Source organism: Kutzneria sp. CA-103260 (genome assembly GCF_018263855.1).
Lineage (GTDB): Bacteria > Actinomycetota > Actinomycetes > Mycobacteriales > Pseudonocardiaceae > Kutzneria.
The window spans coordinates 4986569-5101911 of the sequence record NZ_CP073318.1 but is presented as its reverse complement, the minus strand read 5'-3'; the positions used below and the strand labels follow the sequence as shown (position 1 = coordinate 5101911).

The window sequence follows — 115343 nt, the reverse complement described above, 5'->3', positions numbered from 1 at the left end:
GGTGGCCACGTTGCCGCCGATCGTCGACCACGGCGAACTGGCCGGATCCGGCGGGTACCAGAGGTTCTGCTCGGCACACGCCGCTCGAAGATCATCGTTGACCACGCCCGGCTCGACCACCGCCAGCCGCTCCACCGGGTCGATCTCCTTGATGGCGTTGAGCTGGTCCAGCGCCAGCAGCACACAGCCCTCGACCGCGTTCGCCCCGCCCGACAACCCCGTGCCCGCACCACGCGTGACCAACGGGGCGCCGTGCTTGACGCACTGTTGGACCGTGGCTTGCACGTCCAGAGTGCCGCGCGGGCGCACCATCGCCGCCGGCAGCGTGTGCGGGGCCCATTCCGCCTCGTCGTGGGCGAAGCTGGCGAGCACATCCGGATCCGTCACCACTCGGTCCGGCGGCAGCACCTTGAGCAGGTCGTCGATCAGCACGCCTTTCACCGTAGCCGCACGATGGCCCGATCGAGGTCCCTGATTGTGTTGGCTCCGACCAGCCGCAGGGTGCGGACCAGCTCCTCGTGCAGGATGGAGATCACTTTGGTCACCCCGGCCTGCCCGCCGGCCATGAGCCCGTACAGGTAAGGCCGCCCGATCAGGACCGCCCTCGCGCCCAGGCCGACCGCCGCCGCGATGTCGGCCCCGCTGCGGATGCCGCCGTCGACATAGACCTCCGTCCGGTCGCCGACCGCGTCCGCCACCGCCGGCACCAGCTCCAGCGGCGCCGGACCGCGGTCCAGCTGCCGGCCGCCGTGGTTGGACAGCACCAGGGCATCGGCGCCCGACTCGGCCGCCGTCCGGGCGTCCTTGACGCTCTGGATGCCCTTGATCACCAGCGGGCCCGACCAGATCTCCCGCAGCCAGGCCAGATCCGCCCACGTGACGTCGCGGTCGAACATCTTCGCGCCGACCTCCGCCGGAGCCATCGAGCCGTCGCCGTCGATCGCCGCGAAGCGGAGCGGCTCGGTGGTGAGCATGTTCCACCACCAGCGGGGTTTCGTCGCGCCGTCGACCAGGGTCTTGAGGCTCAGCCGGGGCGGCAGCGTCAGGCCGTTGCGGACGTCCCGGACCCGGTTGCCCGGGACCGGGGTGTCCACCGTCAGCACCAACGCCTTGAAGCCGGCATTTTGCGCCCGGGCGATCAGATCCTTGGTGAAACCGCGGTCCCGCCAGACGTAGAGCTGGAACCAGAGGTTGTCGCCTTTGAGGTCTTCCGGCGCGGTTGTGCCCATAGTGGACAGTGTGTAGGGAATGCCGGCTTCTGTTGCGGCGCTTGCCACCGCCGGCTCGCCGACGTGCTGCATCATCCGGGTGTAGCCGGTCGGGGCGAGGATCAGCGGCAGCTTTGCCGGTGCGCCGAGGAGTGTGGTGCTCGGGTCGGCGTCGCCGCCTATCAGGACCTGCGGGCTGAATTCGATCCGTTCGAACGCGGAACGGTTGCGCCGCAGGCTGATCTCGTCGTCCGCGCCACCCTCCACGTAGTCGAACACCGCTTTCGGCACCCGCTTGCGGGCCGCCGCCCGCAGATCGTGGAGCGTGTGCGCCCGCTTGACGGGATCCAGCTCCGGGCTGCGGGGCTGCAACAGGGGCCGGAGTTCCCGCCAGCGGGGCACACGTCGGGTCATGCCTGCCAGTCAAGCACCGCGCGCCAGGCCTTTTCCAGCTCCTCGGGGGCGAAACCCCTGCTGCGCCAGGCGATCACGAAGTCCGGGCGGACCAGCGTCGCCCCTTCGGGCGAGATGCCGTACGCCCGGAAGAACTCCGGCTCGTCGAGCACGTGCACCTCGATCTTCGCGATGATGTCCCGGTAGGCGTGGTATCCGGTGAGCAGGACAAATCCGCGACCCAGCAGATCCGTGGTGGATCCGTTGCGCAGCTTGACGTACGGGGCTCGCACCCCCGGCCGGCCGGTCGGCTGCGCCGGGTCCTCCCACAGGTCGCCCGGGTCGCCCGGATCGGCGATGATCGCCCCGCCGAGCTGTCGGCAGCCGAAGAACAAGGCGCTCACCGGCTGCACCGGCTTCGGCAGCGCGGGGTCGTCGGCCAGGTCCGGGCGGCCGCGCTGGCTGAACAGCAGCAGCTGCTGGTCCGCGATGATCTTCGAGTAGGGCCGGCGCTCCGGATCGTGGCTGGCCAGCAGCCCCGGGCCGGCCTCGCCCCTGGTGACCATGGCCAGCTTCCAGGCCAGGTGGAAGCCGTCCATGATCGCCGTGTTGCCGCCGAAGGCGCCCGTCGGCGGCATCAGCCGGGCCGCGTCCCCGACCAGGTGGATCCGGCCCTCGCTGAAGCGCTCCGCCACGCCGTGCGTGGTCTGCGACCGTCCGTGCGGCAGGTCCAGGACCTTCGGCTCCAGATCCGGGATTCCCGTCGCCGTGCGGATGATCTGCACCCAGTCCTTCGGGCTGTCCGTGCTCGACACCCCGACCGCGTAGCGGCCCGGGACGTCCGTGCTCACCAGCACACCCGCCCCACCCGGGAGGTCCGAGTTCAGCAGGTAGCAGAGCACTTGCCGGTGACCGAGGTCCGCCTCGAACAGCGTGCCCGTCCCCTCGCCGAGCACGCCCCGCCCGATCAGCTCGATGCCCAGCTTCTCCCGGATCGGGCTCCGGTGCCCGTCCGCCGCGACGAGGTAGTCGACCTCCGTTTCCTCTTCCTCTCCGGTCGCGAGGTTCCTCAGGCGCGCCGTGATGCCGTTCTCGTGCTGCTCGAACGACACCAGTTCGGTGTTGAACCGGAGATCCGCCCCCAGCTCGCGGGCCCGATCCACGAGGATCGGCTCCATTCGCTCCTGGCTCACGTTCGCCCAGGGGGCCTGCGACAGGGCGCTGAAGTCCGGCGACTCCGTCATGATCTCCTGCAGCACCGGGCCGTTCAGGCTCACCGCCCGGATGATCCGGAACTCCCCGTCCGGCGGCGAGGCCGCCGTTACCTGTTCGTCCACCCCCGCCACCCGCAGCGCCTCCATGACGTGCGGGAACTGGCCCCTCGCCTTCGGGTGCACCGACGTCGTCGGGTGCCGTTCGATCAATAGCGGCGGGGCTCCGTGCAGGGCCATGAACATCGCCGTGGACAGCCCCGACAGGCCGCCGCCGACCACCAACACCGTCATTGTTTCGTCCCCCTCTTGCACCTTCGAACACCGTTCGTTCTGACGTACACCGTTTGTAGTCGCGAACGGCGTTCGTGTCAACTAGAGTGGGGTGGTGCCGCTTCCGGAACCCCCGTGGCGAAAGCCCGTGCGCCAGCAACTCAGCCGCGAGCTGATCGTCGACACCGCGCTCGACATCCTCGACCGGGAAGGCATGGCCGCCCTCAGCATGCGGCGCATCGCCACCGAACTCGGCACCGGCGCCGCCTCGCTCTACGCCCACGTCAGCAACAAGGAAGAGCTCCAGGAGCTGCTGCTGGAACGGGTCCTCTCCCAAGTCCCCCACGAGACCCCCGACCCGGCACGGTGGGCCGATCAACTCCGCGAACTCTGCCGCCAAACCGTCGGCGCCCTCATCTCCCACCCCGGCATCGCCCAAGTCGCCCTCACCACCATCGTCCCCACCGGCGAAGCCTCCTTCGACCAAGCCGAAGCCTTCCTCGGCCTGCTCCGCGTCTCCGGCCTGTCAGATCCCCAGATCGCCGTCGCCTTCGACGTCCTCAGCCTCTACGGCACCGCCTACGCCGTCGAGGCCAACGCCATGCTCACCGGCGAGTTCTCCCAATCCGAGATAGCCGAACGCTCCCGTCAACTCGCCGAATACATGGCCTCCCTGCCCGCGGAGCGCTTCCCTGCGCTGCTTGCTCTCGGCTCGCACCTCGGTTCTGGTGACGGCGAGCAGCGTTTTCTTGCGGCGGTGGATCTGGTTATCGCTGGGATGGAGGCGTTGGCGGCGCGTTCGGAGGGGTGAGGGGGTAGCTGCCCCTGCCCCGTCTTTCAGCTGCCGCTCGATCTCGTTTGGCTTGTGTGGTGGTGGGTTGCGGGCCTGCGTGGACGGTTGGCCAGGCCGCGTGCGTCAGGTGGGTGGCGGGTTGGGTGGGTTGCCGGCGGGAGGGTGGGTGGTTGTGTCTAGGGAGGGCTTAGGACGTGGGGTGGGGTGTTGCGTTTCGTTGTCGGGGTGCGTTGGGTGGGGTGTGCGTTCTTGGTTGTGTCGTGAGGGATCTGGTTGTCTGTGCGGTCGTTACGGAGAGCGCTTTCCAGTGTGTCACCCACATGGGTATTCGTTGACATGTAAGGGAAATCGATCTTTGGCGAAGGGTAGAATGGGGCTATGAAAGCGAATCCGGGCATCGGCTGGTGGCGACTCGATGGAGAGTCGTTGTGGTCGGCTGGTGCGCGGATGGAGGCCTGTCGTCGGGCTGACTATGTGCGGCAGGTGGAGGTGGTGAAGGAGTTGTGGGAGCGGACTGCCCGGTCGAAGGATGATCAGGCGACGATGGTGGCGGACCTGGCGGCGCAGTGGGGGATCACCCGCGCGGAGGCTCGGGATCTGCTCCGGCACGGGGAGTTGTTCGGGCGTGAGGCGATCCGTGAGGCGGCGGGGGATGGGCTGCTGAGTAAGCAGCATCTTGTGGTGATCGACAAGACACTGGCCGAAGCGCCTGAAGAGCGGCGGGACGAGGTTGAGGCTGCGCTGCTGGAGAATGCCCAGGAGTTTGACGGGGCGACATTGCGGGTGATCGGCCGGCATATCCTCCAACTTCTCGACCAGGATGGGAAAGCGCCGGATGATCAGGAGTTGGCGGAGCCGACGCGGGAGTTGCATCTGACCAGCCGTAAGGACGGGTCGGTGGTGTTCCGAGGGAAGGTCGACCAGGAGTCCGGGGCGAAGCTGACGGCGTTGCTGAGCCCGCTCGCGAAGCCGACCTCCGCCGGCGACACCCGCACCACGGCCGAACGCCAAGGCGATGCGTTCGCGGAGATCATCGACCTCGCCGCCAACAGTGAGGATTTGCCGGCGGAAGGTGGGGAGCGGCCTCATCTTGCGCTGACCATGTCGCTGAAGGACTTTCAGGAGCAGCGCGGGACAGCCGATGTCGAGGGCATGGGGCCGATGGACGCGGCCTCCGCGCGGAGGGTTGGCTGTGACAGCAAGGTGATGAGGGTGGTGCTAGGAGCCAAGTCCGAAGTGCTGGACATCGGACGGACCGCCCGGACGATCCCGAACCAGATCCGCCAAGCGCTGATCATCCGAGACAAGGGGTGCGCGTTCCCGGGGTGTCAGCGCAGACCGAGGCAGTGTCACGCGCATCACGTGATCCACTGGGCGGACGGGGGACCGACCAGTGTGGACAATCTGGTGTTGCTGTGCGGAAGTCATCATCGGCTGGTGCATCACAGCCATTGGCAGGTGACGATCAGCGACGGGAAAGCGGAATTCACCGCTGGCCCCGATCGGGATCAACGGTGGGGGAGAGCGGGCTGAAACGCGGGTGCCGAAGGCCGATCAAAGTCAGCAGTGCCAACACGAAGGCGGCCAGGGTAGCTACGGCGAAGCCGCCGTGGGGGCCGAAGGCGTCGACGGCCCAGCCGGTTGCGGCGGCGGAGGTGGCGGAACCGGCGGCGCTGGCGGAGTTGAGCCAGACGAAGGCCTGGGTGAGTACGGCACGGGGGACGGTGGCCTCGGTGAGGATGGAGCTGAGGACGATGATCAAAGGGATGGCCAGGCCGGTGAGGGCGACGCCGAAAGCCAGCTCGACGGGGGAGCGGGCGAACAGGGACGGTAGGGAGCCGAGGGCCAGGAGGGTTGCGGCGGCGGTGAGTTGAAGCGGGGGAGAGGTGCGCCAGCGGCGGAGGCCGTAGAGCCAGCCGGACAGCAGGCTCGCGGAGCTGGAGACGAGGAACAAAGCGGGGCTGTGCGAGGCGGTGAGGGAAATGGGCATGGCGCCGAAGAAGCAGCCGAGGAACAGGTTGACGGCGGCGAGGACGGCGAAGCCGGGGCGCAGCAGGGGGCGGGCGGGGCGAGGAAGGACAGAGGGGTGGGAGACAGGCGGAGCGGTGCGGCGTTGGGAGACGAAGCAGAGGCCGCCGAGCACGACCAAGGTCGCGGCGAGCAGGGTGCCGGCGGCGGGAAAGCCACTGGTGCCAAGGAAGCTGACCAGAGCGGGACCGGCTAGATAGGCGAGCTCGTTGGCCAAAGACTCCAAGGCGAAAGCGGCGGGCAGAGACTGCCCGGCGCGAAGCAGGGAAGCCCAGCGGGCGGCGGACAGGGCGCCGAGTTGGGGGATGGTGGCGCCGGCCAGGACGCCGGCGGAGGTCAGAAGCCAAGCGGGGGCAGCCACAACAACCAGGAACAGCAGGGTGGCAACGGCGCTGGCGTGAGCCAGAAGACAGACGGGCAGCACGCGGGACTGGCCGAAGCGGTCGGTCAGACGGGCCAACTGAGGGCCGGCTACGGCCTCGGCGACGGCGAACCCGCCGGTCACCAGGCCGGCGGTGATGTAGGAGCCCGTACGGGCGTGCACGAGCCAGACGATGCCCAGGCTGGTCATGGCGATGCCGACACGGCCAACAACAGAAGTCAGGAAGAAAGCGGCAGCGCCGGGGATGCGCAACAAAGTGCGGTAGGTGGCCGAAGACATGACGTGTCCCGTTCGCCGCCCGGCGGGGCGGACCGCACTGGGTCGTCGGCGTCCGGATTTACCGACCCGCGGTCACCGCCTGGAACCGTCCACAAGTGGCATGGGGTAGGGACACGCACCCCACACCGGCTCCATCACCGGGCAGAAGTTGATCTCAGCTGACCACCAGCCTAGAAGCTACGGCCGGGGCGTGTCCACGGAATTGAACTCCTCGACGCCGAGCACCCGCAGCAGATCGAGGCGCTCACGGGTCTCGGGATCGGCGGGGGTGAGGACGAGAAGCTTCTGGCGCTGGTCAGGGGTCACCAGGGTCTCGCAGTCCATGACCAGGCGGCCAACCCGGGGATGCAGGAAAGTCTTGCGGTCGGAACGGCGGACGGCGACGTCGTGGACGGCCCAAAGGTCGCGAAACCCGGGGCTGGCGTCCCGCAAGCGGGAGACGAGCCCGGAGACGGCGGGGTCCTGGGGCCGGCGGCCGGCCACGGCGCGGAGATCGGCGACGAACTGGCGGGAGCGGAGCTCCTGCTCCTCAACAGGACAAAGGGCGCGGGCAGCGGGATCGGTGAACCAGCGCCAGACGAGATAGCGACGGTCGCCGGAGAAGCGGGTGTTATCGCCGGACAACAGCACCGAAGCCCGGTTCTGGGCGAGGACTTCGCCGAGGTCCGAAAGCACCTGGGCGGGAGTGTCGCCGAGCAGGTCGAGCAGGCGGGTCAGACCAGCGCGGGCCAGCTGGGCGACGCCGTCGGCGGGCGGCGGCTGGTGGCCGGCAAGATGGAACAGGTGATCACGCTCGTCCTCGGACAGCCGCAACGCCCGGGCCAGCGCGGCGAGCAGCTGGGTGGAGGGCTGGCTGCTGCGGCCCTGCTCAAGGCGGATGACGTAGTCCACGGACATGCCGGCGAGCATGGCGACTTCCTCACGCCGCAGGCCGTCGGCGCGGCGGCGGGGACCGTCGGCGATGCCGACCTCGGCCGGCCGGATCGCCGCGCGGCGACGTCGGAGGAAGTCGGCGAGCTCGTCACGTTGCACAAGACCATGCTCCTCCCAACACGACCGGTCAGCCAGGGAGCGGCTCTCCCACGATGGACGCTCCACTCGCGCGACCCCGGACATCGGGGCCAAGGTGGACCCATGACAACGATGCAGACACGCAAGCTCGGCAGCACCGGACCGACCGTCTCCGCGCTGGGCCTGGGTGCGATGGGAATGTCCGGCGCCTACGGCGAAGCCGACCGCGCGGAAAGCGTCGCCACGGTGCACGCCGCGCTGGACGCGGGCGTCACGTTGATCGACACGGGCGACTTCTACGGCATGGGCCACAACGAGATGCTGCTGGCCGAGGCGCTGCGCGGCCGGGACCGGGACAGCTACCAGCTCAGCGTCAAGTTCGGCATGCTGCGGGGCCCAGGCAGCTTCTTCGGCGGGCCCGACAACCGGCCCGAGGCGGTGAAGAACTTCCTGGCCTACTCGCTGACCCGGCTGGGCGTCGACCACGTCGACATCTACCGCCCGGCCCGGCTCGACCCGGCGGTGCCGATCGAGGAGACGGTGGGCGCGGTCAAGGAGATGATCGACGCCGGCTACGTTCGGCACCTCGGACTGTCCGAAGTGGACGCGGAGACGATCCGTCGGGCGCACGCCGTGCACCCGGTTGTCGACCTCCAGATCGAGTACTCGCTGATCTTCCGGGCGGTGGAGGCCGACGTGCTGCCGACGCTGCGGGAGCTGGGCATCGGCCTGACCGCGTACGGTGTGCTCGCCCGAGGCCTCATCTCCGGCCACTGGACCGCCGGCCACAGCGCCGGACCCGGCGACAACCGCGCCGCCAGCCCACGATTCGCCAGCGGCAACGTCGAGCACAACCTCGAACTGGTGGCGGCCCTGCGTCAGGTCGCCGAGGCCAAGGGCTGCACCGTCGCCCAGCTGGCCATCGCCTGGGTCGCCGCGCAGGGCAACGACATCGTGCCGCTGGTCGGGGCCCGCACCCGCGAGCGACTGACCGAGGCGCTGCCCGCGTTGGACCTGAGCCTCAGCTCGGACGACCTCGCCGCGATCGAACGGGCAGTGCCGGCGGGCGCGGCCCGCGGCGACCGCTACCCGGCCGCGGCCATGTCCCAAGTGCGGAGCTAGAGCTCCCGGGCCAGTTGGGTTGCGCAGAGCGGCGCAGAAGCACGACATTGGCCAGTATTCGCCCGCCTCGTCATGTTCCTCGCCATGCTCGCGGGCGCGTACTGTGCCCGCAATGGAAAACGGTCCTACCGACGGATCTCCGCTGGCTGTTCCCGTCGACCGGCTACAGCTAGGTGATCACGCATGTATGGCGTTCACCGACGTCGAGGCCCGCTGGCAGGTGCTCACCGCCTACACCCGGACCGGTCTGGCCCAGGCGGAGAAGGTGCTTCTCATCCTGGCCCCCGGTGATCTCGACGACGACGTGGTGGCGCGCATGGATGGTAGTAGCGATCACGTGAAGGAAGCTCACGACAGCGGCCAGTTGACGATCGAACGCAACACGTCCATGTACCTGCCGGACGGCTCCTTCGACACGGAGCGACAGCTCGAGACCTACGTCACCGAGCGGGACCGTGCCTCCAGCGATGGCTGGTCGGGAATACGGGTGGCGGCCGACATGAGCTGGGCGCTGCAACCAGGCGTGGACAGCGAAGAGATCGTGAACTACGAAGCCTCGCTGGGGCCGCTGTTCGCTGATCGCCGCTTCGTCGCGATTTGCTGGTACGACCAGCGGCTGTTCCGCGAGCACGTGGTGGCCGCGACGCGCGCGGTCCACCCGATCCAGGTCATGGAGCGCCTCGACGCGATCGACGTCACGCGGACCCAGGACGGAAGTCGGATCGCGGGCTCCGCCGAGCTGTCCACCCGCGGGGATTTCGTCGACGCCCTGCGCGAGGCACTGAAGCAGCCGGATGCCCGGGAGCCCTTCCACTTCGAGCTCGACCTGACTGATCTGTGCTTCATGGAGGCGCACTGCGCCTGGCAACTGATCAGCTTCGCCGCCGCGCTGCCGGAGCGCAGCAAGGTCACGCTCCGCTGCGGACCGTTGCTCGAACTGGTCCTGCGCGGACTCGGCGCCGCCACCGTGCCCCAGTTGGAGCTGAGCGTTGCGGAGGACCTGTGAGGGAGAACTGCCTGCTGCGGCTCGGTTTCACCGCCGCCGATCTGCCGATGGTGCGGGTCAGGGTGGCCGAGAGCCTGCTCCGGGCCGGAGTGAGTGAACCGGTACGGCGCACCTTCGTCCAGGCGGCACTGGAGGTCGCGTGCAACGCGGTCGTCCACGGCGGCGGTTCGGGCCACCTGGAGCTGTGCCTCGTGAACGAGGAGCTGCGCTGTGAAATCACTGACCGGGGCGTCGGCGTGCTCGGCGACGATCACTCGCAGGACATGTCCAGCCACAGCAATCCCGGCCTACGGCTGGCTCGGGCGCTCACCGGGCGTCTCGAGCTGTGCCGTGACCCCGAGAGCAGGGTCACTACTGCGAGGTTGGCTGTTCGCCTGGAGGCTGTTTCGAGTTGAACCAGCAGGCCAGCTGGGTGCGGTTGGTGAATCCCAGCTTGACCAGAAGACGCTGCACATGTCCCTCGGCTGTGCGCTGGGCGATCACCAGGGCGGTCGCGATCTGCTTGTCCGTCAGACCCTGGGCGACCAACTCGGCGACCTGCTTCTCCCGCGGGGTCAGCTGGGTGGCGGGCACTCTGTCGGCCGCGGCCGAGGTTGTCCTGGACGATTCGCCCCGGGTGGGGGCGCTGGGCTGATCCTGCAAAGCGTAGGCGACGACATCTTCGCCCGAGAGTTCGCTGCCGCGCTGGAGAGCCGACTCGAAACCACAGTCGCCCAGAGTCTTGCGGGCCTGTCGTTCGCTCGCCCGGAGCTGGCCTGCCTGACGACGCTGCAACTCCAGTGGACTATGGCCGATGTCGTGCCAGATCCGCTCGGCCGCGCCCTGTAGCACGGCGGCGTGCTCGGCGTGGCCGGTGCTGGCGGCGATGGCGGCCAGCAGGTCCAGGGTCCTGGCCACGCTCTGCTGGTCGTGGACGACGTACTCGAGCCGCAGACATTCCCGCGCGTGCACGTCGGCATTGTCGTACTCGCCCAGCATCCACTCCGCCAGCGCGAGAGTGCGCAGCGCGTACGACCGGGCCCACTCCTCTCCGCGGGCCTCACAGATGGCGACAGCCTCGACGCACAGCGGCACGGCCTGGTCAGGTCGTGCGCGGAAGACGAGCGTGCAGGCGAGTTCGATCCGACTGAGAACGACAAAGCTCAACAGCTCGCGTTCGGCGTGCTGCCGGTCGGGAAGATACTTGGCCACCGGTGTGGGGATCGGCTGGCCCTCGGACTCCCGCACGGGCCGGCCGGGCGGGGGGCCGACGATCAGCACGGCGGCCGAGCGCGTATGGATCACGACGAGCAGGCCGCTCACCCAGTACGCCTTGAACCGAGCGCCGCTCGGTGTCGCACCTTGGCGTCCGGCCTGGTTGCACCAGCGCCGCAGCTCGCAGACATACGCCCCGCGAGGGCCCCAGTAGCACCACATGCTCGCGATCAGGCGCAGCCCGCGCTGCGCCTCGCCAGGGGTGGTGACGCAGTAGGTCAAGGCGGCGCGGAAGTTGTCCAGCTCCGTCCGGAGACTCCCCGAGATCTCCAGCTGACGCGGGCCGAACCACTGCTTCTCGTACTGCTCGGCCACGTGCAGGTAGTGGTCCCGATGCCGGTGGCGAGTGGCGGACACCTTCCCGAACTCGGTCAACTTCTCCAGACCGTAGTCCCGCAGGGAGCTCAGCAGTCGGTATCGGACCCGGTCGCCGTGATGCTCGGTGACGAGGATGGACTTGTCCACCAGCCCGGCGACGGCGTCGAGGATGTCGTCGGGCGCGATGTCCTCGCCGGCGCAGACCGATTCCACCGCGTCGAGATCAAAGCTGCCGGCGCACACCGCGAGCAGCACCCACACCAGCCGCTCCTGCCGGGTGCACAGCTCGTAGCTCCACGCCATCGCGGCGCGCACCGTCTCGTGGCGGGACAGCGCGCTGCGCCTGGCCCCGGTGAGCAGCCGGAACCGGTCGTCCAGCCGCTCGACGAGCTGCTCGAGACTGAGGTGCCGGATCCGCACGGCGGCCAGCTCGATCGCGAGCGGCAGACCATCGAGCCGATGGCACAGCCGGGCCACGCGCTCCAGGTTCCCGGCGGTGACCCGGAAACCGGGGACAACACTGGCCGCACGATCGGCGAAGAGCTCGAGGGCCGAAAAGGTCTTGGCGTTGTCCCCGTTCTGAGCCAGTTCCTCGGGCGTCGGGACGTGCAGCGGCGGCACCTCCAGCAGGTGTTCCCCGGCGACATTGAGCCGGTGTCTACTAGTGGCCAGGATCCGTATCTCCGGCGCCTCCAACAGGATCTCGCCCACCAGGCGCGCGCTGGCGTCGCTCAGATGCTCGCAGTTGTCCAGCACCAGCAGCAGTCGCCGCTCCCGCAGGTACTCGACGACGACATCGGATGTCGTGCGGCTCGGGTCGTCGCGGATGCCGAGCACGTCGGCGACGGCATGTGGCACCAACGCGTCATCGTCGATTGTCGCCAGCCACACCAGCCACACGCCGTCGGGGAAGGCACGCGAGACCTGCTCCGCCAGTTGCAGCGCCAGCCGGGTCTTGCCGACCCCGCCGACGCCGGTCAGCGTCACCAGCCTGCTGACCGACAGCAGCCGCTTTGCCTCCGTCAGCTCATGCCGCCGGCCCACGAAGCTGGTCATCTCCGCGGGAAGGCCGAAAACACGATCCGCCCGGGATCTGGCCACGACCCTCACACCCATCGAATCTGGACAACGACGAGGAACCCTGTCATATCGTCCCGTTGATACACTAGGAAACCCTTCGCTGGCACGTCTGTGAGGGGTCCTACAGACCGTGGCCGAACCGGACATCCGAGCACCGATGGGCGCATCTTCTTGTGACATCGGCCAATAGTGGTCGTGCCCGGAAGATGCGCCGGCCGGTTCCCGGCGCGTACGGTGTCGCCACGTGACCGAGCGGCCAGAACTCCCAAGGCGGACTGTTCCCGTGGATCGGTTGCGGAGAGGTGATCACTCGTGCACCGCCTTCACCGACGAGGAGGCCCACTGGCAGGTGCTGACCGCGTACACCCGGACCGGTCTGGCCGAGGGCGAGAAGGTCCTGATCATCCTCGACCCCAATGATCTCAACGACGACGAGGTCGTGGCCCGCATGGACTGCGGCAGCGGTCGGGTGGAAGCCGCCTGGGACAGTGGCCAGCTGGTGTTGACCCGCGGTCCGTCCTTCTTCGATTTCCCGAACGGTCGTTACGACAAGCAGCGCCAGGCCGAAACCTTTGAGAAGGAGATAGCGCGCGCCCGTGCGGAGGGCTGGTCGGGGTTACGAAACGCGGGCGACATGGGATGGGTGCTGGAGCAGGGCCTGAGCGACGATGAGGTGGTGGACTACGAATCCTCCGTGGAGTCGTTGTTCGCGGATGGTCGCTTCACCGCGATCTGCTGGTACGACCAGCGGCGGTTCAGCGACTACCTGGTGGCCGCGGCGTGCGAGGTCCACCCGCTCCGAGTGCTGGAACGTCTCGACGCGATCGACGTCGTGCGGACCACGGAGGGTGGACGAATCGCCGGCGCGGCGGAGCTGCCCACCCGTGAGAAGTTCACGGAAGCGCTGCGCGTGGCGCTGGAGCGACCGGGAAGCCGTGGCCCCTTCCATTTCGAGCTGGATCTGACCGATCTGACCTTCATGGAGGCGCACTGCGCCTGGCAGCTGATCAACCTCGCCGGCTCGCTGCCCGAGGGCAGCAAGGTTGTCGTCAGCTGCGGGCCGCTGGTCGAACTGGTCCTTCGGGGACTCGGCGTCGACAGCGTGCCGCAGCTGGAGCTCAGGGTGGAGGATTTTGAATGAGCGAAGGCCAACTCCTGCACCTCGACTTCGGTCGCGCCGATCTTCCGCTGCTGCGGCACCTGGTGGCCGAGTGTCTGTTGCGGGCCGGGGTGAACGACCGGGCACGGCGAACGTTTCTCCAGGCGGCGCTGGAGATCGCGTGCAACACGGTGATCCACGGTGGCGGCTCGGGCAACCTGGTGGTGCGCTTGGCGGACGGGACACTGCGGTGCGAGGTCACCGACCAAGGCGCCGGCCCGCATCGCCTGCTGTCGCCGGGCCCGCCCACCGGAGGAAACCACGGCTTGTGGCTGGCCGAGGCGCTCACCGGGCGGCTCGAACTGCGCGCCGGCCCCGGAGGCCCGGGCACTACCGCGGCGGTGGCCGTTCGCCTGGAGGATCTGTCGAACTGAGCCAGACGGCCACCTGGGTGCGGTTGGGCAACCCCAGCTTGGCCAGGATGCGCTGCACATGGTCCTCGGCGGTGCGCTGCGCGATCACGAGGGCACTGGCGATCTGCTTGTCCGTCAGGCCCTGGGCGACCAGCTCGGCGACTTGCCGCTCGCGCGGCGTCAGCTCAGCGGATGCCGCCCTGGCCGTTGTCTCCCGTGGTGTGCCCCGACGGGAGGACCGCTCCTGCACAGCGTAGGCGAGGGCCTCGTCCGTCGAAAATGTGAGGCCGCGTTGGAAAGCCCGCTCGAAACCGCGGTCGCCCAAGGTCTTGCGGGCCCGCCGCTCGCTCACCGGGATCCGCCCCGTCTGCTGTTGTGCTTTCGACTGATCCCCGCTGATGTGGTGCCAGATATTGTCGGACGCGCCCAGCAGCACGGCGGCGCGCTCGGCGGCGCCCTGGCCGATGGCGATCGCGGCCAGCACATCGAGGGTCCTGCTGAGTCCTTGCGGTGAATGGACGACGTACTCGAGCCGTAGGCAGTCGCGGGCGTGTGTGGTGGCGCTGTCGTGTTCTCCCATCGCCCAATACGCCATGGCGAGTGTGCGCAGCAGGTACGACCGGGCCCACTGCTCGCCGTGCGCCACGCAGACGGCGAGGGCTTCGGCGCACAGCGGCACGGCCCGTTCGGGACTGCTCCGGAAGACAAGCGAGCAGGCGAGCTCGGCCCGGCCGAGCACGGCGAAACTCATCAGATCGCTGCGAGCGGAGACGATAGCGGCGAGCGAGGTGACCGGCGGGTCCGCCTGCTCGGGCACCGGTCGACCGGAGCGGTCATCGGCCCGGAGCACGGCATCCGACCGGCTGTGGATCAGCGACACCACACCACTGGCCCACTGCGCCTTGGCGGGGGCGCCGCGCGGCTTCATGCCTTCGCACAGGGCCAGGTTCCGCAGCCAGTGCCGTACCTCAAAGCGCAGCACGCAGCAGCTCCAGTAGAACCACAGGGTCCCGACCAGCTTCAGGCCGAGCTGGGCCTCGCCGGGAGTGGTGAGACAGAAGTCGAAGGCCGCGCGGAGATTGTCCTGCTCGGCCCGCAGATGGGCGATGATCTCCCGCTGGCGCGGGCCGAACCACTGCTTCTCGTACTCCTCGGCCAGGCGCAGGTAGTAGTCCCGATGCCGGCGGCGGACGGTGGACGCCTCGCCGAGCTCGTTCAGCTTCTCCAGACCGTAGTCCCGCAGGGAGCTCAGCAGTCGATACCGGACCCTGCTGCCACCAGGCACCGCGACCAGTATGGACTTGTCCACCAACCCGATGACCACATCGAGCACGTCAGCGGGCTCGACATCCTCCCCGGCACACACCGCTTCCGCCGCACTCAGGTCAGCGCTGCCGGCGAACACCGAGAGCAGCGCCCAGACCAACTTCTCTTGTGGGGTGCACAGGTCGTAGCTCCAGTCCACGGTCGAACGCAGCGTCTGGTGGCGGGGCAGCCTGGTGCCGCTGCCGCCGGTGAGCAGCCGGTAACGGTCGTCCAGCCGCTCGACGAGCTGGTCGACCTTCAAGATCCGCATCTGCACGGCGGCCAGCTCGATCGCGAGCGGCAGTCCATCCAGCCGGCGGCACAGCCGGGCCACGGCCCGCTGGTTCTCCGCGGTGATCGCGAAGCCGGGGGCAACGGCGGCCGCGCGGTTGGCGAACAGTTCCAGGGCCGGGAAGCGTCTGGCGGCGGCCACGTCCCCGGCCAGTTCCTCACGTTTCGGGACCGGCAGGGGCTGTACCTCCAGCAGGTGCTCCCCGAGCAGACGCAGCCGGTGCCGGCTGGTGGCCACAACTCGTACCCCTACCGCCTGCATCAGGACCGTGCCCACCAGTCGCGCGCAGGCGTCCAGCAGATGCTCGCAGTTGTCCAGCACCAGCAGCAGTTGCTGCTCCCGCAGGTGCTCGACGAGAACAGCCAACGGGTCTCGGTCCGACTCGTCGCGGATCCCCAGCACGTCGGCGACCGCATGGGGCACGAGCGCCTCGTCCTGAAGCGGGGCCAGCGACACCAGCCACACGCCGTCGGCAAAAGCGCGCAAGAGCTGTTCCGCCACATGCACCGCCAGCCGGGTCTTGCCGACCCCGCCGACGCCGGTCAGCGTCACCAGCCGGCCGACCGACAGCAGCCGCTTCGCCTCCGCCACCTCGTGCCGCCGGCCCACGAAACTCGTTGTCTCCGTGGGAAGGCAGGCAGTACCCCGCGACCCGGATCTGCCCATGACCGGTCACGCCTTTCGCGTTGGAACCTGCATCGCCGACCAGATGCAAATCCTGACCACGCCGGACACGCGGCGAAACAACATATGACGGCGCATTGTCGTCGACGCCGTTTTCCGCCAGTGACCGAACCCGGTCCCGGGTTCAACGAGGTCGCCGGTTGATCCAGTCAGTGATGAGCTCCGCCAGCACCGACAGGGGAACGGGGCCCTCGCCCAGGACCGCCTCGTGGAAGTCGCGGATGTCGAAGCGGGGGCCGAGTTCGGACTCGGCGAGGCGGCGCAGGCGCTGGATCTCCAGGCGTCCCACCATGTACGCCAGCGCCTGACCGGGAGCGGCGAGGTAACGGTCCACTTCGGACACCACGTGGTGCGGGGCCATGGGGGTGTTGGCCAGCAGGTAGTCGATGGCCTGCTGGCGGGACCAGCCGCGGGCGTGCAGGCCGGTGTCGACGACGAGGCGGCCGGCCCGGGTGGAGTCCATCATGAGCATGCCGAGACGGTCCAGGTCGGTGGAGTACAGGCCCATCTCGTCGGCGAGGCGTTCGGCGTACAGGGCCCAGCCCTCGCGGTACGCGGTGACGGCGGCGGTGCGCCGGAGCATGGGCAGCGAGGTGAGGGACTCGGCCCGGGTGACCTCGAAGTGGTGCCCGGGAACGGCTTCGTGGAAGGAAGTGACCTCGGTCTTGTGCCGGGCGGCCTCGTGTGGCACGGCGGTGTTGACGTAGTAGGTGCCGGGGCGGGAGCCGTCGAGGGTGCCGTGCCGATAGGCCGGCGGCGTGGAGGCGGGAGTCGACGGGGGATAGGGCAGCACCTCGCAGGCGACGGCCGGCAGCCGGTGGAACCAGGCCGGGGCGGCGGCCTCGGCCCGGCGCACGGTGGCCTCCGCGGCGGCGACCATCTCGTCGCCGGTGGTCCAGCGCAGGGCCGGGTCCTCCCGCAGCCGGCGGAAGATCTCCGGCAGCGAGTCGGTGCCGAACACGGCCCGGCCGAGCGGGACGTACTCCTCGGCCAGGCCGGCGATCACGTCGAGCCCGATCTGGTGCAGCGCGTCGGGGGTCAGCGAGGTGGTGGTGTGGGCCCGCACGGCGACGGCGTAGCGGCGGTCGCCGTCGGGCAGCCAGCAGACGCCGCCGTGCTCGGGGTTCCGGCCGTGCGGCAGCAGTTCGGTGGCCAGGAAGTCCCGGTACGCGGCGATGGCCGGGGCCACCGCCGACTCCACCACGGGACGGCACGCCTCCGACCCGACATAGGCGTCCACTGTGGACAATCGGGTGTCGAGGTTGTCGATCGCCTGCCGTACGAGGTGGGCGACGGGGGTGAGTCCGTCGGCCAAGCCGTCCCGCTGCCGCTGGGCGATGGTCGCCAGTGCCTCGGGCACGGTGGCCAAGCGCTGGGGCAGGTCATCGGTCACGGGCACGTCGGCCAGGAAGGTGAGCAGCCCGGCCGCCGGCGTGACGAACAGGCCGCTGACCGTGAACTCGATCCAGCGGGCCTCGATCCGCCCGAGCTGCACCTCGGCCTCGTGCTCGATGGTCCGCTTGGTGATCCGGTCCGAGCTGCTCAGGCCCTCGTCGGGCACGGCCCGGGCCCGCGCGGCCACCGACCCGAAAGCGGCGGAAAACCGCTGGTCGGCGGCCTGGCTGTAGTCGGTGAGCCGGTCTTCGTGACCCGGCAGGCCCATGAAGCTGGCGCCCAGCGGGTTGCGGTCCAGCAGCAGGTCGAACAGCTCGTCGGCGAGGTCGACGATGACGGACATGCGTTCCCCCCAGGTGGATAAAAGGGGAACGGGCTGTATCATCGGACGTCTCGGTTCCCCCGACGGCGACCCTACCGGGCCCGTCGGGCACTCCGATTGCCGCAGACACCCTTCCTCGCGGCTCGGGCGGGCCCCTCGACCGGTGGCCGCCCCGGCGTCGGACCCACTGTCGTGGACGCACCGCCAGCCGTAACCGTGTGACCTGCGGATTCGATACCTCGAACGAGGGCAACGGCCGCCCCCGATACACCAAGATCCGTCAAAAAGGCGTATCTGTCACCCCAAGGGAGGTTAGGCATGGCTAACCTTCTAGAGAACCCCTATAAAGCATCACGAAGATCCCTAAACTTGGTTGAGTCCAGGGAAGCGCTCAGGCACAGTGATGTTGGCCACAGCGAAGTGGAGACAGTGAAGGAACCCGACGACATGAGATCTGGGGAGTGACACAGATGGGACGTCTGGACATCGACGACAGCCCTCGCACCTGGAGCTGGAACTGGGGCGACGACGAGGGTGAGGGCCAGGAGCAGCTGCCGCAGCAGAGCCTGGTCTGGAACGCCGACCGCGAGGACGGCTACGAGCCGCAGATCATGCGCGGCTTCGAGTAACGGATTCAGCGGAAGCGTCTGCTGGATTCCCGGACCACGAGCTCCGGGGAGAAGACCACGTGATGATGGACGTGCTCCTGCGGTGACTGGGTCTCACCCAGCACCAGTTCGGCCGCGCGTCGACCGAGCAGCCGGCTCGGCTGGCGCACGGAGGTCAGGGGCACTGCGGCGGCCGCCGCGAAGTCGATGTCGTCGTACCCGACGATAGCGAGTTCTCCGGGCACGCGCACACCTGCGCGCACCATCACCTGGAGCACGCCGAGCGCAAGCAGGTCGTTGGCGCAGAACACCGCGTCCGGCCTGCGCGTCCCGGCCAGCATGCGTTCTCCGGCATCGCGGCCGGAGACCACGTTCATCGCGTTCACCTCGATGACCCGCAGCCCCTCGGGGTCCCGCCCGGCCGCCACGAGCGCGTCGCGTGCCCCGTCCAGGCGCTGCCGGCACTGCGCGATGGACAGCGGGCCCGTGATCATCGCCAGCTCACGGTGCCCCTCGGCGAGCAGGTGGTTGATCGCCAGCGTGCCGCCGTGCCGGTGGTCGACCGACACCGAGCAGGTGTCCTCCACGTCGGCGTGCTGGTCCAGCAGGACCACGGACACGCCGCGTTCCCGCAGCCGCCGCACCGGCTCGGGCGCCGCCTCGACCGGCGTGATCAGCACGCCGTGCACGCGCTGCTCGGCCAGCAGTTGGAGGTGCCGGTCCTGGCGTTGCTCGGACTCGTCGCTGTTGCACAGGATGACCACGTGCCCGGCGTCGCTCGCGGCGTCCTCGGCGCCGCGGGCCACGTCGGTGAAGAACGGGTTGGACACGTCCGGCACGATCAGCCCGATGGCCCGCGCGGTGCCGGTGCGCAGCTGCCGGGCCGACTCGTTGCGCACGAAGCCGAGCTCCTCGATCGCCGACAGCACCTTGTGCCGGGTATCGTCGGCGACGACGTCGGGCCGGTTGAGCACGTTGGACACCGTGCCCACGGAGACGCCGGCCCGGGCCGCGACGTCCTTGATGCTGACCGGCACTGGCTCCCCTTAACGCCTCGAATCGTTTCAATCAGAATAGCCCCTGGTCAAGCGTGTGACTCTTGACACCTTCGGGTGGCGCGGGCACGCTTCCTGCCGTGTCGGGTTGAAACGATTTAGGGGAGGGTGCGGGTGGAGGTCGCCCTGGCGGACGTCAGTAAGTCCTTCGGCGCGGTGCGGGCGCTGCGCGGGGTGTCGCTGACGCTGACCGGAGGCCGGGCGCACGCGCTGCTGGGGGAGAACGGCGCCGGCAAGTCCACACTGATCAAGGTCCTGGCCGGGGTGCACCGGCCGGACTCGGGGCAGCTGCTGGTCGACGGCCAGCCGGCCCGGTTCACCTCGCCGGCCGACGCCAAGGCCGCCGGCGTGGCCGTGATCTACCAGGAGCCGACCCTGTTCGGCGACCTGTCGGTGGCCGAGAACGTGGCCATGGGACGGCATCCGACCTGCCGCGGCGGTCTGGTCGACACCGCCGCCATGCGCGAGCAGGCGGAGCTGCTGTTCGAGCGGCTGGGCGTGGACATCGACCCGAAGCGGCCGGCCCGCGGGCTGTCCATCGCCGACCAGCAACTGGTGGAGATCGCCAAGGCGCTGGGCTCGGAGGCCCGCGTGATCATCATGGACGAGCCGACGGCGGCGCTGTCCGGGACCGAGGTGGCACGGCTGTTCGGCGTGGTCGGGGCGCTGCGGGAGCACGGCGCGGCGGTGCTGTTCGTGTCGCACCGAATCGACGAGGTCTTCGAGCTGTGTCAGGACGCGACCGTGCTGCGGGACGGCGGGTTCGTCTGGTCGGGGCCGCTGACCGAGCAGACCCCGGACAGCGTGGTGCGGCTGATGGTCGGCCGCTCGCTGGACGCGCTGTTCCCCAAACAAGAGGTCGACGCCGGCGAGACCGTGTTGTCGGTGCGTCGGCTGACCCGAGAAGGTGTGTTCACGGACGTCTCCTTCGACGTCCGAGCGGGCGAGATCCTGGCGCTGGCCGGGCTGGTCGGGGCCGGGCGCAGCGAGATCGCCCGGGCGGTGTTCGGCGTGGACAAGCCGGACGCCGGCGAGGTTCTGGTGCGGGGCAAGCGGATCCGCCCGGGATCGCCCGGGGCGGCGATGAGCGCCGGCATCGGGTTCGTGCCCGAGGACCGGCGGCAACAGGGCCTCGTGCTGGAGGCGTCGATCGAACGCAACGCGGCGCTGGCCTCGCTGGACCGGTTGTCCCGCTTCGGCTTCCTGCGCAGCTCGGCCGAGCGGTCGCTGGCCGAGGACTGGGCGGTCAAGCTCCAGCTGAAGTTCGCCAAGCTGACCGACCCGGTCGGCGTGCTGTCCGGCGGCAACCAGCAGAAGGTCGTGCTGGCCAAGTGGCTGTCCCGACAGCCGAAGGTGTTGATCGTGGACGAGCCGACCCGCGGCATCGACGTCGGCACCAAGGCCGAGGTGCACCGGCTGCTGTCGGAGCTGGCCGCGCAGGGCGTGGCGGTGCTGATGATCTCCTCGGAGCTGCCGGAGGTGCTGGGCATGGCCGACCGGGTGCTGGTGGTCCGGGAGGGCCGGGTGGTCGGGGAGTTCGACCGGGCCGAGGCCGACGAGGAGCGCATCGTGCTGGCGGCGACGGGGGTGGCGGCCGGATGACTGCCATCCGTGAGCTCGGGATCCTGATCGCGCTGGCCGTGGTCGTCGCGGTCACGACCGTCGTCAACCCGCTTTTCCTGAGCGGGCAGGGGATTCGGGACCTGCTGCTGAACGCCTGCCTGGTCGCGCTGCTGACCGTCGGGCAGACGATGGTGGTGATCACCCGCAACGTGGACCTGTCGGTCGGCTCGGTGCTCGGGCTGTCGGCGTTCATTACCGCCGACACCTTCGCGGTCAACCCGGTGCTGGCGATCGTGGTCGGCATCGCCGTCGGCGCGCTGTGCGGGCTGTTCAACGGGGCCCTGGTCGGGCTGGGCAAGGTGCCGAGCCTGGTCGTCACGCTGGGCACGCTGAGCGTGTTCCGCGGCCTGGACTTCATGTGGGCGCACGGCCGGCAGATCAACGCGGCCAACCTGCCGGACGGCTTTCTCGCGCTGGGCAGCGGAAGCGTGCTCGGCGTCCCGTACCTGGTGATCATCACGTTGATCGTGCTGGCGATTGCCGCACTGCACCTGGGCAGCTACCGCAGCGGCCGCGAGCTGTACGCGATCGGCTCCAACCCGGAGGCGGCGGTGCTGGCCGGTATTCCCGTGGGGCGCAGGGTGTTCACGACCTTCCTGGTGTCCGGCACGGTCGCCGGTCTCGCCGGCGTGCTCGCGGTCGCCCGCTACGGCACCGTGGACGCGACCGTCGGCACCGGCCTGGAACTCCAGGTGATCTCCGCGGTTGTGGTCGGCGGTGTGGCGATCTTCGGAGGCAGCGGCACCGTGGCCGGTGCGGCGCTCGGCGCGCTGCTGCTGTCCACCATCGGCAGTGCGTTGGAAGTCGTGCACATCGCGCAGTTCTGGCAGCAGGCGATCACCGGCGCGCTGCTGATCGCGGCCATCGCGCTGGACCGCGGGGTGGCGTTGCGGGTGGCGGCCCGACTGCGCCGCCAGTCGAGGGGAGTCAGCGCATGAAGTCGTTGCTGCGCTGGGAAAGCGTGTTGTTCGTACTGCTGGTGCTGGTCGCCGTGGTCGGCTCGGCGGCGACCGGCGGCAGCTTCCTCACCGGCCGGGGCGCGTTCAACGTGGGCAGCGATCTGGCCGTGGTGGCGCTGATCGCGATGCCGCTTACGCTGGTCGTGGTGGCCGCCGAGATCGACCTGTCGGTGGCCTCGGTGCTGGGCCTGTCCAGCGCGCTGATCGGCATGCTGTGGAACGCGGGCTGGCCGCTGGAGGCCATCCTGCCGGTCGTGATCGTGGTCGGCGCGGTGTGCGGGGCCATCAACGGATTCCTGGTCACCAAGCTGGGACTGCCGTCGCTGGCCGTCACCATCGGCTCGCTGGCGCTGTACCGGGGGCTGGCGTTCGTGGTGCTGGGCGACCAGGCCGTCGCCGACTTCCCGGACAGCTACACGCAGTTCGGCACCACGCCGGTGCCCGGCACATGGATCCCTTACCCCATCGTGCTCTTCGCGGTGCTGGCGGTGGTGTTCGGGCTGCTGCTGCACGCCACCACGTTCGGCCGTGCGGTGTTCGCCATCGGCGCCAACGAGGAAGCGGCCCGGTTCTCCGGGATCCGGGTCAAGCGGGTCAAGTTCATCCTGTTCGTGCTGACCGGCGCGGTCGCCGCGCTGGCCGGCATCGTCTACACCCTGCGCTACGCCAGCGCCCGCGCCGACAACGGCACCGGGCTGGAGCTGGACGTGGTGACCGCCGTGCTGCTGGGCGGCGTGTCCATCTTCGGCGGCCGCGGCAGCATCGTCGGCGTGATCCTGGCGGCGCTGGTGCTCGGCGGCCTGACCGACGCGCTGATCCTCGACGACGTCGCCAACGAGGTGGTCAAGCTCGTGACCGGAATTCTGTTGCTGGCCAGCGTGTTCGCGCCGGCCGTGACCAAGCGCCTGAGAGGTGCGACACCATGAAGCGTGTGATCGTCCTGCTGTCCGCCGCCCTGCTGCTGGCCGGCTGCGGCGGCACCACCAAGAACAACTCCGGCGGCGACACCGGTGGCGGGCAGAGCCAGACCGCCGCCAACCCGAACGCGCCGACGGCCAAGGACCTGAAGATCACGTTCCTGCCCAAGCAGGTCAACAACCCGTACTTCACGGTCGCGCAGGGCGGCGCCCAGCAGGCCGCGACCGCGCTGGGCGAGCAGTTCAAGGCCACCGGCCCGTCCGACGCCGACGCGTCCTCCCAGGTCACCTACATCAACACCGCCGCGCAGCAGGGCCAGAACGCGCTGCTGCTGGCGGCCAACGACAGCAACGCCGTCGCGCCGGCCCTCAAGGCCGCCCGCAAGCAGGGCATGAAGGTGGTGACCTTCGACTCGGACGCCGCCCCCGACGCCCGGGACGTGTTCATCAACCAGGCCTCCGCCCAGGAGATCGCCGCCGGCCAGGTGAAGCTGATCTCCGACGCCATCGGCGGCTCCGGCGAGATCGCCATCCTGTCGGCGACGGCCAACGCGACCAACCAGAACGCCTGGATCGACATCATGAAGCAGGAGCTGGCCAAGCCGCAGTACGCCAACATCAAGCTGGACGAGATCGCCTACGGCAACGACGACGACCAGACCTCGTTCCAGAAGACCCAGGGGCTGCTGCAGGCCCACCCCAACCTCAAGGGCATCATCTCGCCGACCACGGTCGGCGTCGCCGCGGCCGCCCGCTACCTGGACTCCTCCTCGTACAAGGGAAAGGTCGCGCTGACCGGGCTGGGCACCCCCAACCAGATGCGCAAGTTCATCCAGGACGGCACCGTCGGCTCGGTCGAGCTGTGGGACCCGGCCAAGCTGGGCGCGCTGGCCGCCTACACCGCGGTCGCGCTGGCCTCCGGGCAGATCACCGGCAAGCAGGGCGAGAAGTTCAAGGCCGGGGACCTCGGCGACTACACCATTGGGGCGAATGGTGAGGTGGTGCTGGGCCCGCCGCTGACCTTCACCAAGGATAACGTCGACAAGTACAACTTCTGAGGCTCGCTGGCGAAGGAGAGACGCCGTGGAAGGCGTGAAGGCGCAGCTGCGCAGGCACCGCATCGAGACGCCCTCTTGGGCGTACGGCAACTCGGGCACCCGGTTCAAGGTCTACGCCCAGGCGGGCGTGCCGCGCACGCCGCAGGAGAAGATCGCGGACGCGGCCAAGGTGCACGAGCTGACCGGGGTGGCGCCGAGCATCGCCCTGCACATCCCGTGGGACAAGGTCGACGACTATCCCGCGCTGGCCCGGTTCGCCACCGACCACGGCATCGCCATCGGGGCCATCAACCCCAACGTGTTCCAGGAGGACGACTACCGCCTGGGCAGCGTCTGCAACCCCGACCCGAAGATCCGCCGCAAGGCCACCGACCACCTGCTGGAGTGCGTCGAGGTCGGGGTGCGGACGGGGTCCACCATCCTGTCGCTGTGGTTCGCCGACGGCACCAACTATCCCGGCCAGGACTCGATCCGGGCCCGCCAGGACCGACTGGCCGAGGCACTGTCCGAAGTGTACGGACAGCTGCCCGACGGCATGCGGATGCTGGTGGAGTACAAGCTGTTCGAGCCCAGCTTCTACACCATGGACCTGCCGGACTGGGGCACCTCGTTCGCGCACTGCGTGAACCTCGGGCCCAAGGCCCAGGTGCTGGTGGACACCGGGCACCACGCGCCCGGCACTAACATCGAGTTCATCGTCGCCCTGCTGCTGCGGGCTGGCAAGCTCGGCGGCTTCCACTTCAACAGCCGGTTCTACGCCGACGACGACCTGATGGTCGGCGCGGCCGACCCGTTCCAGCTGTTCCGGATCATGCACGAGATCGTGGCCGCGGACGCGCTGGCCCCCGAGGCCGACGTGGCGTTCATGCTCGACCAGTGCCACAACATCGAGCCCAAGGTGCCGGCGATGATCCGGTCGGTGCTCAACGTGCAGGAGGCGACGGCCAAGGCGCTGCTCGTCGACCGCGAGGTGCTGGCCAAGGCCCAGGCCGAGGGCGACGTGCTCGGCGCCAACGCGGTGCTGATGGACGCCTACAACACCGACGTCCGGCCGCTGCTCGCCGAGCTGCGGACCGAGGACGGGCTCGACCCGGACCCGATCGGCGCGTACCACCGGTCCGGCTACCAGCAGAAGATCGAGGCCGAGCGCGTGGGCGGCTCGGCGATGGGATGGGGCGCGTGAACCCGGAAGTCGCTCAGCTGCTGGCCCGTGCGCACTCGATCGGCGCGGACCGGCGCAACACCAACTACGCCGGCGGCAACGCGTCGGCCAAAGCCGTCGACCGCGACCCGGTCACCGGCGGCGACGTGGAACTGATGTGGGTCAAGGGATCCGGCGGCGATCTCGGCACCCTGACCGAGGCCGGCCTGGCCGTGCTGCGGCTGGACCGGCTGCGCGCCATGACCGACGTGTACCCGGGGGTGGAGCGCGAGGACGAGATGGTCGCCGCGTTCGACTTCTGCCTGCACGGCAAGGGCGGCGCCGCGCCGTCCATCGACACCGCCATGCACGGCCTGGTCGACGCCGCGCACGTGGACCACCTGCACCCGGACGCCGGCATCGCGCTGGCCACCGCCGCCGACGGGCCGGCGCTGACCCGAGAGTGCTTCGGCGACCGGGTGGCCTGGGTGGACTGGCGGCGGCCGGGTTTTCAGCTGGGGCTGGACATCGCCGAGATCAAGCGGGCCAACCCGCAGGCGATCGGCGTGATCCTCGGCGGTCACGGCATCACCGCGTGGGGCGCGACTTCGCAGGAGTGCCAGGCCAATTCGCTGGAGATCATCGGGAAGGCCCAGGAGTTCCTGGACTCCCGGGGTTCCGCTGACCCGTTCGGGTCCGTTGTCCCGGAGTGGCGGCCGCTTGAGCCCGCTGCCCGGCGTGAGCGGGCCGCGGCACTGGCTCCGGTGATTCGGGGGTTGGCGTCGACCGACAACCGTCAGGTCGGGCACTTCACGGATTCGCCCGAGGTGCTGGAGTTCCTGGCCGGCTCCAAGGCCCCGGCGTTGGCCGCACTGGGGACCTCGTGCCCGGATCACTTCCTGCGCACCAAGGTCCGGCCGTTGATCCTCGACACCGCCGCGGATGCGCCACTTGAGTCCGTTGTGGAGCGACTGCGGGACCTGCACCACGAGTACCGTGAGGACTACCGGGCCTACTACGCCCGGCACGCCCTGCCGGACTCGCCGGCGATGCGCGGGGCGGATCCGGCGATCGTGCTGGTGCCCGGCATCGGCATGTTCTCCTTCGGGGCCGACGAGCAGACCGCCCGGGTGGCCGGCGAGTTCTACGTCAACGCCATCAACGTCATGCGTGGGGCCGAGTCCGTGTCCCGGTACGAGCCGATCCCGGAGAGCGAGAAGTTCCGGATCGAGTACTGGGAGCTGGAGGAGGCGAAGCTGCGTCGGCGCCCCAAGCCGAAGCCGCTGACCGCGCGGGTCGCCTTCGTCACCGGCGGCGGCTCCGGCATCGGCCGGGCCACCTCCCTGCGGCTGGCCGCCGAGGGTGCGTGCGTTGTCGTCGCCGACCGTGATCTCGCCGCCGCCGAGGCCGTGGCCAAGGAGATCGGGCCGTCGGCCGTCGCCGTGCACGCCGACGTGTCCTCTTCGGACGCTGTCGACGAGGCGATCGCCGCTGCCTGCCTGGCTTTCGGTGGCGTCGACCTCGTCGTCAACAACGCCGGGCTGTCGGTGTCCAAGCCGCTGGTGGACACCAGCGACGAGGACTGGGACCGGCAGCACGGAGTGATGGCCCGGGGCTCTTTCCTGGTGTCACGGGCCGCCGCCCGCACCATGATCGCGCAGGGCATCGGCGGCGACATCGTCTACGTGGTCAGCAAGAACGCCGTGTTCGCCGGGCCCAACAACGTCGCCTACGGCTCGGCCAAGGCCGACCAGGCGCACCAGGTCCGGCTGCTGGCCGCCGAACTGGCCGCCCACGGCATCCGCGTCAACGGTGTCAATCCCGATGCCGTGGTGCGGGGGTCGGGCATCTTCTCGTCGGGCTGGGGCGCGCAGCGGGCCGCCGTGTACGGGGTGCCGGAGGAGAAGCTGGGGGAGTACTACGCCCAGCGGACCCTGCTCAAGCAGGAGGTGCTGCCCGAACACGTCGCTGCCGCGATCTTCGTGCTCACTGGCGGGGAACTGTCCCGCACCACCGGTCTGCACGTGCCGGTCGACGCCGGCGTCGCCGCCGCGTTCCTGCGATGACCTCCTATGCAGCTGTCGACCTCGGCGCGTCCAGCGGGCGGGTGATGCTCGGGCGCGTCGAGGCCGACCTCCTGGAGCTGCGGGAAGTTTCCCGCTTCTCGTACCGGCCCGAGGTTCGGGACGGGGCGCTGCGCTGGGACGCGGCACTGCTGCGGCGGTCAGTCGAGGAAGGCTTGCGGGGCTTGGACGTTCGCAGTGTCGGGATCGACTCGTGGGCCGTGGACTACGGCCTGCTTGACGACTCCGGTGAGCTGCTGGCCGATCCCGTGTGCTACCGGGATTCCCGGACCGATGGTGTTGTCGACCGGGTGCTTGCCGCCGTGCCGGCCGAGGAGTTGTACGGCGTCACTGGCATTCAGATCCTGCCCATCAACACGTTGTATCAGCTCGTCGCCGATCCCTTGGCTCAGCAGGCCGCACACCTGCTGCTGATCCCCGACCTGGTCGCCTACTGGCTCACCGGTGAGATCGGGGCCGAGTACACCAACGCCTCCACGACGCAGCTGCTGGATGTCCACACTGGACAGTGGGCGACGGGGTTGATGGATCGACTGGGGATTCCTTCGGGCTTGTTCCCACCCATCCGGCAACCCGGCTCGGCCATCGGTGGCACCGTCGTCGTCGCCGTCGGCTCCCACGACACCGCGTCGGCTGTGTACGCCGTGCCTGCCCTGACCTCCCGCTTCGGCTACATCTCCTGCGGCACTTGGTCCCTGGTCGGCGTCGAGTTGGACCGCCCCGTGGTGACCGCCGACAGCCTGGCCGCCAACTTCACCAACGAGGCCGGCGTCGGCGGCACGGTCCGGTACCTGCGCAACGTCATGGGCCTGTGGCTGCTGGAGGAGTCCTTGCGGGTCTGGGGCCTGGAGCGGGATCCCTTGCTACGGGCCGCCGCTTCTTTGCCTCGCCGGTCGGTCATCGACCCCAACGCCTCGGAGTTCCTGCCTCCCGGCGACATGCCGTCCCGCATCGTCGCTGCCTGCCGGAATTCGGGTCAGCCGGTGCCGGTCGATCCGCCGGAGATCGTCCGCTGCATCCTCGACAGCCTCGCCGACGCCTACCGCGACACGCTCCTGGATGCTCAGCGCTTGTCGGGCAAGGAGATCGACGTCGTGCACATCGTCGGCGGCGGCTCCCGCAACGAGCTGCTCTGCCAACTCACCGCTGATGCCTGCCGTCTCCCCGTCCTCGCCGGGCCCGTCGAAGCGACCGCGTTGGGCAATTTGCTGGTGCAGGCCGGGATTCCCGACCCGCGCCGCTTGGTGGCCGCCACCCACGAGATCCGCCGCTACGACCCGTTGGCCTGAATCCCAAGGTTCGCGCCGACGCCGCCGGATCGGGCGGCGATCCAATCGCTGAATTCTGGGCTGGATTTGGGGTGGCTCCGGGTGGATTTTGCGTGGAGCCTCTGGGCGATGGCAATCGAGGCAATCATCGGGCAGGCTGCGCCTGCCTCGATTCGCGGACGAGCGTACGCCATCGCCCCCCTCCACGCAAAATCCACCCTCCGAGGCGAGAGGGGGCGGTGGTTTGGTTTGTGGGGTCGGGTTTGCGATTATGCATGAAACTCGGATTCACCCGTTAGTGATTCGAGTTTGATCTTTGATAGGCGTATTCTGGAGGTATGGAAGAACTCACCCGAGAGTTGGAGAGCAGAGAACCGTCGGGGGCTCTGCTGGATCTGCTCATGGGTGTGGATATCGCCGATCTGGCCGCTGATCAGCAGGTCACGGCGTTCATTCTGGCGCGGAAGATCAAAGCGTTCGTCGATCATGTGCAGTTGTCGATTCTGCGGGATGTGGAGGATACCGCTGAGTTGGCGATGGCGGTTCATGAGCCGGAGCAGTCGGTGGTGCGACAGAAGCGGTGCAGCGAGGTGTTGGACCGGTTGCCTCGGCTGTCGGAGCTGCTACGGCGAGGCGAGCTGGATCTGCGGCGGCTGGAGACCGTGGACGAGCGGATCGTCAACCTGCCCAATCCGGCCATGGTTGCTGAGGTTGAAGACGAACTGATTGGGGTGGCTTTGGGGCTGACTCGCACGCAGCTGGCCCGGCGGACTACCGGGCTGGTCGCGAAGGTCGATCCGACCGGCTACGACCAGCGCCGCCTGAAGGCCAAGCAGGAACGTCGGGTCGAGTTCACGCCCCTTCCGGATGGCATGGCGCAACTGCGGATCACCCTGACCGCCTTGGATGCTCGCGAGGTGTGCGACGTCCTGACCCAGGATGCCCGCGCCCTCGTGAAGGACGACCGCACCACCGACCAGAAGCGCGCCGACGCCTTCCTGGACCGGTTCCTCGGCTACGGCATCGACCGCAAGGTCAAAGTCCACGTCACCATCTCCCTGGAAACCCTCATGGGCCTGACCGAAGACCCCGGCCTCCTGGACGGCTACGGCCCGATCGCCGCCGACTCCGCCCGCGAACTCTCCATGCACGCCCCTTGGCGCGGCCTGCTCCTCGACCAGTACCGGCAGGCCTCCGAACTCGGCACCGACACCTACCGCCCCACCGCCCGCATCAAGGAATTCGCCGAACTCAACGCCGGTGGAGTCTGCTCCGCCCCCGGCTGCACCACCCCCATCCAAGAACTCGACCACACCACCCCCTGGCCCACAGGAAAGACCGCTGCCACTCAGCTCAAGGGCTACTGCGCCCATCACCACCACCTCAAACACGGCAACCACACAGTCACCCTGGATACAGACAACACCCTCCACTGGGTCACCCCACTAGGCCGCCACTACACCACCCACCCCCACCAATACTGACCACCCGCCCCACCCGTTCTTTGATAACTCCACAGCGAAACCAGCCCAGCCCACCCAAGAACCCACAACAACTCGAATCGGAGGGTGGATTTTGCGCGGAGGGGGGCGATGGCATACGCTGATCCGCGAATCGAGGCAGGCGGAGCCTGCCCGATGACGCCTCGATACGCCATCGCCCAGAGGCTCCGCGCAAAATCCATCCGGAGCCATCTAAAATCCGAACGAGCCAACCCCAACCACGCCAACCTCCTACGCAGGAGACGGATCGGTGCTGGCGATCACCCAGCGGTTTCCGGCCAGCGGATCGGCGTCCACCGGAACCGGCCCAGCTCCATAGCGGGCGGTGTAGTCGAAGCAGGTGTGCACGGAGACGTCCCAACCAAGGGCGGAAAGCAAGGAGACCGAGTCGGGGCGGGGGTTTTCGGAGAACAGAGCCAGGAGGTCGATGCCGGTCTCGGCCAAGGTGGTGGAGTAGAGGGGGCTGGCCCGGACGGCGGGGCTCTCGACGGCCAGCTTGATCTCGTAGAACAGGCGGCTGCCGGGCTCGGAGAGGGTGTTGATGGTGCGCATCAACGAGGTCTCGGCGGCGGAGGACAAATACAGCAGCAGGCCCTCGGCGATCCAGGTGGTGGGCAGCCCAGGGCAGAAGCCGGCGTCGAGCAGGGCGGCGGACCAGTTGCCGCGGAGATCGGTGTCGACGGGGGTGCGCTTGACCAGGGGAGCGGCACCGATATCCGACAGGACCTGGTGTTTGAAGTCCAGCACCGGCCCACGGTCGAGCTCGAAGACGTGGGAGTCGGGCGGCCAGGGCAGACGGAAGGCGCGAGTATCGAGGCCGGCGCCCAGAAGCACAGTCTGGGCGGAGCCGGGGATGAAGTCGTCGAGCAATCGGGTGCGCAGACCGAAGTACCGGCCGAGACGGCTCCACAGCGGACTGGAGTCCACAGTGGATGAATACGACACGGGCCAGTCGACGCCGGCGGCGCGCACGAAGTGCTGGGCGAACTGGTCCTGGGCCAGGGAATCGGGGCGGGTGGCCTCGATGGCCCGGGCGGCGGCGACCAGCAGGGCGGTCAACCCGACATCGCCGGCCATGACTCCTCCTCATCGGGTAGGCGCAGCCAGGCCGGATCATCATGGGCCAGCAGCCGAGCGCCGTAGAACCTGGCCATATAGCGGTGAATGAGTTCGTCCGGCAGGCAGAGGCTGGCAGTGCAGTCGGTGAGCAGCGTGATGTGCCAGCCCTTCTGGAAGCCGGTCCGGGCGGTCGAGTCGACGCAGACATCGGTGTACAGCCCGGCGAAAGCCAAGTGCTCGATGCGCCGCAGCCGCAGGTGATCCTCGAAGCCCTCGCTCAGGAAGGCGTCGAACTGGGCCAGCTTGGTGAAGACGTGCTCGCCGGGAAGCGGGGTCACACGGGAGAAATCCGCGCCCTGGGTGCCGTCCACGCACTTCTGACGCTTGCCCTGCAAGCGATTGCGTCGTCGCCAGCTGGCCCGTTGGTGCTCGACGTCGCCGAGGAAGCGCACGAAGATCACCTCGACGCCGGCCTCCCGGGTGCGGTCGACGGCGGCGGCGACGTTGGCGGTCACCTCGTCGAATCCGGTGCAGAAGTCGTTCTGCACGTCCACGACAATCAGCGCGGTCGTCAAGGGCCGGCCACCGGCTGCACGGCCAGAGCCTCCAGCAGTGCGTCCACCACGGCGGAGGTGCCGTGCCGGCCGCCCACGTCCCGGGTGCCGATGCTGTTGTCCCGTAACGACTCCAACACCCGCTCGACCATGCCGACCGCCCCGGGGCAGCCGGCGTGCCGCTCAGCGATGGCCGCGGCGGCCCGAACCGTGGCGGTGGGATTGACCTCGTCGCGGCCGGCGAGGTCGTCGGCGGAGCCGTGCACCGTCTGGTACTCCACCAGACCCGCCACCTCCGGATGCAGGTAATGGTTCTCGGCGCAGCGGTTCTCCTGCCGGTGTCGGCCGAAACGGTCCAGCAGCATCACGTGCATGATGTCGGCCCACTCGTTGCCGGCGATCAGCAGGGTCCGCGGCCCGAAGCCGTGTTCGACCAGGTTGCGGTTGGCGGTGTCGGGCTGGCACAAGGTGATCCGCACGCCCCGCCGCGCGGCGATCTCCGCCACCCAGCGGCCGAAGACTCCGTCCAGCAGATGGAACTTGTAGGCCATGACGATCCGCGCCGGCCCCTGCCCGGGCCAGTGCCGCTCGGCGGCGCGCAGCGCGAAGTCGATGACCTGCTCGGTCAGGTCCCGCCGGAACACCATGGTCCGTTCGACCACGCCGTCGGCGTGCGCGTTGCTGCCGGTGTAGAAGCCCTGGGCCTGGTCGCGGACCAGCAGCAGCGGGCCGATGGCGTCGACCTTCACCGTCCACAGCCGTTCCCGCACCAGGTAGAGCGACTGGGCGTTGATCGCGGTCCGGAACACCGCGGTGACGCCGCCGCCGGCCAGCTCCCGGCAGAATCCCTCGTAGTGCTGGGCGTCCTGCCGGGTCAGCCGCTCGGTGTCGCCGGTCGGCTCCAGCGTGAAGTACGAGTGGTAGGCCCGCGGCGACCGTCGGATCGCGATCTCCCGGCCGTGCAGCCGGCCGATGCCGCCGAGCACCCGCTCGAAGACCTCGGCCAGCTCCGGACCGGTGCCGCGGCCGACGGCGAGCCCGATGATCGGTTCCACTCGGTCAGCCCTCGGCGGGGACCAGCCGGTCGCCGGCGATGCCGGCCTTGTCCGGGCGGTAGTACTCGACGATGGCGTCCCGCCACACCGGCACCGGCACCCGGTCGTTGTCGTCCGGCCCGAACACGGTGTACAGGTCGTGGATCTGGTCCGCGCCGAAGCCGATGGCCTCCATCAGGGCCACGAAGACCGGTCGCTCGACCAGGCCGTCGCCGTCGGGGTCGCCCAGCGCTGAGAGCGCGTCGGCGAACTGCGCGATGGTGCCGTCGAACCGCTCGGGCGCCAGCACGCAGGCGGTGAACTCGTCGTAGCTCACCTTGCCGTCCGCGTTGGTGTCCAGTTCGGTTTCCAAGGTGGCCCAGTACTGGCGAAACGCGGCCGCGATGGCCTCCCGGGCGGCGTCGCCGGACGCGGCGGCGGCCGCGACCACCCGGCCGCTCATCAGTTCGAAATCATCGGGTTCGAGATAGCCGTTCCGGTTCACGTCGAACAGCTGGAAGATGAGCTTGACTCGGTCAAGGGCTTCCTCGCGCACGCCCGCGCCGCCTTTCTCGTCGGATCTCCGCCGATGGCGATGCCAGTGTGGGGTCGGCCCGGGAGGCGCACAACAACCCTTCACCGGAAGGTGTCAATCGGTCATCGCCTCGGTTTTCCTGACGCCGCAAGGCAATACGGCAAACGTGCCACAGTGTGCGGCAGTCGGGGGACACCCCTGGCCAAACCGCGATCAGTCGTCGACCGGCGGCAGGCCCTGTAGCTTGCGGATCTGGTCCAGCACCGCGGTCACCGCGTCCAGGCTCTCCGGCGGCAGGCCGACCGCCCGCAGCGCGATGGACCGGACGCCGGCCTGGTGCAGCTCGTCCAACATGGCCAGCTGGCGGGAGGTCTGGTCGGCGTGGTCACGGTCGTAGAAGTACGCCGGGGCGACGCCGAAGAAGGCGGCCAGCGCGTCCAGCAGTTCCCGGGACGGCCGCTCGCGTTTGCCGGTGCGCAGCGCGGACAGGTACGCCCCGCTGACCCGCAGCCCCGGATTGACCGCCTTGAGTTCGGTCGCGACCTCGTCGTTGGTCCAGGTGCGGCCGCGCGGCCGGCTGGACCGGAACAGGCCGTCCAGTCGCTCGGCGAGCACGGATTCGCCCTTGTCCTGAGCCATGTCCGTCCTTCACTGCCGAGGCTTCGTCGCGTCGCCAGTCCAACTGTATCAACTGGCAGTCCCATCGCGAAGTGACCGAACTCACAGCCGCCGACCGCGGTCGACCGGCGTAGATTCAACTGTCAGTTCAACTGGATCGTCCATTGGTCGAGGGGGCTGAGTGACCACCACGGAACGCTCCGACACGCTGCTCGATCGGCTCAGCGATCGTGAGATGCAGGTGCTGGCGCTGGTCGCCGAGGGCAGCTCGAACCTGGCCATCGGCCGCCGGCTGCGGCTGCGCCCCAAGACGGTTGAGGCGCACGTGCGCAGCCTGTTCACCAAGCTGGAGCTGGAACCCCGGCCGGACGAGCACCGGCGAGTGCTCGCCGCGGTGACCTACCTGCACGGACGGCGGGCATGAGCCGTGCCGTCCACACCGGTCACGGTCTGCGCCATCGTCGCCGCGGGCTTGCTCGTGCTGGCGGCTGACGGGGGGCCGCCGTTCCCGGCCTTCCAGTCCGAAGTGGACGGTCTGGTCACGCTGGTCGGCCGCACCGGCGGCTTTACCGTGGACCCGCGGGACGGCCAGGGCCCGAAAGCCGGCTACGCGGTGGCCACCGGCCGGGCCACGGCGCGGATCGAGCCCGCCGACCGGTTCTTCGACGGCGGCGGGCCGGCGGCGCTGCGGGCCTATCTCGAGGACAAGGCCGAGCAGCTGCGGGACGATCCGGCGTTGCTGGTCGGCGCCTGGTACGACCGACCCGGCCGACGCGTTGTGCTGAGCCTGGTCGAACTGGTGCCGGACCGCACCGACGCGATCAGCGCCGGCGTCGCCCACCGGCAGCGGTCGATCTACGACCTCGCCACCGGCGCCGAGGTGCCGACCGGCTACACCGGTCAACGCTGACTCCGCTGGTAGGCCACGAACTCGTCGGCCCACTCGGTCAGCCACCGGATCTCGTCGCGCAGGTCCCGGTCGGCCGGCGCCACCTCGGCCCGGTCGTCGGCCCGGGCCTGGGTCGCGGCGATCGCCGTCGGCACGTCCTCGCCGCGGCGCAGGGCCCGCCGCGCGTCCTGGATCTCCACCACCCGGCGGTGCAGCCAGAAGTCGATGTCCCGCAACCGGAAGAAGTCCCGCCAGGTCGAGGTCGGCGGATCCAGCGCGACCACCGGCACCTCGGCGCACAGGGCCCGCCACAGCGGATACAGCCGGTGGTAGTCGCGTTGGGCCCGCAGCCACCGGCGGGCGGCGGACAGCCGCGGGCCGATGGTCGGCAGCACCCAACCGATCAGCGCCAGCATCGACCCGATGTCGCCGCACGCCCACGCGAGCGGCTCCAACGGCCGCAGATCGCCGCCCAGTGGCCCGGCGAGCAGGTCGGCGACCCGCACCGCGCAGTACACCAGGATCACCGCGCCGCCGATCGCGGTGGTGACCATGCCGCGCCGCAACCAGCCCCGGTGCGAGATCTTCGCGTAGCGCCAGCAGTGCCGCACCACGTCGACCTGTCCGATGATGCAGGCCAGGATGTAGATCACCAGGTACGGCGCCTGCGCGAGCTGGTGGGTGTACTGCACGTAGAAGTCGTCGAAGCGCCGCTGGCGCGGCTCGAACACGAAGTAGGTCACCACGTAGCCGGTGAAGATCGGCGCGGCCAGGGTGAACCGGTTGCGCACCCGGCGTTTCGCGTCCGCCGGGCGGTACGTCCAGTGCATCAGCAGGAACTGCTGGGCGATGGTCAGGCCCAGCACGCTCATCCCGGAGCACAGGCCGGCGCTGTTGGGCATGCCGGTCAGCTCGTCCACGAACACGTACACCGGCGGCAGCAGCACCAGGTAGCTCAGCGCGGACAGTCCCACGTACAGGCAGAAGGCCACCGCGACGGCGTCGGCGCGCTGGCCGCGGGCCAGCCCCCACACCTTGTGCAGCAGGATCGCGAATCCGACGACCAGGCAGAAGGTGTGCAGGACCGTGGTCACCCGGCGCCACCGCCGCCGATGTAGAAGGAGCGTTCCAGGCGGTCGAGCACCTCGCGTGTCTCCGGGCTGCCGTCCATGGCCGCCGGCTCGGGCGGGCGGGCGTTCATCCGCTGCAGGATCGCCGACGCCATCACCTCGGCCTCCAGCTCGTGGCCGTTGTCGTAATCGGCGCGCAGCAACATGTCCCGCACCAGTTGCGGGTCCAGGTCGGGGAAGATCAGACGTGAGTCCGCGTCGGCCACCGGCGCGGTCGTGCTGTGCCCGCAGAGGATGTGGGCCAGCTCGTGCGCGATGATGTGTTCCTGGTGGGTCCGGCTGGTGTCGGCTTCGTAAACGACGACGTCCATCGCCGGCAGCCGCAGCCAGATCCCCGAGGGCCTGGCCGCGCCCATCGGTGCGGGCACCAGATGGATAAGCCGGTTCCGCCTTCTGCTCAGGTGCTCGACCAGACCGGTCAGATCGAACGGCCGGTCCAGTCCCCACTCGGTGAAGCGGGTCTCGCACATTCTGAGCAGACGCCGGACCCTGCGCGTGACACGTTCCTTGCCGTCCAACAGATCGCCCCCAGCAACCGTGGCACTGCGGCGCGGCGCGACACCGCCTTCGCTCGATGCTGCCAAATCGGTTGCCGGTTGACAAGCGCGCTACCGCTCGCGCACCGGCCGGACTCGGGCCGCCAGCTCTATCTCCGCGTCGTGGCCGTAGGCCGCGCCCAGCCGCGAGAGCAGCGATGTCAGTGCGATCGTGTAGGACTGCGGACCCGGTGACTCCAAGGCGAAACTCGCCGCCACACAACCTAGTTGCGCCGACCGCGCGGTGCCCATGCCGGCCTCCACTCCGGCCAGGAAACCCGCGCGGAACGCGTCGCCGGCCCCGGTCGGGTCAACCACTTCGACCGTGACTGCTTTTACCACAATGGGTTCCGTCCCGCGTGACTCGACGCGGACCCCGTCCGCGCCGAGCGTGGTCACCCAGGAACCGACCCTCGACAACACGTCCTCGGCCGTGCACCCGATGCCGGCCAGCAGCAGCTCGCGCTCGTACTCGTTGGTGAACAACCAGGTCGCGCCCTCGATCAGCGCTCGCATCTGGGTTCCGTTGACATAGGCCAACTGTTGCGAGGGATCCGCGACGAACGGGATGCCCGATTCGCGGCAGTCACGGGTGTGCCGGAGCATCGCCTCCGGATCGTTGGGGGAGATCACCACCAGGTCGGCGCCGGTCCGCAGCATCGGCGCCAGCGCGATGTCCCGGGCCCGGGACATCGCGCCGGCGTGGAACGACGCGATCTGGTTGTGGTCGGAGTCGGTGGTGCACAGGAACCGAGCGGTGTGCAGCTCCTCGGCCACCAGCACCGAACCGGTGTCCACCCCGTGCGAGTCCAGCCAGCGCCGGTACTCGCCGAAGTCCTTGCCCACCGCGCCGACCAGCACCGGCCGCAGCCCCAGCTGCGCCAGCCCGTACGCGATGTTCGCGGCCACCCCGCCGCGCCGGATCTCCAGCTCGTCGACCAGAAAGGACAATGAGACGCGGTCCAGCCGGTCGCCGACGAACTGGTCGGCGAACCGGCCCGGGAACCGCATCAGGCAGTCCGTCGCGATCGATCCGGTGACCACGAGTCGCAAGGTTTTCCCGTTCCGCTCTAGAGGTTGCGGCCGCGCAGGCGCCGCGGCCAGATGCCCTGCTTGCCCGGCGCCAACACGCCCGCGGGGTCCAGCGCGTCCTTGATCTTCTCGCTCAGCCGCAGCAGCGCGTTGTCGTTGAAGCTGAACGTGGCCGCGATCTCGTCCATCAGCGCCGGATGCACCCGGTACTCGCCGTAGCCCAGTTCGGCCGCCTCGCGGATCAGCGTGCGGCACAGGTCCAGGGTGGCGACGCGGTCGGCCGGGTCGGCGGTGTCGAACATGAGCATGCAGATGTGGTGCATCTCCCGGCGGCCGACGATGAAGTTGCCCATGTAGTCCTTGCCGGCCTCGCGGCAGCGGTCCCGGGCCATCTCGTACTGCCGCATCGCGTCCTCGGCGGTGGCCGGCGACACCGGGGCGAAGTCGATGTGGCCGCCGTTGTCGTGCCACTGGAGGATCTTGTAGGTGTCCAGGTTGGGCTGCCCGGCCATGATCTTCGCCCGGGCGGCCAGCACCGGGCTGGGGTGCTCGCCCTCGAAGTGGAAGCCGGCGCCGGGAATGCCGGCGAACGCGTCCCTGATCACCTCCCAGGTGGCCGCGCGCACGGCCGGCGGCCCGTACAGCGCGCCGTAGAAGTTCCACTGGCCGATGCCGTGCTCGTCGGCGATCCTGCGGGCCACGCTGTCCGGCACGGGGCCGGCGCCGGTGAAGAACCGCGAGCGCGGGCCGACCGCCGCCGCGTCCAGCAGCAGGCTGCGCAGCGTCGGCACGTTCGGGATGGTGCCGTTCAACCGCAGCGGCCGCACCGCGTCCACCACCGCGCCGAGATCCTCCTCGCGCGGCAGGGTGATCATGTACGCCTGGCAGCCGGCCGGCTCGGGCATCAGCCAGATGCCGAGCTTGGTCACGATGCCGTAGTTGGACTGGGTGAACATCGGGTCGAACTGCGGGCCGTAGCCGTACTTGAACAGCTGCCAGGTGTTGCTGCCGGGCAGCGCGCCCATGCCGGTGCGCACCACGTCGCCGTCGGCCAGCACGACCTCCATGCCGCACTGGATGGACAGGTGGTCGCCGTAGGGCGTGTAGCCGACGCCGCGTTCCAGGGTGTTGCCGATGATGCCGCCCCAGCCCAGGTCGGGCACGTCCAGCATCAGTTTGCTGCCGCGGGCCCGGAGATGGTCGTACAGCTCGAAGTAGCTCACGCCCGGTTCCACCAGCGCGTAGCCGAACTTCTCGTCCACCTCCAGGATTCGGTTCATCCGCTTGAGGTCCACCACCACCGCGCCCGGCAGCCGTGGGGCCGCGCCGCCGAAGCCGAGGTTCTTGCCGGTGGAGATGGGGGAGAGCGGCAGGCCGTGCTCGGTGGCGATCCGGACCGTGGCCTGCACGTCCTCGACCGAGCCCGGCAGCACCGCGGCCGACGGGCTGAAGTGGTCGGCCTCGTAGATCGGGCAGGGGTCCTGGTAGTGGACCAGCTCCGACTCGTCGGACAGCACCCATTTCGCGCCCAGCGCCGAACGTAACTCCGCGAGCGCCCGGTCCAACCGGTCCTGGTCCATGTCCGGGGGCAGGTGCCTGGTCATGGGGTCTCCCTCTCCTCGATCCGGGCCGGTGAGTTGGTCGACTCCACGAAGGCGCTCACGGTGGTCCGCTGCCAGATTCCGTTGACGGTGAACGGGTCCTCGTCGACGTAGCGGCGCACGGTCTCGCGGTCCGGGGCCCGCAGCACGATCAGGCTGCCGACCGGCTCGCCGTCGTCGCCGACGAGCTGGCCGTACAGCACCGGAGCCACCAGGCCGGAGCGCAGCCGGGCCGAGTGCTCCGCCCGGTGCACCGGGCGCAGCCGCGCCGCGTCCGGACCGTCGAGGCAGTGCACAACCCAGAGCATCGACGCGCGCCTTTCGTTGCGGGACAAGGAGAACGACCAGGGACGACGCTAGTTCACCGGCGGCCGGCGGGCATCGGGGCTAACCCTGATGCGCGGCGTCCCTTGTGGACTTGCGGCTGATCGCCCAGTAGGCGCAGAACAGCGCGCCGAGCACGGCCACCGCCGCCGCCACCACCGGGATGGAGCGGAAGCCGAGCGGGGCCAGCAGCAGGCCGCCGACCGCCGAGCCCAGGGACGTGCCCAGGTACATCGAGCTGCTGTTCCAGGCCAGCAGCGAGCCGCTGTTGGCCGGGAAGGTGGCGACCAGACGGGCCTGGTAGGACGGCAGGCACGGGTAGGCGCACACCGCGAACACCAGCAGCGAGGCCAGCAGCAGCGGGGTCGACGCGGGCAGCAGCAGGTCGACGACCAGCAGCATCACCGCGACGAGGGCCAGGCTGGTGGTGGCCACCCGGCCCGCGCCGTAGCGGTCGGCCAGCCGGCCGCCGCCGAGGCTGCCGATGACCGCGCCGACCCCGTAGACGATCAGCGCCAGCGCGACCAGGCCGGTGGACAGGTGGGCGTCGGTGCTCAGCCCGGTGCCGAGGTAGGTGTAGAAGGCGTAGACGGCGAAGCCCCACAGGCCGGTGACGGTCACGGCGCGCAGCCGGACCGACAGGGCGATCGGGGGCGGCGTGGCGGCGGCGGCGCCGGTGGCCGGCGTGGGCCAGGCGAAGGCGTTGACGACGGCCAGCACCCCGGACAGCGCGGCCAGTACCACGAAAACGGCCTGCCAGCCCAGAACGGCGGCCAGCGCGGTGCCGCTGGGGGCGCCGGTGGTCAGCGAGATCAGGAAGCCGGCGACCGCGGTGGACATCCAGGCGCCGCGCTTGCCGGCCGGCGCGGACCCACCGACCAGCGCGTACACCGACGGGCTGACCGCGGCGGCGGCCAGGCCGGCCAGCACGCGGGCGACCAGCAGCAGCCAGAACCAGGGCGCGAGGCCGGTGAGCAGGTTGGCCACGCCGAAGCCGACCAGGCCGATGACCAGCACCCGGCGGCGGCCGATCCGGTCGGCCAGCGAGCCGAACCAGGGCGCGCCGAGCACGTAGACGATCGAGAACAGGGTGACGGTGTTGCCGGCCTCGCCCGGCGTGACGCCGAAGCGGGACGAGATGGCCGGCAGCAGCGGGGAGACGACGAACAGGTCGGTGCCCACCACCAGCAGGGTGAGGAAGCCGACGGCGAGGCTGGCGCGGCCGCCGGCCGAGGGCGCGGCGGCGGGCGCGGACGGGGCGACGCGGGGCGTGGACATGAACTCACGCTAGCGTATATCTCACCAGTAAACAATTTTCCGGCGAGAAACTTTCCGGGAAGCGAGCCTGGTAGAGTGGTCGGCGTGGACCGTGACGACGCCATCGACGTGCTGCTGGAACAGTGGCGACGGTCCCCGTACGACCTGCCGCTGGAGTCGATGGCGGTGGCCAAGCGGATCTCCCGGGTGGCCCGCAACCTGGAGCAGCACCTGGCCAAGGCGCTCGCGCCCTACGGCCTGGACCCCGGCGAGTTCGACGTGATGGCCACCCTGCTGCGCAGCGGCCCGCCCTACGAGCTGACGCCCAACGCGCTCAACCGGTCCCTGCTGATCTCCTCCGGCGGCCTGACCAAGCGGCTGACCCGGCTGGAGTCCCGGGGCCTGGTGTCCCGGCGGCTGGACCCGGACGACCGCCGCTCGCTGCTGGCCGCCCTCACCGAGCCGGGCCGGGCGCTGGCCGGCGAGGCCGTCGTCGCGCACACGCGGGCCAGTGCCGGGCTGGCCGACTCGCTGCCCGCGGCCGACCGCGCCCGGCTGACCGAACTGCTCAGGAGCCTGCTGCTGCACCAGGAGAGCTGATCCCGCCGATGTGCACGAACTTCGTCTCCACGAAGTCCTCGATGCCGTGGTGCGAGCCCTCCCGGCCCAGCCCCGACTCCTTGACCCCGCCGAACGGCGCCACCTCCACCGACAGGAAACCGGTGTTCAGGCCGACCATGCCGACCTCGAGCGCCTCCGCGACCCGCCAGGCCCGGCCCAGGTCGTTGGTGAAGAAGTAGCCGGCCAGCCCGGATCGGGTGTCGTTGGCCAACTCCACCGCGGCTTCCTCGGTGTCGAACGAGGTGATCGCGGCGACCGGGCCGAAGGTCTCCTCCCGCATGACCCGCATCTGCGGCGTCACGTCGGCCAGCACCGTCGGCTGGAAGAACGTGCCGCCCAGCGCGTGCGGGGCGCCGCCGACCAGCAGCCGCGCCCCCTTGTGCACGGCGTCGTCCACGTGCGCCGCCACCTTGGCCAGCCCGTCGGCGTCGATGAGCGGGCCGACGTCGACCCCGGGCTGCTTGCCGTTGCCGACGGCGAGCTTGCCGACCGCGGCGGTGAACCGGTGGGTGAACTCCTCGACGATCGACGCCTGCACCAGGAACCGGTTGGTGCACACGCAGGTCTGCCCGCTGTGCCGGTACTTCGACAGCACCGCGGCGGTGACCGCGGCGTCCAGGTCGGCGTCCTCGAAGACCAGGAACGGCGCGTTGCCGCCGAGTTCGAGGGTCAGCCGCTTGACGGTGTCGGCGCACTGCGCGGACAGCAGCTTGCCGACCTCGGTCGACCCGGTGAACGAGATCAGCCGCACGGTCGGGCTCGCGCACAGGGCGCGGCCGATGGCCGGGGCGTCGCCGGTGATCACGTTGAGCACACCGGCCGGCAGCCCGGCTTCCTGTCCCAGCGCGGCGATGGCCAGCGCCGACAACGGGGTCTGCTCGGCCGGCTTGAGCACCACCGTGCAGCCGGCGGCCAGCGCGGGCGCGGCCTTGCGGGTGATCATGGCCGCCGGGAAGTTCCACGGCGTGATGCAGCCGACCACGCCGATCGGCTGGCGCAGCACCATGATCCGGCTGTCCTCGGCGGTGGCCGGGATGATCTCGCCGCGGACCCGCTGCCCCTCGGCCGCGTAGAAGGTCAGGAACGAGATGGCGTAGCCGATCTCGCCGCGGGCCTCGGCCAGCGGCTTGCCCTGCTCGGTGGTCAGCAGTTCGGCCAGCTCGTCGGCGTGCTCGGTCATCAGCTGGGCCCAGCGGGTCAGCACGGCGGCCCGGTCCTTGGCGGTGCGCCTGCGCCACGGGCGCAACGCCTTCGCCGCGGCCGCGATGGCGGCCTCGGTGTCGGCCTCGGCCATCAGCGGCACGGCGGCGATCTTCGCGCCGGTGGCCGGATCGGTGACGTCGAAGACCCGGCCGTCGGCCGCGGCCCGCCACTGCCCGTCGACCAGAGCCGCCTCGCGCAGGAGCGTGGTGGACACCATCGGTGTTTCCTTCCAACGAATCGAGGGCGGGCCGTGGCCGTGCCACGACCCGCCCGCTGATCAGGGCTGGACCAGCCGCCAGCCGCGTTCCCGGGCCAGGTCGGCGATCTCGGCCCGGTCCGACACCAGCACCGGGTGGCCGACCTCGGACAGCATCGGCACGTCCGAGCGGTCGTCGCCGTAGGCCCAGCAGTCCGCGCCGGTCGCCGCCTCGGCGGCCAGGAACATCCGCACCGCCTCGGCCTTGCCGGCGCCGATCGTCTGCGGCGGCACGATCTCCCCGGTGTAGCACCCGTCCTCGACCACGACCCGGGTGGCCAGCATGCGCGTCACGCCGAGCTCGTCGGCGATCGGGCGGAGGATGTCCACCATGGACCCGGACACGAACACGATCTCGTGCCCGGCCTCCTGGTGCTCGCGCAGGGCCCGCAGCGCGCCGGGAAAGTACAGCCCGCCCGGCATCGCCCGGACTTCCTCGTACCAGCGCCGGGCCAGCTCGGCCACCCGCTCGGGCCGCCGGCCCCGCCAGGTCCGGTAGTACATCCGGTTGAGGTCCTCGCGGGGCCGGCCGGTGGCCAGGTAGTGCTGGCGCTCGGCCTCGAACCGCGCCGCCCTGCGCTTGCCCAGCACCGAGGGCAGCAGACCGGTGTGAGTGTAGTAGTAGTCCTGGAACGAGAACATCGTCTTGATCCGGACCACAGTGTCGTCGACGTCGAAGAACGCGAAGGTCCGCGCCGCCTGGGTCGTCTCGCTCACGGCTTGGTCGCGCCGACGACGAAGCCGGTGAAGGAGGCGAAGAACCGGCCCTGCTCCTGGGCGGCGAGCAGCGGCTGCCACCACTGGCTGAGCTGCTCGCCGGTCAGCGCCAGCTCGCCGTTCTCCTGCGCGGTCTTGAGCCGGCCGGCGGCCAGCGTGCGGAAGAACTCGAACGGCATCACGACGGTGTGCGGCGAGACCGTGACGTCCTGCAGGCCGCGGTCCAGCATTCGGCGGTACAGCTGCCGGCCACTCCACTTGTTGCGGTGGGCGTCGGAGAAGCAGCGCATCACCTCGCGGGTGGCCGCCTCGTCCGGGTGGTCGACGATGGTGGTGTCGAAGTCGTAGTCGAACACCGACAGCCGCCCGCCCGCCCGTAACACCCGGACCAGCTCGTTCAGGCCGGTCTCGATGTCCTCGCAGTGCATCAGCACCAGCTTGGCCCGTGCCCCGTCGAAGCTGTTGTCGGGGAAGTCCAGGCCGCTCAGGTCCGCGACGCGGAACTCCAGCGGCAGGTCGGAACCCTCGCTGCGGCGGCGGGCTTCGGCCAGCATGGTCTCGCTCAGGTCGGTGGCCACCACCCTGCCCTCGGCCCCCACCAGCGCCACCACCTCGCGGGCGTCGTCGCCGGTCCCGCAGCCGACCTCCAGCACCGTCCGGCCGGCGATGTCGCCGAGGGTGGCGTTGAGGTCGTCCTTCATGGCGCGGTACTCGGGCAGCGCGTTGGCGATGTCCATGAAGTCGATGAACCACGACGCGTCCGGCGCCCGGTCGACCGTGGTGAAGTTGCCGATGTTCCCGGTGGCGCTGCTCATGACCGGCTTTCCTCCATGTCGCTGGTTGACTTCACATCGGTGAGCGCCTGCCGGGCGGCCATGGCCTCCTGCTTGGCGCCGATCTTGCTGACGATGACCCGGTAGTGCACGTCGAACTCGGCCGCCACCGCGCCGCGCTGGCTGATCGTCAGGGTGGCGTGGAAGCGCTGGCCGACCGGGCCCTGCTCGTGCGCGACCAGGTGGTAGCGCACGACCGTCGGCAGGGGGAAGACGAACGTGTCGAACCGGGACCGCAGCTGCTCGATCACGAACCGGCTGGGCGCGCTCGGCGGGTAGCGCAGCTCGGTGACCGCGGTCCACATCTGCCGGGCCGCCTCGATCAGCGCGACCGCCGGCACGTGCTGGCCGGTGATGTGGTCCTCCAGCACTTCGTTGCGCTCGTCCAGCACCAGCGGCGCGGTCCACACACCGTCCACAAGGGACGGTTCGCCGATCATCACGTTCTTGGCCGCCCGCTTGTGGGTCAGCTCGCGGCGGGCCGGCGCCGGCACGTCCCAGCGTTTGGCCAGCTCGGCCAGCAGCTCGCCGGACAGCCCCTGCCCGGCCACCAGCTCCTGGTCGCCGAGCTCGTCGGCGCGCAGCCGGGAGGCCGCGATGGTGCCCGGATTGGCCAGGAAGTCCTCGAATCGGTCGCCGACGACGACCAGTCGGTCCTCGCCCATGGATTCCCCTCCTCCCGGGCCGGTCAGGCGCCGGTCGCGGCCAGGCCGCGCTCGTACACGGTGACCAGGTCGTCCAGCGACCGGACGTCGGAGATGACCACGTCCTCGGCGAACGGGTCGACCCCGATGGCGGCCTCCAGCTCGATCACCAGCCGGGCCAGCGTGAGCGAGCTCAGCCCGAGGGTGTGCAGCTCCTCCCGACCGGTCAGCGCCGGCGGCTCGGGCTGCGTCTCGCGTAACAGGTCGGTGACCACCTCATGCACGGTGGTCCGGACCTGTGCCTGGGTCAGCATGTGATACCTCCGTCGACGACGATGGACTGGCCGGTGACGAAGCCGGCCCCGGTGGAAGCCAGGAACAGCACGGCGTCGGCCACCTCGTCGGCCGTGCCGAGCCGGCCGAGCGGGGTGCGGCGTTCGATCCGCTCGCGGGTGCGCTCCTCGACGTGCGAGGTCAGCTCGCTGTCGAAGAAGCCGGGCACCACCGAGTTCACCCGGATGCCCAGCGGCCCGAGCTCGCGGGCCAGGCTGCGGCCGAACGCGTCCAGCCCGGCCTTGGCCGCGGCGTACACCGACACGCCGCGGAAGCCCCGGATGGCGTTGATCGACGAGACGTTGACGACGCAGCCGCCGCCGCTGCGGCTCATCTGCTTGGCACAGCTACGCGCCAGCAGGATCGGCGCGGTCAGGTTCACGGTGACCAGCTCGGCGATCCGCTTGGGCGGCATGGTCAGCAGCAGGCCCTCGTGCAGCACCGCGGCGTTGTTCACCAACAGGTCGAGCCGCTGGAACCGGTCGCGCACCGCGGCGGTGAACGCCGCCAGCGAGTCCGGGTCGGCCAGATCCGCCTGCTGCCACAGGAAGTTCGCGCCGGCCAGCTCGTCGGTGGCCGCGCTCGGCTTGCGGCTGAAGGTGGCCACCCGCCAGCCCTCGGCCAGCAGCCGCCGCACCAGCAGCAGGCCGAGGCCCCGGCTGCCGCCGCTGACCACCGCGACCCGGCCGGTCACCGGACGCTCCTGATCTTCTTGAACCGCTCGGAGTACTGGCGTTCCCGGTTCACCTCGACCACCACCGGCACCTTGAACGGCTCCAGCCGGTGGCCGCAGAACTCCCGCACCCGCCGCCGCACCGCCCGCTCGTCCTCGTCCTCGATGAGCTGGATGGTCGCCTTGACCACCATGCCGGTGACGTGGCTCTGCCGGCCGCTGACCGTGACGTCGGCGACGTTGGGCATCTCCAGCAGCACGCCCTCGACCTCGCTGGGGTACACCTTCTCGCCGCCGACGTTGATGATCTCCGAGCGGCGGCCCAGGATGCGCACGTAGTCGCCGTCCACCCGGACCACGTCCTGGGTGTTGAAGTAGCCGTCGGCGTCGAAGTCGGCCGGCGCGTTGAGATAGCCCAGCATGGCCATGTCCGAGCGGACCCACAGCACGTCGTCGACGATCTTGTAGTCGAAGCCGGCGCCGCCGATCTTGAGCCACAGCGAGTCGTCGGCGCGCGACCGGGTCGGCATGATGCCCAGTTCGGACAGGCCGTAGGTCTGCTTGAGCCGCACGCCGGGCAGCGCGGACCGCAGGCGGTCCAACGTCTTCGGCGGCATCGGCTCGGTGCCGTAGGTGATCAGTTCGAGCGAGTCCGTGCGGTGCCGCTCGTAGGCCCGGGAGACCAGGGCCATGTTGAGGAAGGTGGGCGTGGTCGGGAGCACGCCCACCTGGTCTCGTTCGATCGCCGTGAACACGGCGTCGGGCGTGCGCTCCGGCACGGTGATGATCGCGCCGCCCTGGCTGAACGTGTGCAGCAGCGTGTTGATGCCGCCGATGTGGTCCAGGCTCAGGAAGGACAGCGTGCGCCGCGGCCGGCTCGGCTCCCCGTAGCGGCCGAGCACCTTGTCGAAGTCGAGCAGGGAAGCCTTGCTGCGGCCCGAAGTTCCGGAGCTGAACAGCACCAGGCCGGGGGTGGCGGTGGCCCGCAGCTGCCCGTAGAGCTCGTGCGACGCGGTGCCGCCGGTCGATGTGAAGGTGTTGTTGCCGTTGGGTTTCACCGTGATGACGGACTCGACCTCGGCCACGGCGAGGAATTCGGCGCGCTTGGCCGGTGGCGTCGAGGACAGCGGCACGATGATCGCGCCACGGGCGATGAGCGCCAGCAGCGCCGCGCAGGCCGCGGGGGAGTACGCGGCCTCGAGGCAGACCACGTCCCCGGCGCGCACTCCGTGCCGGTCGAGTTCGGCCGTCCAGTCGCCGACGAGCGCGCACAGGCTGGCGTAGTCGTGCGGCACGCCGTCGACGATCATGGCCTCGGCCGCGCCGAAGCCGGCCAGCCTGGTCAGGAACGAGTGGTTCACTTGCGTCTCCCGTCGCCACCCGTCGCCCCCAGACGACGGGCCTGCTGGTTGAACCAGATCAACGAAGAGTTGAGGACGTGACGGGACGGAGACTACACCGATGATCGCGGCCGGTGTCAACAACGCTGTGGCGCAAGGAAAAACGCTATGAGGGCTAACCCTGATGCCCGGCGCCGGCGATTCTGCCAGCCTGGGGCCATGCGCAGGTTGTTCACTTCAGAGTCGGTCACCGAAGGCCACCCGGACAAGATCTGTGACGCGGTCAGCGACGCCGTGCTGGACGGCCTGCTGGCCAAGGACCCGCGGAGTCGGGTCGCGGTGGAGACGCTGATCACCACCGGCCAGGTGCATGTGGCCGGTGAGGTCACCACCGAGGCGTATGCCGATATCCCGACGATCGTGCGGGAGAAGATCCTGGAGATCGGCTACGACTCGTCGGCGAAAGGCTTCGACGGCAATTCCTGTGGGGTGAACGTGGCCATCGGGTCGCAGTCGCCCGATATCGCGCAGGGTGTGGACACCGCGTACGAGTCGCGGGTGGAGTCGGCCGAGGACGAGATCGCCCGGCAGGGTGCCGGTGATCAGGGCCTGATGTTCGGCTACGCCACCACCGACACGCCGGAGTTGATGCCGCTGCCGATTGCCTTGGCGCACCGGCTTTCCCGTCGGCTGACGGCCGTGCGGAAGAACGGTGCGCTGCCGTACCTGCGGCCTGACGGCAAGACCCAGGTGACCATCGAGTACGCCGGCGACCAGCCGGTGCGGCTGGACACGGTGGTCGTGTCCTCGCAGCACGCCGACGGCATCAGCCTGGACGCCATGCTGGCGGTGGATGTCCGTGAGCAGGTGGTGCTGCCGGAGCTGGCCGAGCTGAGCCTGGACACGGACGACGTGCGGCTGTTGGTGAATCCGACCGGCCGTTTTGTCATCGGCGGTCCGATGGGTGACGCCGGCCTGACCGGCCGCAAGATCATCGTCGACACCTACGGCGGCATGGCCCGCCACGGCGGCGGCGCGTTCTCCGGCAAGGATCCGTCCAAAGTGGACCGTTCGGCGGCCTACGCCATGCGGTGGGTGGCCAAGAACGTGGTGGCGGCCGGGTTGGCGTCCCGGACGGAGGTCCAGGTCGCCTACGCGATCGGCAAGGCGGCCCCGGTGGGTCTGTTCGTGGAGACCTTCGGCACCGAGAACGTCGACCCGGCCAAGATCCAGCAGGCCATCAACGAGGTCTTCGACCTCCGCCCGGCCGCGATCATCCGGGACCTGAACCTGTTGCGGCCGATCTACGCACCGACGGCCGCCTACGGCCATTTCGGCCGGCCGGACCTGGACCTGCCGTGGGAGCGCACCGACCGCGCCGAGGCACTGCGGTCCCAGCTCTCATGACGGCCGCGCCGGCGGTCGCCGTCGCGAGACTCAACGCTCGGCACTGGTTCGTGTTCGCGGTCTGCTCGGTCGGCTTCTTCTTCGACTCGATGGACCTCCAGATCATGTCGCTGGTCGCGCCGCAGCTGCTGCGGGAGTGGTCGCTCAGCCCGCAACAGGTCGGCCTGATCACCTCCGCCGGCATGGTCGGCATGCTGATCGGCTCGGTGCTGTTCGGCGTGTTCAGCGACCGTGTCGGCCGCCGGCCCGGCATCCAGCTCACCATCGCCGTGTTCGCCTGCTTCTCGGCGCTGGGGGCGCTGGCCCAGGACCCAGCCCAGCTGATGGTGTGCCGGGTGCTGGCCGGCCTCGGCATCGGCGGCTTCGTGCCCATCGACACCGCGCTGATGTCCGAGTTCGTGCCGGCCCGCTGGCGCGGGCGGCTGATCGCCTTGTGGGCCATCGCCTTCCCGGCCGGTGGACTGGCCGCCGCCGGCCTGGTGCCCTTGGTGCTGCCGGCGTTCGGCTGGCGCGGCGCGTTCCTGCTCGGCTTCGCGCCGGTGGTGCTCATCCCCGTGGTCCGGGCCTGGCTGCCGGAGACACCGCGATTCCTCGCATCCACGGGGAAAGTGGAACAGGCGCGGCGGTCGCTGGCCTGGATCTCACCGGGCGAGGCGTTGCCGGACATCGACCCCGCGCCCGCCACCGGATCCTCCGCCGGGCTTTTCGCCCCGGCACAGCGCCGCGGCACCGCCCTGGCCTCGCTGCTGTGGTTCGCCTGGAGCTTCGCCTACTTCGGCATCATCCTCTGGCTGCCGACGCTGTTGGTGCTGATGCGGGTCCCGCTGGCCGAGGTTTTCCTGTACACACTGGGATTCCAGCTCGCGGCCATCGCCGGCCGGGCGGTGACGCTGCTGTTCGCCGACCGGGTGAGCCGGCCGGCGATGGTCGTGGTGACCGGGCTGTGCGCCGCCGCCGCGATGCTGGTCTTCGGCGCGCAGCACACGATGCTGTGGCTGGTGGTCGCCGGCTATGCGCTGTCCTTCTGTCAGGACGGCGGGTTCAGCGGCATCGTGCCCTACACCCCCGAGCTGTTCCCGACCCGGCTGCGGGCCACCGGCGTCGGCTGGGCCAACGGGACCGGCCGGCTGGCCAGCCTGATCGCCCCGCTGCTCACTGGCGCGCTGGTGCAGGCCGGCTCCGCCGGCACCGTCTTCATCGTGTTCGCCGCCTGCTATGCCGGCGCCGTCGCGGTGGTTCTCCTGCTGGGCAAGGGAACCCGCAGACACCTCAGCCAAACGTGAAGTCGTAGGCGTCGACGCCGGGCGTGACGTCCAGGGTCAGGGTCGAACGCTGGTACGGCCCGTTGTCCACAAGGGTGTACAGCTTCGGCACACCGGACACGGCGATGGTCTGGGTCTGGCCATTTGCCCGCACCGTCACCGTTCCCGAGCCGCCGAGCACGAGATACACGTACTTGGCCTGATAGCTGAGTTCCAGCTTCGCGCCCGGCCCTGAGGTGATGGACTCGGCGTCGGCTGCCTTCCAACTGCCGGCCAACGCGAAGGTGTCGGGTTGCAGCGACGGCGGGAACTGGAACGCCTGTAGGGTGCTGCCGCTCGGCGTGCCGCCGCTGACGTGCAGCGGCGCGTACTGTGAGCCCAGGTAGGTCTCCGGCGTCTGTTGCTCGGACGGCGTGGTGTCGGCGACCTCGGTCTCGGCGGGAAGGTCCACAGTGGACGAAGCCGAGGTCAGCAGCTGGCGGATCAGCTGCTCGGTGCCGGAGTAGTCGCCCTCGCCGAAGCTCACGTGCCGGATGTGGCCGCTGGCGTCGATCAGGTACTCGGCCGGCCAGTACTGGTTGCTGTAGGCGTTCCAGGTCGCGTAGTTGTTGTCCACGGCGATCGGGTACTTCACGCCCAGCGCCTTGGCCTGCGCCTCGATGTTGGCGGTGTCGTGCTCGAAGGCGAACTCCGGGGTGTGCACGCCGATGATCTCCAGCCCGGCCTTCTGGTAGGCGCTGTACCAGGACTCGACGTGCGGCAGGGTGCGCTGGCAGTTGATGCAGCTGTACGTCCAGAAGTCGATCAGCACCACCTTGCCGCGCAGGCCGGCGAGGGTGAGCGGCTTGGTGTTGAGCCAGTCGGTGATGCCGGTGAGCTCGGGCGCTTTGCCGCAGTCCTGGAGCGTCTGGCCGCCGGGAGTGCAGTTGGCGCCGGGGGCGGCGGCGGTGTTGTCGGTCGACCCGGACGCGGGACTGTTGAGCTTGTGCAGCTCGCCCTGGGCCTCCGAATTGCTCTCCACCGATTGCTGCAACGCTTCGGTGTATCCGGGCACCGCTGTCTGCAATCCGTCGGTCAGGTTGAATGCGATGGCCACCGCCACCACCAGCATGACCGCGCCGGTGACCATGCGAAATCCGCGGGCCCGGTCGCGAATGGCCGCGACCCGGCGGGTGATGGCGTCGCCCGCGACCGCGAGAACGAGCAGTGGCACCCCGCAGCCGATGGCGAACGCGGCGGTGAGCACCAGCGCGCCGGCGCTGAACGTGTGATTGGCGCCGATGACCGCGATCGTCGCCAGCACCGGGCCGGCGCACGGCACGAATAGCAGTCCGAGTCCGAGACCGAGCACGATTCCGTTGCCGTCGGGATTCACCGCACGGCCGGACAGCCGCGCGAACGGCCGTTCCAGCAGATCCCCGAACCGGGGCCAGAGCAGCCCGACGCCGATCAGCACGAGCACCGCGATGCCGGCGTCGCGCAGCAGTGTCTGGGGCAGCCCGAGCGCGCTCAGCACCAGCGAGCCGAACAGCGTGGACAGCGCGAAACTCAGCACCAGACCGGCGATGACCAGGTACGGCCGCCACTTGCGGCGCTGCGGGCCGCCCGAGGTGAGCACGATCGGCAGCACCGGCAGCACACAGGGGGACAGGCTGGTGATCACCCCGGCCAGAAACCCCACCACGACCAACGTGACCATGTGGGCAAGGCTACTGCCCGCATAGCCTTGTCCGCGGTTACCGATCTCTTACGGCGGCCGGCGCAAGGGCGTGCTACGGTACGCACTTGACCGGATTCACTAGGTGATCAACCGTTCCACACACGGCTTTTACGCCCACGGAAGCGGAACCGCCAGTCGCCATTCGGTCGCACCGTCCCTTTTGCTGTTAACAGTTACAGTGGCGTTCTGTCCGTAATTACGGATAAGCCCGAAACTACCCCTCTTTCTGACCTGCTCCGCGGCGGAGATCACACATAGGCTCCGGCGGTCCGAAGTGGAGTCGCCCGGAATGAGGTGTGCGCGGATGTTCCGCCAACAACGCCGAAGACTGGTGCTCGTCGTGGCCACGGTCACCGGCGTGCTCGCCGCGACCGGCCCGAGCGCGATGGCCGCCGGCGCGGCCGCCGCCGACGCGGCGCTGGCCCAGGGGAGCAAGCAGTCGGTGATCGTGGTGCTCAGGAACCAGCACCCCGAGTTATCACCCAAGGCCCAGCGCGGCCAGCGCCAGCAGACCGAGGGGCAGGAGCAGGCCCCGCTGGTCAACCAGGCCAGGCAGGTGGGCGCGCAGAACGTGAAGTCGTTCGACGTGCTCAACGGCTTCTCGGCCAAGGTCACCGACGCCGAGGCGGGCAAGCTGGCCGCGGACCCGAACGTGGCCGCGGTCGTGCCGGACCGGACCCGGGCGGTCAAGCCGCTGGACGCGGCCCAGAAGCAGCAGATCAAGGCGGCCGCGACGCCGCCCCCGGACCAGCCGCTGGCGGCGGGCGCCTGCCCGACCGACCCGAGCAAGCCCCTGCTGGAGCCGGAGGCGCTGCAGACCACGCACACCGCCTACACCAACCCGAGCACGCCGCAGGCGCAGCACATCGTGGACGGCAAGGGCGTGACGGTCGCGTGGATCGCGGACGGCATGGATCCGAACAACCCCGACTTCATCCGGGCCGACGGCAGCCACGTCTTCACCGACTACCAGGACTTCTCCGGCACGGACCCGAACGGCCCGCAGTCCGGTGAGGAGGCCTTCGGCGACGCCAGCTCCATCGCGGCGCAGGGCCGCGTGAACTACGACCTGTCCACTGTGGTCGCCGCCGCGCACCCGCTGCCCAAGGGCTGCAACGTCACCGTGCGGGGCATCGCCCCGGGCGCGAGCCTGGTCGGCCTGAACATCTTCGGCAGCGCCGAGCTGGTCACCAACTCGATCATCCTGCAGGCCATCGACTACGCCGTGAACAACGACAACGTCGATGTGATCAACGAGTCGCTGGGCGGCAACCCGTTCCCGGCCGACGGCGTGGACCCGGTCGCGCTGGCCAACGACGCCGCGGTGGCCGCGGGCGTCACGGTTGTCGCCTCCACCGGCGACGCCGGCCCGAGCGGCACCATCGGCACGCCCGCGGTCGACCCGCACGTGATCTCCGCCGGCTCGGTCACCAACTACCGGCTGTACGCGCAGACCGGTGAGCGCGGTGCCCGCACGTTCGCCAAGACCTGGGCCAACGACAACATGTCCGCGCTGTCCTCGGGCGGCGTCGACGACCTGGGCCGGGTGCCCGACCTGGTGGCGCCGGGCGAGTCCGGCTGGTCGGTGTGCGACGCCGATCCCCGCTTCGCCGGCTGCACCGACGAGCAGGGCCGCCCGTCCAACATCCGCACGTTCGGCGGCACCTCCGAGGCCTCGCCGTTCATCGCCGGCGGCGCCGCGCTGGTCATCGAGGCGTACAAGAACACCCACCACGGCGCCAAGCCGAGCCCGCAGCTGGTCAAGCAGATCCTCACCGGCACCGCGAGCGACCTCGGCCAGCCGGCTGACGAGCAGGGCGCGGGCGAGCTGAACACGTACGCCGCCGTGCGGGCCGCGATGTCCATCCAGGACAGCAACGGCAAGCCGGCCGCGCAGGGCGCGGGCCTGCTGGCCACCACCACCGGCGGCGACACCCAGCTGACCGCGGCGGCCAAGCCCGGCAGCAGCGTCACCGAGCCGCTGACCGTCACCAACACCAGCCCCAACACCCAGACCGTGTCCGCGCACGGTCGCGTGTTGGGCAAGACGCTGTCCGACACCACCAGCGGCGTCGCGCTGGACGCCACCTCGACGACCGCGCCGACCTTCATCGACGGCACCAGCGCCACCCGGGTGTACGCCAAGACCACCTTCCAGGTGCCGTTCGGGGCCGACCACCTGCAGGGCGACCTGGCCTGGCCAGGCAACCCGTCGCAGTCGGCGACGGTGCGGCTGGCCCTGATCGACCCCAACGGCGTCTACCAGTCCGACTCCCGGCCGCAGAACAGCAGCAGCCAGGCCAACCACGGCCGGGTCGACGTGCGCTACCCGGCGCCGGGCAACTGGACCGCGGTGTTCTACGTGACCCAGGGCAAGACCGGGTTCAAGGGCAACGTGGCCTACGAGTTCACCAGCACCAAGTACACCGACTTCGGCTCGGTGAGCCCGTCGACGCTGACTCTCAAGCCCGGCCAGTCCGGCACCTTCCACGTCACCGCCAAGACGCCGGGCCAGCCCGGTGACCTGTCGGCCGCGGTGGAGCTGGACACGCCGCTGGGCGCGGTCACCTCGGTGCCGTTCACGCTGCGCAGCCTGATCACGCCGGCCAACGACGGCGCGTTCAGCGGCACGATCGTCGGCGGCAACGGCCGTGACTTCGCGCCGGCCCAGACCCAGACGTACTGGTTCGACGTGCCGGCCGGCAAGAAGGACTTCGGCCTGGACGTCAGCCTCGGCGGCGACCCCAACCAGACCGTCTACGCGGCGCTGAAGTCGCCCAGCGGCCAGATCCTGTCGCTGTCGACCAACCAGCAGCCGGGGGCCAACGGCACGGTCCGGACCAAGACGCTGCAGTCCTACGTCCGGGCGCCGGAGAAGGGCCGCTGGGAACTGGTGATCAACGTCAACCAGGGCGTCAGCGGCACGGCGCTGTCCCAGCCGTTCACCGGGCACCTGAAGTTCAACGCGGTCGACGCGTCGTTCGACGGCCTGCCCAGCGGCGCCGTCCCGGCCGGCAAGCCGATCCAGGTCAAGATCAAGGTCAAGAACACCGGCGTGGCGCCCGAGTCCGTGTTCGCCGACCCGCGCCTGACCACGGAGACCGACCAGGACCTGGTGGTGGTCCCGCCGACCACGGCGGCCCAGCAGTTCCCGCAGCCGGCCACCGCGACCGGCACCGAGTGGCTGGTGCCGACCGAGGCCCGGTCGTTCACCATCCAGCAGAACGCGACGATCCCGGCCGACTTCGACGCCTCCGCCTTCAGCGGGGTGCCGGAGCTGTACGGCTCGCCGCGCGGCAACTCGGCCACCGCCACCTCGGCGGCGTCCGAGGTCACGCAGGGCCAGTGGCTGGCCCTGGCCACCGCCGTCGGCCCGACCAACGCGGAGGTGACCGGCTCGGCCACGCTGGCCGCGCAGGTGCACGCCCAGGCCTTCGACACCGCGGCCACCAGCAACACCGGTGACCTGTGGCGGCTGAGCGTGGACGCCAACGCGCCGGCCTTCGCGCCGACGCAGCTGGCCCCGGGCCAGACCGCGACCATCACCGTGACCATCACCCCGACCGGGGCGAAGGGCACGACGGTCAGCGGCGTGCTGTACCTGGACAACTTCAACAGCGTCCTGCTCAGCGGGGACGAGTTGGCCGGCGTTCCGTACAGCTACACGATCGGTTAAGCCTGTTGCGGTACGGGGACCCCGTCGGACACTAGATGTCAGACGGGGTCCCCTCGCATTTGGAGGAACCGTGCTCACCGACCACCTCGCCACCTGGGCCGCCGCCAACGCCGACGACGCGGCCGTCACCTACGTCGACCACAGCACCAGCCTCGACGGGCTGTCGGTCACCGCGACCTGGGGTTCGCTGCACCGCCGGGTCGCCGCCACCGCCGCCGCGCTGCGCCGGGTCGTCGGGCCGGGCAGCCGGGCCGTGGTGCTCGCGCCGCAGGGCGTGGACGACGTCGTCGCCCTGCTGGCCGCGCTGTGGGCCGGGGTGGTGGCGGTGCCGCTTGACCTGGCCGACCTCGACGACCATCCGGCCCATGTGCACGCCGTGCTGGCCGACTGCCTGGCCACCGCGGTGCTCACCACCAGCGCGGTCAAGCCTCGGGTGCAGGCGTTCTTCGACGCCCCGGTGGTGCTGGTGGACGGCCTGCCGGAGGGGGAGCTGGACCGGTTCCCGGCCGCCGCCTCCGACCTCGCCATGCTGCGCTACCCGGTCGATCCGGGGGCCGACCCGGTCGGGACGCCGCTCAGCCACGGCGATCTGGCCGCGGCCGGCCGCCGCGCGGTGACGGCGTTCCGGGCGGTCACCGGGCGGTCGGTGACCGTGAACTGGCTGCCGCTCTGCCACGACCTCGGCTTCGTACTGGGCTTGGCCGCGCCGCTGGCCGGCCGGCTGCGGACCGTGCTGCTGGAGCAGTCTTCGGTGCTGGAGCAGCCCCGCCGGTGGTTGCAGGCGCTGGCCTCGGGCCAGGACGTGATCACCGCCGCCCCCGACTTCGCGCTGGCCTACTGCGCCTCCCGAACAACCGAACAGGACCGCTCGTGGCTGCGGCTGTCGCAGGTCAGCAGCATGGTCGACGGCGGCGAGCCGATCAACGCCAGCACTGTGCGGGTGGCCGTCGACGTGTTCGGCCAGTGCGGGCTGCCGCCGCAGTCGCTGCGCACCTGCTACACCGCCGCCGGCGCGATCGGCCCGGTCACCATGACCGCCGCCGGCGCGCCGCCACGGCGGATCACTGTCGACCGCGAGCAGCTGTCCGCCGGCAAGGCCGTGCTGCGCACCGACGGCCGGCCCACCCTGCTCGTGTCCTGTGGCGTGCCCGTCGACGGCCAGGTGCTGATCGTCGACCCGAGCGCCAGGTGGGCCCTGCCCGACGGCATGGTCGGCGAGATCTGGCTGTCCGGTGCGGTCGTGGCCGCCCGGCAGCGACTGGTCTGTTTGGACGGTCGGGAGTGGCTGCGCACCGGCGATCTCGGCTTCCTGCACGAGGGCGAGCTGTTCGTGTTGGGGCGGCAGGAGGATCTGCTCACCGTGGACGGCCGCCGCCTCGATCCGCACGAGGTGGAGCTGGTCGCCCGGGCCGCCCACCCGGCGATCCGCCCCGACCGGGTGGTGGCGCTGTCGTTCGGGGAGGCCGTGGTCGTCGTCGCCGAACGCTCCCAGCACCTGCCGCCGGCCGAGCTCGACGTGACCGCCGTCGTCGACACCGTCCGGGCCGCCGTGGCCAAGCGCTTCAACGTGCGCGTGCGCGACGTGGTGATCGTCGAGTCCGGCTGGATGCCGGCCGGCTGGACCGGTCGCCCGACGCGGGCCGCGATCCGGCGGCGATACCTGGACGGCGAGCTCTAGCCGACGTCGAGCTTTCCCTTGCGGCAGGCCGTCCCCGCCTGCTCGGTCAGGGGATGATCACGCCGAGGACCACCGTGAGCAGGTTCCAGGTGGCGAAGCCCACGCCCAGCAGAATCAGCAGCACCACCAGCCCCACCATCAGCCGGCGGTGGCCGCTGGACCGGTTGGCGGACTCGGCGAAGTCGGTGACCCCGGCCAGATAGCCCTCCACGGTGTAGCCGTTGCGGACCCGTTCCATCCGGTCCAGGTGCTCGGCGAACGCCTTGACCTCGGGATCGTCGCGGTCCAACCCGATCAGGTCGTCCTCGAATCGGTCCTTCGGGCCCGGCGGCTGGTGCCCTTCCATGCACACAACGGTACCCAGCTTGGCACCAAGACGGCCGCGCCTTAGTCTGGCTGCGGTCCGACGCAGAGCCGAACAGGATGTCGCCCATGTCCGTTCAGCCACCCGACGGCGCCCATCCGCAGTTGGCCGTGGACGTCACCGACCGGCTGGAATGGGTGTCCGGCCTGTACCCCGGCTACCGCCGGGCCCACGCGAAAGGGGCCTGCTACCGAGCGGTTTTCCTGCCGACGGGCGCGGCGGCCGAGTACACCACCGCGGCGCACCTGCAGGGCGACCCGGTCCCGGCGACCGTGCGTTTTTCCAACTTCTCGGGAAATCCCTACATCTGGGACCGCACCCGGTCGGCCCGCGGCCTGTCGGTGGCCTTCCACCTGCCCGGCGGCGTCGCCACCGACCTGTTGTCGGTGAGCCAGCCGGTGTTCGTGGCCGCCACCCCGCAGGCCTTCCGCGACTTCCTGGAGGCGGCCGAGCCCAACATGTTCACCGGCTCGCCCGACCCCGAAGTGGTGCGCAAGTACGCCACCGAGCACACGGAGGCGATGCGCGGCCTGCGGGCGGTGAAGAACACCCCGATCCCGGTGAGCTACGCGACCCTGCGCTACTGGGCCGTGCACGCCTTCGTCTGGCTGGACCGGATGCGCCGCCGCACGGCCGTGCGCTACCGCTGGGAGCCGGAGGCGGGCGTGCAGCAGCTGTCCGACGAGCGGGCCGCCGAGAAGTCGCCGACCTACCTGTCCGACGAGCTGGCCGAGCGGCTGGCCACGACCACGGTGGCGTTCCAGCTGAAGGTGCAGATCGCCGAGCCCGGCGACCCGACCGACGACTGCACGGTGCTGTGGCCGAGCGACCGCACGGAGATCACGGTGGGCCGGCTGCTGGTCACCGGCCCGGTCGAGGACCAGGCCAAGTGGGACCGGCGGATGTTCGACCCGACCCGGCTGGTGCCCGGCATCGAGTTGTCCGACGACCCGGTGCTGCGGTTCCGCGGCCAGGTCTACGCGGTGTCCCACGGGCGGCGCAGCCAGGGTAAATGACATTGGGGGAAGGTGAGATGGCTACAACGGTCGCCACCACGATCGGCCAGGTCCGCGGCGTCGATCTCGGTGGGGCGGTGGCCTGGCGCGGCATTCCGTACGCGCAGCCGCCGGTGGGGCCGCTGCGGCACCGGCCGCCGCTGCCGGCCGACTCGTGGATCGGGGTGCGGGACGCCTCCCGCTTCGGCCCGCGCGCGATGCAGATCGTGTTGCCGGTGGCCATGATCCCCGGCCCGCGACCGGCCGCTGTGGACGATCCACAGCGGATCAGCGAGGACTGCCTCTACGTCAACGTGTGCGCCCCCGAGCGGCCGTCGGCGACGCCGCGGCCGGTGTTCGTGTGGATCCACGGCGGCGGCTACATGAGCGGCGCCGGCCCGGACGGCATCGGCGACGGCGAGACCTTCGTGCGTGACCACGATGTCGTGGTCGTGACGTTCAACTACCGGTTGGGGGCCTTCGGCTTCCTCGACGACACCAACTGTGGCGTGCTGGACCAGATCGCCGCGCTGCGGTGGGTGCGGGACAACATCGCCGCGTTCGGCGGGGATCCGCGCCAGGTGACCGTCGGAGGGGTGTCGGCCGGGGCCAAGAGCGTGGCCACGCTGATGGCCACCCCGGCAGCGTCCGGGCTGTTCCAGCGGGCGATCTCGCAGAGCGGCGGCGGTGATCACGTGACGACGCCCGAGGTCGCGCGGGCCACCGCGGACCGGCTGGGCATCGACCGCCGGCATCTTCCGTCCGTGTCGGCGGCGGAGCTGGTGGAGGCGCAGCTGACCGTGTCGCCGCCGCTGTACGGAGTTTGGACGTGGCGGCCGGTGGTCGACGGCTCGCTGCTGCCGGACGTGCCGGTGCGGCGGATCGCCTCGGGTTCGGCGGCCAAGGTCGCCTTGCTGGCGTCCAGCGCAGCCAACGAAGCCGGCACCTTCACGGCCCTGGATCCCCGCGCGGCGCAGCCGGCGACCCGGGTGCTGACCGAGGCGTTCGGGCCCGAACGAGCGCAGCGGATCATCGACGCCTACGACGGCGACCTCGCCGCCGTGATGACCGACGAGCGCTACGGGATCCCGACGCTGCGGCTGGTGGACGCCCAGTCCCGGCACGCGCCGACCTGGCGTTACCGGTTCGACGGCGTCCTGCCCGGCGTGCCGTCCTCGATGGCCGCCGCCCACGGCACCGACGTCGTGTTCGCCTGGGCCGTCGGCGGCGGCGACCTCGGCGATCCCGCCGCCACGGAGCTGTCCCGGGTGATGCACGGGGCCTGGGGCTCCTTCGTCCGCGACGGCAAGGTCGACTGGACTCCGTACTCCTCGACGAGCCGCCCCACCATGATCATGGGAACACCGGTGCGGGTCGAGGACGACCCCAACTCCGCCCGCCGCCAGGCCTGGGCCGAAGAAACCTGGCCCTCCAGCACCTGGTTCTGACCCCCGCGAGTCCCGCTCTCGGGCAACTGAATGTCGAATTTCGGAACTCGACCCATGGCTGCTTGAGAGCGGGACTCGCGAGTCAGTCGGCGCCGGTGGGGAGTGGGGGTTCGGCGGAGATCTGCTGGAACTCCTCGTCCGTCAGGAGGCGGGAGCGGATGAGGAAGCGGACGCCGTGCGGGGCCTCGACGGAGAAACCGCTGCCCCGTCCGGGAACCACGTCCACGGTCAGGAAGGTGTGCCGCCAGTACTCGTACTGACTGGACGACATCCAGAACGGGATGTCCTCGCCGACCTCGCCGAGCAGCACGTCCGAGCCGCCGACGCGGAACTCCCCGCGGGGATAGCACATCGGCGCGCTGCCGTCGCAGCAGCCGCCCGACTGGTGGAACATCAGCGGGCCGTGCTCCTCGGTCAGCGTCGCGACCAGCGTGCGCGCCTGATCGGTCAGCTCGACCCGCCGGATCCGTTCTCCCATCAGAAGAAGCCCAGCTTCTTCGGCGAGTAGCTGACGAGCAGGTTCTTGGTCTGCTGGTAGTGGTCGAGCATCATCCGGTGGTTCTCCCGGCCGATGCCGGACTGCTTGTAGCCGCCGAACGCCGCGTGCGCGGGATAGGCGTGGTAGCAGTTGGTCCACACCCGGCCGGCCTTGATCGCCCGCCCGAACCTGTACGCCGTGTTGCCGTCCCGCGACCAGACGCCCGCGCCCAGCCCGTACAGGGTGTCGTTGGCCAGCTTCAGCGCCTCGTCCTCGGAGTCGAAGGTGGCCACCGACACCACCGGGCCGAAGATCTCCTCCTGGAAGATGCGCATGTCGTTGGTGCCCTTGAAGATCGTGGGCTCGATGTAGTAGCCGCCCTCCAGGCCCGCCACCTTGCGGGAGTGCCCGCCGGTGAGCACCTCGGCCCCTTCCTTCACGCCGATGTCCAGATAGGACATGATCTTCTCGTACTGGTCGTTGCTGGCCTGCGCGCCGATCATCGTGGCGGGGTCGAGCGGGTTGCCGGCGACGATGGCCTCGGTGCGCGCCACGCAGCGGGCGATGAACTCGTCGTAGATGGACGAGTGGATCAGCGCCCGGGACGGGCAGGTGCAGACCTCGCCCTGGTTGAGCGCGAACATCACGAAGCCCTCGACCGCCTTGTCCAGGAAGTCGTCGTCGGCCGCCACAACGTCGGGCAGGAAGATGTTGGGGCTCTTGCCGCCCAGCTCCAGGGTGACCGGGATGATGTTCTCGCTGGCGTACTGCATGATCAGGCGGCCGGTGGTGGTCTCGCCGGTGAACGCGACCTTGGCCACCCGGCTGCTGGACGCCAGCGGCTTGCCGGCCTCCACTCCGAAGCCATTGACCACGTTGACCACGCCCGGCGGCAGCAGGTCGGCGATCAGCTCGATGACCATCAGCAGGCTGGCCGGCGTCTGCTCGGCCGGCTTGATCACCACGCAGTTGCCGGCGGCCAGCGCCGGGGCCAGCTTCCAGGTGGCCATCAGGATGGGGAAGTTCCAGGGGATGATCTGGCCGACCACGCCCAGCGGCTCGTGGAAGTGGTAGGCGACGGTGTCCTCGTCGATCTGGCTGATGCCGCCCTCCTGGGCCCGCACCACGCCGGCGAAGTAGCGGAAGTGGTCGATGGCCAGCGGGATGTCGGCGGCCAGCGTCTCGCGCACCGGCTTGCCGTTCTCCCAGGTCTCGGCGACGGCCAGCTTCTCGAGGTTCTCCTCGATCCGGTCGGCGATCTTGTTCAGCAGCACCGACCGCTCGCCGGCCGAGGTCCTGGTCCACTTCTCGGCCGCCACGTGCGCGGCGTCCAGGGCCAGCTCGATGTCCGCCTTGGTGGAGCGGGCCACCTCGCAGAAGGGCTGACCGTCCACCGGGCTCGGGTTGTCGAAGTACCGCCCCTCCGCCGGCGGCGTCCAGTCGCCGCCGATGAAGTTGTCGTAGCGCGCCTTGAACTGCACGACGCTGCCGTCTGTCCCAGGCTTGGCGTACACCATTGTTCGCACTCCCTCACGCCGTCGGTGACCGGCGTCACGCTGCTCCTGAGGGGTTGCCGCGAGGTTTCCGCGCAGGTCAAACGAGGGCTAGGTCAGACGAGGGCTAGGTCAGACGAGGGCTGGGTCAGGCCTTCAGGTAGCGGGCCGCGACGGCGTCGTTGTGCCGGGTCAGCAACTCGGCGAAGGTGTGCAGCTCATCCGGTGTCCAGTCGCCGAGCAGCTCGGCCGAGATGGCCAGCCGGCGCTGCCGGGTCAGCGCCATCAGCTCCAGCCCCTGCTCGGTCGGCGCGATGATGCAGCGTCGGCGGTCGGCGGTGTCGTGGATCTTTGTCACCAGGTCGCGGCCCTGCATGCCCGTCACCTGCCGGCCGACTGTCGACGGGTCCAGGCCCAGCGCGCCGGCCAGCGTGCTGACGTCGGCCGGGCCGGTCTGGTCCAGCGTGCGCAGCAGCAGGTACTCGGACTTGTCCAGCTCCTGGTAGGCGTCGGTGCGCCGGCGCAGCAGCTCGAAGTTGCGGTTGAGCACCGCCGTGGCCAGCTCCAGCACGTCGAGTGCCTGCGCCGTGTCGACCATGTGACGCCTCCGAGAACTGGCGGTATGACACCGGTAATTAGCGGTATGGTACCGGTATCGAGGAATGGGGGCCTGGATGACACTCGCGCTGAGCGAGGTGCGGGACCGGGTGGTGGCTTCCGACCCGGGGTTGAGCCGGCTGTGGTCGGCGGTGTCGGCGACCTTCGCGATGGCCAGCGCGCTGGCCGTGGAGTTCGGGTTCGCCCTGGTCACCGGGGCGGACGCGATGGGCACGCTGATCGCCATGCTGCTCGGGGCCGTGGTCGCGATGATGGGCGCGATGGCCCTGGGCTCCGGCGACGCGTGGGCCAAGACCCGCACCGCCGCGTTCTTCCCGGTCGCCTTCGGCGTCGGCATGGTCGCCGGCGCCCTGGTCGGCAGCGACACCGTGTTGATGCTGACCGTGTTCGTGGCGGTGATGTTCGCCGCCGTGTACGTGCGGCGGTTCGGCGTCGACTACTTCTTCTACGGCTTCATGGGCTGGATGGGCTACTTCTTCGCCGCCTTCCTGCACACCACGTTGGCCATGCTGCCCGGTCTGATGGTCACCGTGATCGTGGCGACGGTGTGGGTGCTGCTGCTGTCGATCACCGTGCTGCGGGTGAACTCCGCCAAGACGCTGGCCCGGGTCGTGCGGGCCTTCGACGCCCGGGCCCGGGCCGTGGCCCGCGCCGCCGCGGATCTGTTGTCCTGCACCGATCCTCGCCGCATCGACCGGTTGCGCCGTCGCCTGCACGGGCGGCTGGCCGCCGTCACCGAGGCCGCGCTGATGGTCGAGGGCTGGTCGGCCGAACCCGGCGCGCTGCCCGCCGACAAGTCGCCTTCTCGCTTACGCCGCAAGCTGATCGACGCCCAGCACGTCCTGGAGCAGCTGGTCACCGCCGCCGAGGCGCTCGTCGGCACCGACCAGGCCCGCGCCGCCGCCCGGGTCGCCGACCGCCTGGCCCGCCGTGACGACTCCCGTGCCGCCGAGCTCGCCCGTGTGCTGCCCGATGAGCACTTCTCCGTCGCCGTAACCGAATTCGTCGCCCTCGCGTCCGGTTCGGACGCCACCACCGACGACGTGCTGGACGAGTTCGAGGCCTCCATCTCGCTTGCTTTCGGCGCCCTGCCCGGCTCTCCCGCCGTGGCCAAGGACGTTCCGGCTCGCGGCGGACACTGGAATCCCTTGGCCCGCCTGGACATGACCACCCGCCAGGCCGTCCAGGTCGCCGTCGCCGGGGCACTGGCGATCATCATCGGCTCCGCGCTCTCGCCCGCCCGCTACTACTGGGCCGTCATCGCCGCCTTTGTGCTGTTCGCCGGCACCGCCACCCGCACCGAGACCTTCGCCAAGGGCCTCAACCGCGTGCTGGGCACCCTCTTCGGGCTGATCGCCTCCGTGCTGTTCGCCGCCCTCACCGCCGGCAACACCGCCGCCGTGCTCGCCGTGATCATCGGCAGCATGTTCCTGGGCTTCTACCTGATCCGGGTCTCCTACCTGTACATGATCTTCTTCGTCACCATCATGGTCGGCCAGCTCTACAGCGTGCTGCACGAGTTCTCCACCGACCTGCTCCTGCTGCGCCTGGCCGAGACCGCCGTCGGCGCCACCATCGGCTTCGTCGTCGCCCTCGTCGTCACCCCACTGTCCACAAGGGATACCATTCGCTCTGCCCGTGACGCCGTGCTCACCGCCCTGGCCGCCGTTCTCGACGCCGCCTCCACCGGCCTCGACCTTGACGCCCCCATCCGCACCCTCGACACCCGCCTCTGGCAGCTCTCCCTCGTCGCCCGCCCGCTCACCGTTCCCATGCTCGGCGGCACCGTCTCGCCCCGAACCCGGCACCGGCTCGCCCTCTACGCCTCCCTCGGCATGCACGCCCGCGCCTTACGCCGCCCCGCCGCCACTTCCTCCCCGCTTGCGCCCGCCTGCCGGGCCTTGGCCGACGCCGTGCGCCAGCTCATCGCCGCCCCCGTCGGCGCCGTGCAGCCCGCCGCCGAAGGCCCCCTCGCAGCCGCCGACGCCGCCCTCTTCGCCCCTGGCGTTCCCGCCTCCCCGCCGCTCATCCACCTCCGCCACGTCCTCCGGGAACTCAGCGGCATCCCCCTCGGCGGCGGCGCCGTTGCCGGCACCACCCGCCCCCACGCCGCCCTCAGCGTCCTCGACCGCGACGGCCGCATGGTCGCCTCCACCACTGCCGACCACCATGGCCGCTACCACGTCACCGGCCTCCCACCCGGCCCGTGCACCGTCCTCGCCACCGCCTTTCCCCCCACCGCCCACCACATCCGCCTGCACACCAGCCAGGTCGCCCGCCTCGACATCACCCTCGGCTGCGCCCGCCGCCGCGCCGAAGCTCAGCCCTGACGGCGGGATCGTCGGGGCACCGCGGCCGCCAGCACGGCGCTGGTGTCCAACATCGCTTCCGGCAGCAACGCGACGGAGCCGCCGCCACGGGCGCGCTTCAGGCGTTGCTGCACGGGGATGGTGATGTTCAGGTCCCGGGCCAGCCCGCATCCCACGACGAGATCCGACAACAACAGCATGTGGGCGTCCTGCATCTGCAGCCCGCGGCCGGTCGCGTGGATGTCGGCGGCCAGGGCGTCGCGCACGGCGGTGTCCGGAAGGTAGCGGGCCTCTGCTCCGAACAGGCGTCGGACGGACTCGTGGCGTACCAGGCCGCGTTGGACAAGTGTGGCGCAGTGCAGCGAGAACGCCCCGCGGCGGCGGCGCAGCCATTTCGCCAGCACGATCTTCCCGTGCTCGACGCCATGGCTGGCCAACTCCGCCAGCAGCGCGTCCGCCCACGCCAGGCCGGTGCCGCCCGTGTCGACGAGACGTACCCGCGCGCCGCCGGTCAGGTAGACATGCAGGCCACCCACCTCGCGCTTGCGGCAGTCGACCAGCACCTTGCCGCGCAACGCCAGCTCGCCGAGCTCGGCGGCCGCGCAGCCGATCGCCGCCTGGGCTGCGTCCCGCACCGCGCCGGTGTCGGTGACTGACAGCAGAGCGAATTCCTCGGGCAGCGACAGGGCATAGCGCACGGGGCCAGGTTCGCACAGTCGGTGGCGGCAAGTCCGCCGCCCACCACATCCGCCTGCGCGCCAGCCAGGCCGCCCGCCTCGACATCACCCTCGGCTGCACCCGTGCCCGGTTGAACCCATCGCCTACTCTTCCCTCGTGAGCTCGGATCCCGCGTCGCGTCAGCCCACGGCGGTCGGCCAACAGGCCCCGCACGAGCGCCGCGCGCGGATCTGGCTCGGCGGAATCCTCCTGCTCAGCGGCGCTTTCCTCGTCGGCGACACCGCGCACCGCCTCAGCGTGGCGTGGAACCTGTTCGCGCACTGGTGGCCGTGGGCGCTGATCGGCCTCGCCGTCGTCAACCTCGCGCGGCGCTTCCTGCGAATCGAATCGCTGCTCGCGCCGGGCCTGTTGGTCCTCGTCTCGGTGGTGTACCTGGCGCTGCAACAGGGCGTCGAGCCTGATCTGGTCATCAACTTCGCGGTGCCGCTGGTCGCCCTCTTCGCCGGCCTGGCGCTGCTGGCCTCCATCAGCTCGGCCGCCGGCCGGTCGTGGACCCGCGTCCTGCTCACCGGTCGCGTCGAACCCACGAGCCTGGTCGCCGCCACCGTGAACCCCCGGGCCTTCCTCTGCGAGAACCTGGTCGACCTGTCGAACTGCCCGCCCGACCCGGACGGGATCACCATGAACGTCACGGTCCTGTTCGGGCACGTGCAGCTGACCGTGCCTGAGGACTGGCACCTCTGTCTGGAGCCGGGCGGAAGGCTGCTGGCGCCCGTTCGGGACACGTCACCCACACCGCCGGAGGGCGCCGGCCACGCCGGCCTACTTCGGATCCACGTTCTCGGCTTCGGCGGTGTCGTCAGCATCCACCGCGCCTGAGTGGTGGTACTCGCGCAGGTAGGCCGGGTACTTCGCGAGCCGGTTGCGGTCCCCGGTCATGTCCTCGGAGACCCGGAAGAACAAGGAGAGCCGCTCGAACATCGCGTGCTCCTCTCCCGGTGTCCTCGGGAGGGGATAGTGCAGCGCCTTCAGCATGTCGAACCGGTGCAGGTCGTAGGCGGCCCGCAGATAGGTTCCGTACTGGACGGCCGCCGCCACCGCGCCCGTGTAGCAGACGCAGGTCAGCACCAGACTCAGCAGCGGGATCCAGTAGTAGACCGGTTCGCGGCACAGACCCGCGACCGTCATCGCCGTGGCCAGGAAAAAGCTGACGGTCAGGTTCGCCGCGGTGTCGACCGAGTCCTGGGACGCGTTGTGCACGGCGCGGAATCTGTCCGACAGATACGGAAAAAGCCGGGACCAGGACGCCAGCGTGTTCAGTCCGTAGCGTTCGCCCGCCGAAACCTCGCCCGCGCGCAGGGCATTGCCCAGCGCCGTCGGCAGCAACTGGTCCGTTGTCGCGCTGTCCGGGAACCGGTTGAGCCGGGCGAGGACCCGGCGATGCTCGGTGCGACGGTGGGCCAGGAGTCGTTGCCGCGCCGCCTGTTCGGTCAGGTTCATGCCCGGGGCGGCTGCGACTTCTGGCCTGCTGAGGGCCGCGTGCCGCTCGCGCAGACCGGCCAGCCGACGGCGCTGCCACTCGACGAACAGGGGAGCGATTCGGGCCGTCACCGGCCAGCCGTCCCAGTACCCCTCCAGCATCCGGACGAGCCTGATCTGGAACGGCTGCCACACCGCCGAGACGACCACGATGGCCGCCACCACGAGCAGCAGCCCGAAGGAGTCGTTCACCAACGCGGTCGGCGCGACCTGCCGCCAGTCGGTGTGGCCGGTGAAGCTGCCGGCCCGCAGCAGGGTCCAGAGCGTGCCGATCGGAATCGCCGTCGGCACGATCATGGTCATCAGCAGCCGTCCGAACGACGCCGCGGTCGTCGTCAGCAGGGACGTGAACCACATGGCTACTCCTCGCCGACCGCAACGACATCCGCCGGGTCCAGGGGCGACTTGGCAAAGGCCGTGTGAGGTATCACGAAACTCGGCGTCGGCTCGGCCCAGAGCCTGCCGTCACGGTCGACAAAACAGCGGTGGTCCTCGTAGTGGTCTTTGTCGTCGGCGAAAACCAGTCCGTAGCGGCACCTGCCGCATAACCACACCTGCCGCTCCACCCGCCTGTGCCGTTTGCGACAGCTTCGCTCGCTGTGGCCCCGATAGGTGCGGAACTCGAACGCCACCCGGCAGTGGAGACACACGTTGACCCAATAGGTGGGCGAGACCTGGTCGAACTGCAATCCGCGCAGTATCCCCTCGTGCTCGCTCGTGTTGAGCAGCATCAGGCGGAGGAGTCGGGCTGGTCGCATGCTCCTCACCACCCGACGCAGGGAACGGTACGGGGTCCGAGGGTACAAGCGGGTGACGGCGGGGCATGGAGTCCAACGACGGGGCCAACCCGATCGGAGCAGTGTCAGTCGGCCCAGGTGAGGCGGGCGGCGGCGATGGCGCGGCGGGGGTCGGACGGGGGGAGGAGGAGCTGGGCGCGGGTGTGGATCTCGGCGTCGTGGGGGTGGAGCTCGCCGAAGCGGAGGGCGTGCTCGGGGTCGCCGGACCGGAGGACCGCCTGGCGGACGGCGACGGAGATGTGTTCACGCCAGGTCTCGATGCCGGGGGCGGTGGAGGTCGGCAGCAGGGGACCGTTGTAGAGGCGGACGGCGCCGGTGACGTCGCCGGCCCGGAGCAGGCGGAGGACTTCGACGGCGTCGCAGGCGATGGACTCGGTGAGCACGTAGCGGCGGTTGCTGACGGAGCCGTGCAAAGCGCTGCGCAGCTGGGAAACCTGCGCCTTGAGGGTGGCGGCGGCGACGTCGCGTTCGCCGAAGAGGGCGTCCCGGAGCTGCTCGGGGGAGAGGCCGCGAGGATGGTGCAGGGCCAGCAGGGTGAGGATCTCCAACTGCCGGGGCCGAAGGGACAGGAGCTGGCCGCGGTGGTGGGCGACGGCGTCGCCGAGGCACTGGAGTCGGAGCCCGGTGACCGGGGCCTCGCTGACGCGGGCCTCGATGGCGGACACCAGGGTGCGCACGGTGGACATGGCCAACGGGTGCGAGCGGTCCCAGGTGCTGGACAGGTCGAGCACGCCGAGGACGTTGCCGTGCTGGTCGTGGATGGGTGCGCAGTAGCAGACCCAGCCGTGCAGGGCGTGCACGAGATGTTCGGCGGAGAAGACGCGGTTGGCCCGGTCGGTCCGAAGGGCCAGGGACAGCGCGTTGGTGCCCATGGACGGCTCGTTCCAGCAGCCGCCGGGCGCGAAGTTGACCTGCTCGGCCCGCCGCCGCATCACCCGGCCGCCGCACGTCCACATGATCGTGCCGGACTCGTCGGTGACGGCGGCGATGAACTGGGCGTCGTCGGCGATGCTGCGCAGCTCGTCGGCCAGTTCCAGCACGGGCTCCCGCAGCGGGGAGGCGGCCCACCGCTCGGACAGGTCCCCGCCCGCCACCGCCGGCGCGGAGTCCCGTTCGGGATCCACGGTCGGCCGGGACCGGGACCACGAGGCCAGCACCTCGTCCCGGGTGTCGCCGGCGGCGGTGCCGGCCATCCATTCGGCCCAGTTGCGTTCCAGCTCGGACCTCCGCCTGCGCAGCGCGCTGGACGGTGCCATACCCCGATACTGCCTGATCAAGACGAAGGACGCACCAGGCAAGCCCGGTGCGTCCTTCGGGAGAACCAACGTCAGCGAACGGTGTGCTCCGCGAGGGCGGGGGCGAAGCCGTTGGCGAAGTTGCCGTCGGCCTCAGCGACCTCGGCCGCCGAGGGGATGGCGTTCTTGCAGGCGGTGCCCGGGCCGTGGCCGGACATCACCTCGGAGCAGGGGCCGGTGTAGTCGTCGGCCAGGCCGAGGTTGTGGCCGAACTCGTGGGTGATGATGCGCGTCGGGTCGAAGCCCTGGGCGACCTGCTGGCGGTCGATGTAGATCTGCCCGTGGCCGTGCCCGTCGGTGGTGGTGTAGGAACCGCCGCCGTTGACCTCGTGCAGGGTGATGGTGGCGCTGCCGCCGGACACCAGCTGCACGTTCTTCAGCCTGGTGTCCCAGTTCTTCACGGCCTGCACCACCTGGGCCGAGTAGTGCGTGATCCCGCTCGCGTTGTAGTGCAGGGTAACCACGGTCGGCGCCGCGTCCGCGGGCGCGGCGACAGCGATGCCGGCCAACGGGAGCAGGGCGGCGGCGAGGCCGAGGGTCAAACGTCGAAGCATCTCGTCACTCCTCTGGCGAAGACGTGCGGTCAGGGTGGCAGCACGGAATGTGACGCAGCCACCTGCGATCGTCGGGCCGAATTCACGGTTGACCCGGGTAATTTGCTGACCATGAACCTCCCCGAGGAACTGTCGCTGGCCGTCGACGGACCGGTGGCCACGCTGACCATCGACCGCCAGGCCAAGCGCAACGCCTTCGCGCTGCGGATGTGGCAGGCGATCCCGGAGGTGGTGAGCGCGGTCGAGGACGACGGCGCGGTGCGGGTGCTGGTCATCCGCGGCGCCGGTGACGGCCCGTTCTCGGCCGGCGCGGACATCGCCGAGTTCCAGACGGTGCGCAAGGGGGAGGAGGCCGCGGCCGCCTACTCGGAGGTGGTGCACGCGGCGGAGCGGGCGTTGGCAACGATGTCAAAGCCGTCGGTGGCGCTGATCCAGGGCTGGTGTGTGGGCGGCGGCTGCGAGTTGGCACTGGCTTGCGACATCCGGATCGCCGACGATACGGCCCGGTTCGGCATCACGCCGTCGAAACTGGGCGTTGTGTATCATCAAATGTCCACGGCCCGGGTGGTGGAGACGGTCGGCCCGGCGTGGGCCCGCTACATCCTGTTCACCGGCGAGCTGCTGGATGCTGAGGTGGCGCTGCGCATCGGCCTCGTGCACGAGGTGCACCCGGTGGACCAGGCAGCGGCCAAGGCCTATGCGCTCGCGGAGACACTGGCCAAGCGAGCACCGATCACATTGGCCGGGGCCAAGCAGTTGATCGCCCGCGCCGCCGCCGGCCAGGCCGCCGACGACGAGTGGTCGCACCGCTGGTACCGCGCCTCCTACGCCAGCCGCGACTACGCGGAGGGTGTCGCCGCCTTTGTGGACAAGCGCCAGCCCGACTTCACCACGATCCTCTGGCCCAAGCTCGACGAGGACGGCGCACCGGCCTGATCTTCGTCATGAAGGGCCCCATCCTGACGCTCAACGTCAGGATGGGGCCCTTCATGACAGAAAAGGTAGATCAGGTGGTGGTGGCGTCGAGGGGGTGGGAGTCGAAGAAGGACCACATGATCTCGTTCGGGTCGATCTTCGGCAGGCTGTAGCCCTTGGCCATCGCGCCGGCCACGCCCGGCCACGAGTGCCGCTGCCCGGTCACCGTGTACAGCACCACCTGCCGGCCGCCCTGGCAGCCGTTGTACGTGGTGCTCATGACACCGTTGACAACCTGCTGCGTGACGCCCTTGCCGCAGTGGTCGGCGGTGGCCCAGCGCTGCGCGGCGGCCGGCACGCCGTAGGACCAGTAGAGCTGCTTGCTGCCGTTGTACGGATTGGTCCCGTCCGAGGTGCCGTGGAAGGACAGCACCGACTGCGGCCGGTTCAGCTTGCAGTTGGTGGGCAGGCGCAGCCCGGACATCGGCGCGATCGCGGCGACCTCAGTGGACAGTTCGCAGCCGATCTGGGAGGCCATCCGCGCCCCGCCGGAGAAGCCGGTGACGTAGATCCGCTTCTGGTCCGCGCACAGGGACTTGCTCATGGTGGCGATGGTGTCCCGGATGAACTGCACGTCGTTGGGCGCGCCCGAGGGCACCGGCCGGCCGTTCATCAGCGGCACGCCCGGCACGTTCCAGGCGAAGCCGTGCGACTTGCCGGCGATGAACGGAATGCCGGCCTGCGGCGCGACGACCGCGAAGCCGTGTTTGTCCGCGGTGGCCGCGATGTTCGACCCGGAGATCTGCTGCAGCGGGGTGCTGCCGCTGCCGTGCAGGTCCAGCACCATCGGGATGGGCTTGCCCGGCATCCGGCCGTGCGGGTAGTAGACGACCACGGTGCGCCGCAGGTCGCCGGACATCACGTGCTGGGTGCTCAGGCCGGCCGGCACCTCGGGCGTCTTGCACGCGCCCTGCGCGGCGGCCATGGCCTGCGGCTTCGGCGAGGAACCCTCGACTACACTGGCGACGCCCGCGCCACAGGCGGAGGCGGTCAACGCGACCAGGAGCGAGCCCAGAGCGAGCCCGTATCTGCGACGCGTGGCGGCGGCGGTGGTCATCGGCGGTTCCCTTTGCGGCGGCGGGGCCGACGGCGTCGTCGACGGTCGGCCCCTAATCTACGTTAAGAACTTCCTGAATTTTCCCTGTAGACGTGTTATCCGCCGGTGGGGTTGCAGGCGTTTCACTTGACAACGTTGTCATCGGGGTCGAAGTGGTCAGGACCACACCGTGCGCGGGTGCAGCAGGTCGGCCAGGCCGATCCGCTCGTAGAAGTCCGAGCGCAGCCGGTCGGCCACCGCGTTGACGACCTCGGCGCCGTCCTGCGACGGGTCGATGTGGGTGCGCAGCGGGCGCTTGCCGTACGGGGTGTCGACCACGCGGACCACGGCCCGGGCCACCTCGGCCGGGTCGGCGTCGGTCGGCTCCAGCTCGGTTAGCTTGGCGGTGACCTGCTCATTGAGGCCGGCGTAGAACTCCTCGTAGGCCTTGGCCGTCTCGGTGTCGGCCGGCTGGCCGGCGTTGGCGAAGTGGTTGGTGCCGCCGGTGAAGGCGCCGGGCACGATCAGCGAGGTCTCGATGCCGAACCGGGCCAGCTCGACGGCGTAGCTCAGGGCCAGCGAGTCCATGGCCGCCTTGGCCGCGAAGTACGGCGCGAGGTAGGGCGGCGTGCCGGCGCGGGCCGAGCTGCTGCTGCTGTTCCACACCACCAGACCCTTGCGGGCGGCCCGCATGTGCGGCAGCACGGCGCGGTTGACGCGCTGCGAGCCGAGCACGTTGGAGTCGTAGATCTGGGCCAGCTGCTCGGGCGTGAAGGCCTCGGCCGGGCCCAGGGTCATGTGGCCGACGTTGTGGAACAGCACGTCGATGCGGCCCTCCTCCTCGATGATCCGCGCCACCGCGGCGTCCACCGAGGCCTGGTCGGCCACGTCCATCTCGACCGCCCGGATCCGCACGCCGTTGTCCGCGGCGTACTGCTTGATCTGGGCGACCTTGTCGGCGTTGCGGCCGGCGGTGGCCCGCATCCCGGCGTACACGGTGTGGCCGGCGTCGGCCAGGCGGTGCGCGCTCATCCAGCCGAAGCCGCTCGACGCGCCGGTGACAACAACGATCTGGCTCTCGCTCATCGTCCTCGCTCCTCGGTTCGTTTGTGGACGTTGTGTACATATAAGCACTCGTGGAGACACTGTGTCCATATCTCTGGTTGTGACGGCGGTCACGACAAAAGCGGCCGGCCGCGCGGTGCGCGGCCGGCCGCTGGATCAGCCGATGGGGGTCAGCCCACGTGGACCGCGGGGCGGAGCTCCGGATCGGGTTCGGCGCGGCGGAGCACCTCGCGGGTCACCGGGGGCACGTCGCCGGCGCCGGAGAACAGGTAGTGGAAGAGGAACAGGAACGGATTGCCCTCGGCCCAGGCGAAGTAGACGTGCGGCACGACGCCGGTCTCGTCGCGGATCTTGAGCAGGATGGCGGCGATGGCGTTGGGCACGGTGGGGCTGTTGACCTTGAGGATCTGGTAGCCGAAGCGCTCCTCGCCGTGCACCGACAGCTCGGTGGTGAAGTCCGAGGCGTCGCCGATGGTGATCTCCAGGAACATCACCGGGGAGCCGGCCGGGATGTGGTTGTCCTCCCGCTGCTCCCGTTCCTTGTCCACGTACTCCTGCTCGTCACGGGCGTCGGGCTCGTTGGCGATGAGCTGGATCTGCCCGGCGGCGGCGTGTTCGGCGATCAGGCGCCGGGCGGTGTCGTCGAAGTCGACCTGGGTGAAGCGCAGCTCCAGGGAGCGGGTGGCCCGCGAGACGAACGACGTGACGATGATGGCCACGATGAAGAACGCCGCGATCCGCACGCCGTCGGGGCGTTCGATGACGTTGACGACGGTGGTGTACGCGAACACGGCGGTGATCACACCGAAGCCCACGGTGGCGGCCCGCTGTCGCTTGCGCAGCGCGGAGAGCATCACGGCGAGCGCGGCCGACGAGATCAGCACCAGCACGCCGGTGGCGTAGGCGCCGCCCTGGGCGTCCACATCGGCCTGGAAGATCACCGTGATGCCGAAGGCGATCGCCAGGAACACCAGCACCAGCGGGCGGTTGGCGCGCACCCAGTCCGGCGCCATGCCGTAGCGGGGCAGGTAGCGCGGCACGATGTTGAGCAGCCCGGCCATCGCCGACGCGCCGGCGAACCACAGGATGCCGATGGTGCTGATGTCGTACACGGTGCCGAAGGCGCTGCCCAGGTACTCGTGCGCGAGGAAGGCCAGCGCCCGGCCGTTGGCCTCGCCGCCGGGCCGGAACTCCGCCTGCGGGATCAGCACCGAGGTGATCACCGAGGACGAGATCAGGAACACGCTCATCACCACGGCGGCGGTGGTGAGCAGCTTGCGGGTGTTGCGGATCCGCCCCTCGGGCCGGGCGGCGGTGTCCCCGGCGGCCCCGCGCACCTGAGGCATCACCGCGACGCCGGTCTCGAAGCCGGACAGGCCCAGCGCCAGCTTGGGGAACACCAGCAGTGCCACGCCGATCATCAGCCACGGGTTGTGGTACTGGCCGACGAGCAGGCCCTCCCAGTCCAGCACCAGCTTCGGCGACTCGAAGACGTGCACGAGGGACACCACGACGACCACGACGTTCAGCGCCAGATAGGCGCCGACCAGCGCGACCGCGATGCCGATGGCCTCGCTGAAGCCCTTGAGGAACACCGCGCCCAGGGCGGCCAGCAGCACCAGCGTGACCAGCACCTGCTGGCCGTGCAGGAAACTCGGGAAGAACGGGTTCTCGATGGCGTGCGCGGAGGCGTCGGCGGCCGACAGCGTCATGGTGATGACGAAGTCGGTGGCCACGAAGCCCAGCAGCACCAGGACGAGCAGCTTGCCCTTCCACTTGGGCAGCAGCTTCTCCAGCATGGCGATGGAGCCCTGCCCGTTCGGGCTCTCCCGGGCCACCCGCCGGTACACCGGCAGCGCGCCGGCCAGCGTCAGGGCCACCAGCACCAGGGTGGCCACCGGCGACAGCACGCCGGCGGCCAGCGCGGCGATGCCCGGCTGGTAGCCCAGCGTGGAGTAGTAGTCCACGCCGGTCAGGCACATCACCTTCCACCACGGCTGGCTGGGGTGCTCGGGCGCGGCCTGCTTGGACGTCTGCGGCGGCTGGTCGAGCAGCCACCGGCCGAGTCGTTTGCGGGTCTGGTCGCCGGTGTTCGGGGTCACGTCGGTGGTCGTGGCCAAGGTGGTGCTCTCCCCAGAGTGATCGTGCCTGCTGCCGGCGCCAGCGTACGGATCTTTCGGACGGATCGTCGGCAGGGGGTTTGCGGTGGTCGCCGACCCGTGGGGCCGGGTTTGTGGGTCTTGGAGACCCACACCGGTGCTTTACCTGTCGTTGCCCAACCCTTGTCGGTACGTTGACGCGGATTTCGCGCCGAGGGGCTTGGGTGAGGCGCTGCCCGATTCGTCCCACCCAGATCGATTGATGATGTCAGGAGCTCCAGACCATGAGCAGAACGCGGATCGCCGGGATCGCGCTGTCGGTGGCCGCGGCCGTCGCGGTGACGGCCATCCCGGCCGCGAGCGCACCGCAGGCCGAGCAGACCCAGGGTGGCGCGAGCCAGCCGATCGTGATCGGCCACCGGGGCGCGTCCGGCTACCGGCCCGAGCACACGCTGGCCTCCTACGAGCTGGCCGCCCGGATGGGCGCCGACTACGTGGAGCCGGATCTGGTGTCCACCAAGGACGGTGTGCTGGTGGCCCGGCACGAGCCGGAGATCGGCGGCACCACCGACGTGGCGCTGCACCCGGAGTTCGGCGGCCGCAAGACCACCAAGCTGCTCGACGGCGTGCCGGTGACCGGCTGGTTCACCACCGACTTCACACTGGCCGAGTTGAAGACCCTGCGCGCGGTGGAGCGGCTGCCCGGCGTCCGCCAGCGCAACACGGTCTACGACCGCCGTTTCCAGGTCCCGACCTTCCAGGAGATCATCGACCTGGTGCAGCGACTCGATCGCGAACTGCACCGGGACATCGGCATCTACCCGGAGACCAAGCACCCCACCTTCTTCAAGAACCTCGGCCTCCAGATCGAGCCGAAGTTGGTCGACGCCCTCAACCGCAACGGCCTGAACCGCCCGGGGGCCAAGGTCTTCGTGCAGTCCTTCGAGGTGTCCAACCTCAAGCAGCTGCACCGCCAGCTGCGGGTGCCGCTGATCCAGCTGACCGAGGCCACCGGCCAGCCCTACGACTTCACGGTCAGCGGCGACAGGCGGACGTACGCGGACATCACCTCGGCAGCCGGCATGCGGGAGATCGCCACCTACGCGCAGGGCGTCGGCCCGGACAAGAACCAGATCATCCCGCGTGACGCCACCGATCACCTGGGCCGGCCGACCTCGTTCGTCAAGGACGCGCACGCGGCCCGCCTCAAGGTGCACCCGTACACGTTCCGGCCGGAGAACGTGTTCCTGCCGGCGGACTTCCGCTCCGCAGCCGACCCGAACGCCTACGGGAACCTGTTCGGCGAGATCGAGACCTACCTGCGGGCCGGCGTCGACGGCTTCTTCACCGACACGGCCGACATCGGCATCGTGGCCCGCGACGAGTTCCTGAAGGGGTAGGCGCGGAGAGGCTGGAGCCCCTGTCCGGGGGGTTGGCAAGGGCTCCAGCGGTCGCCTGCCACCAGGGGGGATTGGCGGCGCGGCTGCGGGCCAGCTTAGGGCGTCGAGGATCGGCCCGGGACGGTAATGGCCAAATCAGTTGGTGGTTGAGAGCAACTGGGCTAGGGCGGCGTCCACACCGTCCCCGCTCTGCACCGAGGACAGGCTGCCGCCGGTGTCCTGCGCGATGGCGCTGAGCTGGTCGTGGTCGGTGTTCGGGCCGACCGCGATGATGTTGACCGGCACCGGCCGTTTGGCGTCCTTGAGCTGGCCCAGCTGGGTGTGCAGCTGGTCGAGGGTCAGGCCGCCGTCGTTGCGGCCGGCCACCACCACGACCACCCGGTTGTGCTTGCCGTTCTGGTAGTTGGCCAGCACCGACTGGTACACCGCCAGCACGCTGCTGTAGAGCTGGCTGCCGCTGGCCGGGTTGAGCTTGCCGATGCCGGTGTGCAGCTGGTCGATGCTCTGGTCGATCCGCACCACCGGCACCAGCTGCTTGTACGGCTTGTCGCCGTCCAGCCCGGCCGCGTACGCCCACAGCCCCATCGATCCGGACACGGCCCGGTTGACCTCGCCGGTCAACGCGCCGCGCACCGCGTTCACGCCGGACGCGCCCATCGCCGGCGAGGTGTCCACCAGCACCGACAGCACCTCGTTGCCGACCGCGGCCGCGGTCCAGCTGGCCGAGATGTCCTGGGTGGTGGTGGCGTCGGCCGGCACCAGGGTCTGGGTGAGCGCCGGCCAGCGCATGCCGACGGCGTCGGTCGGATGGTCCGGCGTGGATCCCTCCCGCAGCCCGGCGGCGGCGAACAGCTTCTGCTGCGCCGGCTGCCGCACGAAGTCGCGGAACTGCTGGGCCGCCTTGTTCTGCGTCTGGTTGATCCAGCTGCCCGACAGCGTCACGAACGGGAAGTCGGCGGCCGGGCTCGCGCCGCCCATGCCCACCTCGTACAGCGGCTTGTCCGGCTTGGGCGCGCCGTCCTTGCCCAGGTTGCGCCGGTACAGGTCGACCTCGGTCACCGGCACCGCGCTGTAGCTGGCGGTGCCGATGTCGGCCGCCTTGGCCAGGCCGTCCAGCGCGTCCAGGGTGTCGGCCGGCGCGCCGGAGGCCCGGGAGTTGGCCAGCTTGGTGATCAGGTCCTTGACGCCCTGCTGGGCCAGCATGTCGGTGGTCACCGGGCCGACGCCCTGCGCGGTCGCGCCGGCCAGCGCCGACTGGATGGCCAGCGCGCTGGCCGGGTTGGTGGCCGGGTCCGGCACCGCGAGCCGGAACTTGCCCCACTGCGGCTTGCCGTAGCCGGCCCAGCCGTTCGCGGCCGAGGTCAGCGCGGGCAGGTCGGTCCACTGCACGAGGTTGCCGCTGGCCAGCGCGTCCGCGCCGGGCTGCTGGGTGGCCAGCACCACCGGGCTGGTGGCGATGGACTGCGGGGCCGTGCTGACCAGGGAGTTGTTCTGCGCGGTCAGCCGGTTGGCCCACAGCGTGGAGTCCGGCAGCCAGGCCGCGGGCGGCGCGCCCAGCTTGCTGTCGTCCCACTGGCCGGTGAGGCCGGCCAGCACGGTCTGCGAGTCCACCGACTGCACTTCCAGCCGGACACAGGCGTCGTCGACCACCGGGGTGGTGTCGGTCCAGCGTTGGGCCGCGTCCCGCACCGGCTCGGCGATGCTCGGCGTGACGGCCACCCGCAGCACCACCTGGCCGTCCGAACAGCCGTTGGCCTCGGCCGCGGCCCGCCGCTCCAGCACACCGCCCAGCCACGTCCAGGCCACCCAGCCGAGCAACAGCAACACGACCAGGCCGGTGATCGCGACCGGCCACTTGGCCATGCCGCGCCGGACCCTCGTCACCAGCGCGCGGTGTCGAGCCATCACGTCCCTCTCCGAGCCCCAGGAGTCCCTATCGGGCCAAGGTGACTTACAGGGTGTTACGTCAGCGTGTTGATCGCGGCAGATTGTGCCCTAGCGGCCGGCGGCGCGGTGCCTGTTCGGCCCAACCGGGGGGGTACCGAGGGTCACCTTCCGGACACGTGTGTGCCGTCCCGGACCGTGCCGACATACTCCTCGACCAGGTCCTCCAACGCCACCACACCCAACTGCTGCCCGTCGGCGTCCACCGCGCGGGCCAGATGGCTCTGGGCCCGGCGCAGGGCGGCTAAAGCGTCGTCCAGGCGGGCGTCGGCCGGCAGCTCCGGCAGGCCGCGCACCCGCTCCCGCGGCACCGGCGTCGACGGCGGCCGGTCGGCCAGGTCCAGCACGTCCTTCACGTGCAGGTAGCCGGCCAGCCGGTGGTCCGAGCCGCGCAGCGGGAAGCGGGAGAACCCGGTGGCCGCCACCGCCGCCTCCACGTCGCCGAGTGTCGGCTCGGCCGGCACCGTGGTCAACCGGTCCAGCGGCACCAACACGTCCTTGACGGTCCGGGTCGTCGACGACAGCGTCTTGGCCAGCCGCCGGTGCTCCGGCTCGTCCAGCAGGCCCTCCTGGCGGGACTCGCCCAGCAGGGAGGCCAGCTCGTCCGGGGTGTAGGCGCCCTCCAACTCGTCCTTCGGCTCCACCTTGATCAGCCGCAGCAGCGCCTGCGAGATCACCGTGAACGCGGTCAGCAGCGGCCGGGTCAGCCGGCAGAACGCGAAGTGCACCGGCACCAGCCACAGCGCCGCCCGCTCCGGGCCGGCGATGGTCAGGTTCTTCGGCACCATCTCGCCGATCACCGTGTGGCAGAAGGACACCAGCAGCAGCGCGAGCACCAGGCCGATGGCGTGCACCACCGCGTCCGGCACGCCCAGCGGAGCCAGCGGCGCCTCCAGCAGGCCGGCCACCGTCGGCTCGGCCAGCGCGCCCAGCGCCAGCGAGCACACGGTCACGCCCAGCTGCGCGCCGGCGATCAGCAGCGGCAGCTGCTGCCCGGCCCGGATCACCGTGCGGGCCCGGTTCTGCCCCTGCCGGGCCAGCTGCTCCAGCCGGTCCCGGCGGGCGGTGATGATGGCGAACTCGGCGCCGACGAAGAAGCCGTTGCCCAGCAACAAGAAAAGTGTCAGAGCGAGCGCGAGGCCGTCGTTCACGACGACACCCCGATCCGGCCGGCCTCCGGCGCGTCCGCGCTCGTGCCGACGGCCTCGCCCACCTTGGCCACCCGCAGCTCGGCCACCCGGTGCCGGTCCATCGCCATCACGGTGATCCGCCAGCCGTCCACCCGAAGTTCGTCTCCCACCGAAGGAATCACGCCCAGCCGGGTCAGCACCAGGCCGGCCAGGGTCTCGTAGTCGCCGTCGGGCATCCGGAAGCCGGTGGCCTCCGCCACCTCGTCGGCCCGCAGCAGCCCGGACACCATCCAGCTGGCCTTGCCCAGCGGCCGGACCGGGGCGGCCTCGCCGCGGTCGTGCTCGTCGCGGACGTCGCCGATGATCTCCTCGACCAGGTCCTCCATGGTGACGATGCCGGCGGTGCCGCCGTACTCGTCGACCACGATGGCGATCTGCAGCCCCGAGCCGAGCCGCTCCAGCAGCGCGTCGGCCTCCAGGCTCTCCGGCACGGTCGGCACCGGCCGGATCAGCGCGGACACCGGGGTGCTGGCCCGCTGCGCGGCGGGCACGCTGAACGACTGCTTCACGTGCACCACCCCGCGCACGTCGTCGAGGTCGCCGTCGTGCACGAGGAACCGGGAGAACCCGGTGCGCCGGGCGGCGTCGATCAGGTCGAGCACGGTGTCGTCGCCGCGCAGCGCCTCCACCTGCACCCGGGGCGTCATGAGCTCGTCGGCGGTCCGGTCGCCGAACCGCAGCGACCGGTCCAGCAGCGTCGCGGTGCCCTGGTCGAGGGTGCCGTGCGCGGCGCTGGACCGGACCAGCGACCCCAGCTCCTGGGGCGACCGGGCCGACCGCAGTTCCTCGGCCGGCTCCACGCCGAAGCGCCGCACGATCCAGTTCGCGGTGCCGTTGAGCACGGTGATCGGGGCCTTGCAGGCCCGCGAGAACGCGTACTGGAAGCCGGCCACGGCGCGTGCGGTCGGCAGCGGCCGGGCGATCGCCAGGTTCTTGGGCACCAGCTCGCCGAGCACCACCGACAGCGCGGACGCCAGCAGCAGCGCCACCACCGCGCCGATCGCCTCGGTCGCGCCGCTGGGCACGCCCAGCGCCGCCAGCGGTGTCTCGATCAGGTCGGCCAGCGCCGGCTCGGCCAGAAAACCGGTGACCAGGGTGGCCAGGGTGATGCCCAGCTGGGCGCCGGAGAGCTGGAACGACAGCGAGCGGTGCGCCTTCTGCACGGCCCGCGCCCGGGCGTCGCCGACGTGGGCGACATGGGTGTCGACCTGGCTGCGTTCCAGCGTGGTCAGGGAGAACTCCGCCATCACGAACACGGCGTTGGCCAGCGTCAGGGCCAGCACGGCGAGCAGGCAGAGGAGGTCGAAGAGGTATCCGGTCATCGGGAACTCACGCCCGGGACCGGGTCGGTATCGCAGCCGGGGCTTTCCCCCGGCTCACTACTGTGGCCAGGTGACCGCGCGTCAGGCACGGAGACAGTCACTCCTCAGATGGTGAACAACGTGACACTTCGGGATCCAGTGTAAGGGCTGCGTATATGCGCCGGCCGGACATCCACGTGTCCGTGACCGTGATGTCGCCGAGCGGCGTGTGCTCCGGGTCACCGCTCAGACACACCAAGTCCGCACGCCGGCCCACGGCGAGCTCGCCCCACTCGTGCTCGGCCCGCGCCTGCCACGCCACACCGGCGGTCTGCGCGGCGATGGCCTGCGCCACATCGAGCCGTTCGCCCGGCAGCCACTCCCGGCTCGTGGCCACGCGCAGGCCTTCGAGCGGATCAGCCGGGCTGACCGGCCAGTCGCTGCCGAAGGCCAACCGCGTGCCCAACCGGGCCAGCGTCGCGAACGGATACTGCCGCTCGGCCCGTTCCGGGCCGAGCCGGGGAATGGTCAGCTCGGTCATCACCGCGTCGGTCTGCGCCCACTGCGGCTGCACGGTCGCGATCACGCCCAGCTCCGCGAACCGCGGCCGGTCGGCCGGATCCACCACCTGCGCGTGGGCGATCACCGGCCGGCGGTCCCAGGCCGGATTGGCCCCCTGGGCCCGTTCGACGGCGTCCAGCGCGGCCCGCACCGCCGCATCGCCGATGGCGTGCACATGGATCTGGAACCGCTCCGCGTCGAACGCCGTGACAGCCTCGGCCAACTCCGCCGGCGACCACACCGGCATCCCGTGCGAATGCGGCACATCCAGGTACGGATCGAGCATCGACGCCGTACCGCTCTCGACCACTCCATCGGCGAAGAACTTCACGGTGCGGGCGGTGACCAGGTCTCGGCCATAGCGTCGGCAGCGCTCCCGATTGTCGGCGAAGGCCGAGATCTGGCCCCGCCACCGGTCGGGATCGGCCCGCTGAGCCAGATCCGCCCGGAACAACAGCCGATCCTGTTCCACCGCAAGGAGATACGCGTCCACCAACGCCGGTTCGACCCACGCGTCCTGCACCCACGTGACCCCGACCGACGCGTACACCCGCCCGGCTTCCGCAAGCGCCTCGACCAGGTCCTCGGTCGAGCGCTGCGGAACCAGGTCCAGCACGAGATCGCAGGCGTGCCACTCCAGCAACGTGCCCAGCGGGCTGCCGTCGGGCCGCCGCAGAATCCGCCCCAGCCGAGGATCGGGCGTGTCGGCCGAGATCCCGGCCCGTCGCAGCGCAACGCTGTTGCACCACACGGCGTGGTAGTCACGGGACCGCAGCGCCACCGGCCGATCCGGCGCCGCCGCGTCCAGCCAGCGCGCGTCGAACGCCCCGTCCGGGGCCAGCGCCGGGTCGTAGCTGGCGGCGACGATCCAGCCGTCGCCGGGATTCTCCGCGGCCCACCGGCCGATCTCGACCACCACATCGTCCACAGTGGACTTGTCGGTGATCGCCGGCCCCTGCCGCTCCAGCCCGCCCAGCACCGGATGGGCGTGCCCGTCGCCGAAGGCCGGCGACAAGGTGCCCGCCAGCTCCATCACCTCGGCGGCGTCCAGCGCCTCGGCCTCCGGCCCCACGGCCACGATCCGGTTGCCGGCGATGGCCACCGACTGCTTGGCGGTCCGCAGCAGGATCAACGGCCGCGAGTGCTTTCCCGCAGCACGACCTGGGCCGCGATGCGCACCGTGCGCGGCTCGCCGCTCGGGTGGTCGCTCAGCGCCATGTGCGCCGCCCGCGCGCCCATCTCCTCCAGCGGCAGCCGGACGGTGGTCAGCGTGGGGGAGACGTCCCGCAGCGTCGGGATGTCGTCGAAGCCGGCCACCGAGATGTCGTCCGGCACCCGGATCCCGGCCGCCCGCATCGCCGCCATCGCGCCCAGCGCCATCACGTCGTTCACGGCGAACACGCAGGTCGCGTCGGTGCCCTCGGCCAGCAGCTCGGTCACCGTGTCGTAGCCGGCGTCCCGGGTGAACCCACCGTACCGAATGGACTTGTCGGACAGCTCCACCCCGGACTCGGCCAGGCCGGCGCGGAAACCCGCCACCCGGTCCCGGCTGGTCAGCAGTTCCTCCGGCCCGCCGAGCACCACGAACTCGCGGTGCCCCAGCCCGGCCAGCGCCACCGCGAGCGCCTTCGCGCCGGCCCTGTTGGCCGGCACCACCGTGTCCACCGGCAGCTTGGCCTGCGACACGCACGCCACCCGGCCGCCCTGGTCGGTGAAGGCGGAGATCTCCTCGGCCAGCCGCGCCGTGGCCGACCGCTTCGTGGTCCGGCTGCCGATCATCACCACCGCCTTGGCCCGGTGGGCCCGCAGCGTGGACAGCAGTTCCCGCTCCCGGTCCGAGCTGCGCGCGGTCGTGCCCAGCACGACGACCAGGCCGGCGTCCTCGGCCACCCGGGTGACGCCGGCGGCGATGCTGGAGAAGTAGGGGTCGGTGATGTCGTGCACCACCAGGCCGACCAGCGAGCTGCTGTTGCGCGCCAACGCCTGCGCCGAGGCGTTGGGCAGGTAGCCCAGCGAGTCGGCGCTGGCCAGCACGCGGTCCCGCAGCGGGTCGCTGACCTGGCGGGTGCTGCCGTTGATCACCCGCGACGCCGTGGCCAGCGACACCCCGGCGTGCTGGGCCACCTCGGCCAGCGTGGTCTGCCGTCCAGGCACCGGCCCACCTTCCCTTCGCCCGACTGAACAGCGACAGTACCGGTGAGCTGTGCGGCAGTCGTGCTAGCGTCCCCGGCTTGTCGCGCCCGCGGTTCGTCTTGTCACGCGGCTGAGCGCGTCGACGGTGGCCTTGATCGCCGGCCGACGACTCGTGCGCTCCCGCCACACCGCGTACAGCCGGCGGGTCGGCACCGGCTCCAGCCGCACCGCGACCACGCCGTCGGGCAGCGGGGCGCGGCCCAGCCGGGGCATCAGGGCCACGCCGACGCCGGCCCGCAGGAACTCCAATTGCGTTTGGTACTCGGAAACCAGGTAGCCCACCACCGGCTCGTGGCCGGTGGTGCGGACCGTCCGGACCAGCCAGTCGTGGCAGATCGACCCGGGCGGCTGGCACAGCCACTGCTCACCGACGAGGTCCGCCGCCGTCACCCACTCGCGGTCGGCCAGCCGGTGTCCGGCCGGCACCAGCAGGTCGGCGACGTCCTCGCCGATCGGGTGGCGGGTCAGGTCGTCGGGGACGGCCAGCGGGGCGGTCTCCCAGTCGTGCACCACGGCCACGTCGACATCACCCCGCTCCACCGCGGTCACCGCGTTCGGCGGGTCGATCTCCAACACGGTGACGTCCAGCGCCGGATGCTCGGCCGCCAGCTCGACGACCACCGGCGGCAGCAGGCCGCGGCAGGCCGTCGGGAACGCGCCGAGGGCCACCTTGCCGACCGGTCGGCCACGCTGCTCCTCCAGCTGGATCTCCGCCTGCTCAACGAGTTTCAGCACCTCGGCCGCGGTGCCGGCCAGCACTTGGGCGGCGTCGGTCAGCACCACGCCGCGGCCGCGCTTCTCCAGCAGCGTGGTCCGGGTCTCCCGCTCCAGCTTGTTCAGCTGCTGCGAGATCGCCGAGGGCGTGAAGCCGAGCGCCGTCGCGGCCCCGTTCACCGAGCCGTACACCGCGACCGCGTGCAGCGCCCGCAGCCGAGCCAGGTCAATCATGTAGCCATGCTAAACCGAACCGTGAAGGACAATTCGCTGGTGCTTAACTGACCGTGCGCCGAGGCTGGTCCCCGTGCAGCCACGTCACCTCCTGGCGGCCCTGGTCGTCGCCGTCATCTGGGGAATCAACTTCATCGCCATCGACATCGGCCTGGAGACCTTCCCGCCGCTGTTGCTCACCGCCCTGCGGTTCACCGCCGCCGCCGTGCCCGCGGTGTTCTTCGTCGGCCGGCCCGGCGTGCCGTGGCGGTGGGTGCTCAGCGTCGGCCTGGCCATCGGCGCGCTCCAGTTCGGGCTGCTGTTCCTGGGTATCCACCTCGGCATGCCGCCCGGGCTGTCCTCGCTGGTCGTGCAGGCCCAGGCTGTGTTCACGATGGCCTTCGCCGCGGTGCTGCTGGGGGAGCGGCCGGGGCGGTGGCAGCTGGCCGGCATGGCCGTCGCGCTCGGCGGCATCGTCCTGGTCGCGGTGGACTACGGGCAGGGCAGCCCGCTGCCGGCGTTCCTGCTGGTGCTCGGCTCGGCCGTCGGGTGGGCGCTGGGCAACGTCGCCACCCGCAAGGCCGCGCCGCCGGACGCCTTCCGGTTCATGGTGTGGGTCAGCGCGGTGCCGCCGCTGCCCATGCTGGCCCTGTCGTTGCTGGTCGAAGGCATTGGCCCGGACCTTCGGGCGCTGGCCCGTCCGAGCGTGCCGGCGCTGCTTTCCGTCGGCTACGTCGCGTGGCTGGCCACCCTGGTCGGTTACGGCTTGTGGGGCATGCTCATTCGGCGCTATGGCGCAACCGCCGTTGCTCCTTACTCTCTGCTCGTGCCCGTGTTCGGAATGTCATCCTCGGCGCTGTTTCTGCATGAGGAAATGTCCGGACTCAAGATCGCCGCAGCCGCCCTGGTGATCGCCGGTGTGGCCCTGACCTCGGTGTTCTCCCCGAAAGCGACAGGGTCTCACCAGGCCTCGGCGGTCAACCGCTATGGTGCGCCTCACGACGTTCGGTAAACACCGATCTCACTGTCAGTGCACCATGGGAGGTAGTGGGTTGAGCGCCACCGTTGAGAGCGCGAAGCCGCCTCAAAAGGGTTTCTTCGGGCACCCCGCCGCTCTCGGACCGCTGTTCTTCACCGAGTTCTGGGAACGCGTCTCCTACTACGGGATGCGCGCGATCCTGCTGTTCTTCATGTACAGCAAGCTCAGCGACGGCGGCCTGGGCCTGGATCCGACACTGGCCAAGAGCCTGATGTCGATCTACGGCGCGAGTGTGTTCATGTCGGGCGTGCTGGGCGGCTGGCTGGCCGACCGGATCCTCGGCTCACGCCGGGCCGTGCTCTACGGCGGCGTGCTGATCATGTTCGGGCACATCGCGCTGTCGTTCCCCTCGGGCGTGGCCGCGCTGTACGTGTCGATGCTGCTGATCACCATCGGCACCGGCCTGCTCAAGCCCAACATCTCCAACATGGTCGGCGGCCTCTACGACGAGAAGGACCGCCGCCGCGACGCCGGCTTCTCGATCTTCTACATGAGCACCAACCTCGGCGCCGTGGTCGCGCCGCTGCTGGTCGGCACGCTCGGCCAGCAGGTCAGCTACCACCTCGGCTTCTCGGTGGCCGCGGTCGGCATGTTCCTGGCCCTGGTGATCTACGTCTTCGGCCGCAAGCGGCTGGCCGCCGTCGGCGACGCGCCCAGCAACCCGCTCACCGCCGAGGAACGCGGCAAGGTCTTCGGCCGCATCGCCATCGGCGCCGTGGTCGTGGTCGTGCTGTTCGTGATCGTCCTGCTGGCCGGGCTGTTCACCGTCAAGCTCGTGATCAACGTGATCAGCGCGCTCGGCCTCATCCTGCCGGCGCTGTACTTCATCACGATGATCCGCAGCAACCGGGTCAGCTCGGTGGAGCGGTCCCGGGTGATCGCCTACATCCCGCTGTTCATCGCGTCCCTGTTCTTCTGGATGATCGAGGAGCAGGGCTCGGTCGTGCTGGCCGACTACGCCGACAACCGAACCGACCTGCACATCGGCGGCCTGCCGCTGCTGGCGTCGTGGTTCCAGACGCTCAACCCCGGCTTCATCGTCGTGTTCGCGCCGCTGTTCGCGCTGCTGTGGACCAAGCTCGGCAGCCGCCAGCCGTCCACGCCGGTGAAGTTCTCCCTCGGCCTCGGCCTGGCCGGCCTGTCCTACCTGCTGATGATCCTGCCCGCCGCGCTGTACGGCCCGGACGCCAAGGTCAGCCCGTTCTGGCTGGTGGGCAGCTTCTTCATCGTCATCATCGGCGAGCTGTGCCTGTCCCCGGTCGGCCTGTCCGCCACGACCCGCCTGGCCCCCAAGGCCTTCGGCGCCCAGATGATGAGCCTGTGGTTCCTGTCCGACGCCGCCGCCCAGGGCATCAGCGCCCAGATCGTGCCGTTCGCCACGCCGCAGACGGAGATCCCGTACTTCGGCATCGTCGGCGGTGTGACCGTGGTGCTGGCCATCGGCCTGCTGTTCCTGGCCCCGGCCATCTCCCGCAAGATGCAGGGCGTCGACTGAGTTCTTGCCGCGCGTTCCGCGCGGGGCGAGGTCGCTCGTGACCGGTCTCTTCCCTTGGCTCAGCTCGATCGATGGACAGACTCGATCGAGCTGAGCCCGCGGTCCAGAGACCGGCGCGACCTCGCGACTCCGCAGTCAGCGGCTCAAGTCCTCTTAGGACGGCAGCGCCCTCGATCCGTCACGGCGGCGGGGTGGCGGATCGAGGAGCGCTGCTTCCAGAGTGCATGAAAATCCGGGAAATGCCGCACAGCATGACCCGAAAGGGTGGGTGATACCCATCTCTTTGACCGTGGGTGGTCAGCCGATCGCCGCCGGGTGACGAGCGGTGACGCGCACCGGCAGGTGCAGCGGCCCCCGCACGGCCCGGCTGGGGTGGCGTCGCACGGTGCCGCCGACGCGGAGGTCGGGGAACCGGCGGAACAGGGCCCGCAGGGCGATGGCTCCCTCCATCCGGGCCAGCCCGGCGCCGAGGCAGTAGTGCACGCCGGAGGAGAACGTCAGGTGCTCCCGGGCGTTGGGGCGATCCGGGTCGAAGCGGTGCGGATCGCCGAACACGGCGGGATCCCGGTTGGCGGCGGCGGTGAGCAGCACGATGACCCGGCCGGTGGGCACGGGCCGGCCGGCCAGTCGGGCCTGGCCGCCGGGCAGGGCCATCCGGGCGGTGTACTGGATCGGCGGATCGAGCCGCAGGATCTCCTCGACGATGGTGTCCGTCGCGCTGGGATCGTCCACGAGTCGTTGCCGCACAGCGGGATTGGCCAGCATCGCCAGCACGCCGTTGCCGATCAGGTTGACCGTGGTCTCGAAGCCGGCGGCCAGCAGCAGCCCGGCGGTGGCCAGCAGGTCGTCCTCGGCCATGCTGCCGTCGGCCAGCATCCGCCCGATCACGTCGTCGTTCGGCTCCGCACGATGCTCGGCGATCCGCTCGGCCAGGAAGGCGTTGAGCTCCCGCAGCGTGGCCCGCCACTCGCGAACCTGGGCCATGCTGCCCATGCCGTCGATGGACGTGGCCAGCACGGTGCCCCAGTGGATCATCCGCCGGTGCTCGGCGTCGGGCACGCCCAGCAGGTCGCAGATGATCTTGATGGGCACCCGGGCGGCGAACTCGCCGACCAGGTCGAACTCCTCGCGGCCGGCCAACTGGTCCAGGAAGTCGTCGACCACGGCCTCGATGCGGGCCCGCCGGTCGTGCATGGCCCGCGGCGTGAACAGCGGCGACACCACGTGCCGCAGCCGGCCGTGGTCGGGCGGATCGCGGAACAGGAACGAGTCGGAGAGCGGGTCGACCATGCCGCCGACCTTCGGGTCGGGCTGGCCGACCTCGGCGTTCGGGGCGACACCGTACGCCGGGTCGCGCAGCACGGCGTTGCACAGCTCGTAGTCGGTGACCAGCAGCATGCCGAGCTTGCTGGGCACCACCTTGCCCAGCGCCCGGATTCGCTCGTAGAGCGGATACGGGTCGATGGACTGGAACGGGCGGATCAGCATCGCGCCGGGATCGCGCCGCAGCCGGAACGCGCCCAGCACGGCCTTGCCCACCAGGATGGACGTCGCCAGTCGTCGGTCGGACATGGTGTTCTCCTCACCCGCGTCGACGACGCATTTCTACCACCGGCTTGACCCGTGCCCGTCAGGCGGTGAGAATCTTGGCGAGTAAGAGATTAGGGGGTGGGCGTCATGTCGCTGCCCGAGCCGGCGCGGTTCGACGCTGCTGCGTTCGACGCGTCTGGGACGGCCGTGCCGCTGCGGCTGTCCAACGACGACCGCGAGCACGCGGTGGAACAGCTCAACCGGGCCGTCGCCGACGGCCGCCTGACCTGGACCGAACACGCCGAGCGGGTCGAGGCCGTCTACGCCGCGCGGGTGACCGGCGACCTGCGGCCGCTGCTGGCCGACCTGGGCTCGGCCGACCTGGCGCCGCTGTCCAACACCGTCACCGAGGTCAGCGCGGTCCTCAGCAAGATCGTCCGGGTGCCGGACACCAGCCGCCGCATCCACGCCCGCTCGCTGTTCGGCGCGGTGGTGCTCAACCTGGTCTCGGTGCCGCCCGGCCAGGAGATCGAGGTCCAGGTGGACGCCTTCTGCGGCAAGGTGCAGCTGATGGTCGCCGACGACGCCACCGTGATCGACGACGGCGCGGCCGTCCTCGGCAAGCGCGCCGTCTACGGCGAGCAGGACGGCCGCAACGGGCCGCTGATCCGGCTCACCGGCACCGTGAAGTTGGGCAACCTCAAGGTGTTCCGGGTCTGAGCTCGGCCGCCACCTCGGACACGAGCGCGCGTGCCCACACGTGCGCCGGGTCCGAGTTCAGCCGTGGGTGCCAGACCATGCCGTAGGGGAACGGCGCGGCCAGTTCCGCCGGCGCTTCCACGAATCGCACCGAGTCGTCGCCGCGGCGGGCCTCAGCCCCTCGCCGCGGCACCAGCGCGACCAACCGGGTGCCCGGAAGGGCGGCGAACGCCGCCTCGAAGTACGGCACGCTGTGCCTTTGCCGCGCGTTCCGCGCGGGGCTCGGCCCCTTCGGGGGCCGATGCCTCGCCCTTGCCGGATTTAGCCCGCCGCATCCGGCTCGGGTGGGTGGGCGCGTCGGGTGGCGGCGGCCGAAATCCGGCGTGCGGGCGAAGCATCGGCGGGGCCTCGCGGTCTTCTTCGTTAGCGATCCAGTCAGACCGCGCCGGCGGCTCAATCACACGCGCCGAACCCGGCCGTGCTCGATCTCCTCGTACGTGCGTGGGCTGAGCGGCTCGACCGTCAGCGACAGGTGCGGCGCCTGCTCGAACAGCCGGGGGAACAGGCGGGTGCCGATCACCGTGACGGCGTAGTCGGTGCAGTTGACCCGGATCGCGTCGGTCGAGGTCGCCGGGTCGAACTCGCCGCCGCGGACCAGGGCGCGCAGCCGGGGCAGGATGAACTCCAGCTCCTGCTGGATGGCCCGGGCGCGGGGCGTCAGCTCGTACCCTTGGGCGGTCCGGACCAGCAGCTCGTCGCCGAAGGTCTCGCGCAGCCGGCTGAGCGTGCGGCTCATCGCCGACTGGCTGAGGTGGAAGCGCGCCGCCGCCCGGGACACGTGCCGCTCCTCGAGCAGGACATCGAGCGCCTTGAGCAGGTTGAGGTCGGCGTTCTCGATGTTCACGGTCACCCGCCTCTATGACGCGATCGACGTTCTCGATCTTGATCGGAGAACAATCATCGGTGGCCGGTCGCTAACAGTTACGACGGTGCCGGCGGACGGTCTCCTCGACCAGGTCCAGCACCGGGCCGAGGTCGTCGGCCGGCAGGCCCATGGCCAGGTGCGAGACCAGGCCCTCCAGGACCAGCTCCAGGAAGTCGGACAGCACCTCGACGGCGACGTCGTCCCGCAGGTTGCCGGCCTCGCGCTGGCGGCGCAGGCGGTCCTGGGTGGCCTTGGTCAGCTGCTCGGAGCGCTCGGCCCAGCGGGCCCGGAAGTCGGGGTCGGTCCGCAGCCGCCGGGACACCTCCAGGCGCGTGCCCAGCCAGTCGGCCGGGTGCTCCTCGTTGTCATCTTCCTTGCGGCCCGCGAGCAGGTCCCGCATGACCTGCACCAGGCCCTGCTCGGCGACCACCTCGGCCATCCGCAGCGCGTCGTCCTCGGCCAGCGCCAGGAACAGCGACTCCTTGTCCCGGAAGTGATGGAAGATCGCCCCGCGGGAAAGTCCGGTAGCCTCTTCCAACCGCCGCACGGTCGCGCCCTCGTAGCCGTGGCGGGCGAAGCAGGCGCGCGCGCCGTCGAGGATCTGACGGCGGCGGGCCTCGAGGTGGTCCTGGCTGACGCGGGGCATTCCTCCATCGTCTCGCCGTGGATCGCCAATTGCAATCCGTACGTACGGATTGCATACCGACCGTAACTGACGAAACATCCTATGACTTCAGTGGCGAGTGAAGGCAAGCGCTTTCACGTATTGACACCCGGACGGACAAATGGTGTGATCCACCTTACGGAGAAGGGCCCTTCCGCTCCGTTCCGCCGCCACCTGACACCCCTGCTGTGGGAGGAACAGTGGCACCCCCATCCCGATGGCGGCTCGCGCTCGCCGGTGGCCTGGCCGCGGCGGTCGCGCTCGCCGTGGCCGTGCCGAACGCGACCGCCGCGCCCAAGGCCGGCACGGTCTACGAGGCCGAGAGCGCGACGATCTCTCAAGGGACCGTGGCGACCAACCACACCGGCTACACCGGAACCGGCTTCGTCGACTACACCAACGTCACCGGCAGCTACGTCGAGTTCACCGTGAACTCGCCGACCGCCGGCAGCGCGCGGCTGGACTTCCGCTACGCCTTCGACGCGCCGGACAACCGCCCGATGGACGTGACCGTCAACGGCACCAAGGCGGTCAGCAACCTGTCCTTCCCGACCACCGGCAGCTGGACGACGTGGCAGACCGCCACCACCACCGTCAACCTGACGGCCGGCAGCAACAAGGTCCGGGCCACCGCCACCACCGCCAACGGCGGGCCCAACCTGGACAACCTCACGGTGACGCCGAACAACGTCGACACCACCCCGCCGACGCCGCCGACCAACCTGGTGGTCAGCGACATCACCCCGACCACCGCCCACTTCACCTGGGGCGCGGCCACCGATGACACCAGCGTCGTGCGCTACGAGATCAACCGCGGCGGCAACGTGCTCAAGACCGTGGACGGCAAGACGCTGTCGGCCACTGTGGACACTCTGACGCCCAACACCGCCTACGACATCTCGGTCGGCGCGTTCGACGCCGCCGGCAACGCGTCCCAGCAGAGCAACGTGGTCACCTTCACCACGCCGCCCAGCAACGACAAGACCCCGCCGACCGTGCCGGGCAACCTGCGCTCCACCGGTGTCACCGCGGACAGCGCCGCGCTGGCCTGGGACGCGTCCACCGACAACGGCGGCGTGATCGCGGGCTACGACGTGTACCAGGGCGCCACCAAGGTCGCCACCACCAACTCGACCAGCACCACGGTCACGGATCTCAGCCCCAGCACCAAGTACACGTTCACGGTCACCGCGCGCGATCCCGACGGCAACACCTCCGCGGCCAGCAACGCGGTCTCGGTGACCACCGCCGCGCCCGGCGGCAAGGGCGGCATCCCGGTGTTCGACAAGACGGTCGCCAAGCTGGACCTGCCGTGGGGCATCGACTGGCTGCCCGACGGCTCGGCGCTGGTGGCCGAGCGGGACCGGTTCGAGATCGACCGGGTCACGTTGGACGGCAAGGTGACCGTGCTGGGCAAGGTGCCCGGCGCCGTGACCACCAACGGCGAGGGTGGCGTGCTCGGCCTCGCGGTGTCGCCGAACTACAACACCGACCACTACATCTACATCGACCACACGGCGGCCAACGACAACCGGATCGTGCGGATGACCTACCAGGACGGCAAGCTGTCGACCACGTCGACGCCGATCCTGACCGGCATCGAGAAGAACCGGTACCACAACGGCGGCCGGCTGCGCTTCGGCCCGGACGGCAAGCTCTACGCCACCGCCGGCGACGCCAAGGACGGCGCCAACGCGCAGGACAAGAACTCGCTCAACGGCAAGGTGCTGCGGCTCAACGCGGACGGCAGCGCGCCGACCGACAACCCGTTCTACTCCTCGGGCGGCAACGCGCGGTACGTCTACAGCATGGGGCACCGCAACCCGCAGGGCATCGCCTGGGACTCCAAGGGGCAGCTGTGGGAGACCGAGTTCGGTGAGAACAGCCAGGACGAGCTGAACCTGATCAAGAAGGGCGGCAACTACGGCTGGCCGTCGTGCGAGGGCACCCAGGGCAACTGCGCCGGCTACATCGCGCCCAAGCAGACCTGGCCCACCGCGCAGGGCGGGCCGAGCGGCATCGAGATCGTGAACGACTGGATCTACGTCGCCGCGGTCACCGGCGAACGGATGTACGTGGCGCAGATCAACTCGGCCGGCACCGGCACCAGCACCCCGCAGTCGATCTTCGCGGGCAAGTGGGGCCGGCTGCGCACCGTCGTCAAGACGCCCGACGGCGGCCTGTGGGTGACCTCCACCAACAACGACAAGAACGGCGGCACGCCGGACGTGCTGGACAACGTCATCGTGCGGCTGAAGTTCCCGTAGTGGTTCTGCCGCCCTGTAGCACGGATTGACTCGCTGGCATAGCCCCCGTGGCCAAACACGGGGGCTATGCCAGCGTTTGGGTTCGGGTCCCGGCGGGCCGTGATATCACAGCTGTGACTGGCCGTCTAGTGGACAGGACAGCAGATGTCGATCAACGTCTTGCCGGGTGGGCTGCCGCTGCTCGGCCACGCGATGGATCTTCTCCGCCGGCCGCTGTCGTTCGTCGAGCAGCTGCGCGACACCGGTGGTGTGGTCCGGTTCAACCTGGGTCCGCGACCGTCCTATCTGATCAGCACACCCGACCTGGTCAAGGAGGTGCTGATCTCCAAGTCGCACTGCTTCGACAAGGGCGGGCCGCTGTTCAAGCAGTCCAAGCCGTTGCTGGGCAACGGTTTGGTCGGCTGCGACCGGGAGCAGGCCCGCCGGTCACGGCCGCTGATGAACCCGGCGTTCCACCACAGCCGGATGGCCCGCTACACCGAGGTGATGTCCCAGGTGTCGCGGGAGATCGCCGACGGCTGGACCGACGGGTCCACTGTGGACTTCGACGACCAGATGAACATCGCCACCATGGACGCGCTGACCCGGTGCCTGTTCGCCGGGGTCTCCGACACCGAGACCGCCGCCGAGGTGCGGACCGTGATGCAGGTGATCGTCAACGGCGTCGGGCGGCGGGCGTTCATCCCGATCTCCTTCGTGCACAAGCTTCCGCTGCCGCCCAAGCTGCGCGAGGACGCCGCCATGCGCAAGCTGCACACCGTGGTCGACGGCGTGATCGCCTCGTACCGGCAGGGTGGCGTCGACCATGGCGACCTGATGTCCATGATGATCATGGCTCAGGACGACGCCGGCAACGGCATGACCGACACCCAGCTGCACGACGAGGTCCGCAGCATCATGGTCGCCGGCACCGAGACGTCCGCGACGATGATGCTGTGGATGGCCTACGCGCTGCACCAGCACCCCGACATCCGCGCCCGCATGCAGGAGGAGCTGGACCTGGTCCTGGCCGGTCGCCGCATCGACTACGAGGACATCCCCAAGCTCGAGTACACCTCCCGCGTCGTGCAGGAGGCCCTTCGTCGCTATCCCGTCGCCTGGCTGCTCACCCGCTACGCCACCGTCGACGTCGAGATCGACGGCGTGACCATCCCCGCCGGCTCCGACGTCATGTTCAGCCCGTACGCCGAGCACATGGATCCCCGCAACTTCGACGACCCCTTCGCCTTCGACCCCGACCGCTGGCTGCCCTCCCGGGCCCGCGCCATGCACCGCCAGGCCTTCCTCCCCTTCGGCGCCGGCGTCCGCAAGTGCGTGGGCGAGTCCTTCGCCTTCACCGAGATGATGATCATGGTCGCCACCTTCTTCGGCTCCTGGACCATCACCCCTGTGCACGAGGACCCCGAGCCCACCGCCAGCACCACCTACCGCCCCCGCCACACCCACTTCACCCTGCGCCGCCGCTGATTCCAGCGCCTTCGGGGCTGACTCGAATCCTCCGACTCGGGTCAGCCCGAAACACCTTCCGGGCCTTCCTTGTCCGTGGCTACGGCTCACATCGGCATGGGGACCTGGTTGACCGGGTCGTCGAGCCACACCTGCTGGCGGTGCGCGGTCACCGTCAGGCCGAACTGGTGTCGGGCCGGCCGGCCGTGCTCGATCCACCAGGCATGAGCCGCCTCGGCCTCGTCCCACAATTGGCGCGGTCCGTATTGCCTGACCGGATACCGATCGCCACGCGCACCGGTTTCGGCCACGGCCGTCGCGGCTGACTCCGAGGCCACGTCGAACAACAGAACCTCGAACGTCCCCGGATGCTCGTCGTCCCACCACACCGACGACTGGACGCCGGGCAGCGACAATCCCACGACGAACGCGCAGTCGTCGTCGAACGCGAGATCGTCCGGGCTGATCGCTGTGCCGGACTCGATGGTGGCTGACGACTCGTCGACCATTGTGGACAGACGTGCCGCCCCCAGTGGCGTGCGCTGGTCGCGAAGTCGCATGAACGACGCGTTGTTCACGATTCGGCCGGTGGCCGTTCCATCGTCGTGGACGATCAGCGCGAGCAGTTCGCCGTTGTGGAAGGACGTGCCCGCCGGGGTGATGATCCGACCGTCGGGACGGGTCTGTCTCACCCACGCGTACGGGATCTGCCCGATCAGCACGGCCGCCGTGGAGATGATCCGGTCATAGGGCGCTGACCCGGGACAGCCTGCGGCCCCGTCCGCACACACGACGTCAGCTCCGGCACCGGCCTTCGCCAGTGACAGTCGTGCTTGTTCGGCCAGGACAGGATCGAGTTCGACGGTCGTCACCCGCTCGCCGCCGAGCCGCTGGGCCAGCAGTGCGGCGTTGTATCCGGTGCCGGTGCCGATTTCGAGCACCGTGTCGCCCGGCTGGACGTCCAGGGCGGCGAGCATGGCAAGGACGACGCTGGGCTGCGAAGCGGAACTCGTCACGAGCGGGCTCACGTCGGGCCATCCGACCCGGCCGTCGTCGAGCTGAGTGACGATCGGAATGTCTGAATAGATCGCGGCGGCCCACAGATCGGGCGCTGTGCCCCGGTCAATGGGACGCAATCGGCCGTGCTCGTCGTCGCACCACATCTGGTCCGGGACGAACGCGCCGCGATCGACCGACGCGAACGCCATGGCCCAGGCCGCCGGCACCTTGTCGGCGGCGCTCAGCCCGGCGACAAGATCTCGTTGTGTCGTCACTTGCCGTGCTTCCGGTCGGGTTTGTCCGCGTCGGGCTTCGGGCTTCCGCGCGGTCCGTGTGGCGGCCGCGCCCCGTCCTGATCGGTTTTGTCCTCGTGTTTCGCCATGTCTTCCCCAGATCGCGAGCTGTGTCGTGCGCGGTGACCACCGTGGCAGCCGGTCGGTGGGCACGACAGTCCCCAGCCGAGCGATGCGCGGTGCTGTCCCTCGATCGGGGGCGCTGTCACCTCGGGCAGGCGGGGCGGCACGGACGGTCGGCGAGTCCTTAAGAAGGGATAAACGATCGACGTCCTGACCTGGGATGTCGTGCGATTGTCAGACCCCACGTGTAGCGTCGGAACGACGACGATCACGAAGGGTGGTAACGGTGACTACCGTCAGTGTTACTCCCGCCGCCGATCCGGCGCCCGACTTACTCCGGGACCGTGAACGGGCCGAGGCCTACGTGGCCTCGGTCTGCTTCAAGCACGGGCCACCGCGGTACGTGGGGGCTGAGATCGAGTGGACGGTGCACCACGCGCACGACCGATGTCAGCCGCTCGACCAGGAAGTGCTAGCTAGAGCCCTGGGGCCGCACGCCCCCGCCACGCTCCGGCCGGACAGCCCGAACCTGCCGCTTCGCGGTGGTTCCCCTGTCACCGTCGAGCCCGGTGGCCAGGTGGAGATCTCCACTCCGCCCAAGACGACCACAGCCGACCTGCTCACCTCCGTCTCCACCGACATCGCGCAGCTCACCGACCTGCTCGCGGTGGAAGGACTGGAACTGGGCACGGCCGGCGCCGATCCCTATCGCCCCCCGCGGCGGGTGCTGGACACCCCGCGGTACGCGGCGATGAACTCCCGCTACGACCGGCTGGGACCCGACGGCGTCGCCATGATGTGCAGCACCGCCGGCCTACAGGTGTGCCTCGACACGGGCGAGGCGGGACAGGTCGCCAACCGCTGGAACGCGCTGCACGCGCTGGGTCCGGCGCTGCTGGCGGCGTTCGCCAACTCGTCGGGACTGGCCGGCGAGCCGACCGGGTGGGCCTCGGTCCGCACCCGCGTGGTGCTGGGCGCCGAACCCGCCCGCAGCAGCCCGGGCGAGACCGGCGACGACCCGGCGGCCCGCTGGGCCCGGCGGGTGCTGGACACGCCGATGATCTGCTTCCGGCATGGCGGCGACAGCTGGGACGTGCCCGGCGACATCACGTTCGCCGACTGGATCGGGGGCGCGCTGCCCGGCGTGCCCACGACCGAGGACCTCGACTACCACCTGAGCACGATGTTCACGCCGGTCCGGCCGCGCGGCTACTTCGAGGTGCGCTACCTCGACTCCCAGCCGTCCGACGACTGGAGCCCGGCGGTCGCCCTGCTCATCGCCCTGTTCAGCGCGGACGACGTCGTCGACGCCGTGCTGGACGCGGCCGCGCCCGCCGCCGGGCGCTGGCTGCCCGCGGCCCGGGACGGCCTGGACGACCCCAGGGTCGCCGCGGCCGCGGCCGCCGCACTGGAGCTGGGCCTGCGCAACACGCATCGGCTCGGCCTGCCGCCGGAGCTGTCCGAACCGGTGATCGACAGCCTCGATCGCCGGCTCGCGACGGCCACCGCGAAGCTTGGAGGCAAGACGCTGTGACGACATTCGATCTCCGTTCGACCATCGCCGAGGCGCTGGGGCGCTCGCGTGACCGCAGCACCCTGCTCACCGACGCCGTGGACGACGACGACCTGGTCCGCCAGCACTCCAAGCTGATGTCCCCGCTGGTGTGGGACCTCGCGCACATCGGCAACCAGGAGGAGCTCTGGCTGGTGCGCGACGTCGGCGGCCGGGAGCCGGTGCGCCAGGACATCGACGAGCTGTACGACGCGTTCCAGCACCCGCGCGCCCAACGGCCGGCGCTGCCGCTGCTCAACCCGGGCGAGGCCCGCGCCTACGTGCGGGAGGTCCGGGACAAGGTGTTCGACGTGCTGGACCGCACGCCGCTGGAAGGCCGCGAGCTGGTCGACAACGGCTTCGCGTTCGGCATGATCGTGCAGCACGAGCAGCAGCACGACGAGACCATGCTCGCGACCCATCAGCTCCGCAAGGGCGCGCCCGTGCTGCACGCGCCCAACCCGCCCGCGGCGCCCGCCGCGCCGCTGCCGGCCGAGGTGTTCGTGCCCGGCGGGCCGTTCCAGATGGGCACCACCATCGAGCCGTGGGCGCTGGACAACGAGCGGCCCGCGCATCAGGTGCACGTCGACTCGTACTGGATCGACACCACGCCCGTCAGCAACGGGCGGTACCTGGCGTTCATCGACGCTGGCGGCTACGACGACCCGCGCTGGTGGAGCGAACGCGGCTGGGCCTACCGCAACGAGGCCAACCTGGTCGCCCCGAGGTTCTGGCAGCGGGACGGCGATCACTGGGTGCGCACCAGATTCGGTGCGGTGGAACCGATTCCGCTGGACGAACCGGTCGTGCACGTCTGCTACTTCGAGGCGGAGGCGTACGCGGCGTGGGCCGGCAAGCGGCTGCCGACCGAGCCGGAGTGGGAGAAGGCGGCCCGCTTCGACCCGGCCACCGGACGGTCGCGCCGCTATCCGTGGGGTGACGAGGACCCGACGCCCGAGCACGCCAACCTCGGCCAGCGGCACCTGCGGCCGGCCCCGGTCGGCGCGTACCCGGCGGGGGAGTCGCCGCTGGGCGTGCGGCAGCTGATCGGCGACGTGTGGGAGTGGCTCGCCTCCGACTTCCAGCCGTATCCGGATTTCCGGGCGTTCCCGTACAAGGAGTACTCCGAGGTGTTCTTCGGCGGGGACTACAGGATGCTGCGAGGCGGCTCGTTCGGCACCGACAAGGCGGCCGTGCGTGGCACCTTCCGCAACTGGGACCATCCGATCCGGCGGCAGATCTTCGCCGGCTTCCGGTGCGCCCGCGACCACCGGCAGGACTGACGCCGGTGTGCCGCCATCTGGGTTATCTCGGCCCCGCCGTGCCCTTGACCGAGCTGCTGCTGGCACCGCCGCACTCGCTGCTGCGCCAGTCGTACGCGCCCCAGGACATGAGGCACGGCGGGACCATCAACGCCGACGGGTTCGGCGCGGGCTGGTTCACGCCCGGCGAGAAGGACCCGGTGCGCTACCGGCGCGCCGTGCCGATGTGGACCGACACCGCGTTCGCCTCGCTGGCCGCGGCGACACGGGTGACCGCCCTGGTCGCCGCCGCCCGGTCCGCGACCGTCGGCATGCCGGTGGTGGAGACGGCCAACGCCCCTTTCGCCGAGGGGCGCTGGCTGTTCAGCCACAACGGTGTCGTGCGCGGCTGGCCGGACAGCGTGGCGCTGCTGGCGCAGCGGCTGCCCGTGACCGACCTGATCACGCTGGACGCCCCGACCGACGCCGCGCTGCTGTGGGCGCTGGTCCGGCACCGGCTGCGGGCCGGGCAGGAACCCGTCGACGCCATCGAGGCAGTCATGCTCGAGGTCGCCGTCGCCGCACCCGATTCGCGACTGAACCTGTTGCTGGGCAACGACGAACTGCTCGTCGCCACCGCCTGGTGGCACTCCCTGTGGGTGCGGCCCGGCCCCGGCGCGGTGACCGTCGCCTCCGAGCCGATCGACGACGACCCGGCGTGGGTCGCCGTGCCCGACCACAGCCTCGTGTTCGCCACCAAGACCACTGTGGACATCCGACCCCTGGATCCAGGACGGCAGGAACCATGACCAACCCGGTAGTGGAAAACCACCTCACCGCCGACCACATGGCCCGCGCGCTGCGCAACGACGTGCGCGCCGGCCTGGCCGGTCCGCTGAAGTCGTTGCCGCCCAAGTGGTTCTACGACGCGGTGGGCAGCGATCTGTTCGAGCGCATCACCGAGCTGCCCGAGTACTACCCCACGCGGGCCGAGCGGGAGGTGCTGCGGGCCCGCGCCGCCGAGATCGCCGCCGTGACCCGGGCCCGGACCCTCGTCGAACTCGGCTCCGGCTCGTCCGACAAGACCCGCACCTTGCTGGATGCCTTGCGGACCAACGGATCCTTGCGCCAGTTCGTGCCCATGGACGTCTCCGAGAGCGCCCTGCGGTCCGCCGCCGAGACCATCGTCGGGGAGTATCCGGGCCTGTCCGTGCACGCCGTCGTCGGGGACTTCACCGAGCACCTGGCCCTGCTGCCCGGCGACGGTCCGCGGATGATCGCCTTCCTCGGCGGCACCATCGGCAACCTGCTTCCCGCCGAGCGCGCCAAGTTCTTCGGCTCCATCCGCGAGGTCCTGGAGCCCGGTGAATGGCTCCTGCTCGGCACCGACCTCGTCAAGGACCCGGGCGTGCTGGTGCCCGCCTACGACGACGCCCAGGGCGTCACCGCCCAGTTCAACCTCAACGTGCTCCGGGTGGTCAACCGCGAGCTGGACGCCGACTTCGACCCCGACTCGTTCGCCCACGTCGCGGTCTGGGACGCCGCCAACGAGTGGATCGAGATGCGCCTGCGGGCCCTGCGCCCCATGCACGTCCGCCTCCCCGAGGCCGGCATCGAGGTCGACTTCGCCGCCGGCGAGGAGCTGCGCACCGAGATCTCCGCCAAGTTCCGCCACGAGCGCGTCACCGCCGAGCTGGCCGACGCCGGCTTCACCCTGGCCCACTGGTGGACCGACGAGGCCCAGCGCTTCGCCGTCTCCCTCTCCCGAGCCGAATAACGCCCACCGCCCGCCGCGCCCGACGGCCACCCCGTCGGGCGCGGCGCCGTATCTTTCGACCCGGTGTCGGCGGTCCGTCGAACCGTTCGGGTCCGCACGACCGTGTGGCCGCCATGACCACTCTTCGAACCTTCCAGCTGCCCACCGAGGTCACCGGTTCGATCTGGGACATCTCGCTGGGCGTCGAACTCGTGCGCACCTGGCAGTCCGACGGCATCTTCCAGGTCGCCACCGGTGGCGTGGCCAACAGCATCACGGCCGCCGCCCTGAAGGAGAGCCGGCGCTTCTTCGCGCTGCCGCCGGCCGAGAAGGCGAACCTCGTCAGCGACCTCACCTACGCCGGCTACGTCGCCTCGGGGGAGGAGGTGACCGCCGGCGAGCAGGACTTCTCGGAGATCTTCACCGTCTGCCGGGACATTCCCGGCACCGACCCCCGCGTGCGCGCCGGCTGGCCGTGCCATGGCCCCGTCCCGTGGCCCGACACCATCTACCGCGACGTGATGGCCGCCCTCATGTCCCAGTTCGGGCTCGTCGGCGACAAGATCCTCAAGCTCACCGCCCTCGGCCTCGGCCTGCCGGACATGAACGCCCTCATCGACCTCGCCACCAACGGCTGGCACCACATGCGGGTGCTGCGCTTCCCGGCCCGGTCCGCCGCCACCAACCGGGGCATCGGGGCCCACACCGACTACGGCATGCTCGTCATCGCCACCCAGGACGACGTCGGCGACGGCCTCTACGTCCGGCCCCCGGTCGTCGGCGAGAAGCGCCCGCGCAACTGGCTCGACCACGAGAGCTCCGCCGGCGCCTTCGAGAACGAAGCCCCTTGGCACCTCGTCGATCCCGTCCCCAGCACCTTCACCGTGTTTCCCGGCGACATCCTCCAGTTCCTCACCGGCGGCGAACTCCTCTCCACGCCCCACAAGGTCAAACTCGCTCCGCGCGAGCGCTACTCCATCGCCTACTTCCACGAACCCGACTTCACCGCCGCCCTCCGGCCCTTCCGCGGCGGCGACCCCGACGACGCCATCCACTACGGCACCCACTTCACCAGCATGTTCATGCGCTGCTACCCCGACCGCCTCACCACCCGCCGCATCCTCGCCGACAACCGCCTGGCTGTGCTCACCCAGCTGCGCGACTCGGTGCTGGCCGGCTGACGCCGCGAGTCCCGCTCAGCGTCGGGGCGAGTTGCGGTGTGGGGCAGGGCGAGCCCCGCTCTCGGGCGCCAAGGCCCGAGAGCGGGACTCGCGAACGGTCAGCTGGCGGGCACTAGGGTCCACTTCTGGTTGGCGCCGCCGTTGTCGGACCACTGGATGACGGCCGCGCCGTCGGTAAGGGAGTTGTTGTAGGCGTCCAGCGAGAGGCCGCTGGAGGCGCTGACGATCTTGAGACGGTTGGGGCCGGCGTCGACCAGACGCCAGCGGGAGTTGGCGTTGCCGTCGTCGTGGTACTGGATGAGCTGGGTGCCCTGACTGGTTGACGCGCCAGGCACGTTGAGCAGCTTGCCGCTGTTGACGTTGGTGATGGTGTACAGGCCGTTGCCGGCGGGGGACAGGGTCCACAGCTGGTCGGAGCGCTCGTTGTCCTCCCACTGCAACACGTTCGCCCCGTCGGCGGTGGAGTCGTTGTCGACGTCCATCCGGCCGCCGCTGTTCAGGTTGACCAGCTTGTAGCGGGTGCCGGCGTCGACGATCGGGGTGAGCTGCCACTGCTGATCTGCCGAGCCGGTGCCGACGGCCTGCACGACAGCGCCGTTGGCCGCGCCGACCACAAGTCCGTTCTGGGCGCTGGTGATGGCCCCGCCGGACGACACCCGCCACTGGGCGGCCGCGCCGGTGTCATGGGACTGCACAAGCGCGGCACCGGGTGTCGCGTTGGGCACGGTGAGCAGCCGGCCGGAGCTCCGGTTGACCAGCTTCACGGTGCCGGCGCCGGTGGACACGGCCTGCCACTGCTGGCTGGTGCCGCCACTGGCGGCGCGCTGCACAACGGCGGAACCGTCGGCGGACGACGTCACGTCGAGCGCGCCGTTGGCGTTGCCGACCGTGTAGTACATGCCGGTGTAGTGGAAGCCGGCGGACGGCACGACCCGCAGCAACCGCGACGCGTGCGGCGCCAGCGAGGTGCTGAACGTGTCGGTGGCGGTGCCGAGATCGGTGTGCGTCCACAGGTCCCGCACCGATGCGGCGCCACCGAAGCCCAAGTCGCTCCAGCGGGCCGTGACGGTCGCGGTGGAGCCGGTGAGGTTGAACAGTGCCACGGTGTAGCTGCCGTCGGCGTTGCCGGTGGCCCAGGTCTGCGTCTGGGTCAGCCGGTCCACCGGCCGGGCCGCGTTGCCGCGCTGGTCCACGGCCAGCACCTCGTCGTTGGTGAGCAGCGACAGGTCGTCGGCGGTGAGCGCGGTCAGGTCGGTGCCCAACGTGATCGGGGAGGCGGTGACCGCCCACAGCGTCATGGCGGTGCGCCGCTCATCGGCGGTCAGGCCGGTGTTGCCGCCGCCGATCTCCAGGGAGTCCGGGTCGTTCCAGCCGCCCGCACTCGCCCAGTCGGTCCAGTTCGGCAGGTCGCCGAACCGCTGGGACACGTTGTTCCAGTTCGTCAGGGTGCTGCAGTAGCACTCGACGTCGCCCTCGATCCGCCACCCGTTGGCGTACTGCTTCCAGGTCGCGGCGTCCGACAGCGCCAGCGAGTTGGACAGCTCGAAGTGGATCGGCCGCCCGGCCTGGTTGAGCGCCTGGGACCAGTGCTGCACGTCGGGGATGTCCCAGTCGCCGACGCCGTCGAGCTTGATGTAGTCGACACCCCAGGACGCCAGCTGGTTCGCCCAGGAGTTCAGGAACGCCTGCGCGGCCGCCGGGTTCTTGGCGAAGTCGATGTAGTACATCGAGCCGTTGCCGAAGTTGTAGTTGGTCTCGTACTTGCTGGTGTCGGACACGATGTCGCGGGCGTGCCACGAGGTGCCCTCGATCGCCGTGTTCTGGTTGTACGCGGCGACCGGGATGCCGGGCGTCAGGTACATGCCGAACTTCTCACCGAGGCCGTGCACGTAGTTCGCGACCGCGGCCATGCCGTGCGGGAAGCGGTTCGGGTCGATCGCCCAGCGGCCGCCGCCGTCCACCGTGGTCGACGGGTTCAGGTAGTAGAAGTCGTCGATGTTGAGGTAGGTGTAGCCGTGCGCGACGAGCCCGCTGTCGTGCATCGCGCGGGCCTGCGCCTCGATGTTCGCCTCGGTCGGGTTGTTCCGCACGAAGCTCCAGCTGCTCCAGCCGAGCTGTGGTGTCGAGGCCACGCCGTTGGCCTGCATCGGAGCCAGGCCACCCGACGTGGTCTGGTTCTCGACGCCGCGCGCGTGTGCGGCCGGCAGGGGCAGCACGCACAACAGGGCCGCGCAGAAAAGTGAATGTGTCAACCGTCTGAAGGACAACGCCCACCCTCACAGGGTCCGGGGCGGCGGAACGCCGATCACCGTCGCACGCGGCGTGAAGGCGGTCAAGCCGCCGCCGGGGTGCGGGACCATACCGGCATGTCGGACATCATCGGGCTCAGCGCGGCGGAACTGCTGATGTACGAACTGGTGATCGACGGCGGTCCGATGACCGCGTCCACCATCCGGAGCAGCTCGCGGCTGTCACCGGCGCAGGTCCGCACCGGGCTGCGCACGCTGCGCCGGCTGGGGCTGGTGGCGCTGGAGGCGGAGACCCCGGTGCGCTACTCCGCCGTGTCCCCGGACCTCGCCATGGTCCCGCTGCTGCTGGCGGTGGAACGGCAGCTGGTCGAGGCCAGGCAGCAGACCGAGCGGCTGGCCCAGAGCTACCGCGCGGCCACCGCCGACCGGCATCCGCGTGACCTCGTCGAGGTGGTGCACGGAGCCGAGGCGATCTCCCGCCGGGCCGACCAGGTGATGCGCGGGGCCCGGCACACGGTGCGGTTCATCGACAAGCCGCCCTACGCGCAGCTGCAGAGTTCGCTGCACCCGGTGGAGGCCGAGCTGCTCACCCGGGGCGTCACCGTGCAGGGCATCTACGACCGGGAGGGGCTGACGCTGCACGACCTGCACACGGACCTGGAGGCGGGACTGGAACTCGGCGAGCAGGCCCGGGTGATCGCCGACGCGCCGACGAAGATGATCATCGCGGACGACTCGCTCGGGCTGATCCCGCTGCGGGCCACTCCCACCGTGATGGAGAGCGCCGTCGTGGTGCAGCAGTCGGCGCTGCTGACCGCGTTGGCGGCGCTGTTCACCATCCTCTGGCGGGACGCGGTGCCGCTCGCGCTGCTGGGCACCCCGTCGAGTCCGCGCGACGGGGTGCCCAGCGAACAGGACAAGCGGCTGCTGGCCCTGCTGACCACCGGCATGCCCGACCGCAGCATCGCCAAGCAGCTGGGCCTGAGCTACCGGACGTTCCAGCGCCGCCTGCACGCCCTGATGGCGGCGCTGGACGCCGACACCCGTTTCCAGGCCGGTCTGCGCGCGGCCGCCCGGGGCTGGGTGACGGTGCCGGTCAGCCGGCGGCGCTGACCGGGTACGCCCGCTGCACGGTCTGGGTGACCGTGTTGCCCGCGCTGTCCCATGCCTGCGTGCGCAGCCACACGAAGCCGGCCGTCGGGTCGGCGACGACCACCGACCAGACCTTGCCGTCGGCGGACGGCGTCACGGTGGCCTGGTTCCAGGTCGTGCCCTCGTCCGTCGAGTACGACACCCGGACCCCGAGCACCGGCCCGGCGCCGACCGCCCCGGTGTGCGAGCCGGCGGTCAGCTGGAAGGTGAACGGCCGCCCGGCCGGCGCGGTGTCGTCGAGCCCGAGACCGAACCGGTAGTTCAGCCCGATCAGCGGCTGGAACGAGCACGCCGCGCCGGTGAGGCAGGCGTAGCCGGTCGGCGGCGGGTTGTTCGACCTGGCCGAGGCGAACCGCCAACTGGTGTCCACCCTGGTGGCGGTGCGGAACAGGGCCGTGCTGGCCGCGCCGACGACCGGCGGCGTCGCCAGCACGTCGGTGACGTCCAGCCGGTAGGTTCCCGGCTGCGCCGACAGCTCGTAGACCGGGAACAGCGCGTACGGGTCGGAGGCGTTGGACCTGGGGATCTCGGTGGCGCCCGCGTACAGGTGCGCGGTGGTGGTCGTGAAGTACGCGCCGTTGTCGAACGGGCTGGTCACGTGGCCGGGCGCGGAGTCGGACCACTGGAGGTTCGGCACGAACATGTCCGGGTCGGAGCCACCCCGGCAGCCCGCACAGGTCTGCCGCCAGGCGGCGCCGACGTCCGGATAGCGGGCCGGGTTGTCCGGGGTGAGCTCCGGGGCACTGCTGTGCATCGGCGCCTGGAACCAGTCCTCGGCCGGACGTCCGGTCTCGCCGGCTCGATATCGGTCCAGGGCGTACATGGTCAGCGCTCCCTGGGGCGCGGACAGCGTCACCGCGCGTTTCCACACGGTCAGGTCGTCGCCCGGCCCGACGTATTCGGTCCACGCGCCGGGGACGGGCATCTTCACGCCGGCCTGGTATTCGGTCACCCAGCGGCCGGTCGGGAAGGCGTACCACTGCTTGGTGGCGGTCAGTCCGGGCAGTTCCGCGTGGTAACGAGTGGGAATGGCGACCAGTGAGTGCGGATCGGCGATCCGCGCCTGATTCTGATCGATTCCGTTGGGATCGAGATAGCTCAGGTCGTACATGGCGTCCGGGCTCCGCCGCACGGTCAGCGTGATCACGCCCGGCTGGTTCCACAGCCCGGCGCCCTCGTCGCGGCTCAGCGCGAGCACCGGTAGGGACGCGCTGGAGACGCCCGCGACCGGCAGCGCCCCAGGACTGTCCACATAGCACACCAGCGCCGCCGCGCCGGCTTGCGCCGCGGCGGTCGCGGCCTGTGCGGCGGCGGCCGAGACCAGGGCGACGGCGGCCGCGCCGGACGACCCGGCCGGCTCCGGGATCCGCACGAGCGCGACCTTGCCCTTGGCGACGCTGTAGTCGGAACCGACCGGCACGACCGGCAGTTGACGGTCGCCCGACCACTTGGCCTGCATGCTGTACGAGTCGTAGAGGGGATGCAGCGCCGTGGCCCCGACGCGGAGATCGACCGCGGCTGTCTGCAAGGTGTCGGTGTCCTGCAAGCTGATCACGCCGTTGTGGGTGGCCGGCGCCGGGGTGGCGTAGACACGCCAGTCCTTGGCGCCGGCGGCGATCGCCACTTCGGCCATGTATCCGGACCCCCTCCCGGACGGCAGCGCACGCCGCAGCGCCACCATGCGGTCGCGCTGTTCGGTCGGTGTCGCGGCGCTGACCGTCACCGGCACCGCGGACCGGGCGTCGAGAGTGATGTCGGTGCCCGCCTTGACACTCACCTCTGCGGCCGACAGGGCGGTCCACCGCCGGGACGTCAACCCCTGTTCGGTGACCGTCGCCAGCGCGGAGTAGGTCCCAGCGGGAACCTGCGCGGTGGCCGTGCCGCCGGAGACCGTGAGCAGATAGCCCGGCTGCTCGGTGTACGGGTCGTTGCCCAGCGTGGTGGCCGCGGTGTCGCTGATCAGCTGCACCAGCCCGCTGGCGGCGGGATTGCCGGCGGAGTCGAGCACGTGCACGGTGACGGGGTGCATCATGGGCGCGTCGTAGATGTCGATGACGGTCCGCACAGCCGTGCCGCCGGCGGTCGCCGTCACGATGCCGCCGTACACACCGGGATCACCGGCGTTCGGGTCCGCCGTGAGCGTGGTCGTCGCGGTGGACTTCGCCGGCACGGTCAGCGAAGTCGTGCCCAGGGTGAAGTTCGTGGCCGGCTTGCCGGTCCACGCCTTGGCCGACACCGACAGCGTGAGAGTGACCGGGCTGCTGCCCCGGTTGGTGTAGCCGAGGGTGCGGACGAGCTTCGGCTGCACGGCGCCGGCACGGGGTGTCCGGCCGAAGCTCACCGTGGCGGTGCCGCTCACCGGCTGGCTGATCGCGCGGGCGATGTCCAGCCGACCCGCGCCCTGCTGGTACCAGGCCAGCCCGTCGTCATGAGCACTGCTCACCAGGGTCTGCTTGAGCTGCGCCGCCGTCCAGTCGGGGTGCTGCTGGAGCAGGATGGCCGCGCCCCCGGTGACGTGCGGCGTCGCCATCGAGGTGCCCGACGCGGCGGTGTAGTAGTCGTCGACCGGGTCGCCCATCGAGGTGCCGGCCGCCCGCGCGGCGACGATGCTGACCCCCGGCGCGGCAATCTCCGGCTTGACTGTCGCGTCACCCAGCCGCGGTCCCCGGCTGGAGAAGGCGGCGAGGGCGTCCTGCTTGGACACCGCGCCGACGGTGAGTGCGTCGGCCGCCGCCCCGGGTGCCTCCACCGACAGGTCACCTGGACCGCTGTTGCCCGCCGCGACGACGAACAGCGCGCCGGTCTGCTCGGTCAGCTGGTCCACCAGCCGGCTGATGTCGTCCGTGCCGTCGGTCGGCCCGGCGCCGAGGCTGAGATTGATCACCTTGGCCCCGTGCTCGGCGGCCCACTCCATACCGGCCATCACCTGCGAGTCGGTGCCCGACCCGGACGCGTCGAACACCTTGGCTATCACCAGTTTCGCGCCCGGCGCGATGCCCCGGTACCGGCCGCCGGACGCCTTGCCGGTGCCGGCGATGATCGACGCCACATGCGTGCCGTGGCCGTAGCTGTCGGTGACACCGGGGTCGGTGGTGAAGTTCGCGGCGGCGACCACGGCGCCGGCCAGGTCCGGATGGGTCAGGTCGATGCCGGTGTCCACGATGCCCACCGTGGTGCCGGCGCCGTCCAGACCGGCCGCCCAGGCGGCGGGCGCGCCGACCTGGGGCGCGCTCTGGTCGAGGGTGACGTGCGCCTTGCGGTCCAGCGCGATGTGCGTGATTCCCATGCCCAGCGCCGGTTTCGCCGCACCGGCCGGCGGCGCGACCGCCCGCCAGAAGTCGGCCGCGTGCGCCCGGTCCACCCGCATCCCCCGTGCCGGCAGCGCGGGAATCGCGACGCCTTGCTGGGCCGCGGGCGGTGCGGCCGCCGGCAGCATGGTCCGCGCCGGATAGCTGACGATCACCGGCAGGCTGCGCGCGGAGGCGTCGTCGAGGCCCTCGCGCACGAGCTCCGTGACGTCGAACAGCGCGCGGTCCACCTCGCCCGCGGCGATGGCGGGCACCACGTCGGTGGGGAACACGTAGGAATCGTCCGATGTGGACATCGTCTGGAACGCGACGCCCGCCCGGTCCGGCGCGGCCGCCGGCTCGACCGACAGCGTGTGGTGCCCGCCACCCAGATCGGTGTAGTCCACGACGTCGCCGGTGATCAACGTCACCCGGTGGGACACCGGTCGTGGCGCGGTGGTCGGCGTGGCGGCCGCCGGCGGCGACAGGACCGCGACCGGTGGCAGCGCGAGCAGTGCCGTGGTCAGCAGGATGCGAACGGTTCGGATCATCGAGACCTCACTCTCCGGCGCACGGCAGGGTGTGCCACCGGGAACAGGGAAACCGTGCCCAGAGAATGAGGTCCTTCGGTTACGGACGGTACATCTTCCTGCGGCGCGTGGTCGTCGGTGGCGACACGACGCCACGCAGGCCGAAGCCCGGGTCATCCGATCGGACGACCCGGGCCCCGGTGGAGCCGATCAGTTCATCGCGCCCGGAGTCCTCTGGTGCAAGGAGAAGTCCTGGCGGTTGTTGTCGGTGTCGGTGCTGAGAATGTCCCGTGCGGAGGACGCGCCCAGCACTGCGGTCGCCTGGCTCTGCGGGGTGGCGGGGGTGCCCTCGCGCGGTGTGATCGCGGTCGTCGAGAAGCTCACGCCGTCAGTCTTGATCCCGCTCGGGTTGAACATGGCGACACCGCCGTTGTCCGGGATGCCGACGGTGGTGCCGGGCACCGCGAGCGGCAGCACGTTGGTGGGGTCGGCCACCGTGCCGCCGAAGGTCGGGCCGGTCAGCACCAGGAACTGTCCAATGTTGTCCCTCGGCGAGAGCACGATGCCCGCGGGCACCACGATCGTGGCGACCGTCCGGTTGGCGGCGTTGTAGACCCGCAGCTGCCACCCGCTCAGGTCCATCGGGGAGTTGTTGACGTTGCGGACCTCCACGAACTCGTCCAGCGGGCCGTTCGGGCCGACGGTCGCGACCTCGTTCACCACGACCGTCTGCGACACCTTGGGCGTCGCCGGGGTGTTGGTCGCCGCCGTCGCACTCGGAACGCCCGCGGCGGTCACGGCGAGTCCGGCGATGACCAGCGCGGCGGCGCCGTTCAGCAATCGACGCATTTCATTTCCCTTTCACAGACTTGTGATGGATGAGGTCGGCAATTTCGAGGCGTCGGGTCGTAATTGCCGGCCTCCGGATCCATCCTGCGACGTCTGTAAATTTTGGGTAAGGGGCCAGTTTTGCGCGCGTTACACCGAATGCTGTGTGATGTTGTTCGGCGAATCAATTGTTGTGTTCGTCCGGTGTGTGTGAACGACATGTGAAATCACGGGCATTGTCGAAGGTGTTGTCGCTGGCAGCGTCGCGCGCCGTTGGTCCGCTCGCGCGGCGCGGCGCCGGACGACCACGAGCGCAGTCGGACCCCTCGACTGAGTCGACCGCGTCAACGATGTTGCCGCCCGCGTCGACCAGTCCACGCCCGATCCGTCGATGCGCGGGACCACCAAGTGCGTGGTGACTGTGCCGCCGAAGTCGACGCCGACGACCAGCGGGAACGCGCCGGGATCGAGGGTTGGGCCGGCGAGCGTGGCGGCGCTGCCTCAGGTGTGCCTGCGTACGGCCCACCCGGTGAGGTCGACCGATGTCGCCGAGTGGTTGACCAACTCGACGAACCCGGTCGGCCCGGCGGCCGGTTCGGTGACTCGAACGGCCGCGGAGATGTGAGTGACGGTGCTGTCGGTGGCGTGTGCCGGCGTCGCGATCGTCAGCGTCGCGAGCACGACACCTGTTGTCGTGGCAAGAATCCTCGTTCGGTCGCCCAGGTGCCGGCGGTCGCCTGGTCCGGCCGCGGTCGGCCGGGGCCACGGCGCCGGTCGGGCGGGCAGGGCGGCCCTGACCGGCGGAGTCAGTCGAGGTTCTTGCGTCGCTGGTCCGGAATGTTGCGCGAGCGCCGGGCGGCCACCGCGGCGCTCTCCCAGCGCTCGGCGGGACAGCCGAGCACCTCGCTGAGCCAGTTGCGCCAGTACGGTCCGGGGATGCGCTTTCCGCGCTCCCAGCGCGAGACCTCCTCCCTGGTCACCCCGTCGTTGCCGGACACCCCCGCCAGTTGGTCGGCCAACTCGTACTGAGTCAGCCCGTGTTGCCCCCGCAGGTGGATAATCAACTCCCCGATGGACAGCTGAGTCCGCATTCCCGTGCCGCCGACCACGGTCAACTCCCTGCTGCATGTGGCAGATTAGGGTATCCATGCACGCCACATGCCCGCCGCGCGTGGATCGTTTCGGATCTTATCCACGGCGTGGTGGCCGTAGCTACGGGCGGTACACGGATTTCTCAGTGAGTCTGACGATCTCGGTGACGGTGCCGGCGTGGAACTCGAACGCAATAGCCGGAATGGAGTAGAAGTAGCCTCCAGATATGCGTGTCCGCTGCGCGCGCGTATGCACAACCGGCGTCGCGGCGGTGATGTGATCATCGGCCCGCTGACACGGCGAAGGGCCGCCGCCGAGGATTCCGGCGACGGCCCTTCGGGCTGCTCAGGTCAGCTGTTGACCATCTTGCGCAGCACGTACTGCATGATGCCGCCGTTGCGGTAGTAGTCCGCCTCGCCGGGGGTGTCGATGCGCACCACGGCGTCGAACTCGACCTTGGCGCCGTCCACCCTGGTCGCGGTGACCTTGACCGTGCGCGGGGTCGAGCCGTTGTTCAGCTCGGTGACACCGGCGAAGTCGAAGGTCTCGGTGCCGTCCAGGCCCAGCGACGCGGCGTTCTCGCCGGCCGGGAACTGCAGCGGCAGCACGCCCATGCCGATCAGGTTGGAGCGGTGGATGCGCTCGAACGACTCGGCGATGACCGCGCGCACGCCCAGCAGGCTGGTGCCCTTGGCCGCCCAGTCGCGCGACGAGCCCGAGCCGTACTCCTTGCCGGCCAGGATCACCAGCGGCACACCGGCCTCGATGTAGGCGGCCGACGCGTCGTAAATGGTGGTCTGCTCGCCGTCGGCGAGGAAGTTGCGGGTGAAGCCGCCCTCCACGCCGTCCAGCAGCAGGTTGCGGAGCCGGATGTTGGCGAAGGTGCCCCGGATCATCACCTCGTGGTTGCCCCGGCGGGAACCGTAGGAGTTGAAGTCCCGGCGCTCGATGCCGTGCTCGGTGAGGTACTTGCCGGCGGGGGAGTCGGCCTTGATGGAGCCGGCCGGCGAGATGTGGTCGGTGGTGACCGAGTCGCCCAGCAGCGCCAGCACCCGGGCGCCGTTGATCTCCGTGACCGGGGACGGCTCCAGCGCCATGCCCTCGAAGTACGGGGGCTTGCGCACGTAGGTGGAGTCCGCGGCCCACTCGAAGGTGTTGCCGGTCGGCGTCGGCAGCGACTGCCAGCGCTCGTCGCCCGCGAACACGTCCGCGTAGTCCTTGGTGAACATCTCGGCGGTCACCGCGGTGGCGATGACGTCCTGCACGTCCTGCGGGGACGGCCAGATGTCGGCGAGGTAGACGTCCTTGCCCTCGCTGTCCACGCCGATCGGGTCGCTGGTCAGGTCCAGGTCCATGGTGCCGGCCAGCGCGTAGGCCACCACCAGCGGCGGGCTGGCCAGGTAGTTCATCTTGACGTCCGGGTTGATCCGGCCCTCGAAGTTCCGGTTGCCGGACAGCACGGACACGATGGCCAGGTCGTTCTCCTGCACGGCGGCGGAGATCTCCTCCGGCAGCGGGCCGGAGTTGCCGATGCAGGTGGTGCAGCCGTAGCCGACCAGGTTGAAGCCCAGCTTGTCCAGGTACGGGGTCAGGCCGGCCTTCTCGTAGTAGTCCATGACGACCTTGGAGCCCGGCGCCAGGGTGGTCTTCACCCACGGCTTGCGGGACAGGCCGCGCTCGACCGCGTTCTTGGCCAGCAGCGCCGCGCCGATCATCACCGACGGGTTGGAGGTGTTGGTGCACGAGGTGATGGCCGCGATGCCCACGTGGCCGTGGTCCAGCGTGGTCTCGGTGCCGTCCTCCAGGGTCACCGACACGACCTTGCGCGGGCGGGCGCCGTTGGCGGCCGCGTTGTGCGCCGGGGCGTCGCTGGCCGGGAACGACTCGTCCAGCTCCTCGTCCACGTTGTCGTCGGCCTTGACGTAGTCGCGCACGTTCTGCTGGAAGCGCTTCTTGGCCTCGGCCAGCTCGATGCGGTCCTGCGGGCGCTTCGGGCCGGCGATCGACGGCACGACGGTGGCCAGGTCCAGCTCCAGGTTCTCGGAGTAGACCGGCTCGCGCTCGTCGGAGTGCCAGAGCCCCTGCTCCTTGGCGTACGCCTCGACCAGCGCGACCTGCTCGGCGCTGCGGCCGGTGAGCTTGAGGTAGTCCACCGTCTCGCCGTCGATCGGGAAGATGGCGCAGGTGGAGCCGAACTCGGGGCTCATGTTGCCGATGGTGGCGCGGTTGGCCAGCGGCACCGCGGACACGCCGGAACCGTAGAACTCGACGAACTTGCCGACCACGCCGTGCTTGCGCAGCATCTCGGTGATGGTCAGCACCAGGTCGGTGGCGGTGGCGCCGGCGGGCAGCTCGCCGTGCAGCTTGAAGCCGACGACGCGCGGGATGAGCATGGAGACGGGCTGGCCGAGCATGGCCGCCTCGGCCTCGATGCCGCCGACGCCCCAGCCCAGCACGCCGATGCCGTTGACCATGGTGGTGTGGCTGTCGGTGCCGACCACGGTGTCCGGGTAGGCCACGCCGTTGCGGACCATCACCACGCGGGCCAGGTGCTCGATGTTGACCTGGTGCACGATGCCGGTGCCGGGCGGCACGACCTTGAACTCGTCGAAGGCGGTCTGGCCCCAGCGCAGGAACTGGTAGCGCTCACGGTTGCGCTCGTACTCCAGGTCCACGTTGCGCTCGAAGGCGTCGGGCCGGCCGAAGATGTCGGCGATGACCGAGTGGTCGATGACCAGCTCGGCCGGCGCCAGCGGGTTCACCTTGGCCGGGTCGCCGCCCAGCTGGGTGACGGCCTCGCGCATGGTGGCCAGGTCCACCACGCAGGGCACGCCGGTGAAGTCCTGCATGATCACCCGGGCCGGGGTGAACTGGATCTCGGTGTCGGGATCCGCGCTCGGGTCCCAGCTCGCCAGCGCACGGACGTGGTCGGCCGTGATGTTCGCACCGTCCTCGGTGCGCAGCAGGTTCTCCAACAGGATCTTGAGGCTGTACGGCAGGCGCTCGGCGCCGTCGACCGCGCTCAGCCGGAACACCTCGTAAGAGGCGTCACCGACGGTGAGCGTGCCACGGGCGCCGAAGCTGTCCTTGCTCGCAGGTGCAGTCACGTCAAACTCCATCGTGCGACGGCGCTGGTCAGTTCGGGAACGTAGGGACCGAGTGTCGCGCACCTTGGTGGGGTGCGCCGCCGGACCCTGCTCGGGCTTAACAGTACGCTTGTCCTGTATTCGGCTTCAAGGGGGGTCGGCCACGGTGGGCTTCGCGAGCTCGCTCACGTGAATCTCTCATCACCTGTGCCAGGATCGGTGATCGGGAGGGGTGGCCTTGATCACGGTCGACGGGGTGTGGATGCGCTACGGCCGCGGGCCGATGGTGCTCAGGGGCGTCGACGCGGAGCTCGCGCCCGGCACGGTCACGGTGGTGCTCGGCGAGAACGGCTGCGGCAAGTCGACGCTGCTGCGCATCGCCGCCGGCATCACGGTGCCCAGCACGGGGGCCGTCCGGGGTCGGCCGCCATCGGTGTCGTACCTGCCGGAGCGGTTCCCGGACCAGCTGCGGCTGTCGGCGCGGGCCTACCTGCGGCACTTCGCCCGGATCCGGCGGCTGCCCACCCGTAGTGAGCTGCTGGAGCGGCTCGGCTTCGCCGGCGATCTGGACCAGCCGATGTCGGAGCTGTCCAAGGGCAATGCCCAGAAGGTCGGCATCACCCAGACGTTCGGCTGCACGGACGGCTTTCTCGTGCTGGACGAGCCGTGGGCCGGGCTGGACGTCGCCGCGCGAGCAGTGCTCAGCGAGCTGGTCCGCGAGGCGGCGGCATCCGGTGCCACGGTGCTGGTGACCGACCACACCGGCGCTGCGGCGAAGCTGCCGGGGGCGACCGTGCACCAGATGAGCGAGGGGCAGCTTCGACCGGTGGCGGAGGTCGGTTTTGTGGAGCTCGTCGTGACCTGCACGTCGGAGGCGGTCGACCAGGTGGCGCAGCTGCCCGGTGTGCAGTCGGTGCGGAGGATGGCGTGATCCGCTACCTGCTCGCCGACCTGTTCAAGTCGCAGCGGTGGCTGCCGCCGGTGTTCGTGTACCTCGCCGTGGCCGGCATTCTCTACGGCGGCGATCCCGGCACGCCCCGGCCGCCCTACGGCGTGTCGGAGATGGCGTTGTTCCCCTTGGCGGCGTGGCTGACCGTGGTGCTGGTCAACAACGAGGACCCGGTGCAGCGGCACGTCACCCTGGCCGCCGTGGGCGGGTGGCGTCGGCTGCTGGGCGGTCTCGTCGGGGCGGCGGCGGTGCTCAACGGCGGGCTGGTGCTGGTGGCGACGTTCGTGCCGGCGTTGATCCACCATCACCCGTACGCGGTGTCCGACGTGGCACTCGGGTTCGTCGCGCACGTGATCGCCGCCGTGACCGGTATCAGCCTGGGGCTGCTGTGCGCGCGGCCGATGATCCCGACCACGGGGTGGTCGCTGGTCGCGGTGGTGGGCGTGGCACTGGCGCTGCTGGTGGCGAACCAGTTGCCGCCGGTGGGGGCGATGGCGCATCTGCTGTTCGACACCGCGCCCGTGTCGGCGCCGGCGGTCGCCGTGCAGGTGGCGGTGGCGGCTGTGGTCGGCGCTGCGTGCGTCGGCGTGGTGTACCGCGTCGGGCGTCGGCGGTTCTAGCGGTGATTTCTAGTTGGGCTCGGCGGACAACTGGCTGATCCGTTGCGGTGACAGTCCGAGCACCCGGGCGGCATCTCGTTTGGACAGCCCAGTGGCGAGCACGTGTTGGACCAGCTTGCGTGACGC

100 protein-coding genes (2 of these 100 running past the window's edge) are annotated in these 115343 nt (G+C 70.2%); 42 read left to right on the top strand and 58 right to left on the bottom strand.

Going from position 1 to position 115343, the window contains the following annotated elements:
* The 3 genes in view from JJ691_RS22030 to JJ691_RS22020 are tightly spaced (at most 5 nt apart) and all read right to left on the bottom strand, a layout consistent with a single transcriptional unit that may run on beyond the window.
* A protein-coding gene (locus JJ691_RS22030) for an FAD-binding oxidoreductase (RefSeq protein WP_211770609.1) crosses the window boundary here: on the bottom strand, positions 1 to 432 show its 5' portion. It extends 930 nt beyond the left edge of the window; only the first 432 of its 1362 coding nucleotides appear in the window; it begins with the start codon at positions 430 to 432; its stop codon lies beyond the left edge, outside the window.
* A 5-nt stretch (positions 433 to 437) separates the two neighbouring features.
* Positions 438 to 1622 carry an alpha-hydroxy acid oxidase gene (locus tag JJ691_RS22025; RefSeq protein WP_211770608.1) on the bottom strand — a complete coding sequence of 395 codons (1185 nt, stop codon included), beginning with the start codon at positions 1620 to 1622 and terminating at the stop codon, positions 438 to 440.
* The gene (locus JJ691_RS22020; protein WP_249228108.1) at positions 1619 to 3106 is read right to left on the bottom strand and encodes an FAD-dependent monooxygenase; all 1488 of its coding nucleotides are present in this window, start codon (positions 3104 to 3106) and stop codon (positions 1619 to 1621) included. The genes JJ691_RS22025 and JJ691_RS22020 overlap by 4 nt, the downstream gene beginning before the upstream one ends.
* 94 nt (positions 3107 to 3200) lie before the next feature.
* Between JJ691_RS22020 and JJ691_RS22015 the strand changes: the two genes are divergently transcribed.
* Together JJ691_RS22015 and JJ691_RS22010 are read left to right on the top strand one after the other, a co-directional pair.
* Positions 3201 to 3896, top strand: coding sequence for a TetR/AcrR family transcriptional regulator (locus JJ691_RS22015; RefSeq protein WP_211770607.1), 696 nt, complete (start codon positions 3201 to 3203; stop codon positions 3894 to 3896).
* A gap of 360 nt (positions 3897 to 4256) precedes the next feature.
* Positions 4257 to 5411, top strand: coding sequence for an HNH endonuclease signature motif containing protein (locus JJ691_RS22010; protein ID WP_211770606.1), 1155 nt, complete (start codon positions 4257 to 4259; stop codon positions 5409 to 5411).
* Here JJ691_RS22010 and JJ691_RS22005 read toward each other — a convergent pair.
* On the bottom strand, positions 5365 to 6567 hold the full coding sequence (locus JJ691_RS22005; RefSeq protein WP_211770605.1) for an MFS transporter: 1203 nt from the start codon (positions 6565 to 6567) through the stop codon (positions 5365 to 5367). The two genes, JJ691_RS22010 and JJ691_RS22005, sit on opposite strands and share 47 nt — an antisense overlap.
* Before the next feature lie 177 nt (positions 6568 to 6744).
* Positions 6745 to 7599 carry a helix-turn-helix transcriptional regulator gene (locus JJ691_RS22000; RefSeq protein WP_211770604.1) on the bottom strand — a complete coding sequence of 285 codons (855 nt, stop codon included), beginning with the start codon at positions 7597 to 7599 and terminating at the stop codon, positions 6745 to 6747.
* A 111-nt stretch (positions 7600 to 7710) separates the two neighbouring features.
* On the opposite strand from JJ691_RS22000, the gene JJ691_RS21995 reads away from it, so the two are divergent.
* The 3 genes from JJ691_RS21995 (at position 7711) to JJ691_RS21985 (ending at position 10101) form a co-directional block, all read left to right on the top strand.
* On the top strand, positions 7711 to 8700 hold the full coding sequence (locus JJ691_RS21995; RefSeq protein WP_211771641.1) for an aldo/keto reductase: 990 nt from the start codon (positions 7711 to 7713) through the stop codon (positions 8698 to 8700).
* Between the two features lie 112 nt (positions 8701 to 8812).
* Positions 8813 to 9706 carry an MEDS domain-containing protein gene (locus JJ691_RS21990; protein WP_211770603.1) on the top strand — a complete coding sequence of 298 codons (894 nt, stop codon included), beginning with the start codon at positions 8813 to 8815 and terminating at the stop codon, positions 9704 to 9706.
* Entirely contained in the window at positions 9703 to 10101 is a 399-nt protein-coding gene (locus tag JJ691_RS21985) for an ATP-binding protein (RefSeq protein WP_211770602.1), read from the top strand. Before JJ691_RS21990 ends, JJ691_RS21985 begins: the two co-directional genes overlap by 4 nt.
* Here JJ691_RS21985 and JJ691_RS21980 read toward each other — a convergent pair.
* Positions 10058 to 12334, bottom strand: coding sequence for an ATP-binding protein (locus tag JJ691_RS21980; RefSeq protein WP_211770601.1), 2277 nt, complete (start codon positions 12332 to 12334; stop codon positions 10058 to 10060). The genes JJ691_RS21985 and JJ691_RS21980 overlap by 44 nt on opposite strands.
* Before the next feature lie 316 nt (positions 12335 to 12650).
* On the opposite strand from JJ691_RS21980, the gene JJ691_RS21975 reads away from it, so the two are divergent.
* Positions 12651 to 13499, top strand: a complete 849-nt coding sequence (locus JJ691_RS21975; RefSeq protein WP_211770600.1) for an MEDS domain-containing protein — start codon at positions 12651 to 12653, stop codon at positions 13497 to 13499.
* The gene (locus JJ691_RS21970; RefSeq protein ID WP_211770599.1) at positions 13496 to 13891 is read left to right on the top strand and encodes an ATP-binding protein; all 396 of its coding nucleotides are present in this window, start codon (positions 13496 to 13498) and stop codon (positions 13889 to 13891) included. The genes JJ691_RS21975 and JJ691_RS21970 overlap by 4 nt, the downstream gene beginning before the upstream one ends.
* Here the strand turns inward: JJ691_RS21970 and JJ691_RS21965 are convergent.
* Together JJ691_RS21965 and JJ691_RS21960 are read right to left on the bottom strand one after the other, a co-directional pair.
* Positions 13848 to 16076 carry an ATP-binding protein gene (locus tag JJ691_RS21965; protein WP_211770598.1) on the bottom strand — a complete coding sequence of 743 codons (2229 nt, stop codon included), beginning with the start codon at positions 16074 to 16076 and terminating at the stop codon, positions 13848 to 13850. The genes JJ691_RS21970 and JJ691_RS21965 overlap by 44 nt on opposite strands.
* Before the next feature lie 199 nt (positions 16077 to 16275).
* Positions 16276 to 17889, bottom strand: coding sequence for a DUF885 domain-containing protein (locus JJ691_RS21960; protein ID WP_211770597.1), 1614 nt, complete (start codon positions 17887 to 17889; stop codon positions 16276 to 16278).
* Between the two features lie 449 nt (positions 17890 to 18338).
* Here JJ691_RS21960 and JJ691_RS21955 point away from each other — a divergent pair, with 449 nt between their 5' ends.
* A complete protein-coding gene (locus JJ691_RS21955) occupies positions 18339 to 18497 on the top strand; it encodes a hypothetical protein (protein WP_211770596.1) in 159 nt (52 codons plus the stop codon).
* Between the two features lie 5 nt (positions 18498 to 18502).
* On the opposite strand, the gene JJ691_RS21950 is transcribed toward JJ691_RS21955, so the two are convergent.
* Complete coding sequence (locus tag JJ691_RS21950; RefSeq protein WP_211770595.1) at positions 18503 to 19513, bottom strand: LacI family DNA-binding transcriptional regulator; 1011 nt, start codon at positions 19511 to 19513, stop codon at positions 18503 to 18505.
* A gap of 132 nt (positions 19514 to 19645) precedes the next feature.
* Here JJ691_RS21950 and JJ691_RS21945 point away from each other — a divergent pair, with 132 nt between their 5' ends.
* From JJ691_RS21945 to JJ691_RS21910, 8 genes are all read left to right on the top strand, one after another.
* Positions 19646 to 21133: a sugar ABC transporter ATP-binding protein gene (locus JJ691_RS21945; protein WP_249228107.1), complete on the top strand. Its 1488-nt coding sequence runs from the start codon at positions 19646 to 19648 to the stop codon at positions 21131 to 21133.
* Positions 21130 to 22092, top strand: coding sequence for an ABC transporter permease (locus JJ691_RS21940; protein WP_211770593.1), 963 nt, complete (start codon positions 21130 to 21132; stop codon positions 22090 to 22092). Before JJ691_RS21945 ends, JJ691_RS21940 begins: the two co-directional genes overlap by 4 nt.
* Positions 22089 to 23039: an ABC transporter permease gene (locus tag JJ691_RS21935; RefSeq protein WP_211770592.1), complete on the top strand. Its 951-nt coding sequence runs from the start codon at positions 22089 to 22091 to the stop codon at positions 23037 to 23039. Before JJ691_RS21940 ends, JJ691_RS21935 begins: the two co-directional genes overlap by 4 nt.
* A complete protein-coding gene (rhaS, locus tag JJ691_RS21930) occupies positions 23036 to 24088 on the top strand; it encodes a rhamnose ABC transporter substrate-binding protein (protein WP_211770591.1) in 1053 nt (350 codons plus the stop codon). The genes JJ691_RS21935 and rhaS overlap by 4 nt, the downstream gene beginning before the upstream one ends.
* A 34-nt stretch (positions 24089 to 24122) precedes the next feature.
* Positions 24123 to 25271 carry an L-rhamnose isomerase gene (rhaI, locus tag JJ691_RS21925; RefSeq protein ID WP_211771640.1) on the top strand — a complete coding sequence of 383 codons (1149 nt, stop codon included), beginning with the start codon at positions 24123 to 24125 and terminating at the stop codon, positions 25269 to 25271.
* On the top strand, positions 25259 to 27295 hold the full coding sequence (locus tag JJ691_RS21920; protein ID WP_211770590.1) for a bifunctional aldolase/short-chain dehydrogenase: 2037 nt from the start codon (positions 25259 to 25261) through the stop codon (positions 27293 to 27295). The genes rhaI and JJ691_RS21920 overlap by 13 nt, the downstream gene beginning before the upstream one ends.
* Positions 27292 to 28602: a rhamnulokinase gene (locus JJ691_RS21915; RefSeq protein WP_211770589.1), complete on the top strand. Its 1311-nt coding sequence runs from the start codon at positions 27292 to 27294 to the stop codon at positions 28600 to 28602. The genes JJ691_RS21920 and JJ691_RS21915 overlap by 4 nt, the downstream gene beginning before the upstream one ends.
* Before the next feature lie 317 nt (positions 28603 to 28919).
* Positions 28920 to 30065: a DUF222 domain-containing protein gene (locus JJ691_RS21910; RefSeq protein WP_211770588.1), complete on the top strand. Its 1146-nt coding sequence runs from the start codon at positions 28920 to 28922 to the stop codon at positions 30063 to 30065.
* Positions 30066 to 30314: 249 nt separating this feature from the next.
* Here the strand turns inward: JJ691_RS21910 and JJ691_RS21905 are convergent, their stop codons facing one another.
* The 5 genes from JJ691_RS21905 to JJ691_RS21885 form a co-directional block, all read right to left on the bottom strand.
* Positions 30315 to 31160, bottom strand: a complete 846-nt coding sequence (locus JJ691_RS21905; protein ID WP_249228106.1) for an SAM-dependent methyltransferase — start codon at positions 31158 to 31160, stop codon at positions 30315 to 30317.
* Positions 31139 to 31717 carry a cysteine hydrolase family protein gene (locus JJ691_RS21900; RefSeq protein WP_211770587.1) on the bottom strand — a complete coding sequence of 193 codons (579 nt, stop codon included), beginning with the start codon at positions 31715 to 31717 and terminating at the stop codon, positions 31139 to 31141. Before JJ691_RS21900 ends, JJ691_RS21905 begins: the two co-directional genes overlap by 22 nt.
* Positions 31714 to 32751: an isocitrate/isopropylmalate family dehydrogenase gene (locus tag JJ691_RS21895; RefSeq protein WP_249228105.1), complete on the bottom strand. Its 1038-nt coding sequence runs from the start codon at positions 32749 to 32751 to the stop codon at positions 31714 to 31716. Before JJ691_RS21895 ends, JJ691_RS21900 begins: the two co-directional genes overlap by 4 nt.
* 4 nt (positions 32752 to 32755) lie before the next feature.
* Positions 32756 to 33286: an EF-hand domain-containing protein gene (locus JJ691_RS21890; RefSeq protein ID WP_211770586.1), complete on the bottom strand. Its 531-nt coding sequence runs from the start codon at positions 33284 to 33286 to the stop codon at positions 32756 to 32758.
* A 192-nt stretch (positions 33287 to 33478) separates the two neighbouring features.
* Positions 33479 to 33904, bottom strand: coding sequence for a helix-turn-helix domain-containing protein (locus JJ691_RS21885; protein WP_211770585.1), 426 nt, complete (start codon positions 33902 to 33904; stop codon positions 33479 to 33481).
* Positions 33905 to 34064: 160 nt separating this feature from the next.
* Between JJ691_RS21885 and JJ691_RS21880 the strand changes: the two genes are divergently transcribed.
* Both JJ691_RS21880 and JJ691_RS21875 read left to right on the top strand, forming a co-directional pair.
* Positions 34065 to 34307 carry a helix-turn-helix domain-containing protein gene (locus JJ691_RS21880; RefSeq protein ID WP_211770584.1) on the top strand — a complete coding sequence of 81 codons (243 nt, stop codon included), beginning with the start codon at positions 34065 to 34067 and terminating at the stop codon, positions 34305 to 34307.
* Positions 34308 to 34310: 3 nt separating this feature from the next.
* Positions 34311 to 34793, top strand: coding sequence for a hypothetical protein (locus JJ691_RS21875; protein WP_211770583.1), 483 nt, complete (start codon positions 34311 to 34313; stop codon positions 34791 to 34793).
* Here the strand turns inward: JJ691_RS21875 and JJ691_RS21870 are convergent.
* From JJ691_RS21870 to JJ691_RS21845, 6 genes are all read right to left on the bottom strand, one after another.
* Positions 34784 to 35866, bottom strand: a complete 1083-nt coding sequence (locus tag JJ691_RS21870) for an MAB_1171c family putative transporter (RefSeq protein WP_211770582.1) — start codon at positions 35864 to 35866, stop codon at positions 34784 to 34786. The genes JJ691_RS21875 and JJ691_RS21870 overlap by 10 nt on opposite strands.
* Positions 35863 to 36372: an ImmA/IrrE family metallo-endopeptidase gene (locus JJ691_RS21865; protein WP_211770581.1), complete on the bottom strand. Its 510-nt coding sequence runs from the start codon at positions 36370 to 36372 to the stop codon at positions 35863 to 35865. The genes JJ691_RS21870 and JJ691_RS21865 overlap by 4 nt, the downstream gene beginning before the upstream one ends.
* A gap of 138 nt (positions 36373 to 36510) precedes the next feature.
* A complete protein-coding gene (locus JJ691_RS21860; RefSeq protein WP_211770580.1) occupies positions 36511 to 37491 on the bottom strand; it encodes a carbohydrate kinase family protein in 981 nt (326 codons plus the stop codon).
* A 17-nt stretch (positions 37492 to 37508) separates the two neighbouring features.
* Positions 37509 to 39074 carry an FAD-binding oxidoreductase gene (locus JJ691_RS21855; RefSeq protein ID WP_211770579.1) on the bottom strand — a complete coding sequence of 522 codons (1566 nt, stop codon included), beginning with the start codon at positions 39072 to 39074 and terminating at the stop codon, positions 37509 to 37511.
* The gene (locus JJ691_RS21850) at positions 39071 to 39379 is read right to left on the bottom strand and encodes a YciI family protein (RefSeq protein ID WP_211770578.1); all 309 of its coding nucleotides are present in this window, start codon (positions 39377 to 39379) and stop codon (positions 39071 to 39073) included. Before JJ691_RS21850 ends, JJ691_RS21855 begins: the two co-directional genes overlap by 4 nt.
* Before the next feature lie 79 nt (positions 39380 to 39458).
* On the bottom strand, positions 39459 to 40673 hold the full coding sequence (locus JJ691_RS21845) for an MFS transporter (RefSeq protein WP_211770577.1): 1215 nt from the start codon (positions 40671 to 40673) through the stop codon (positions 39459 to 39461).
* 84 nt (positions 40674 to 40757) lie between these two features.
* Here JJ691_RS21845 and JJ691_RS21840 point away from each other — a divergent pair, with 84 nt between their 5' ends.
* Positions 40758 to 41252, top strand: coding sequence for a MarR family winged helix-turn-helix transcriptional regulator (locus tag JJ691_RS21840; RefSeq protein WP_211770576.1), 495 nt, complete (start codon positions 40758 to 40760; stop codon positions 41250 to 41252).
* On the opposite strand, the gene JJ691_RS21835 is transcribed toward JJ691_RS21840, so the two are convergent.
* Genes JJ691_RS21835 through JJ691_RS21805 form a run of 7 tightly spaced genes read right to left on the bottom strand, consistent with a single transcriptional unit; the run spans position 41221 to position 47293 of the window.
* Positions 41221 to 42693, bottom strand: coding sequence for an NAD-dependent succinate-semialdehyde dehydrogenase (locus tag JJ691_RS21835; RefSeq protein ID WP_211770575.1), 1473 nt, complete (start codon positions 42691 to 42693; stop codon positions 41221 to 41223). The genes JJ691_RS21840 and JJ691_RS21835 overlap by 32 nt on opposite strands.
* A 60-nt stretch (positions 42694 to 42753) precedes the next feature.
* Positions 42754 to 43449, bottom strand: coding sequence for an HAD family hydrolase (locus JJ691_RS21830; RefSeq protein WP_211770574.1), 696 nt, complete (start codon positions 43447 to 43449; stop codon positions 42754 to 42756).
* Positions 43446 to 44264, bottom strand: coding sequence for a methyltransferase domain-containing protein (locus tag JJ691_RS21825; protein ID WP_211770573.1), 819 nt, complete (start codon positions 44262 to 44264; stop codon positions 43446 to 43448). Before JJ691_RS21825 ends, JJ691_RS21830 begins: the two co-directional genes overlap by 4 nt.
* Complete coding sequence (locus JJ691_RS21820; protein WP_211770572.1) at positions 44261 to 44947, bottom strand: AfsA-related hotdog domain-containing protein; 687 nt, start codon at positions 44945 to 44947, stop codon at positions 44261 to 44263. Before JJ691_RS21820 ends, JJ691_RS21825 begins: the two co-directional genes overlap by 4 nt.
* A gap of 23 nt (positions 44948 to 44970) precedes the next feature.
* Complete coding sequence (locus JJ691_RS21815) at positions 44971 to 45240, bottom strand: phosphopantetheine-binding protein (protein WP_211770571.1); 270 nt, start codon at positions 45238 to 45240, stop codon at positions 44971 to 44973.
* Complete coding sequence (locus JJ691_RS21810) at positions 45234 to 45953, bottom strand: SDR family NAD(P)-dependent oxidoreductase (protein WP_211770570.1); 720 nt, start codon at positions 45951 to 45953, stop codon at positions 45234 to 45236. Before JJ691_RS21810 ends, JJ691_RS21815 begins: the two co-directional genes overlap by 7 nt.
* The gene (locus tag JJ691_RS21805; protein ID WP_211770569.1) at positions 45950 to 47293 is read right to left on the bottom strand and encodes an ANL family adenylate-forming protein; all 1344 of its coding nucleotides are present in this window, start codon (positions 47291 to 47293) and stop codon (positions 45950 to 45952) included. Before JJ691_RS21805 ends, JJ691_RS21810 begins: the two co-directional genes overlap by 4 nt.
* Before the next feature lie 198 nt (positions 47294 to 47491).
* Here JJ691_RS21805 and metK point away from each other — a divergent pair, with 198 nt between their 5' ends.
* Both metK and JJ691_RS21795 read left to right on the top strand, forming a co-directional pair.
* On the top strand, positions 47492 to 48679 hold the full coding sequence (gene metK, locus JJ691_RS21800) for a methionine adenosyltransferase (RefSeq protein ID WP_211770568.1): 1188 nt from the start codon (positions 47492 to 47494) through the stop codon (positions 48677 to 48679).
* Positions 48676 to 49962, top strand: coding sequence for an MFS transporter (locus JJ691_RS21795; RefSeq protein WP_211770567.1), 1287 nt, complete (start codon positions 48676 to 48678; stop codon positions 49960 to 49962). Before metK ends, JJ691_RS21795 begins: the two co-directional genes overlap by 4 nt.
* Here the strand turns inward: JJ691_RS21795 and JJ691_RS21790 are convergent.
* Entirely contained in the window at positions 49949 to 51640 is a 1692-nt protein-coding gene (locus tag JJ691_RS21790) for a cytochrome c biogenesis protein DipZ (RefSeq protein WP_211770566.1), read from the bottom strand. The genes JJ691_RS21795 and JJ691_RS21790 overlap by 14 nt on opposite strands.
* Before the next feature lie 325 nt (positions 51641 to 51965).
* Here JJ691_RS21790 and JJ691_RS21785 point away from each other — a divergent pair, with 325 nt between their 5' ends.
* On the top strand, positions 51966 to 55337 hold the full coding sequence (locus JJ691_RS21785; RefSeq protein WP_211770565.1) for a S8 family serine peptidase: 3372 nt from the start codon (positions 51966 to 51968) through the stop codon (positions 55335 to 55337).
* 70 nt (positions 55338 to 55407) lie between these two features.
* Positions 55408 to 57015 carry an AMP-binding protein gene (locus tag JJ691_RS21780; protein WP_211770564.1) on the top strand — a complete coding sequence of 536 codons (1608 nt, stop codon included), beginning with the start codon at positions 55408 to 55410 and terminating at the stop codon, positions 57013 to 57015.
* Positions 57016 to 57061: 46 nt separating this feature from the next.
* Here JJ691_RS21780 and JJ691_RS21775 read toward each other — a convergent pair whose 3' ends face one another.
* Entirely contained in the window at positions 57062 to 57361 is a 300-nt protein-coding gene (locus tag JJ691_RS21775) for a hypothetical protein (RefSeq protein ID WP_211770563.1), read from the bottom strand.
* Between the two features lie 86 nt (positions 57362 to 57447).
* On the opposite strand from JJ691_RS21775, the gene JJ691_RS21770 reads away from it, so the two are divergent.
* Together JJ691_RS21770 and JJ691_RS21765 are read left to right on the top strand one after the other, a co-directional pair.
* Positions 57448 to 58395: a catalase family peroxidase gene (locus JJ691_RS21770; RefSeq protein WP_211770562.1), complete on the top strand. Its 948-nt coding sequence runs from the start codon at positions 57448 to 57450 to the stop codon at positions 58393 to 58395.
* Positions 58396 to 58412: 17 nt separating this feature from the next.
* Positions 58413 to 59822 (top strand): carboxylesterase/lipase family protein, encoded by a 1410-nt coding sequence (locus tag JJ691_RS21765; RefSeq protein ID WP_211770561.1) that lies wholly within the window; start codon positions 58413 to 58415, stop codon positions 59820 to 59822.
* 82 nt (positions 59823 to 59904) lie between these two features.
* Here JJ691_RS21765 and JJ691_RS21760 read toward each other — a convergent pair whose 3' ends face one another.
* From JJ691_RS21760 to JJ691_RS21750, 3 genes are all read right to left on the bottom strand, one after another.
* Entirely contained in the window at positions 59905 to 60300 is a 396-nt protein-coding gene (locus JJ691_RS21760; RefSeq protein WP_211770560.1) for a DUF779 domain-containing protein, read from the bottom strand.
* The gene (gene adh, locus JJ691_RS21755; RefSeq protein ID WP_211770559.1) at positions 60300 to 61817 is read right to left on the bottom strand and encodes an aldehyde dehydrogenase; all 1518 of its coding nucleotides are present in this window, start codon (positions 61815 to 61817) and stop codon (positions 60300 to 60302) included. Before adh ends, JJ691_RS21760 begins: the two co-directional genes overlap by 1 nt.
* A 124-nt stretch (positions 61818 to 61941) precedes the next feature.
* Positions 61942 to 62391 carry a MarR family winged helix-turn-helix transcriptional regulator gene (locus tag JJ691_RS21750; RefSeq protein ID WP_211770558.1) on the bottom strand — a complete coding sequence of 150 codons (450 nt, stop codon included), beginning with the start codon at positions 62389 to 62391 and terminating at the stop codon, positions 61942 to 61944.
* A 76-nt stretch (positions 62392 to 62467) separates the two neighbouring features.
* On the opposite strand from JJ691_RS21750, the gene JJ691_RS21745 reads away from it, so the two are divergent.
* The gene (locus JJ691_RS21745) at positions 62468 to 64741 is read left to right on the top strand and encodes an FUSC family protein (RefSeq protein WP_211770557.1); all 2274 of its coding nucleotides are present in this window, start codon (positions 62468 to 62470) and stop codon (positions 64739 to 64741) included.
* Here the strand turns inward: JJ691_RS21745 and JJ691_RS21740 are convergent.
* Positions 64732 to 65418 carry a GPP34 family phosphoprotein gene (locus JJ691_RS21740; RefSeq protein WP_211770556.1) on the bottom strand — a complete coding sequence of 229 codons (687 nt, stop codon included), beginning with the start codon at positions 65416 to 65418 and terminating at the stop codon, positions 64732 to 64734. The genes JJ691_RS21745 and JJ691_RS21740 overlap by 10 nt on opposite strands.
* 136 nt (positions 65419 to 65554) lie before the next feature.
* Between JJ691_RS21740 and JJ691_RS21735 the strand changes: the two genes are divergently transcribed.
* Complete coding sequence (locus JJ691_RS21735) at positions 65555 to 66277, top strand: hypothetical protein (RefSeq protein WP_211770555.1); 723 nt, start codon at positions 65555 to 65557, stop codon at positions 66275 to 66277.
* On the opposite strand, the gene JJ691_RS21730 is transcribed toward JJ691_RS21735, so the two are convergent.
* From JJ691_RS21730 to JJ691_RS21715, 4 genes are all read right to left on the bottom strand, one after another.
* Positions 66221 to 67294 (bottom strand): hypothetical protein, encoded by a 1074-nt coding sequence (locus JJ691_RS21730; protein ID WP_211770554.1) that lies wholly within the window; start codon positions 67292 to 67294, stop codon positions 66221 to 66223. The genes JJ691_RS21735 and JJ691_RS21730 overlap by 57 nt on opposite strands.
* Before the next feature lie 2 nt (positions 67295 to 67296).
* The gene (locus JJ691_RS21725) at positions 67297 to 67668 is read right to left on the bottom strand and encodes a hypothetical protein (protein WP_211770553.1); all 372 of its coding nucleotides are present in this window, start codon (positions 67666 to 67668) and stop codon (positions 67297 to 67299) included.
* Positions 67669 to 67799: 131 nt separating this feature from the next.
* A complete protein-coding gene (locus JJ691_RS21720) occupies positions 67800 to 68990 on the bottom strand; it encodes a winged helix-turn-helix domain-containing protein (RefSeq protein ID WP_249228104.1) in 1191 nt (396 codons plus the stop codon).
* Between the two features lie 71 nt (positions 68991 to 69061).
* On the bottom strand, positions 69062 to 69583 hold the full coding sequence (locus tag JJ691_RS21715) for a snapalysin family zinc-dependent metalloprotease (RefSeq protein WP_211770552.1): 522 nt from the start codon (positions 69581 to 69583) through the stop codon (positions 69062 to 69064).
* A gap of 111 nt (positions 69584 to 69694) precedes the next feature.
* On the opposite strand from JJ691_RS21715, the gene JJ691_RS21710 reads away from it, so the two are divergent.
* Entirely contained in the window at positions 69695 to 70519 is an 825-nt protein-coding gene (locus tag JJ691_RS21710) for an enoyl-CoA hydratase/isomerase family protein (RefSeq protein WP_211770551.1), read from the top strand.
* Between the two features lie 70 nt (positions 70520 to 70589).
* Here JJ691_RS21710 and JJ691_RS21705 read toward each other — a convergent pair whose 3' ends face one another.
* From JJ691_RS21705 to JJ691_RS21695, 3 genes are all read right to left on the bottom strand, one after another.
* Positions 70590 to 71615, bottom strand: a complete 1026-nt coding sequence (locus JJ691_RS21705) for an alpha/beta hydrolase family esterase (RefSeq protein ID WP_211770550.1) — start codon at positions 71613 to 71615, stop codon at positions 70590 to 70592.
* Between the two features lie 156 nt (positions 71616 to 71771).
* Positions 71772 to 72680 carry an SDR family oxidoreductase gene (locus tag JJ691_RS21700; protein ID WP_211770549.1) on the bottom strand — a complete coding sequence of 303 codons (909 nt, stop codon included), beginning with the start codon at positions 72678 to 72680 and terminating at the stop codon, positions 71772 to 71774.
* Between the two features lie 149 nt (positions 72681 to 72829).
* A complete protein-coding gene (locus JJ691_RS21695) occupies positions 72830 to 74779 on the bottom strand; it encodes an amino acid transporter (RefSeq protein WP_249228103.1) in 1950 nt (649 codons plus the stop codon).
* A 263-nt stretch (positions 74780 to 75042) separates the two neighbouring features.
* Between JJ691_RS21695 and JJ691_RS21690 the strand changes: the two genes are divergently transcribed.
* On the top strand, positions 75043 to 76158 hold the full coding sequence (locus JJ691_RS21690) for a glycerophosphodiester phosphodiesterase (protein WP_211770548.1): 1116 nt from the start codon (positions 75043 to 75045) through the stop codon (positions 76156 to 76158).
* 135 nt (positions 76159 to 76293) lie between these two features.
* On the opposite strand, the gene JJ691_RS21685 is transcribed toward JJ691_RS21690, so the two are convergent.
* The 6 genes from JJ691_RS21685 to JJ691_RS21660 all read right to left on the bottom strand — a co-directional run bounded on the left by JJ691_RS21685 (position 76294) and on the right by JJ691_RS21660 (position 84295).
* Positions 76294 to 78063, bottom strand: coding sequence for a substrate-binding domain-containing protein (locus JJ691_RS21685; RefSeq protein WP_211770547.1), 1770 nt, complete (start codon positions 78061 to 78063; stop codon positions 76294 to 76296).
* 143 nt (positions 78064 to 78206) lie between these two features.
* Entirely contained in the window at positions 78207 to 79253 is a 1047-nt protein-coding gene (locus JJ691_RS21680; protein WP_211770546.1) for a hemolysin family protein, read from the bottom strand.
* Positions 79250 to 80614 (bottom strand): hemolysin family protein, encoded by a 1365-nt coding sequence (locus tag JJ691_RS21675; protein WP_211770545.1) that lies wholly within the window; start codon positions 80612 to 80614, stop codon positions 79250 to 79252. Before JJ691_RS21675 ends, JJ691_RS21680 begins: the two co-directional genes overlap by 4 nt.
* Before the next feature lie 97 nt (positions 80615 to 80711).
* Entirely contained in the window at positions 80712 to 82286 is a 1575-nt protein-coding gene (locus JJ691_RS21670) for an amidohydrolase (protein ID WP_211770544.1), read from the bottom strand.
* Positions 82283 to 83308, bottom strand: a complete 1026-nt coding sequence (locus JJ691_RS21665) for a LacI family DNA-binding transcriptional regulator (protein WP_211770543.1) — start codon at positions 83306 to 83308, stop codon at positions 82283 to 82285. Before JJ691_RS21665 ends, JJ691_RS21670 begins: the two co-directional genes overlap by 4 nt.
* A gap of 63 nt (positions 83309 to 83371) precedes the next feature.
* The gene (locus JJ691_RS21660) at positions 83372 to 84295 is read right to left on the bottom strand and encodes a LysR family transcriptional regulator (RefSeq protein ID WP_211770542.1); all 924 of its coding nucleotides are present in this window, start codon (positions 84293 to 84295) and stop codon (positions 83372 to 83374) included.
* Between the two features lie 73 nt (positions 84296 to 84368).
* Between JJ691_RS21660 and JJ691_RS21655 the strand changes: the two genes are divergently transcribed.
* Both JJ691_RS21655 and JJ691_RS21650 read left to right on the top strand, forming a co-directional pair.
* On the top strand, positions 84369 to 85286 hold the full coding sequence (locus JJ691_RS21655) for an EamA family transporter (protein ID WP_211770541.1): 918 nt from the start codon (positions 84369 to 84371) through the stop codon (positions 85284 to 85286).
* A 40-nt stretch (positions 85287 to 85326) separates the two neighbouring features.
* Positions 85327 to 86808, top strand: a complete 1482-nt coding sequence (locus JJ691_RS21650; RefSeq protein ID WP_249228102.1) for a peptide MFS transporter — start codon at positions 85327 to 85329, stop codon at positions 86806 to 86808.
* A 297-nt stretch (positions 86809 to 87105) separates the two neighbouring features.
* On the opposite strand, the gene JJ691_RS21645 is transcribed toward JJ691_RS21650, so the two are convergent.
* Complete coding sequence (locus JJ691_RS21645; protein ID WP_211770539.1) at positions 87106 to 88380, bottom strand: cytochrome P450; 1275 nt, start codon at positions 88378 to 88380, stop codon at positions 87106 to 87108.
* A 105-nt stretch (positions 88381 to 88485) separates the two neighbouring features.
* Between JJ691_RS21645 and JJ691_RS21640 the strand changes: the two genes are divergently transcribed.
* On the top strand, positions 88486 to 89058 hold the full coding sequence (locus tag JJ691_RS21640) for a DUF1707 SHOCT-like domain-containing protein (RefSeq protein WP_211770538.1): 573 nt from the start codon (positions 88486 to 88488) through the stop codon (positions 89056 to 89058).
* Here JJ691_RS21640 and JJ691_RS21635 read toward each other — a convergent pair.
* From JJ691_RS21635 to JJ691_RS21625, 3 genes are all read right to left on the bottom strand, one after another.
* Positions 89039 to 89287, bottom strand: coding sequence for a hypothetical protein (locus tag JJ691_RS21635; RefSeq protein ID WP_211770537.1), 249 nt, complete (start codon positions 89285 to 89287; stop codon positions 89039 to 89041). The two genes, JJ691_RS21640 and JJ691_RS21635, sit on opposite strands and share 20 nt — an antisense overlap.
* 207 nt (positions 89288 to 89494) lie before the next feature.
* Positions 89495 to 89947 (bottom strand): LysR family transcriptional regulator, encoded by a 453-nt coding sequence (locus tag JJ691_RS53075; RefSeq protein WP_305875097.1) that lies wholly within the window; start codon positions 89945 to 89947, stop codon positions 89495 to 89497.
* Between the two features lie 64 nt (positions 89948 to 90011).
* Positions 90012 to 90608 (bottom strand): TetR/AcrR family transcriptional regulator, encoded by a 597-nt coding sequence (locus JJ691_RS21625; protein ID WP_211770536.1) that lies wholly within the window; start codon positions 90606 to 90608, stop codon positions 90012 to 90014.
* Positions 90609 to 90826: 218 nt separating this feature from the next.
* Between JJ691_RS21625 and JJ691_RS21620 the strand changes: the two genes are divergently transcribed.
* Both JJ691_RS21620 and JJ691_RS21615 read left to right on the top strand, forming a co-directional pair.
* Positions 90827 to 92893: a PQQ-dependent sugar dehydrogenase gene (locus JJ691_RS21620; RefSeq protein WP_211770535.1), complete on the top strand. Its 2067-nt coding sequence runs from the start codon at positions 90827 to 90829 to the stop codon at positions 92891 to 92893.
* 144 nt (positions 92894 to 93037) lie between these two features.
* Positions 93038 to 94360: a cytochrome P450 gene (locus tag JJ691_RS21615; protein ID WP_211770534.1), complete on the top strand. Its 1323-nt coding sequence runs from the start codon at positions 93038 to 93040 to the stop codon at positions 94358 to 94360.
* Positions 94361 to 94446: 86 nt separating this feature from the next.
* Here JJ691_RS21615 and JJ691_RS21610 read toward each other — a convergent pair whose 3' ends face one another.
* Positions 94447 to 95784, bottom strand: a complete 1338-nt coding sequence (locus JJ691_RS21610) for a methyltransferase domain-containing protein (RefSeq protein ID WP_249228101.1) — start codon at positions 95782 to 95784, stop codon at positions 94447 to 94449.
* A 274-nt stretch (positions 95785 to 96058) separates the two neighbouring features.
* Here JJ691_RS21610 and JJ691_RS21605 point away from each other — a divergent pair, with 274 nt between their 5' ends.
* The 5 genes from JJ691_RS21605 to JJ691_RS21585 all read left to right on the top strand — a co-directional run bounded on the left by JJ691_RS21605 (position 96059) and on the right by JJ691_RS21585 (position 101424).
* Positions 96059 to 97228: a glutamate-cysteine ligase family protein gene (locus JJ691_RS21605; protein ID WP_442912779.1), complete on the top strand. Its 1170-nt coding sequence runs from the start codon at positions 96059 to 96061 to the stop codon at positions 97226 to 97228.
* A complete protein-coding gene (gene egtB / locus JJ691_RS21600; RefSeq protein ID WP_211770532.1) occupies positions 97225 to 98529 on the top strand; it encodes an ergothioneine biosynthesis protein EgtB in 1305 nt (434 codons plus the stop codon). Before JJ691_RS21605 ends, egtB begins: the two co-directional genes overlap by 4 nt.
* 5 nt (positions 98530 to 98534) lie before the next feature.
* The gene (gene egtC, locus JJ691_RS21595; protein ID WP_211770531.1) at positions 98535 to 99296 is read left to right on the top strand and encodes an ergothioneine biosynthesis protein EgtC; all 762 of its coding nucleotides are present in this window, start codon (positions 98535 to 98537) and stop codon (positions 99294 to 99296) included.
* Complete coding sequence (gene egtD, locus JJ691_RS21590; protein WP_211770530.1) at positions 99293 to 100264, top strand: L-histidine N(alpha)-methyltransferase; 972 nt, start codon at positions 99293 to 99295, stop codon at positions 100262 to 100264. Before egtC ends, egtD begins: the two co-directional genes overlap by 4 nt.
* Positions 100265 to 100377: 113 nt before the next feature.
* Complete coding sequence (locus JJ691_RS21585; protein ID WP_211770529.1) at positions 100378 to 101424, top strand: isopenicillin N synthase family oxygenase; 1047 nt, start codon at positions 100378 to 100380, stop codon at positions 101422 to 101424.
* A 98-nt stretch (positions 101425 to 101522) separates the two neighbouring features.
* On the opposite strand, the gene JJ691_RS21580 is transcribed toward JJ691_RS21585, so the two are convergent.
* Entirely contained in the window at positions 101523 to 103676 is a 2154-nt protein-coding gene (locus JJ691_RS21580) for an alpha-galactosidase (RefSeq protein ID WP_211770528.1), read from the bottom strand.
* A 114-nt stretch (positions 103677 to 103790) separates the two neighbouring features.
* Here JJ691_RS21580 and JJ691_RS21575 point away from each other — a divergent pair, with 114 nt between their 5' ends.
* Entirely contained in the window at positions 103791 to 104786 is a 996-nt protein-coding gene (locus JJ691_RS21575; protein ID WP_211770527.1) for a helix-turn-helix domain-containing protein, read from the top strand.
* Here JJ691_RS21575 and JJ691_RS21570 read toward each other — a convergent pair.
* From JJ691_RS21570 to acnA, 5 genes are all read right to left on the bottom strand, one after another.
* A complete protein-coding gene (locus tag JJ691_RS21570; RefSeq protein WP_211770526.1) occupies positions 104770 to 108663 on the bottom strand; it encodes a S8 family peptidase in 3894 nt (1297 codons plus the stop codon). The genes JJ691_RS21575 and JJ691_RS21570 overlap by 17 nt on opposite strands.
* A 189-nt stretch (positions 108664 to 108852) precedes the next feature.
* Entirely contained in the window at positions 108853 to 109491 is a 639-nt protein-coding gene (locus JJ691_RS21565) for a lamin tail domain-containing protein (protein ID WP_211770525.1), read from the bottom strand.
* Positions 109492 to 109971: 480 nt separating this feature from the next.
* Positions 109972 to 110151 (bottom strand): hypothetical protein, encoded by a 180-nt coding sequence (locus JJ691_RS21560; RefSeq protein ID WP_211770524.1) that lies wholly within the window; start codon positions 110149 to 110151, stop codon positions 109972 to 109974.
* Between the two features lie 125 nt (positions 110152 to 110276).
* Positions 110277 to 110579 carry a helix-turn-helix transcriptional regulator gene (locus JJ691_RS21555; RefSeq protein ID WP_306291386.1) on the bottom strand — a complete coding sequence of 101 codons (303 nt, stop codon included), beginning with the start codon at positions 110577 to 110579 and terminating at the stop codon, positions 110277 to 110279.
* 333 nt (positions 110580 to 110912) lie between these two features.
* Entirely contained in the window at positions 110913 to 113681 is a 2769-nt protein-coding gene (acnA, locus tag JJ691_RS21550) for an aconitate hydratase AcnA (protein ID WP_211770523.1), read from the bottom strand.
* Between the two features lie 205 nt (positions 113682 to 113886).
* Here acnA and JJ691_RS21545 point away from each other — a divergent pair, with 205 nt between their 5' ends.
* Positions 113887 to 114579 carry an ATP-binding cassette domain-containing protein gene (locus JJ691_RS21545; RefSeq protein WP_249228098.1) on the top strand — a complete coding sequence of 231 codons (693 nt, stop codon included), beginning with the start codon at positions 113887 to 113889 and terminating at the stop codon, positions 114577 to 114579.
* Positions 114576 to 115217, top strand: coding sequence for a hypothetical protein (locus tag JJ691_RS21540; protein WP_211770522.1), 642 nt, complete (start codon positions 114576 to 114578; stop codon positions 115215 to 115217). The genes JJ691_RS21545 and JJ691_RS21540 overlap by 4 nt, the downstream gene beginning before the upstream one ends.
* A 9-nt stretch (positions 115218 to 115226) precedes the next feature.
* Here JJ691_RS21540 and JJ691_RS21535 read toward each other — a convergent pair whose 3' ends face one another.
* Positions 115227 to 115343, bottom strand: partial view of a hypothetical protein gene (locus tag JJ691_RS21535; RefSeq protein WP_211770521.1) — the 3' end only. The gene runs 132 nt beyond the window's last position; the window shows 117 of its 249 coding nt (coding positions 133–249); its start codon lies beyond the right edge, outside the window; the stop codon is at positions 115227 to 115229.

What these genes read in the sequence shown, in the direction of transcription:
- JJ691_RS22025 (WP_211770608.1), bottom strand. Translation starts at nt 1,622, where the DNA reads ATGACCCGACGTGTGCCCCGCTGGCGGGAACTCCGGCCCCTGTTGCAG.
- JJ691_RS22020 (WP_249228108.1), bottom strand. Translation starts at nt 3,106, where the DNA reads ATGACGGTGTTGGTGGTCGGCGGCGGCCTGTCGGGGCTGTCCACGGCG.
- JJ691_RS22010 (WP_211770606.1), top strand. Translation starts at nt 4,257, where the DNA reads ATGAAAGCGAATCCGGGCATCGGCTGGTGGCGACTCGATGGAGAGTCG.
- JJ691_RS22005 (WP_211770605.1), bottom strand. Translation starts at nt 6,567, where the DNA reads ATGTCTTCGGCCACCTACCGCACTTTGTTGCGCATCCCCGGCGCTGCC.
- JJ691_RS21995 (WP_211771641.1), top strand. Translation starts at nt 7,711, where the DNA reads ATGCAGACACGCAAGCTCGGCAGCACCGGACCGACCGTCTCCGCGCTG.
- JJ691_RS21990 (WP_211770603.1), top strand. Translation starts at nt 8,813, where the DNA reads ATGGAAAACGGTCCTACCGACGGATCTCCGCTGGCTGTTCCCGTCGAC.
- JJ691_RS21980 (WP_211770601.1), bottom strand. Translation starts at nt 12,334, where the DNA reads ATGACCAGCTTCGTGGGCCGGCGGCATGAGCTGACGGAGGCAAAGCGG.
- JJ691_RS21970 (WP_211770599.1), top strand. Translation starts at nt 13,496, where the DNA reads ATGAGCGAAGGCCAACTCCTGCACCTCGACTTCGGTCGCGCCGATCTT.
- JJ691_RS21960 (WP_211770597.1), bottom strand. Translation starts at nt 17,889, where the DNA reads ATGTCCGTCATCGTCGACCTCGCCGACGAGCTGTTCGACCTGCTGCTG.
- JJ691_RS21955 (WP_211770596.1), top strand. Translation starts at nt 18,339, where the DNA reads ATGGGACGTCTGGACATCGACGACAGCCCTCGCACCTGGAGCTGGAAC.
- JJ691_RS21940 (WP_211770593.1), top strand. Translation starts at nt 21,130, where the DNA reads ATGACTGCCATCCGTGAGCTCGGGATCCTGATCGCGCTGGCCGTGGTC.
- JJ691_RS21935 (WP_211770592.1), top strand. Translation starts at nt 22,089, where the DNA reads ATGAAGTCGTTGCTGCGCTGGGAAAGCGTGTTGTTCGTACTGCTGGTG.
- rhaS (WP_211770591.1), top strand. Translation starts at nt 23,036, where the DNA reads ATGAAGCGTGTGATCGTCCTGCTGTCCGCCGCCCTGCTGCTGGCCGGC.
- JJ691_RS21920 (WP_211770590.1), top strand. Translation starts at nt 25,259, where the DNA reads ATGGGGCGCGTGAACCCGGAAGTCGCTCAGCTGCTGGCCCGTGCGCAC.
- JJ691_RS21915 (WP_211770589.1), top strand. Translation starts at nt 27,292, where the DNA reads ATGACCTCCTATGCAGCTGTCGACCTCGGCGCGTCCAGCGGGCGGGTG.
- JJ691_RS21910 (WP_211770588.1), top strand. Translation starts at nt 28,920, where the DNA reads ATGGAAGAACTCACCCGAGAGTTGGAGAGCAGAGAACCGTCGGGGGCT.
- JJ691_RS21905 (WP_249228106.1), bottom strand. Translation starts at nt 31,160, where the DNA reads ATGGCCGGCGATGTCGGGTTGACCGCCCTGCTGGTCGCCGCCGCCCGG.
- JJ691_RS21885 (WP_211770585.1), bottom strand. Translation starts at nt 33,904, where the DNA reads ATGGCTCAGGACAAGGGCGAATCCGTGCTCGCCGAGCGACTGGACGGC.
- JJ691_RS21865 (WP_211770581.1), bottom strand. Translation starts at nt 36,372, where the DNA reads ATGTGCGAGACCCGCTTCACCGAGTGGGGACTGGACCGGCCGTTCGAT.
- JJ691_RS21855 (WP_211770579.1), bottom strand. Translation starts at nt 39,074, where the DNA reads ATGACCAGGCACCTGCCCCCGGACATGGACCAGGACCGGTTGGACCGG.
- JJ691_RS21850 (WP_211770578.1), bottom strand. Translation starts at nt 39,379, where the DNA reads ATGCTCTGGGTTGTGCACTGCCTCGACGGTCCGGACGCGGCGCGGCTG.
- JJ691_RS21845 (WP_211770577.1), bottom strand. Translation starts at nt 40,673, where the DNA reads ATGTCCACGCCCCGCGTCGCCCCGTCCGCGCCCGCCGCCGCGCCCTCG.
- JJ691_RS21835 (WP_211770575.1), bottom strand. Translation starts at nt 42,693, where the DNA reads ATGGTGTCCACCACGCTCCTGCGCGAGGCGGCTCTGGTCGACGGGCAG.
- JJ691_RS21825 (WP_211770573.1), bottom strand. Translation starts at nt 44,264, where the DNA reads ATGAGCAGCGCCACCGGGAACATCGGCAACTTCACCACGGTCGACCGG.
- JJ691_RS21820 (WP_211770572.1), bottom strand. Translation starts at nt 44,947, where the DNA reads ATGGGCGAGGACCGACTGGTCGTCGTCGGCGACCGATTCGAGGACTTC.
- JJ691_RS21815 (WP_211770571.1), bottom strand. Translation starts at nt 45,240, where the DNA reads ATGCTGACCCAGGCACAGGTCCGGACCACCGTGCATGAGGTGGTCACC.
- metK (WP_211770568.1), top strand. Translation starts at nt 47,492, where the DNA reads ATGCGCAGGTTGTTCACTTCAGAGTCGGTCACCGAAGGCCACCCGGAC.
- JJ691_RS21795 (WP_211770567.1), top strand. Translation starts at nt 48,676, where the DNA reads ATGACGGCCGCGCCGGCGGTCGCCGTCGCGAGACTCAACGCTCGGCAC.
- JJ691_RS21790 (WP_211770566.1), bottom strand. Translation starts at nt 51,640, where the DNA reads ATGGTCACGTTGGTCGTGGTGGGGTTTCTGGCCGGGGTGATCACCAGC.
- JJ691_RS21785 (WP_211770565.1), top strand. Translation starts at nt 51,966, where the DNA reads ATGTTCCGCCAACAACGCCGAAGACTGGTGCTCGTCGTGGCCACGGTC.
- JJ691_RS21775 (WP_211770563.1), bottom strand. Translation starts at nt 57,361, where the DNA reads ATGGAAGGGCACCAGCCGCCGGGCCCGAAGGACCGATTCGAGGACGAC.
- JJ691_RS21770 (WP_211770562.1), top strand. Translation starts at nt 57,448, where the DNA reads ATGTCCGTTCAGCCACCCGACGGCGCCCATCCGCAGTTGGCCGTGGAC.
- JJ691_RS21765 (WP_211770561.1), top strand. Translation starts at nt 58,413, where the DNA reads ATGGCTACAACGGTCGCCACCACGATCGGCCAGGTCCGCGGCGTCGAT.
- JJ691_RS21760 (WP_211770560.1), bottom strand. Translation starts at nt 60,300, where the DNA reads ATGGGAGAACGGATCCGGCGGGTCGAGCTGACCGATCAGGCGCGCACG.
- adh (WP_211770559.1), bottom strand. Translation starts at nt 61,817, where the DNA reads ATGGTGTACGCCAAGCCTGGGACAGACGGCAGCGTCGTGCAGTTCAAG.
- JJ691_RS21750 (WP_211770558.1), bottom strand. Translation starts at nt 62,391, where the DNA reads ATGGTCGACACGGCGCAGGCACTCGACGTGCTGGAGCTGGCCACGGCG.
- JJ691_RS21745 (WP_211770557.1), top strand. Translation starts at nt 62,468, where the DNA reads ATGACACTCGCGCTGAGCGAGGTGCGGGACCGGGTGGTGGCTTCCGAC.
- JJ691_RS21730 (WP_211770554.1), bottom strand. Translation starts at nt 67,294, where the DNA reads ATGTGGTTCACGTCCCTGCTGACGACGACCGCGGCGTCGTTCGGACGG.
- JJ691_RS21725 (WP_211770553.1), bottom strand. Translation starts at nt 67,668, where the DNA reads ATGCTGCTCAACACGAGCGAGCACGAGGGGATACTGCGCGGATTGCAG.
- JJ691_RS21720 (WP_249228104.1), bottom strand. Translation starts at nt 68,990, where the DNA reads ATGGCACCGTCCAGCGCGCTGCGCAGGCGGAGGTCCGAGCTGGAACGC.
- JJ691_RS21715 (WP_211770552.1), bottom strand. Translation starts at nt 69,583, where the DNA reads ATGCTTCGACGTTTGACCCTCGGCCTCGCCGCCGCCCTGCTCCCGTTG.
- JJ691_RS21710 (WP_211770551.1), top strand. Translation starts at nt 69,695, where the DNA reads ATGAACCTCCCCGAGGAACTGTCGCTGGCCGTCGACGGACCGGTGGCC.
- JJ691_RS21705 (WP_211770550.1), bottom strand. Translation starts at nt 71,615, where the DNA reads ATGACCACCGCCGCCGCCACGCGTCGCAGATACGGGCTCGCTCTGGGC.
- JJ691_RS21700 (WP_211770549.1), bottom strand. Translation starts at nt 72,680, where the DNA reads ATGAGCGAGAGCCAGATCGTTGTTGTCACCGGCGCGTCGAGCGGCTTC.
- JJ691_RS21690 (WP_211770548.1), top strand. Translation starts at nt 75,043, where the DNA reads ATGAGCAGAACGCGGATCGCCGGGATCGCGCTGTCGGTGGCCGCGGCC.
- JJ691_RS21685 (WP_211770547.1), bottom strand. Translation starts at nt 78,063, where the DNA reads ATGGCTCGACACCGCGCGCTGGTGACGAGGGTCCGGCGCGGCATGGCC.
- JJ691_RS21675 (WP_211770545.1), bottom strand. Translation starts at nt 80,614, where the DNA reads ATGACCGGATACCTCTTCGACCTCCTCTGCCTGCTCGCCGTGCTGGCC.
- JJ691_RS21660 (WP_211770542.1), bottom strand. Translation starts at nt 84,295, where the DNA reads ATGATTGACCTGGCTCGGCTGCGGGCGCTGCACGCGGTCGCGGTGTAC.
- JJ691_RS21645 (WP_211770539.1), bottom strand. Translation starts at nt 88,380, where the DNA reads ATGTCCGACCGACGACTGGCGACGTCCATCCTGGTGGGCAAGGCCGTG.
- JJ691_RS21640 (WP_211770538.1), top strand. Translation starts at nt 88,486, where the DNA reads ATGTCGCTGCCCGAGCCGGCGCGGTTCGACGCTGCTGCGTTCGACGCG.
- JJ691_RS21625 (WP_211770536.1), bottom strand. Translation starts at nt 90,608, where the DNA reads ATGCCCCGCGTCAGCCAGGACCACCTCGAGGCCCGCCGCCGTCAGATC.
- JJ691_RS21615 (WP_211770534.1), top strand. Translation starts at nt 93,038, where the DNA reads ATGTCGATCAACGTCTTGCCGGGTGGGCTGCCGCTGCTCGGCCACGCG.
- egtD (WP_211770530.1), top strand. Translation starts at nt 99,293, where the DNA reads ATGACCAACCCGGTAGTGGAAAACCACCTCACCGCCGACCACATGGCC.
- JJ691_RS21585 (WP_211770529.1), top strand. Translation starts at nt 100,378, where the DNA reads ATGACCACTCTTCGAACCTTCCAGCTGCCCACCGAGGTCACCGGTTCG.
- JJ691_RS21575 (WP_211770527.1), top strand. Translation starts at nt 103,791, where the DNA reads ATGTCGGACATCATCGGGCTCAGCGCGGCGGAACTGCTGATGTACGAA.
- JJ691_RS21570 (WP_211770526.1), bottom strand. Translation starts at nt 108,663, where the DNA reads ATGATCCGAACCGTTCGCATCCTGCTGACCACGGCACTGCTCGCGCTG.
- JJ691_RS21565 (WP_211770525.1), bottom strand. Translation starts at nt 109,491, where the DNA reads ATGCGTCGATTGCTGAACGGCGCCGCCGCGCTGGTCATCGCCGGACTC.
- acnA (WP_211770523.1), bottom strand. Translation starts at nt 113,681, where the DNA reads ATGGAGTTTGACGTGACTGCACCTGCGAGCAAGGACAGCTTCGGCGCC.